The following is a 114,407-nucleotide window of genomic DNA, read 5'->3' as shown; positions in this document are numbered from 1 at the left end:
ATCCACCCGTTCCCATCCCGAACACGGCAGTTAAGCCCTCCAGCGCCGATGGTACTTGGGGCGCAGGCCCCTGGGAGAGTAGGACGTTGCCAGGCGTTTCCCCTTAGCGGGGAAAAATGTATTGACAACTGAAGATGGGCATTATATAATATAACTTGTCTTTTGAATGCTGATCCTCAGTAGCTCAATGGTAGAGCGCCCGGCTGTTAACCGGTAGGTTGTAGGTTCGAGTCCTACCTGAGGAGCCATATGCTCCCATAGCTCAGTTGGTAGAGCGCTTCCATGGTAAGGAAGAGGTCATCAGTTCGAGTCTGATTGGGAGCTCCACAACGGCCCGTTGGTGAAGCGGTTAACACACCAGCCTTTCACGCTGGCATACAGGGGTTCGAATCCCCTACGGGTCACCATCTAAAATCAACCACCGCATCCTATGCGGGGGAAAACATCCGTAAGCAGCATCACTGCTGGCGGACTTCTACGGACGGTTAGCTCAGCTGGGAGAGCACCTGCCTTACAAGCAGGGGGTCGCAGGTTCGAGCCCTGCACCGTCCACCATCTAATTTTATATTTGCAATCCTTATATGGAGGGGTAGCGAAGTGGCCAAACGCAGCAGACTGTAAATCTGCCGGCTCTGCCTTCGTAGGTTCGAATCCTACCCCCTCCACCATTGATGGGGCGTAGCCAAGCGGTAAGGCAACGGACTTTGACTCCGTGATGCGTAGGTTCGATCCCTACCGCCCCAGCCAATATGAGCCATTAGCTCAGTCGGCAGAGCACCTGACTTTTAATCAGGGTGTCCCAGGTTCGAGTCCTGGATGGCTCACCATCTTCTCTACTCATTGTAGGGAGGGTCGTTAGCTCAGTTGGCAGAGCACCTGACTCTTAATCAGGATGTCGCAGGTTCGAGGCCTGCACGACCCACCAATTACATAGGACATGCGGAAGTGGCTCAGTGGTAGAGCACCGCCTTGCCAAGGCGGGGGTCGCGGGTTCGAATCCCGTCTTCCGCTCCACACCAAAAGCTTTCCCATATGGGAAAGCTTTTTTAATGACTTGAGAACCACATGGGATCGCAAGTCATTTTTCTATTTAATGGATTGATGGCGCCGAATTTGCTGGATACTCCTTCTACCCCACTTTAAGGAAGTGGGGTGGCAAAATGGTTTGTGGTTACAAATGATATCTCGCAGGTGAAAATGGATATCGTCCTTTTCACAAAGCAAATACTTTGGCGCCACTGTTTGAGAGTTCATTTGGATGTTTCCTTGCTTAATCAGTTTTTGGATTTGGGTTCGGCTTACATCCTTAATTTTGGTCGAAAGCGCTCGATCCAACCTCAAGGGGTTTGCTACCGATTGGATGCAAATGTATAGGGTGTGAATTCCTTGTTTCGATAGTTCCCCAATGATATCGTTGAATCTTTCTGTGTCATTTAATTTGTTTAATGGCCAAAGTGAAGTCGGCTTTGCCTTCTGTCATCTACTTGGCTTTAAGCTGATGCCCTGATTCAAAAGTTTCGTTTATACCCCGCAAAAAATTAAGCTATAACAAAGGATGAATTTTCATTAATCATATTTCCGTAAGTGTGATGTGGGTTAGTGGTTTATCAAGAACAGAAGCGTATCGTTCAATCTCATTTCATATAAATATGCATGCGCTTTCATAAGCCAGCATCCCTGGAAAAAAGCAGATATGGTAATTGTGCTACAATGTGGGGAAACCAATGGGGACCGATTCATCCCCAACACGAATCAGGGAAAATGTGAGGGATACGATATGGGGAAAGTGAAACAACCGATTTCGATCGTGGGTGTGCCAATGGATTTGGGAGCCGATCGCCGTGGTGTCGATATGGGTCCCAGTGCGATCCGGTATGCTTTGGTACAGGAAAAGCTGGCGTCTTTGGGTTATGAAGTGGAGGATCTAGGTAATCTTCAGGTGCCGACGCTAGAGTCGTATCATGAAGGTCAACAACAGTTGAAATATCTACGGGAAATCTGTGCAGTCAGTGAGGATTTGGCCCGTACATTGGATAAAATCGTGGAGAGAGAACGGTTTCCCCTCGTTTTAGGCGGAGACCACAGCATCGCCATTGGAACGATCGCCGGAGTGGCACGCCACCATCAGCGGATGGGTTTGATCTGGTTTGATGCCCATGGTGATTTGAATACGGAATATACGACACCATCGGGCAATATCCATGGGATGCCGTTGGCGGTCGGTTTGGGGTTTGGTCATTCTGACTTAATCAACATCGGCGGATACACACCGAAAATTCATGCCCAAAACATCGTTATCATCGGAGCACGGCAATTGGATGAAGGGGAGCGGAAGTTGATTCGTGAACAACAAATCCGGGTGTTTACGATGCATGATATTGATCGTCTCGGTATGGCGAAAGTAATGGATGAGGCATTGCAAATTGTGACTGACGGCACCGATGGTGTTCATCTCAGTTTAGACCTTGATGGGTTGGACCCCAAGGACGCTCCAGGTGTCGGTACACCGGTTGCCGGTGGAATTACCTATCGTGAAAGTCACTTGGCGTTGGAAATGCTGTCGGAAGCAAATGTGTTAACGTCTGCTGAGTTTGTCGAGGTAAATCCGATTTTGGATGATGCCAATCGGACGGCCAAGGTGGCAGTAGCCCTGATCGGCTCCGTTTTTGGTGAAAAAGTGCTTTGAAATCTTGCACAAAAGCGTCCGTTGCATCATAGAACTTTGAAGCGAGTAGATAGCATCTATGGGATATAAAGGATTGCTATCCATCGACCAAAATAAATCCGGGATGAGTTATCAGCATTGGTTCTGGGTTGTCATCCATCCCAGTGAAATGGAGGAGAAGGCGTTGGAGAGCGTATCTCAAGTACTTGTATAAACTGGGATCGTATACCCTCTTTTTTGTGTTCACATTTTTGCTAAAATAGGAGTAATAGCGTTTTCCGATAGGGCTTACTTTGGTGAACGATCGAATGCTGCTGATCCGAAGCTGCTTCGGAGAATGTTTTTCACTTATTCGAAAGGAGTGATGGATCGCATGAACAGACCGACCCCTTCGCTGGAAACGGAAAGAGATCATCCGTTACGAAAAGATGTGCGATTTTTGGGCCATATCCTGGGAGATGTTCTAGTGATGCAGGGAGGCCCCACACTATTGCAACAGGTGGAAGAGATCCGTGAATTGACCAAACAGCTACGTGCATCCGGCGACCTGGAGCTGTTGGAACGCTGCAAACAAGTGATCCAACGTTTATCTCCTTCGATGCGTCGCGATGTGATTCGAGCTTTTGCGATTTATTTTCAATTAGTCAATATCGCTGAACAAAACCATCGCATCCGTCGCCATCGTGCTTATCGCCGTGGTGAAGCGGAATCGGCGCAACCCTTCTCGATTGAAGGTGCGGTACGAACACTGAAGGAGATGGACCTTACCGCAGAGCAGGTGGAGTCGATGTTGGGCCAGCTCTCCTTGGAATTGGTTATGACGGCACACCCCACAGAAGCGATGCGTCGCACAATCTTGGATATTCACCATCGCATCGCTACCCTTATGGCAAAAGTGGACGATCCGTTGATAACGGAAGTAGAAAAAAACCAGTTTCGCGATGAATTGCTGGGAGAAGTACTCACCTTGTGGCAGAGTGATGAGCTGCGCCACCGTAAACCAAGTGTGCTCGACGAGGTGAGAAACGGACTATATTATATGGATGAGACGCTGTTTGAAGTGTTGCCGGAAGTGCACCGGGAATTGGAATATGCGCTGGAACGGTATTATCCGGAACGGAAATGGCATGTTCCCTGTTTTTTATGGTTTGGTTCCTGGATTGGCGGAGACCGGGATGGCAACCCGTGGGTCACTCCTGAGGTAACTTGGAAAACATTAGAGATGCAGCGTGGGCTAGTGATGCAAAAATATGAGCACTCGCTACGACAGTTGATTAAAAAATTAAGCTATTCCACTCGGATGGTAGAGATACCGAGCGAATTATTTGATTCCTTGAAAAAGGATGAACAGGAGGTGGATTTGGGCGATATTGGACAAGGGAAATGGCGAAACGAGCATGAACCGTATCGACGGAAATGTACGTATATGTTGGCGCGCCTGCGACATACCCGCTTCAACCAAAAAGAGCGAGGCGCCTATCATCATAGTGATGCCTTTTTGGCAGATCTCAAATTGATCGATCAAAGCTTACGTACCCATCAAGCGGATACCATCGCTGATGGTGAGTTGGCACGATTGATTCGGCAAGTGGAGCTGTTCGGCTTTCATTTGCTCACCTTGGATATCCGGCAAGATAGCGGTGAGCATGAAGCGGCGTTGACGGAAATTTTGGCTTCTTTAGGGATTGTGTCCGACTATAAGGGATTGTCGGAAGAGGAAAAAGTGAAGCTATTGACGGAACTGCTGCTCGATCCAAGGCCATTGACATCGTCGTTTATGGATTTTTCAGCGGAGACACGGGAGTGCCTGCGGCTGTTTGAAATTATCGCCCAAGCGCAAAAAGAGTTTGGTCCGGCAGCGATCCGCAATTACCTCATTTCCATGACACAGGGTACCAGTGATCTATTGGAAGTAGTACTGCTGGCGAAACAGGTGGGATTATGGCGGCAGACACCGGAGGGACCTATCTCTTCCCTTCATGTGGTGCCGTTACTGGAAACGATCGATGACTTGCATCGAGCCGGTGAAATTATGGAGGCTTACTACCGTCACCCCTGTTTTGTACCGGATCGAAAGCCCGGTTTTGCTGTACAGGAGATTATGTTAGGCTACTCCGACAGCAATAAAGATGGGGGTGTATTGACGGCCAACTGGGAGTTGTTCCGGGCGCAAAAGGAACTTTCCCGCCTCTCCAGTCGCTATGATCTGGCGGTCCGCTTTTTCCACGGCCGGGGCGGCGCTTTGGGGCGTGGAGGCAGCCCCCTCAATCAAAGCATTATGGCCCAACCACCGGAAACCCTGGATGGAGGCGTAAAAATTACGGAGCAAGGGGAAGTGCTCTCTTCCCGCTATGCGTTAAAACCGATCGCCTATCGCAGCTTAGAGCAAGCGACTTCTGCCTTGTTGGTATCCGCCGCCGGTGCCTTTTTCGGAGAAACACCGGAACCGGAACCTCGTTGGCTGGAGTGGATGGAGATAACCTCCACCGCTGCGCGTAACCATTATCAGGGGTTGGTGTTTAAAGATGAGCGTTTTATTCCCTTCTTCCATCAGGCGACACCCTTGCCGGAGATCGGGGAGCTAAATATCGGTTCACGTCCCAGCCGCCGCAAAAACAGTCAAGCATTTACAAGCTTGCGCGCCATTCCTTGGGTATTCTCCTGGACGCAAAGCCGCAACCTTTTCCCTGCTTGGTTTGCTGCGGGAACGGGGTTGAAACAGCTACTGGAGGAGGAAGGGGGATTGGAATCGCTACGTGAGATGTATCAATCCTGGACTTTCTTCCGGACATTGGTGGATAACTTGCAAATGGCGTTAGCCAAAGCCGATCTGGTGATTGCCCGTGAATATTCCAGCTTGGCGGGAGAGGAAGGGGCAGAATTATTCCGTACCATTGAAGCAGAGTATCGTTCCACCCGAGAAACGGTGTTGGCTATTACCGGTCAAAAGGAGATTTTGGATCATATTCCCGTTATCCAGGAATCGATCCGGTTGCGTAATCCCTATGTAGACCCCCTCAGTTTTATCCAGGTGTATCTTTTAAGCGAAAGCCGAAGAGAAGAACATTCACAAACCCGGCAGGATGAGCTGGAACAGGTGCTGATGACGATCAACGGTATTGCCGCTGGCTTGCGTAATACAGGTTGATGATCAAGCAATTGCAGTGGATTTCAAATCGAGGCTTCCGTACGGAGGCCTCTTTGCTGATGGAAACGTATTTTGGCCCCGATTGTCCAAATTGGCTTTGGGGCTAAGCTTGTTAATTAGCCTAGCCATACCTTGGATGAAGGGGGAGGGATTTTTGAGTCGGCGTGCTCTATAATCAACAGATCTGCCTTGAGGCATTTCTTTTTTGCGGCACTTATCGCATAATGGGATGAAGAGGGTGACATGGATGGAGCGAAGAGTTGGTTGCATACTACAGATAGGATGGGCTGTGGAGGGGTCCAATGCAAATACTTGATGGAATTACTCGGTATGTCAGTGATATCGTTGATGTCCTGATCGTCAGTTATATTATCTATAAATTGCTGATGCTGCTCCGAGGAACGCGAGCGGTGCAATTGCTCAAAGGGATTTCCATCGTGATCGCTGTCTGGATGGTTAGCAGCTTTTTTCAATTGTCCACCTTGCAGTGGTTGATGGAAAACCTTTTCTCATTGGGGATCATTGTGATTATCATTATTTTTCAACCAGAACTGAGACGGGCCTTGGAGCAATTGGGACGTGGTCGGTTATTCGGACGCAGCAGCCAGATGGACGAACAAGTGATTACCAGTATCGTGGGGGACATTGTAAAAGCTGTTTCCCACTTATCCAAGCGCCGCATCGGGGCTTTAATTGTCGTGGAACGGCAGACGGGTCTATCGGATTATATCGAGACCGGGACGCAACTGGAGGCACGATTAGGATCTGAATTGATGACCAATATATTCCTTCCCAATGCTCCCCTACACGATGGAGCAGTCATTATTCGCAACAACCAAATTATGGCGGCGGGTTGCTATCTGCCGCTATCAGAGAATCCTTTTATCAGCAAAGAGTTGGGAACTCGCCATCGAGCCGGGATGGGGATGAGCGAGATTTCCGATGCGATCGCCATTATCGTCTCAGAGGAGACGGGACAGATCTCCCTGGCGATTCATGGCAAACTGGAGCGGCGACTAACGGAAGAACAATTGATCTCCCGGCTCTATAAAGAATTAAAGCCTCCAGAAAAAAACGGTTCCACCTTCTGGACTCGCAAAGAGGAGGGGGAAAAAGAAGATGGATAAATGGCTGCAGAACAACACAATCGTCAAATTGATCGCTGTCGCTTTGGCGGTTATGTTGTGGATGTCGGTCAATGATACCTCTTTTCGTTTCCCCCGCAATGAAAGTACCGCCAACACGATTCAAAATGTAACCCTGGAGGCCCGCTATGACGATACACGGTTTGAATTAGTGGACATTCCTTCGACTGTTGATCTAACATTGCGCGGAAACGCCTTCTCACTTAATCTGGTTTCACCGGACCGCTATCGAGCCTATGTCGATTTGAGAGAACTAAAGGCGGGCAATCACACCGATGTCCCCGTGCGGCTGGAAGGGATTCCAAAAAACGTGGAAGTCCAGGTAAAGCCTGCGCGGGTGGATGTGGTGCTGGAGGAAAAACTACAAAAAGAGATGCCAGTGGAAGTAGAGGTAATCGGCACTCCGGATTCCGATAATGAACTGGGTGAACCGGTTGCCTCACCCGATAAGGTATTGGTCCGGGGTACAAAAGCTCAACTTCAAGAGGTGCAAGCAGTTAAAGCGGTGGTGAATGTAGAAGGAGCCGCGGAAACAATTGAAAAGACCGCCTCGTTGCAAGTATATGGAGCAAAAGGCTGGATGGATGGAGTGGAAGTCACCCCTGAAGTAGTGGATGTGAGTGTGCCAATCGACAGCCCTCATGCGACGGTTCCCCTTAAAGTGGCCATCGGCCGCTACCCGCCGGCGGGATTTGCGGTGAATCGGGTTACTACTGACGTTGCGAAGGTAACGGTTTATGGTTCTAAAGGCTATATTTCCGCCTTAGAAGCGTATAAGGGACCACAATTGGATCTGTCTAAGGCCAAAAACGGTCAGCCCTTTCAGATGCCAATCCCCTTGACCAGCGGTGCAGTTAAAATAGAACCGGAACAGGTAAAGATCGATGTGGATATTGTAAAGGAAAACAAGAAAAAATGGACCGATATCCCAATTGCGATCAAAGGGCTAAATAAGAATATGAGTGCGACGATTCAAGGAGCAGAGACGGTGGACCTCACGCTGTTTGGGGCGGCGAAACGGTTGGGTTCGATCAAGGATGAAGACTTACATGCGTTTATCGATGTGTCCCAGTTGACGCCGGGAGAATATGAGGTACCCTTGCAATTGAACCGGCCGCCGTATATTCGCTGGGCAGAAGAAGGCCAGACAACAACCGTAAGGATTGCGAGATAAAGAGTGGGCGAAGGAGGAAAATCATGGGTAAGTATTTTGGAACGGATGGTGTGCGCGGAGTCGCCAATCGGGAATTAACCCCGGAGCTGGCGTATCGCCTGGGTCGAGCCGGCGCTTTTGTGCTTACAGGTGATACGAACGGGGATAAGCCACGAATCTTGGTCGGACGCGATACCCGTCTGTCCGGAGAGATGCTGGAATCTGCGTTGATCGCAGGCATGATGTCTATCGGTGCCGATGTATGGAAATTGGATGTCGTCACCACTCCCGGTGTGGCGTTTTTGACGCGGGAATTGGGAGCTCATGCAGGTGTGATGATCTCTGCTTCTCACAATCCTTTTACGGATAACGGCATCAAATTTTTTGGGCCGGATGGTTTTAAGCTTTCCGATGAGCTGGAGAATCGAATTGAGCAGCTTTTAGAGGTTGATGACCAGATGCCTCGTCCTACAGGTGACGCAATCGGCTTGACAAAGGATAAATCGAAAGAAGTGCAGCGTTACCTCGACCATCTTCGCTCCACCATCGAGACTGATTTGTGTGGGATGGACATCGTCGTCGATTGTGCCAATGGAGCCGCTTCCAAATGGGCGCCGCTGTTGCTCCGCGACCTGGGAGCCGATGTGACGGCTCTTCACGCCGAACCGGACGGAGTGAATATCAACGTCGCCTGCGGTTCCACCCATCCTGAGGGATTGCGCAAAGAAGTATTACAACGAGGGGCTCATCTGGGGCTAGCCTTCGATGGAGATGCGGATCGCCTGATTGCGGTGGATGACACGGGCGAGCTGGTCGATGGGGATCATATCCTATGGATCTGCGGGGAATACCTGAAAGAACAAGGACAACTTGCCCATGACACGATTGTGACGACCGTGATGAGCAATATCGGCTTATATAAAGCGACTGCGGATGCGGGGATTCATACGGAGAAAACCCGTGTGGGCGATCGCTATGTGATGGAAGCGATGCGGCAGGGTGGATTTAAGTTGGGTGGAGAACAATCGGGACATATTATCTTCTTGGAACATATCCCCACTGGTGATGGGTTATTGACCGCACTGCAACTGTTGCAAGTAATCAAAGAGAAAGCAACCACCCTTCATCAACTGGCCACCACTATGAAAAAATATCCGCAAATCTTGGTCAATGTCCGTGTCGGCAGCAAAGAGGGTTGGGACCAGAAGGCGGCGATCACCGATAAAATCCGGGAAGTGGAACAACTTCTCGGAGAAAACGGCCGTGTTCTGGTTCGCCCCTCGGGTACGGAGCCTTTGATTCGCGTCATGGCTGAAGGGCCTGATAAGGAAGAGTTGAAAAAGCATGTGGATGATATCGCCGCTGTGATTCGTGAGACATTGACCCCGGCAGCTGAGGAAGTGTAAACAGAAAAAACCGTCTGTTTGACGGGGCAGATTCATGACAAACTACTGGAATGGTTAGAAACACAGGTCGGTGTGGTTTCCGCGTATAACCCGATAAGTTCAACTAACCATCGGTGAAAAGACCCTACCGATGGAGTTTCACTTTATCCGGCGAGCAACTCTGCCACGCATGGAGCGGAGACGGATAACCACCCCGACCGTCCCGCGAACAGTTTGTCAGCAGCCTCACCCGTCTGTTTGACGGGTTTTTTTGTTTACGATGGAGGTCACCAAATTGACCTGTTCCCCTTTACAAATGAGTTATTGTTGCATAGCATAGAAGTAGTTGTTTCTGGAGGTGGTATAGAAAAATATGGAATAATGTTATGCTTAACCCGTTGATAAGCGCCAGAACTGTGGTGGATGAGAACTGCAGTTGACGAGGTGGAGGCGGATCGATTTTTTCGGCGGATACCTCCCGGCTTGCATCGGAGCCGAGGAGCTGGGGAACAAATCCTGGGGGTGACCTCGGTGACAAAATCCCTGGCACGATGATGACGCGACAATCAATATAGACATGACGGTTCGCTCCCTATGACGGAAGCGACTCCATCCATGACTTTCAAAAACACCATGGGGGTGTCGCTTACGAAAAATGAAACAAAAACATCAGCGACACCCCTGAAGAATCTGGGGGTAAAACATCAATGTGTGGAATTGTGGGATATATCGGACCAAAACAGGCACAAAGCATTTTGTTGGAAGGCCTGCGCAAACTGGAATACCGTGGATATGACTCTGCCGGTTTGGCTGTTTACTCGGATGGAAGGCTGGCGGTGCAAAAGACCAAGGGGGCGCTGAATGCACTGGAACAACGTCTCTCTAGCCACCCTTTAACCGGAGAAGTGGGCATTGGTCACACCCGTTGGGCTACCCATGGTAAGCCTTCCGATGAAAACTCCCACCCTCATGTGGACGGCGCTCTTCAATTTTCCGTCGTTCATAACGGGATTATCGAAAACTACATGCAATTGAAAGAAGAACTACAAGCCAAGGGTTACACCTTTACATCGGAAACGGATACGGAAGTGATCGCCCATCTGTTGGCCGACCAATGGGACGGGAGTCTGGTTTCGACGGTGCGTAAAGCGGTTCGGCATATGGAAGGGGCTTATGCCCTTGCGATTGCCAGCGTCAAAGAGCCGGACAAACTGGTAGCGGTCCGTCTGGCCAGCCCGTTGATCGTGGGTGTCGGTGACGGCGAGAACTTTATCGCTTCTGACATTCCCGCCATCTTAGAGCATACCCGCAACGTTTATGTATTGGAAGACGGCGAGATGGCGGTGATCACCCGTGACGAGGTGTCTCTTGTCACTACCGACGGTACCCCGGTCCATCGCGAGCAGTTACGTGTTACTTGGGATGCGGTTACCGCTGAAAAAGGCGGCTACGATCACTTTATGCTGAAGGAGATTCATGAACAGCCCAAGGCGATTCAGGATACGTTGGTCGGCCGAGTAAAAGACGGTGTAGTGGATTTGTCCCAGGAGCTCTCTTTGACGGAGGAAGAGATCAAAGGAATCGATAAGATCCACTTTGTCGCTTGTGGCACCGCCTACCATGCCGGTCTGATCGGAAAATCCGTTGTGGAAAAACTGGTTCGCATTCCAGTGGAAGTGGATGTGGCATCGGAGTATCGCTACCGCGACCCCATTATCACTCCTTCTACCTTGGTGGTGGTGGTAAGCCAATCCGGTGAGACCGCCGATACCTTGGCCGCCTTGCGCGCTGCAAAACAAGCCGGGGCCAAAGTGGTAGGGATCACCAATGTCGTAGGTAGCTCCGTCGCACGGGAAGCGGATGAGGTGTTGATGACTTGGGCAGGGCCGGAGATCGCCGTAGCTTCTACCAAGGCTTACACCTCGCAGTTGATCGCGATTGACTTATTTGCCCTGCACTTGGCCCGTGTACGTGGAACTCTAGATGAGCAGACGCTGAAGGCTCATACCACGGCTTTGCTCAACCTCCCACAACAAGCGGAGGCCATCCTGGAGCAGGCTGGTTCGATCCAGCCCTTGGCTGCTGCCATCGCCAAACATGACAACCTCTTCTTTATCGGGCGTGGACTAGACTATGCGGTGGTGATGGAAGGCTCCCTCAAACTGAAGGAGATCTCCTATATCCATTCGGAAGCGTACCCCGCCGGTGAGCTAAAGCATGGCACCCTGGCCTTGATCGAAGAAGGAATTCCGGTGATCGCCTTGGCGACACAAAAAGAGATCTTTGAAAAAATGGTTTCTAACATCATTGAAGTAAAAGCCCGTGGGGCCCATGTGATCGGGCTGGGCATTGAAGGCGACACCGAACTGGGCAAATCCGTGGATGAGACGCTCTTTATCCCAGCAACGTTACCTTTACTCAACCCTGTCCTTGCTGTCATCCCGCTGCAACTTCTCTCTTACTACACCTCTGTTGCCCGTGGCCTTAACGTCGACAAGCCACGCAACTTGGCTAAAAGTGTGACGGTGGAGTAAGAGTAGTAGAGCACACCCTTATCGGTGTGGCTTTTGAAATAAAGTCGTACCGTTTGTAAAAAAGATGTACCGTTTTAAAATAAAGTTATACCGTTTTTCCCCTTTGGATATGATTGTCTAAAGGGGTGTTTTTGTGTCGAAAAGAAAAAGAACATCTAAAGTCAATTAGTACATTATCTGGAAAGTAACTTTTGTGAAACCTGAGAGAAGGATTTACAACACCGATTCTCGCACCGATTATTAAACTCCAGGTAAAATACATGGGGAGAAACATACTTGTATAATCTAGTTTAACAAGTGCTATAATGATCTAAAGTAGATCTACAGGAGTGAACTATGAATTTATTCGATTTAACAGGATATCTCGTAAACAGGACGGATGTCAAAATAACAAATTATTTTAGTAAATGCTTAAAGCCTTATCAAATAACACCCGAGCAATGGGCAATTATATGTGTATTAGATGAGAAAAAAATGACTCAAAAAGAACTGTCTTCGTCAATTGATCGAAACCAAACAACTGTTGTTCGAATGGTGAATTTACTAGAGAAAAAGTGCATTGTTTCTAAAGAGTATAATGCGGACGATAAACGGTCACACTTTATTAAATTAACTAAAAAGGGACAACAACTTCAATCGGAATTGATTCCAGTCGTTCTGGATGCTCACCGAAGAGTTACAGAGGGGTTAAGTGAAGAGGATTTAAAACAAATACAGTTCTATCTAAATAAGCTCTATCAAAATGTGAATAAGCACTTGTTTTAGTGTTATTGTTGCGTGTCGTCATTTGAAGTCAGAAGCAAATTTATTGAGATGTTAAATCTATCCCGAACATTTAGAATTTGATGTAATAACCTTCTAAGACTATGCCCTTGACCCAATTAATATTATTCTCTATAATATATGCTATAGCATATGATGCTATAGCATATAAATGCGGTGCACTTCCAATCAAATCGATATTCTATACCGGTCGGGACATACACTAGAACGGCGATCGTCCGTTTTCACATCGTCAACCACTTACTCAAAATTTATGACTCTTCTACCAGAGAAATCATCGCCGAGCACACCATCTCTCAAAAGAAAAGGAGACTGATCAAGAATAGGACGTGAGCGGTCCAAGTCGCTCAATCTGTTAAGACAAGAACTGATTACACTCCTTGCCCATGATCATGCGACAGACTACATAGAAATAATTAGCACGGATTATGGACGTTATCGCCGAAACCAATTTACACTGATCAAAATAGTGGCGCAAGAAAACGCTGAATGAATCCACCTGGCGCTTGAAAAGTGTATGAGATACAACAGATTCCATTACTTAAAGAGATAGGGTGAAAAAATATGAATTTTGTTGATCCAAAGGTTTTAGAAGAACACTATCAGATGTATCAAGTGATAGATGAAGAAGGGAAGGTTGTTAATGAAGAGAGTCTAGCAACTTTTTCCGATAAGCAGCTTAAAGAACTTATGACAAGAATGGTATATACAAGAGCATGGGATGAGAAGTCTGCTATTTTTACAACTAAAGAAATAGGTATTCATGCTCCTGTCAGTGGTCAAGAAGCCTCAATGATTGGCTCACAATATGCTTTAGGTCAAACAGACTGGATTGCCCCAACATTCCGTGACATTCCCCAAATTATGTGGCATGGGTTTCCTAAATATAAGGCTATTTTATATCAACGTGGTCACTTTGTAGGTGGGCAAGTACCTAAAGATGTACATGTGTTAAATCCTCAAATTGTAATTGCTGCGCAAATGACTCAAGCAACTGGATTAGGATTAGGGCTCAAAAAAGATAATAATGGTCAGGTTGTTATTGTATACGGTGGTGACGGAAGTACGTCACAAGGAGATTTTTATGAGGCAATGAACTTCGCTTCTGTATTTGGTACAAATACTATTTTCTTTATTCAAAATAACCAATATGCAGCCACCGTAAAAATAGCTGATCAAACAACGACAAAAACACTTGCTCAAAAAGCTTTAGCTGCCGGAATAAAAAGTATACAAGTTGATGGTATGGATGTATTGGCAGTATATAAAGTAACTCAAAAAGCTAGGATGATGGCTGCAAAAGGTGAGCCAGTATTAATTGAGGCAATCAATTATCGTATTCACGCGCACTTCGCTGGAGATGATCCTTCTAGATATAGATTATTAGATGAAATTCATGAGAATTGGTTAGCGAAAGAACCACTAATACGCTACAGAAAATTTCTTGAAAAGCGTAACCTCTGGTCAACTGAAGAAGAAAAAGCTGTTATTAAACACGCGGAGTATGATTTGGATCAAGCTATTGAAAAAGCTAGGCAAGTGCCTAAACAAACTATCGCTGATTTGGAAACGATCATGTATCAATCAACTGATTAACAACTTAAATAAAAAATACATGGTTAGGGGAATTGATAATTATGACGAAAATGAACATGTCTAAGGCGATAAATCATGCCATTAGAAATGAAATGCATAGAGACGAAAAAGTTTTAGTCTATGGAGAAGACTTAGGGGTTGCTGGAGGGTCTTGGAGGGTCGCAGAGAATCTTCAAAAAGAATTCGGAGTCACACGTGTATTTGATACCCCCTTGGCTGAATCCGCTATTGCAGGGATGGCTGTTGGATTAGGATATGTCGGATATAGGTCTGTCATTGAAATTGAATACTCAGGTTTTATGTTTGAAGCAATGGATGCATTGGCTGGTCAAATGGCACGCGTGCATTATCGATCGGGGGGAGCATTTAATGCCCCAATTACGGTAAGAGTTCCATTTGGTTCAGGCATGGGAGTCGTGGAATTGCATAATGATAATTTAGAAGGTCTTTTAGCTCAATCACATGGACTCAAGGTAGTGATGCCATCATCACCATATGATGCTAAAGGGTTAATGATTTCGGCGATTAGAGACAACAACCCTGTCATTTTCTTTGAGCATTTAAGTTTATATTTTAATACAGAGGAAGATGTACCAGAAGAAGAATATATGATTGAAATTGATAAAGCCAGTATTAAAAAGGAAGGTCACGACGTTACGTTGATTACTTATGGAGCAATGGTTGAAAAAGTAATGAATGTATCTAAAACAATTGCAGACAAAGGTATAAAAGCTGAGGTGATTGATTTACGTAGCTTAAGCCCTATTGATTACGACACTTTAATTACATCAATCCAAAAAACAAAGAGAGCTATTATTATTCAAGAAGCTCAAAGAAGTGCAGGAGTAGCTAATATTATTAGTTCGAAATTAAATGAAGAGCTATTTACAGAATTAAAATCACCAATCAGTGTGATTGCTTCGCCTGATACACTGCATCCATTCGTTGAAGTTGAAGATGTTTGGGTTTCAAATGAAAACATGATTGTCGACAAAATTAGCAGCCTATTTGAAAATCAAAAGTAAAAGAGGAATTACTTCCTTATATAATAAAAAACCCTGATTTTTCTGCTTAACGTAGAAAAATCAGGGTTTTACCTTCTAAAAAGGCTTGACAAGAGTATGATTCAATGATAAAAATTGATTGATCAATCAAAATAAAAATTGACCGACCAAAAAGGGGTGTTTTTGTCGTGAGTAATCAGGTGAATAACTTTCACAATCTCCCACGTTGGTTCCAACGTATCATTCCATTGATCAGTGTGATTTTGTCTGTACTGACATTTTCATATGTCTCCTACCTTTACAACCATACAGCATTGGAGTTTGTACACTGGATCCGGATGATCATCTTTACCGTTATCGGGATTGGGTTGCTGCTCTCCGCAGTTATCTATGTCTATAATCAAGAAACCGCTTGGAAATGGTTAAAGGGTGGATTGACATTATTGGCGATTCTGTTGTTGTTACCATTGATCATGCTTCTTATGAATGTCATCAAAACCGCCATCCAAGCTGTTTTTTAAGGGAGTCATCCTAAGCCGGTTCGCTTATTTATTGAAAACTAGCCAAGTAAGTTGATGTGGTAAGATCAGCAGTGGTTTTTATTGTGGGTGTTCTGTGGATCATCGATAAACTGAAAAATAAAGCAATGTAATACGGAAATGAGGGATTGTCGTGGGAGATCAACCGTCTTTTATAGCAGAAGCAAGAAGAGAGCAAATCATAAAGGCTTCAATCGAAGCATTGAATGAGCTGGGCTATGCAAATATAAGTTTGGCCAAAATCGCGAAAAAGGCAAAGGTGAGTACCGGGCTAATCTCCTATCATTTTTCGGATAAAGAAGATTTGCTGAACAACACACTGACCTATCTACTTAAAAAGCAATTTCAGTATATTATGGAACGTGTTTCACAAAAAGATTCTGCCTATGATCAACTCATCGCTTTTATCGATGCGAGCTTAGCGTATCAAGGAACACACCACGCCCATAATGTTGCATTAATTGAGATCGTTTTTAATGCGCGTACATCCGACAATGTGCCTTACTATCAAGTATCAACGGATGAAGAGGATCCGTTGTATGTGCGTTTACAGGAAATTTTACGTTATGGACAGGAGACAAAAGGATTCTCTGGGTTTGACCCGCAAAACGTCTCGATCATGATTCAGGGGGCGATTGGTGAGAGTATGCTGATGAAAGGGGAAGGCTTTGATTTAGAAGCATACCGGGACGAATTGGTTAGTATGGTGACAAAGATGGTGAAATCTTGACCTCATCTTTCCCTGAGAGGAGAAGTTCATTTGACTAAGAAATCCACACCGCTGATTCGTGGATCAGTGTCGGATCGTGAGCGTTCGTTGGCACCTGATCTAGCGCGGGGGTTTATGCTTTTGTTGATTGTTTTGGCTCATGCCCCGTTGCTGTTATTTGGTACAACCCCCGGTGTGCTTGGTGATTTCGGTCGTCCTGAAGGAGTTAGCTCCGTTGATAAAGTAGTCGACTTCGTTGCTCTGTTGTTTGTAGACAGCAGGGCTTACCCGATGTTCGCTGCACTTTTTGGATATGGTTTGGCGATGATGGTTGGACGTCAGCTCGCCTCAGGTACTTCGGAGTTAGAAGTTAGACGATTATTGCGAAGGCGTTCACTGTTTTTGTTATTGTTTGGTCTGGTTCACTTCGTTATCATCGGAGGCGCCGACATTCTCGCTTTTTACGGTGTCGCTGGGCTATTAGTCGGTTGGCTATTGTTTCGCGAAAATCGGATGCTTATAAGAGCCCTGTTGTTCGTTGGTCTGCTTTATCTCATTCTAATACCACTGGCGTGGGTCGGTATTGCGTCCACCTTGGTAGGAGAAAGCATGGATAGGGGCATCTCCGCGACAACAACGTATGCCGAGGTTGCATTGGAACATCTGATTGCGTTTCCATTCGTACCGCTTTTTCAGCTGTTGTTGTGGCCGATACTATTGCCGATCCTGGTTGGGATTTGGGCTGCGCGCAAACACCTGTTGGATAAACCGCAAGCGCAGTACAAATTGCTGCGGCGCATTGCGATCATCGGGATCCCCATCTCAGTTGTTGGAGGTCTCCCTCGGGCGATGATCGAGGCACAACTGTGGGAACCTACTTCTGCGATTATTGGCTTGGCTGCAGCGGTACACATTTTGACAGGATTAGCCGGCGGTTTGGGATATGGGGCAATGTTTGGGCTTATCGGGGCCAGAGTTAGTAGGATTAAAGCCAGCGGTCACACCGGAATGGTTGCTTGGTGTTTAGCAGCGATGGGGAAGCGATCGCTGACCTTCTATATCTATGGCGAAGCGATGCTCGTCATCATTCTCTCCCCGGTAGCCTTTGGATTGGGTGGTATGCTGCACAGCACTGGAGCGGCTATTGTTGCCGTACTTGTCTGGCTCAGCGGTGTCGGTCTCGCCTCATTGTTGGAGTTTAAGGGGCTGCGCGGGCCGGCTGATGCCCTGCTGCGCAGGCTCGTCTATCGAAACCGGGGGCGTCGACAAGAGAATGGTTCGATGAACCTCACAAAGTAAATCAAAACCGGGTATGAATAGGGGATCAATGCAGATATACGGAAGGCTTCTTCTAATTGATAGATGGTTGTAAATTAGGAGGTCTTCCGTTTCTTATATCAATGGTTTATGGATGTCATGGTGACTGTAATCGTTTGCGGTTTTCCCAAGATACGTTTTTTATCACGCAACAACTGGCGCTACCTTCATGACCTCAATTACCAAAATTCATGTTTCGCCTTGACAGCTTATAAAAATAAACATATATTATAATCGAATGAATGAATCATTCATTCTAAAATGTATTTAATTCTTGTGTGCTGAAGGGTGGACATGATGATGGATACAAATCACGCACTATCGCAAGGTAATAAAAAACGGGCGATTGTGATTGGGGGAGGAATTGCCGGCTTAATGGTGGCGAGAGTGCTTTCCGATTATTATGGAGAAGTTCTTATCGTGGATCGGGATAACTTTCCTGTTGCACCTCAAAATCGTCCTGGTACTCCACAAGCGTTTCAGCCCCATCGTTTAACACCGCGTGGTAACATGATTATGGAAAAACTTTTTCCTGGATTTAACGATGATTTGCTGAGGCAAGGGGCGCCCTCCTCACAACATAAGAGCGTTCATTTTGTCAATCGATATGGAAACATGGTCATGCAAAACAGGAACCATCATGCAACCTTTAGCCGAGCACTGCTTGAGTGGGTATTTCGTCAACGTGTGCACAAGATAGCAAATGTTCATTTTCTACCGAAGCATGAGGTGGTCGCTTTACAAACGACTTCCGATCGGATGGCCGTTACAGGTGTTCACATACGAGAACGCGAAACCCGGGATCAGAAAACCTTGACGGCTGACATCGTATTGGATGCCAGCGGACGCTCCTCCAAATTGGTAAAATGGCTTCAGGAATTGAATTTTGCTGTTCCAGCTCCAGATGTCTTGCAAGTGAATCTAGGGTATAGTACCCGCCATTACAAGGTTCCTTCCCACCTCGCGGAAAAATGGGATGTAATCCGTGTCGAAGGCAATCCTGATAAAAGGAGTTTTTCCGAGGTATTTTCCATCATAGAAAATAACACCGCAGAGATGTTGTTCTGGAGCGTAGGAGGTCACTATCCTCCAACCGCTGTTTCCGACTATGAGCATGCGCTTACCCGGCTAACAAGTCCACTAATGATGGAAGTGATACAGGGGCTTGAGCCGCTTACTTCTCCCAGAGGTTATCGTATCTCGGAATTGTTCCGTCATCATTTTGAACAGATGGAACGCTGGCCGTCTGGATTGTTGGTTTTAGGTGATGCTTTCTGCAACTTTGATCCCATCTATGGGCAGGGAATGACCGTTGCCGCCATCGAAGTAGAAATATTGGAAGCCTGTTTACGGGAACAACAGCAACACCCCATGGCTGGTTTTGAACGTCGTGTACTCCAAAAAATGCAAGCTGTCGTTGAACCGGCTTGGTGGTTAAATGCCGTTGCCGATTTGCAATGGCAAGGCGTTGAATATATAGGGGCTGAGCCGTTGAAAGGAATCACATTCGCTCAGAAATATATGGATCTGTACCAGAAACATGCAACCCTTCAACGAAATTGGGATTTATATGGATTGTACTGGTTTGTGAATTCATTGTTTCTCTCTCCCCGTGAAATTATCAATCCAGAAATGGTAACAGCTGTTTTGGGTGCATCGGATGAAGGCAACGCGTATCTCACTTCGCTTTTACAAGAATACGGTCAACCCTTGGATGAAGTTTTGGACCAGATTGTCCCTTCTTTTTCCGATGCATCCTTTGTCACGATGGATGCGATTAATTGAGACGTTGTAAAGGAGCGAATAAGATTGACGCCTTTAAGAGAGGAACAATTGCAGCAAATTCGCGATGAACGCAGACAACAAATTATGGATGCCTCCCTGCGAATTTTTGCTCGGCGAGGCATTATTGGAACAAAGATGAGTATGATCGCCACGGAAGCCGGTATAAGTCCGGGCCTCCTCTACCGCTACTTTCAATCAAAAGATGAACTTTTTACGACGCTTGTGCAGCAGGCGATGCAAGAATCGGTTGCAGGAATTGCTAGTGTAAATCAATTGTCGGGATCACCGCTTGAAAAAATAAGAGCATTGACGGAGCTCATTCTCGATAAAGAGGGTCAACTTTATTTTTTGCTGATCCATCAAGCCAGTACATCGGATGAGGTTCCAGAAAAAGCAATCCAGTTGCTTGAACAGTATTCGATGAATGTGTATGTCGACCCATTGGAGCCATTATTTATTGAAGGGCAGAAAGCAGGCGAAATTGCCGCAGGGGACCCCCGAGAATTGATCTCCTGTTATATTACGGTGTTGTCCGGCCTTATGACGTTAAATATCCACGGGGATGAAGGCTACCCGATGCCGAATATCGATATCTTGTTGCGAATGGTGTCGAGTCCCTATACGGAAGCGTAATAGACGTAGGAATCGAAACCCGATCCCTTCGTTTTTTTTTGCGTTTTTCGGTGCAAAAGAGTATATATTGACCGGTTGATCAGTATATAGTAAAGTGATACTAACCGATCGGTTAGTATCATAAGGAGGAGGATTTCGTTCTTGCCTTTGCAACGGTATGAAAAAGAACAAATCTTGGATGCTTGTTTAGCGGTATTTGCCCGTTATGGATATGAAAAGACTTCAACGGCGATGTTGGCGGAGGCGGCGGGAATCTCCAAGGCGTTGATCTTCCACCATTTTGGGAGTAAAGAGGCGCTGTATTTCTCCATATTGGAGCGATGCATGGAAAAGGTGATGAAGGAACTGCGGATGGATGAACCCTTGGAAGGTGAGGATTTTTTTACAGCTTTAGAGCGAATGAGCCGAGTCAAACTGGCTTATCTCAAAAAGAATCCCAACATGTATAAGTTGTTGACGGAAGCCTTTTATGGGACACCGGATGAGCTAAAGGCGGAAATGGTAGAGAAAATCACTTTTCGGATCGACAGGCGGGATCAGGTGTTGGAGCGACTATTTGCGAGTGTTCCTCTCAAAGAAGGAGTGAATCGTCGGAAGGCACTTGAACTGATTCAAGTGGTATTGAAGCATGTGGAGAATAAAACGTTATCGGCGATGACGGATCAAACCGAGTTGGATGAAGCGTTTATGGAAGGCATCATCGATGAGATGAACGATTTACTTGCCATGATCCGAACGGGAATTGAACGATAGTTTCCCATGGTCATACGAGATCACTCTCCGTATGAGACCCAAGTCAAGCGAAACCGGGAGATGAAATTTTGGTAATCCATTTTGATCAGCTGGTTGAGCGACTAATCTACAATTGGCGCGGGTGTCACATTCATTACCCGTCTCCTTGCGATTTGGTAGGTATGCGGGGAGGGTGACCTGGCATAACAGTTGAGTCAGGCGCTGATACAACCAGCTTGTGTATTGCCTGTTTCCTTGCAGTTTGAGAATAAAGGGTAATTCCATGTAGGAGGGGTGTTCGGATGTCATCGGTACTCCATTTTCGGGATATTGATCAAACCGAGTTGATGGTTGTCGGAGGAAAAGGCGTAAACTTAGGAGAATTAGCGAAAATAGAGGGGTTACAGGTACCGGAAGGTTTTTGTGTCACCACCGATGCTTACAAAAAAGCAATTGATCAAAACCGGGAGTTTCATGCCTTAGTGGATCAACTATCCATGCTCAAGGCGGAAGAGCGGGAGAAAATTGGTGAAATCAGCGGTAAGATTCGTGATATCATCGAAGCGACCAAAATCCCGACGGATGTAGAAGAAGCGGTGGCTCACCATCTTACCCAATTGGGTGAGGAGCATGCTTATGCCGTCCGCTCCAGCGCGACGGCGGAGGATTTGCCCCATGCATCCTTTGCCGGGCAGCAGGATACGTATTTAAACATCATCGGCACTGAGGCGATCGTAAAGCATATCAGCAAATGTTGGGCTTCGCTGTTTACCGATCGGGCTGTGATCTACCGCATCCAGAATGGATTTGACCATCGTCAGGTTTATCTGTCCGTTATTGTTCAGCGGATGGTATTTCCGCAGGCGTCAGGAATTCTATTTACGGCGGATCCCGTCACTTCCAATCGGAAAGTGCTGTCCATTGATGCCAGTTTTGGGCTGGGTGAAGCACTCGTCTCCGGGTTGGTATCCGCCGATAACTATAAAGTTCAGGATGGCGAAATTATCGAGAAGACCATCGCCACGAAACGAGTAGCGATAGCCGCTTTACCGGCAGGCGGAACAGAGGAGAGAAGAATTGAGCCGGATCAGCAGAAAAAACAGACGCTGACAGATGAGCAGATTTTGCAGTTAGAGCGGATGGGCAGACAGATTGAGGCTTATTTTGGTTGTCCACAAGATATTGAATGGTGCCTAGCTGATGATCGGATTATCATCGTACAGAGCCGCCCCATCACCACATTATTTCCAGTTCCAGACGGAAACGACGGGCAGAACCGCGTCTATATCTCCGTCGGCCATCAGCAGATGATGACAGAAGCGATCAAACCCTTGGGTATGTCGTTTTTCCGATTATTAGCAGGAGAATATCCGATGCATACAGCCGGTGGTCGATTGTTTATCGATCTTTCCCATGACCTGGCTTCACCGGTGGGACGTAAAATTGTCCTCAGTGTATATGGCAAGAATGATCCGTTGATGAAAAGCGCCCTTTCCAGTTTAATCGAGCGAAAAGGTTTTATCCAATCACTGCCCCGGGGTAAGAGAGTTTTTAAATTAGGCAATGAGAACCTCTCTTGGGCGCTGCCGATTGAATCGCTAAAAATCTATCGTAAAAACGACCCTGCGATCGTTTCAGATCTTATTTCCCGCAATGAGAAGTCGATCAATGAGCTAAAACAGCGGATTGCTAACGTAACGGGAGATGAGCTGTTTTCATTTATTTTACAGGATTATCCGCAATTCAAAAAAGAACTGTATAACCCGCAGAGCTTAGGCGTGATCATGGTTGGGTTATATGCGAGCAGTTGGATCAATAAGAAAATGGAAAAATGGCTGGGTGAAAAGAATGCCGCCGACACGCTTTCCCAGTCGGTCCCCCACAACATTACATCGGAGATGGGCCTGGCGTTGATGGATGTCGCCGATGTGGTACGGCAATATCCGGCGGTGATTCAATACTTTGAACACGCCACCGATGAATCCTTTTTTGAGGATCTGGTCAAGGTGGAAGGCGGTGAAGCAGTCAATCAAGCCATCCGGGGATACCTTGAAAAATACGGCATGCGTTGCTCAGGGGAAATCGATATTACCACCCCCCGTTGGCGAGAACGGCCGACTGCGCTGATCCCCATGATCGTAAGCAATATCAAAAATTTTTCACCGGGTGCAAGTCAAAGTAAATTTGAACAGGGTCGACTGGCAGCGGAGCAGAAGGAGCAGGAACTCTTAAGCCGCTTGGAACGACTACCCCGTGGACGACAAAAGGCTAAAAAGACAAAACGGATGATCAACATCTTGCGCAACTTTATCGGTTATCGGGAATATCCCAAGTATGCCTTAGTCTGGCGGTTCTTCATCTATAAACAAGCGTTGATGAAAGAGGCAGCCAAACTGGTGCAAACAGGAGTGATTCAAGCGGAGGAGGATATTTTTTATTTATCGTTTGCGGAGTTACAGGAGGCAGTTCAAACCAATCGCGTCAATAACCAAATGATCGCCGAGAGGAAGGCGGATTACGCCGTTTTTCAGAAGCTGACACCGCCACGAGTGATCACGTCCGAGGGTGAAGGGATAAACGGTCAATACGACACCGACCATCTCCCACCCGGTGCCTTAGCGGGCAACCCGGTATCAGCTGGCGTTATCGAAGGACGGGCACGTGTCGTTTTAAAAATGGAAGATGCCGATCTCCAGGAGGGGGATATCCTTGTCACACCCTTTACCGACCCCAGCTGGACACCCTTGTTTGTATCGATCAAAGGATTGGTGACAGAGGTAGGCGGCTTGATGACGCACGGCGCCGTCATTGCCCGGGAATACGGCCTACCGGCGGTTGTCGGTGTGGAAAACGCCACCACACGGATCAAGGATGGGCAGCGTATCCGCATCAACGGCACGGAAGGGTATGTAGAAATCCTGTGATTGAGTGATAGAAGACAAATCCATCCATACAAAATACATTCAAGCGAAGTGGCAATAGGTGCACAAATAAACTCCCTATCAACACCACCAGCAAATTACCGAAGATCAATCAGCAGTGAGGGAGCTGTTAAAGGGCAGTACCTTTACTGCTTACCACTCATCGGAAGTATTTTTCATCTCGGTAAGGAGGACGGTTCCCCCATTCGCGGGTTTCCGCAGTTAATCATGCTTAAAAACCACCTACAAACCTTAGCGGCTGTGCGGGCAGGACGGATTGATTGCCAAGCTTTCGCCTATCAAGAAGCGTTTGACGAAGAAGGGCATTCCTATGACGCCAATCGATTGAAACGCTTTCGACTGTTGCTGGCCTTACAATATGACAGAAGTGAACAAGACGAACCCCTGCTACAGAAATTGATGCGGCAAGAAACGATTATGCACAGACATGCTCCCTTTCAAGGTTTATATCCCTCTCTCTGTCTGTGCGCCTATCTTTTGTCCCGTTTTCGTAGTCCCATGAATGTTTGGTTGTTTACACAGGCGAAACTCTCCAACTTTGACACCCACTGCGGCTTTGATGTGCAATACCTCGTGTCGGCGGGCATCGAAGAAACCTACCGTTATGTGGTGGATGCCGAACATGAATGGAAGTCAACTTTTTATGATTATGTAGGAGAAGATAGGGAAAACTGCCGGATCAATTCATCAGACCTAACGCGCTGGAGAGAAGCGAAAGAGAAGCAATATCCTTCTCAATTGGATATGGAAAATATCGAGGATGTCATTGAACTAGCGATTGACCTAGAGGAGAAAGAGCTTTTACAGGAGAAAGTGAGAGAGTGGAAATCGCAACAAAAGGACTGGGATGAAACTACCCTCAATCAATTGGTTGTTTATGAACGGCATTGCGACAACGTGGCGGGAGTGATCGCTGCCCAGGAAGAATTGTTGAGGTATAAAACAACAGATTGGGATATTGCCAGTCAATTACGGTCATTGAGTGAATGGTATCTTAAACTGGGCGAAGCGGATGTAGCTTGGGCCAAAATCGATACCGCACGCCACCATTTGCAACATATCCCCGATTGGAAGCGGGTTGGACTGGGAAGGATGATCGTTGAAAACGCCTTTGATGTAGTCTTGCTGCAAAATGACGCCAATCACCCCACCTGTCGTGTTGCCTATGAGTGGGCGCTGGAACAAATTCAAGCGCTAGAGGGTCCTCACTTAAATCTGTTGCAGAAAGCGGCAGAGGCGGCTGACATCATGGGAGATGAGCGGATGGAAGAGCAGTTTTTGACCGCTTATGTGGAAGAGGAGAAACGGATTTACGATGAAGATTGATCTTTTGGTTGCGTCATCAATCTGACAGCCTTTTGTGGGCTGTTTTTTTATGCCATTATTTATCTATGCTAGCCAATCTAGGACTCCTCCTTTAGGGATAAATGTATACGACTTAATTGCCAAAACGGGTTTGGATGAAACGGTTGTCCTTTAAAAACGGTATAATTTTATTATCCGCTTCACCTCGTTAGGGAGGTTAGTTGAAAGGGGGGGCGGCGGCAATTTGATAGTGAAGCGTGCGTCAGCGTTGATACTGGTCGGTGGTATGTGTCTAGGGTCAATTGGAGTTATATTAAAGTTTGCTTATGGTAATAATTATCCATTTTTGCAGTTAACGTTATTGCCGGTTCTACTGGGAATGACGCTACTCTGGCTTGTGTGGTTTGGGAAACACCGTCGTGAGATGGCGCAATACCCGGCGAACAAGGCATGGAAAATGCGGTTGACATTAATGGCTTGGGGATGTGCGTCAGGGGCGAGTACTTTGTTTTATTTCCTCGCTCTTCAAACGCTTCCGGTTTCGATGGTGACCGTGTTGATCATTCAATATTTTTGGATTATCCCCGTGGGGAAGGATTGGGTTATTAAAGCGTGGGAACAAAAAAAGTCAGTTGATTTTAACGGCTTTTTGACGGCGCTGATTCAACATCGTCCTTCCAAAAAAACAGTAAAGTCGTGGATTACGATTTTGGTCGGTACCTTCTTTGCAATGGAACTGTATAATTTCTCATGGTATGAAATTAGTAAATGGGGTTTGCTGTTCGGTTTTTTGACGGCGGTTAGCGATAGTTGCTGGATGCTGGCCACAGGACGACTTCATACCCATCTATCGGAAGAAACGAGATCCGCCTGCTTAATGACCGGGAGTGCCCTGTCATTGCTCGCTGTTACTCCGCTATTAATCATGCTTGGAGGGACATCGATCCTTTCCGGCTCGATGGATTGGAAGTTTGGAGTAACGGTACTGATTATCGCTCTGTTGGGATATGTCATCCCTACTTGGTCCTTTGCCAAGGGGATGACGGCTTTGTTCAACAAGGGGAAATCAGTCCTTGCTTCCTGTCTGCCTGCGATTGAGCTGCCATTTGGGATCTTGTTGGCCATGATCCTGTTGTCGGAAGCCGTAACCACCGTGCAGTGGCTAGGGATTCTTTTGATATTGTTGGGAACCGCGTATCAAGCCAATGACGAGGAGACGGAACAATCCCAAGCGATGGGGTACTCCAATGAAACCACCTATATCAGGTTGGAAATCGCCCTTGCCAATGTACGCAACCCCGAATACATTACACAATACATTCAACAGAAAAATGAGCTGGAAATGGAAAGACCGCAACAAACAAAAAACAATGGTTGGAGAAAATGGAGGCTAAATAAACAATTATAATCCATCCTCCAAATGAGAATGCCTGAACAATCCGCTTTTAGGATCGGATAAAGACGATCCCGAAAGCGGATTTTTTGTTTGGATGAAACGGTGGATAAAGCCGTTTATTAGTATGGGTGGAACTATTTCTGAATACTGGATGGATTGTATGTTATAGTGTTTTTGATGCCCGTTTTCGGGATTGGGGAGAGAAAAAGGGGAGAGCGCATTGGACATCTTAACACTATTACTGGGATCTGTGCTGGTTTTAAACATCCTGCTTGCAACCGCCATCATTTTTTTGGAACGGCGTGATGTCAGCTCGACATGGGCTTGGATGTTGGTGCTATATTTTATCCCCGTTCTCGGTTTTGTCTTGTATTTGATTTTTGGTCGGAAAATAAGCAAGCAAAAAATTTTTACATGGGACAAGCAAATCCACGTTTTATTGCAGGAAGCAGTTACAACTCAAAAAGCGCAGCTGGAAAATAACACGTTTCAGTATGGGAATTCTTCCTGGCAAGAGTATAAAGCGTTGATCTTGATGCATTTAAACAATGATCAAGCGGTGTTGACACAAACGAATCAGGTTGAGATTTTTACCGATGGTCAGGAAAAGTTTGATGCCTTGATAGAGGACTTAGAGCGGGCACAACATCATATCCATCTCCTCTATTACATTGTGAGACCAGACGATCTGGGAAAAAGACTGGCCCGGGTGTTGGCCCGTAAAGCACGAGAAGGTGTCCAGGTAAGACTGATCTATGATGATTTGGGTTCCAGAAGGCTGAACAAGGCGTTTATTCGCGAAATCCGTGAAGCGGGAGGGGAGATTGAAGCCTTTTTCCCCGCGGTGTTGCCGTTGATCAATTTGCGCCTCAATTACCGCAACCATCGGAAACTGGTGATCATTGACGGGAAGATCGGATATATCGGGGGATTTAATATCGGAAATGAATATCTGGGCTTAAACCCGCGCTTTGGCTATTGGCGTGACACCCACTTGCGCATTCGGGGGGATGCGGTCCACCATATCCAATCCCGTTTTATTCTTGATTGGAATCAGGCGTCACGCCATGATATTTCCTATCAGGACAATTATTATCCGACACCGCTGCGAGAGGGCGATGTCGGGGTGCAAATCGTATCCAGCGGTCCTGATTCAGAATGGGAGCAGATTAAGAACGGCTATATCAAGATGATCTTAACCGCCAAGAAGTATATTTATATCCAAACCCCGTATTTCATTCCGGATCACAGCTTGTTGGACGCTCTTCGAATCGCTTGTCTGTCAGGGATCGATGTTCGCATTATGATTCCCAACAAACCGGACCATCCGTTTGTGTATTGGGCGACTTTCTCCCATGTAGGTGAACTGTTGCAGGCGGGAGGAAAGATCTACATTTACCAAAACGGCTTCCTTCACGCTAAGACGATTGTGGTGGACGATAAAATCGCCTCAGTCGGAACGGCTAATATCGATATGCGCAGCTTCCGTTTAAACTTTGAGGTAAACGCTTTTTTATACCATGCTGACATGGCAAAGAATTTGGCGGAAATTTTCCAGCAGGATATGCTTCAGTCCACTTCGCTGACTTGGGAAGAATACCAACAGCGCTCTTACACCATTCGCTTTAAGGAGTCCATCTCACGTCTGTTGTCGCCGATTTTATAGCTCCCTCTTTTAGGAGGGAGTTTTTTGTCTGCTAAGGGCGGCATGTTTTTATCCGTTTAAGAAAAAGTTAAAGATTGCCGTTCGTTTTTGTTAAGGTGCGAGCTGTATCATTCTTAGAAAAAATTAAGAATTGCCCTTTATAGTTGATAAGGTGCAGTCGTATCTTTATTTTCAGGAGTGAGGAAGTGGTTGGATGGATGTGCACGCAGTTTTGGAGTGGGTTTCCCAACATGGAATAATCGCTTTATTATTTGCCTTCAGTCTAGGACTAATAGGAATGCCGGTTCCCAATGAAGCGATTGCGATGCTGGCCGGGGGACTGGTGACGATAGGGATGCTGAAACCGGGACCTGCTTTCGCCGTTACGGGTCTGGGTGTGACAGGAGTGCTGACAGTTGAATATCTGCTGGGGCGGGTGTTTGGTTTTTGGAGCAGCAGACAGAGGAAGCTAGGGGGAGTAATGGCGACTCGATTGTTGCGGGCTAAGCATTTTCACGATCGATATGGACCGTGGGCATGGGGTTTGGCTGTTTTTTTGCCTTTACTCCGGCACGGGGTTCCACTGATTGCGGGGTGTCAACGTATTCCTTTTAGGCGATATGCACCCATTGCTTATGGAATGGCTTGGTTGTGGACGGCGCTTTTCTTTGGGTTAGGGATGTTGTTGGGGAATGCTTGGGATACTATGGTGGAACTCTCCCATGATATTGCCTGGTCGCTTGCAGTTATCACTTTGCTCATCCTTGCTGGGATTGTTTACAAACAATGCAAGACTGCTCCCGGTAAGGTTGATGAAATGAGGAAGGAACATGTGGGTTAAGTTTTGTTAGGAGATAGCAAAGAAGGATAACGATGAAGATCGCGATTCAATTTTTGCTATTGGTATATATACCTACCTTGGCTTTTTAAAAGCTTTTATGGTGTATCGGTTTTATTCCTGATAACACGGATTGACTTAAAGGGTCCTCAATACGACGATGTCGGTTTCATTTACCGGACAAGTTGTGAATATCAATTTAAGAGGCGATTGTACCGTATCAGCCATCCAGGATTGGGTGGTTTTTTCGTTAATCGAAGATGATCGATGGTCTTTGGAAGCTTGTTCCGGTTACAATAAAAGATGATTACAAATTTCTAAGGACGGGTGGCTGGATGAAATTTTTACGGTCCGTTATGTCGGTTGCATGGCAAGTATTGTCACAGGTATGGAAAAACGGTTTACCTGATTTGGCGGCGGCATTGGCCTATTATTTTTTGTTGTCTATTTTTCCGCTGCTGATCTTTACTGTTGCGCTTTTGCCTTATCTCAACTTAAACCCGGATCTGGCAGTTTCCTTTGTTACCAATATGTTGCCGGAAGAGGCATCCGCTGCGATCGATCGGCCGATTCGGGATCTGATGGAGCAACCGCGAGGCGGGATTTTATCCTTTAGTCTGTTGGCAGCGTTGTATATTGCATCCAATGGTGCGTTTGCCATTATCCGTGCCTTAAACATCGCATACCGAGTGGAGGAAACACGTCCGATTTGGCGGTTGCAACTGCTTTCGATTGCGATGACGGTCTCTATTGTGATGGTGTTTGTGGTCTTGTTGCTCTTGCCGGTGTTTGGACAATTGATCTTCCGCTATATGGATGAAGTCTTCGGGCTACCACCGGGCTCATGGACCACTTTTTTATTGATGCGCTGGCTGGCTGTATTTGTTATGACTAATTTGGTTCTGATCGCGATCTACCAAATTGCCCCCAATACAAAAGTAGCTTTTCGCAAAGTTGTCATCGGCGCCTTGGTAACCAGTATCGGTTGGCAAATCAACTCCCTCGGGTTTTCCTACTATGTAAACAACTTCAATAACTTTAGCGCTACTTATGGTAGTCTGGGGGGAGTAATCGTGTTGATGGTTTGGTTTTACTTGACCGGTTTGTTGTTGGTGCTGGGGGGATTGGTCAATGTGACACTGCATGAACGAAAGTATGGCCCCTTAGCAGCGAAAAAAAGATAGCAAGTGGAGCGGATTGTGGAGGGGAAACGATGACAAAAGTACTGTTAACCGGATTTGAACCCTTTGACGGTGAAGAGGTTAACCCTTCGTGGGAAGCGGTGCGCTCGTTGGAAAGAGAAGAAGTGGAGGGGGTGGAGATTCGGGTCAGTTGCTTGCCTACGGTTTTTGGGAAATCCATGGTTCATTTGCGGGAAGCGATTCATCAGAGTCAACCCGATGTCGTGATCGCTGTCGGACAAGCGGGAGGAAGGACGGCGATTACACCGGAGCGGGTCGCAATCAATCTGGAGGATGCGCGTATCCCCGACAATGAGGGCAATCAGCCAGTGGATCAGCCGGTGGTAAAAGGAGGACCTGTCGCTTATTGGTCCACCTTGCCGATCAAGCGAATGGTGCAAACCATGCGGGAGGAAGGGATTCCGGCTGCGATTTCTCACACCGCGGGCACTTATGTATGCAATCATCTGTTTTATGGGTTGATGCATGAGATCAATCACTCCAACCGCCCGCTGCGCGGCGGTTTTATCCATATTCCGTTTGCGCCGGAACAAGCGGTAATGGGAGACCATCCCAGCATGTCTCTAGAAACCGTGCGTCGAGGATTGCTGCTAGCCGTAAAAGCGTGCCGACATGAGCAAGATCTTGCGGTTGGGATGGGAACGACTTCTTAGGAACAGGTAAGAACCACCTGATTAATCATCGAAGAGGGAAAAAAGATGAACGAAAAACAACAAGGAATGGGTATTTTAGCGGCGGTTACCGCCTATTTGCTATGGGGGATACTACCCCTTTATTGGAAGTTGTTTGAGGGTGTCACCCCCGCTGTAATCTTGGCTCATCGTATCGTATGGTCGCTTGTTTTTATGATTTTGGTGCTGTTATGTATGCGACAGTTGGGGAAGGTGGCAAAAGAGATCCGTCACACATTTTCCCATGTTACATCAGTGCTTACGATCTCTTGCGCGGCTGTTCTTATCAGCATCAATTGGTTTCTGTTTATTTTTGCAGTAAACAGTGATCGTGTGATTGAAACCAGTTTAGGATACTATATTAATCCGCTGATTAACGTCTTATTGGCTACGATCTTTTTGAAGGAACGGTTAACCCGTTGGGAGCTGCTTTCCTTTCTTTTGGCAACCGGTGGTGTAATCACCATAACCGTTGATTATGGGGGCATACCGTGGATAGCGCTTGGTCTTGCATTGAGCTTCGGCTTATACGGTTTAATTAAGAAGACGGTCACAGTAGGAGTGTGGGCAGGGTTAACGATTGAAACCTTGCTGATGACTCCCTTTGCCATGCTGTTTTTGTTGACTGTGGGGGATTCATCATCAGGGCATCTCTTTGAGAGCGAAGGGGTCCATACAGTGATCCTGTTACTGGGAGCGGGCATCGTGACGGCAGTTCCGCTATTGCTTTTTGCCACAGGTGCCAAGCGTATCTCCTTTTCGTTAATCGGATTTCTGCAATATATAGCTCCCACGATTATGTTGTTCTTGGGTGTGTTTCTTTTCCATGAACCCTTTAGCCAAGTGAAGCTGTTTTCGTTTATCCTTATCTGGATTGGGTTGGTGATTTTTACTACTTCACGGTCGAGAGCGTCTTTAGTGAAGAAGAAAAAAGCAACGCTTGCCCCGGAGAAGGCCCCTCTCGGGACAAACTGCCCGACAAAAATGTAACGAATCCAGAAAGGGTACTCGCTTCCCTCTTTCCCTTTCAAAGATGTAGGTCTATCCGCTTCGCCTCCTCCGTTTCCAACCAGCGTACATGCGAAAGGCTGTGTGGCCCTAAATGGTTGGATCCTTTGATCCTTCTGAGGCTCCGCTGGATAGTCGGTCAAAGCGAGACTTGTGCTTTACAAAGGGCGCTTCACTGGAAATCGCTCCCCCTCTCGTCTCTCCGCCCATAGGGCGGGCTTTTTTCTTATGCGAGAGGAACGTGCGATGAGGAGGGTTTACATCAAGTTACAAGTGCTTCCAAGCCGCCAAAGCGATACAGACCCAACCCGCTAGAAAAGCAACGCCGCCGATGGGGGTGATGGCGCCTAGCACAGTGACATTGGTAAGAGCCATGACATATAGACTGCCGGCAAAGAAGAGGATTCCGGCCACAATCAACCAACCACCGGCGGTAACCAAGGATGATGGGCCAATTTTATCGGCTAAAAGGCCGATAAAGAACAATCCTAAGGCATGCACCATATGATAGTGAGCGGCGGTATGCCAGTTGCTCAGCATCCGTTCAGAGATGCGCCCTTCTAGACCATGAGCACCAAATGCCCCCAAAGCAATACTGAGAAACAGATTGAGCGCCCCTAGAATGATAAAGAGTTTCAACCGTTTCACTCCTTTGTACAAATAAACAGTCAGATTGATAACAAAAGAAATAATGATCGAATCGAAATATCAATCATCAACAAATTTTCGGCTATGTATCCCATTTCACTGTATATGGCGAAAGAGGATGTTGATATAGTCACGCCCAGTATACCTTTTTCAAATGGGGAATGCACGTTTTTCACCGCTTTGTCAAAACAGAACCATAGAGGGCTTTTCAAAAACTAATTCTTACTTTATAATGATTATAAATACATTTCCTATAGCCAATTGTGTTGGTTTGAATCAAAACTGAATTTCATTCTCAGTTGTGCTGTCCGCAATTCAGCGGGCAGCATGTGCATTTTTTATGAGCGATAACAATGAATCTTATTCTCAAAAGGTGGTGTAAGCGGTGAGTGAATGGGTGAAACGGTTGGTGATGCCTTCCCGTTATTCGGTACTGACCGAGCAGGAAGAGAAAAAAGGGACAGCGTGGATACGGCGACACGGGGAAGGGGTTGCCGCAGTGGTTAGCGGCGTTCTCACCTTGGTGGCGTGGTGGATGACCGAGTGGATGCCGATGAGTGCGCTCACTTTATATTTAGCCGCTTATGTCATCGGAGGTTTTGCCAAGGCGAAGGAAGGGTTGACGGCCCTTGTCGTGGAGAGAAAGCTGGATGTTAATCTGCTGATGTTGGTGGCTGCGATCGGGGCTGCCTTTATCGGATATTGGATGGAAGGGGCGCTTTTGATCTTTATCTTTGCGCTCAGTGGTGCGTTGGAACGTTATAGTGAACAGAGAAGCCAACGAGATTTATCCTCACTGTTGTCGCTGCAACCGCAGTCGGCGTTGTTGTTGCGGGGAAGCGAAGAGACGGAAGTATCGATCGATGATTTGCGCCCGGGTGATCGGGTGTTGGTAAAGCCCGGCGCACAGCTTCCCGTTGACGGAGAGGTGATCGAAGGGGCGTCGGAAGTGGATCAATCCACCATCACCGGTGAGTCGGTTCCGGTAGGAAAGCGTCCCGGCGACGGGGTGTTTGCCGGGACGATCAACGGCACCGGCTCACTGGTGGTAAAAGTGTCACGCCCGGCGGAAGAGAGTACATTTTCCAAAATTCTACGTTTGGTGGAAGAGGCGAAGAGTCAGCAACCGCCCTCACAGCGTAAAATTGAACGATTTGAAGGCATGTACGTGAAAGCGGTGTTGTTGGTGACCGGTCTGCTGTTGATCGCGCCACCGCTGCTGTGGGGATGGAATTGGAGCAATACCGTTTATCGGGCCATGGTGTTTCTGGTGGTGGCCTCCCCCTGTGCCGTCGTTGCGGCGATTATGCCGGCGGTCTTGTCAGCGATGTCCAACGGTGCCCGCCAAGGGCTGCTGTTTAAAGGTGGGGCTTATGTTGAATCCCTGTCTGAAGTGCAAGTGGTAGCGCTGGACAAGACCGGTACCCTTACCAAGGGTGAATTGGCGGTAACGGATGTTGTCCCGTTGGCAGGAGAGCAGGAGAGTGATATTTTGTTGGCCGCAGCCTCACTGGAAACCTTGTCTGAACATCCGATCGCCCGCGCAGTGGTGGCGGAGGCAAAAAAACGCAACCTATCACCGGTACGTCCGCATTCGTTTCAATCGGTTACCGGTCACGGAGTAAAGGGCGAGTGGCGACAAAAACGGTGGCGCTTGGGTAAACCGGCTTGGATCATGTCGGTGGATCATCCTGCGCTGGCGCGTCTGGAAGCGGAAGGGAAAACGGTGGTGGCATTGGCACAAGAGGAGACACCGATCGGGTTAATCGCCCTGCGTGATCAAATCCGTCCCGAAGCGAAAGAGGCCATCCAAGTGTTACAAAAGCGGGGACTGGAAGTGGTTATGCTTACCGGGGATCGCCGCCGGACCGCAGAAGCGATCGCCCAAGAAGTCGGGATTCAGCATGTGGAAGCGGAATTGTTGCCGGAGGAAAAAGTGGCGGCGATTCAGCGCTGGGCACAAAAGCGGGGCCCGGTAGCGATGGTGGGCGACGGTGTCAATGATGCTCCTGCTCTCGCAACGGCGCACGTGGGGATCGCCATGGGAGCCGCGGGTAGTGATGTCGCCCTGGATACCGCCCGTGTCGTTCTGATGAATGATGATCTGGGCAAAGTGTCGGAAGCGATTGCGTTAGGGCAGCGTACCTGGCGGATTGTGAAACAAAATCTCGTCTTTGCCCTGGCTGTGATCGGTGGATTGATCTTGGTTAACTTCACCAACGGCATTGCGTTACCATTGGGAGTGGTGGGGCATGAAGGAAGTACGCTGTTGGTGATATTAAACGGATTACGGTTGTTAAGGTGAAAAGGAGAGCTAAGGATAGAGGAGAGTTCCCGAGTTCCCTCTGATCGACAGAAATACTTCTTAGATCCATCACAGAATCCAGCTCTGCGATGGATCACTTAATTTTAGAGTTGACAAAATTCAGGTCACTCTGTAATATGACTTTAAAGTCATTTTATGAATGTAAAGTTCACTGGAGGTATATAGTGGAAAAAAGAGCGAAACTCACTTTAAAGGAGCGCCAACGTCAGGAAAGAGAGCAGTTCATACTTCAAACAGCTGAAAATGTTCTAATGAAGAAGGGATATCATCATACAAGTATGGACGAAATTGCAGCAAATGCAGGTATCGCGAAAGGTACTTTGTATCTGCATTTTAAAAGTAAGGATGAGCTTGTTTTTGCTTTAGTTGAACCGAAGCTGTATTCTTTTTTAAATACTGTAGAGGAAGCAAAAGCTTATCATGGTTCGAGCAAAGAAAAATTAGTGTTTTTAATTAAGAAAGAGATGTCGGGAGCATTTTTTCAATTTGTAATGAAGAGTTATCCAGACATGGCTTCCGTTTTCCAAGGTGAAAGAGGCGTTCAAATTCAAAAAGTATTATCAAATATTATAAGCGGTATTATAGAGATTCATGAGGAAGGCAAAGCAGCCAAAATTTTTGATTCTGCTATTCCTACAGAAATGATGGCAAATTTGTTTATGAACATTTTTGATCCACATGTTTATAGTGAATCGGTGAAAAATGGAAAGGTATCAAAAGATGATTTCATTCGGTATGTCATAAAAATGTATTTCCAAGGAATCGAAAAATAAGAGGAGCTGTTCAAAATGACTTCTCATTATAAGAAAATAAAGGATCTGAACGTATCGGAAGTGATGACTGAAGAACAATATCATACTCTGAGAGAAGTTGTTTTTCTTTCGGTATTAACAGAAAGATTGTCAAATGACGACAAGCGAAAAAATGATGAGTCTGAACAGAGGGAGATTTTAAAAGAGTTATTTGGAATGAGTGAACAAGAAATTGAAGACAGAATCGAAGGCTTCCTGTACTATCAATCCGAAAAGAAACAGATTGAGGCAAATGATAATGGAACACAGTAATCCCCTTAGCTATGAATCCATTCCAAAGCTTTTATGGAAAATGTCTGTCCCAGCCGTGCTCGGTATGTTGATCAATGCTTTATATAATATTATGGATACCATTTTTATAGCTCATGGTGTAGGGATATTGGGTGTTGCAGGCCTCAGTATTGCTTTTCCGGTTCAGATGATTATTTTGGCACTTGCCGGTGCCATAGGCTTGGGGGGAGCTTCCGTGGTTTCTCGACGTCTAGGTGAAGGGCGTCGAGAAACTGCAAATACGGTGTTTGGAAACTTGCTCTTAATGGTATTCGGTGTTGGGATATTAGGAGTGGTTTGTGCACTCTTCTTTTTGAAGCCTTTGTTGCGGCTGTTTGGAGCGACTGATATGATCATGCCGTATGCTTCAGATTATTTGTTCCCGATTTTAATGGGTACCCTCTTTTCTGTCTTTGTTTTTACTTCCAACAACTTGATTCGATCGGAAGGAAATGCAAAGGTTGTTTTTATATTGATGGCTACGGGATCGTTGCTTAATATTGTTCTTGATCCTATCTTTATTTTTGGATTTCATATGGGAACACAAGGTGCTGCTATAGCAACAGTTCTAGCTCATATTGTTACCTCTATACTTGCGGTGTTTTATTTTTTATCAGAAAAGAGTAACTTTTCACTGGGGATCAATTCTCTTCAACCGAAGCTACATCTTATGAAAGAGGTTCTTGTGATCGGTCTGCCTGCGGGTATCCAGCTGGTTGCCGGTAGTCTGATGATCGTAGCCGTTAACTATATGTTGAATGTTTATAGTGGGGCTATCGCTGTTGGAGTCTTTGGTATTATTTATCGAATCATAACGTTTACGTCGATGCCGATCAATGGTGTGGTCCAAGGCATGCAACCGATTGTTGGGTATAACTTTGGATCAAACCATTTTCAACGGGTGAACGATACTATCACCCTTGGTTTAAAGGTTGCCTCAGTCACTTCGATTATCATTTTTATCGTCATGATGATATTCCCAGAATGGATCATGAGGGTCTTTAGTTCGGACAAGGCAACTGTGGCACAAGGTATCGAGGCGATTCGAATTGTATTTGCGGCTAGCTTCTTGATTGGATTACCAATTGTGATCGGAGGCCTTTATCAAGCGCTCGGCTTTGCCCGAAAGACTCTAATCTTATCGATGGCACGACAAGTACTCTTTTTGCTTCCACTTGTATTAATCTTGCCCAGTTTATTAGGTGTCAACGGAGTTTGGTTAGCCTTTCCTACTGCTGATTTACTTGCATTCTTTCTCTCGATCCTCTATCTATATAAAGACCGTAATTTACTTTCTAACACTTAGTCAAAAAACTACAATCAAAGAAATTCCGAATGCTATTTCGTAAATGTAACTCCATCTGTTCCGATATATTACCTATAAATTCATTATCGAGTGGTACTGAAATAGCATGTCGACAGGAAGTGGAGCAAATCGGTAACCACCCCCTCTTCTGTTTGGAAGAGGGGGTGATCTGTCAGACAATCTCTTTTTCAACCGTTTTGTCGGCTTCTTCTTTTTCTACTACTTTTACTGGTTCCTCCAATGATTTACTGGTTGCCTGTTTCATCAAGGCATTGATGTCCAAACCGGAGACTTGGCTTACCATTTCCGGTGCTTGGGCCATCAGCCGGGTGACGTAGTTGCTCACCTTGGCGGCGCCGTCACCGCCTTGGCCGGAGTCAACTACAGTGATTTTGTCGATGCGGTTCATCGGTTCCGCCACTTTGGCGGCCAGTTCTGGCAGCATCTTAGCGATGAGGTCCAGGATGGCTGCTTGGCCGTATCGTTCAAAGGCTTCCGCTAGTTTTTCTTTCGCTTCTGCTTCAGCCAACCCTTTAGAGCGGATCACATCGGCTTGGGCTTGTCCCTGGGCTTTATGGGATTCCGCGTCGGCGATTCCCTTGGTCCGGATCGCTTCCGCTTCGGCCCGGGCCTGGGCTTCCCGTTCAAAGCGGCTGGCTTCAGCAGCCTGTTCTTGCGAGTAGCGGTCAGCGTCTGCTTTTTTGCGCACTTCTGCGTCATATTGCTTTTCGCGTCGGAGGATCTCCTTTTCTTCCAGTTCAATCGCTTTTTGCTTACGCACCAGCTCAATCTTCATCTCTTCATCCACCACTTGCTGTTTATAGCGATTTTCCTGGAGTTGGTACGCTTGGTCTGCTTCCGCCTTTTTCATGTCTTGTTCAATCTTAAACTGGGCGACGCGCAGCTCTTTATCTTTATTCGCTTCCGCGATGTTGGTCTCTGAGATCAGGGTTGCCTTGGTACCCTCTTCCCGCGCTTTGGCGGTTTGGATCTCGGTGTCGCGGTTGGCGTTGGCTTCTGCGATATCGGCATCCCGGCGAACAGCAGCGATGCGGGGGCGGCCCAAGGCTTCCAGATAGCCGTTGTTGTCGCGTACATCTTTGATGGTGAAAGAGACGATTTGCAATCCCATCTTTTTCAGGTCCTTGGCGGCGACAGATTGTACCTCCTGGGCGAAACGCTCCCGGTTTTTGTAGATTTCCTCTACCGTCATCGTACCCAGGATGGCGCGCAGATGCCCTTCCAGTACTTCTTCCGCTTCGTCTTTGAGCACATCTACCGCTTTACCCATAAATTGTTCACCGGCGGTGGCGACATCTTCCAGCGAACCGCCGATTTTAATGATAGCGACTCCGTCGGCCATCACCGGTACCCCTTGCTCGGTGTAAACTTCAGGAGTGGAGACGGTCAACTTGTGCGAAAGCAGGCTGAGTCGCTCCGCACGTTGAAAAATGGGAAGGATAAAGGCGCCACCACCGCGGATAATTTTCATTTTTTTGCCGGAATCGTCGCTGAGCACATTTTTACGACCGAGCAAACTCCCGGTAACAACCAGGGCTTCATCGGCGCCGACGGTTTTGTAGCGGGCCCAAAAGCAGATGGCCAACACAAAAAAGGCGCCCACCGTCATCAAGATGATGCTGAGGGTGGTCATATCGTTTTGTTCACTCCTTGAGAGGGATCAACCGGGGTCACCCACAGAACGGAGTCTTCCACGCGTCGTACCACGATACGGGTGCCTGAGGGGATGGATTCGCCTCGGTGGCTGGAAGCGATCTGATTGGTGTGGCCGCTTCCAGTCCAGATCAGCACTTCTCCGCATCCTTGGTCGGGAATGGTGATTAGTACTTCTCCCGTATGCCCGACCAATTCTTGCAGGCGGAAGGCGCTGGAACTTTCGGCGTCGGCGACGGGGCGTACCACCAGATAATAGAGCAAAAGAAAAGCGATGATGGCGATGGCAAGAGAGGTGGCAATCAACAGGATACCGGTCAACGGTGTCGATTCCGTTAAGATGAGGCCAGCCGCTCCAAACGCAGTGATCGCCCCTACCAAGGTGACCGGCTGAAACAAGCTGGAGGCAAACTCCCAGATGCCGTCCAAAAGGCCGCCCAACCAATCACCCAGCAGCCAGAGTGCTAGCGAAGCCACCAATCCGCCCCAGAAGCAGTACCAAAAGATCGTTGTCCAGTCCATGGGGGATTCCCCCTTTTTGGGTTGTCGGATATATCATACCATTTCATGTGACAATTAGTTTTGAAAAATGAAAAATTAACTAAAAAGAACTAATCCCTTTCACGGTAGGGTGAGAAGGGATTAGAAAGAAAGGTGTAAATTAGGTTCTGTAGTTGCACTGTCAAAATTTGATGGTAGCAGTTAAGATGATGAAAGCGAGGATCAACAGTGTAACATTGAGTACCATGATATAGCGCTTTACCAAGGATGCCATGGTATTGGCGTCTGTCGCCGCTTTTGCCTGTTTAAAGATTTTGCCGCCAAAGATCGGGAAGCCGATGATGTATACCAGCAGGAATAAGGATCCAAACCGCTCTTTGATAAGCAACCACGTTTGCCCCCCGGAACCGCCTTGTCCGATCAGCATATACAGTCCGGCGATAAGAACCAGAGCTGCTGTCGGCACCATCATGCGAATATTGAGGTTATGGACAAATTCTAAGCTTTTACTCATGGAGATACCGGCTTCATGATTGGCGATCGCCTTGCGCAACCAGACCGCCATAACGGATAAACCGCCGAACCAAGCGGCCATGCTAACGACATGAAAAAAGAGTGCAATTTTATAATCCATCGTATTCAATCCTTTCTTTTGTTGGGATCTACAGTATCACTTCATAGCAATCCAAATTGGCATCGCGATTGGCGGAGGAACGGCCACCGTGTGCCTTGGTAAAATGTTCACTCTCCGTCCAGCGGATAAAATCCTCTTTGCTCGCAAAAACCGTCTCTACTACCAGTGCAGTCCCGTTTTCAGCCTTCAGCAGTCGGAAAGAGACAAAGCCCGGCACCTTTTTCATCCGTTCCGGTGCCCCGTGGAAACGTTCGACCAGTTTGTTGAAATGCTCATCCGAATCGACGGCAATACGGTTATTGACCTGATACAACAGCTTTCCCTCCCAGCATCTATTTTATCGAACTTTCCCCGTTCGTTGTTCCCTTCTCGCTGATTTCTAATCCATTTGTCCTAAAAAAGACATAGAATGATCACTTCAGGTTGGTTGATTATTTGAAAAACCACTTGACCAATAAGGGAACCGTTAAAATAACGGTAACCAGCCGCACGAGATGCAAAGTCATCACTTTGGATGTATCCGCCTCTGTGGTGGATGCGATCAGCAGCAGATCGGACATGCCGCCGGGGGCAGCGGAAAAATAACTGGTTAAGTAGTCCCAGCCCGCTACACGGCTGATCAACCAGCCGACGATGACTCCAAAAGCGACAGCGAGCAGGGCAACGATAATCGCGGGAGCCCAGACGGATTGTAGATCGACTAAAGTTTGGCGGGTGATTTTTAGACCCAGCATCGCACCTAAACAAATTTGAAGGCCGATGGGAAGCCAGGACGGAAAGGCACCCAACGGAAAGCCGATCAATTGTACTGACGCGACTCCGACCATTGAGCCGATCATGGGACCGGCGGGAATACGTAACGAGTGGCCCAACCATCCACCTAAAAGCGCACATAATAGGGTGAGTGCGGTTCGCGACCATTCCATCATTTATCACTCCTTCTGGTTCCAATCTTGATCGATGTCGTTTGATGGAAGAGTGGGCTCGATAGAGAAAAAGGCTTATGGTTTCACTATATGAAACTTAGTTTTGTCCTATAGAGGTTTTCTTCATCTGGGTCTTATTTTCCTGCTGTGTACAAAGCCAATAAAAGCCAAGATGGGCTAAAACAAAAAAACCGACCGCGCTGTGCGATCGGTTCCTTTTATCGTGTTACTCACCTTCGTTGCCGTTGTCATCTCCACCGTCTCCGGGGTTACCGCCAGTATCTCCGCCATTGCCGGGTTGGGGCGGTTCTTGCGCAGGCGGTGGTGTAGCGGGTTCTCCATCGTCAGCGTTTTCTTCTTGCCGTTTCCGTTCTTCTTCCTCCCGCTTTTTCTGTTCCTTTTCCTGCTGCTTTCGCTCTTTTTCCGCCTCTTTCTCCTCCTGTTTGCGCTGTTTTTCCTGTTCTTTCTCCGAAAGATTGTTATTTTGCGAGTCAGCGGGAGGCGAGGCTGGAGTGTCGGTAGGTTGGGTCGGTGTGGTGCCGTCTCCCCCGAATCGTTCAAACCGGCTAACTTCTGTCCCTGACAATGTATCTGTCATCACTTTGTGGAAGATGCGTGCCGGATATTCACCGCCGGATAGGCGGACATGCTCTCCTCCCTCATTAAACACCATCGTAGCCATCACATATTCGGGCGTGTATCCGACAAACCAGGCTTCCTTGTTATTTTGAGTGGTACCTGTTTTTCCGGCTACATCGCGCCCATCGGCTAAGCGGGCGTTTCCGCCGGTTCCGCTTTGCACTACATAGCTTAACATTTGGTTCATCACATCGGCGGTACGGGGGCTAAATACTTTCTCGTTTTGGCGCAATTCCTTTTTCGGCTCTAGTTCCGTGCCATCAGGGGCGACGATTTTAACGATGCTGTGGGCTTCGCTAAATTTGCCCCCGTTGGGAAAAAGGCTATACGCTTGCGCGACCTGTAGGGTACTTACTCCTTTGGACAGTCCGCCGAGCGAGAGGGGCGCCGGTTGTTTATCGCTCTCCTCCAGTGCTAGCCCTTCCTTTTCTGCATACTGGAAGGCAGTCTCCACTCCTACCACTTCCACTAGCAGGCGAGCGGTTCCTGCGTTGATGGAGCGGGCTGCTGCCTGTTTTAAAGGAATGCTACCTTGAAACACCCCGTCATAGTTTTGAGGGGACCAGCCGTTATAGGTATACGGGGAGTCGGAGACATAGCTGTTTTCGTTATAACCCTTTTCTTCCACCACCGGGGCAAATACCGTCAGCGGTTTAATGGCGGAACCGGGTTGCACACGGGAGAGTGCACGGTTTTCATATCCGCTCAGGTAGTTGCGGCCTCCACCGATGGCGGCGATCTCTCCCGTTTTGGGATCGATGATGGTTGCACCGGCATCCAAGTTGTCATGACCCTGGTAGTAACTATCATCCCTTAGTGCGCGTTCCAGGGACATCTGTGCTTTTTTGTTCATACCGGTATAGATTTTGTAGCCGCCGTTTAAGAGATCCTGACCGTCGAGGCCATATCGTTCCAACGCTTCATTGGCCAAGAAATCTTTGTAGGCGTGGTAATTTTCGTTTTTACGGTGCTTGGCCATGTTTTTGGGGTCAACGCCAAGATCCATCTTCTGATATTTTTCTTTTTCCTGCTCGGTGATCATCTCTTTTTCCGCCATTTTGGCCAATACGACATTGCGGCGTTGAATCGCATTTTTTTCGTGCTTAAACGGATTGTATCCTTCCGGTGCTTTGGGCAGTCCGGCCAGCAGAGCGATTTCATGCGGTTCCAGCTCGTCTTTGGTCAGATCTTTATCAAAATAGTTTTTGGAAGCCGTCTGAATTCCCCGGAATTCATTGCCGAGGGAGATATAGTTTAGGTAGGATTCCAAAATCTCTTTTTTCGTATATTTGCGTTCCAGGTTGTAAGCGATGGCGATTTCCGTCACTTTGCGCATAAATGTTTTTTCTCTCTGTTCGTTTAGAACGATATTGCGCGCAACCTGCATCGTGATCGTGCTTCCGCCTTCAGCGGCGCTCATGGTGAGGATATCTACTGCCAAAGCGCGGGCGAGACCCTTTAAGTCGGGGCCGTTATGTTCATAGAAGCGTTCGTCCTCAATCGCGACAAAAGCTTCCATCAGCTCCTGGGATTTTACATCATCCAGATCGATGTATTCACGGTTGGTATCTCCCAGTGCTTCAATCTCTTTCTCATCGCGATCATAAAGGGTGGTGGCAAACTTCAATTTTTTTAAGCTATCCAATTCATAAACGTTTGTGGTCAACATAACGGCGGCTAATCCGCCCACAACGACCAATAAAGTGGTGGAGACCACCAACAGCCACCACTTCTTTGTCATCATCGCTTTCCAAAATAGACGGCCGAAGGTCTTCAGTTTTCGCGCATTCATTTGTCGCACTCTCCCCCCAGATTACAATATATATCATATTGAGCGTGAACGGAAATCAAAACGAAAAATCCAAATGTGAACAGTTGCCGAAAACTCGCGAAGATGGGGGATTGGGTTAAAGGAAGGGGCGATTAAGCTCGTTGTTTGGCAAGAGACTGTAGACGCCCCCAAACTTCCCCGTTCTCACCCCGCAGCATGTACAAATATCAATCTCGCCCTCTTCTCTGGTCCCCACTCTCTCCCGACGTGACCGACGGACAACGGCATGCTACAATGGGGGGGAAAGGAAGTCGTCTGCTAATGCCCCAACTGCTAACGTTGTTGGTTAGGGAGGGGGGGATACCCGGATGAGCGACTTTGCCACGCATGGAGCGAATACGGGAATCCACTCTCGACCACCCTATATGATTTCAAGATCAACCTTTGCAGATGAGGCACCAGGGATTTCATAGCAAGAGGTGAATAGGAATGCCGGATTGGATTACATGGTTAATGGTATTGTGGTTTTTGTTTATGGTCTGGTTTCTTGGAACAGGCGGATACTTTATGTTTCGCAAGTTTCTCAAGGCGATGCCAAAAGAGGACGGTAAATCCGATTTGGACTGGCAGGATCATTATATCGAACGGACGCGCCATTTGTGGACGGAAGAGCAAAAGTCATTATTGGAAGAATTGGTTCAGCCGGTTCCAAAACCGTTCCGGGATACCGCTATGCGCACCATCGCCGGCAAGATCGGCCAGTTGGCGGTACAGGAAAAGGCTGATGCCATGAGCCGAGATTTGATTATTCGCGGTTATATCATGGCGACACCCAAACGGGATCATCAATGGTTGGTGCAAACACTACAGAAAAAGGAGATCGATCTACAACCTTATCAAGGGCTGCTGAAGTGATACGGGTAGGGCCGGGACTTCGGTAGTGCTTTTTTTATTGGATCGGCTCTGTGCTATACTGATTCCGACAGGATCGGGTGACTAAACACCTTTAAGAAAAAGGGGCCTGAACAGCCGATGATGATACAAGTAAAAGATCTGGTGAAAATCTATAACGGTCAACGTGTAGTGGATTACATCAGTTTTGAAGTGGCACAGGGAGAGATTTTTGGCCTTTTGGGTCCCAACGGTGCCGGAAAAACCACCACCATGGAAATGATGGAAGGGTTACGTACCCCTGACGGCGGTGAAATCTCCATTGACGGCCATAACGCCATCCGGCAGCGGAATGCGGTGAAAGAACGGATCGGTGTACAGTTGCAGTCGACGGCGTTGTTTGATCATTTGACAACGCGTGAAATCATTCTGCTGTACGGCAGCTTCTATGCTCAGATGCGATCGGTAGAAGAATTGCTAGCTTCCTTCGATCTGGAAGGAAAGGCGAAGACGTTGGTCAAACACCTTTCCGGTGGGCAGCGGCAGCGGTTGGCCATCGCCTTAGCGGTGGTACATGATCCTAAGGTGATCTTTCTGGACGAGCCTACTACCGGTCTCGATCCCAAGGCGCGCCGTGATCTGTGGGCCATCGTTCAACGTCTCAAAGATGAGGGTCGTACCGTTTTTTTATCCACTCACTATATGGAAGAGGCAGAGCAATTGTGTGACCGGGTGGCAATAATGGACTCAGGCCGCATCATCGCTTTGGATTCACCGGCGGGGTTGATTCGCCAGCTGGCTTCCGACAGTGTGGTGGAATTTGTACTGAGTAAACCCCAGCCGCAGGAGATGTTCCAAGCCCTGGACGGGGTGAAGGAAGTAAAGCAGGCAGAAGACGGAGCGACTGTCTTATTAACGGATCGTCTACAGAGTACGCTGCTGCGCCTGATTCCCCTGGCGGATGCAAACGGGTGGGTTCTCTCCGGCCTGCGCACCCGTACCGCTACCTTGGAAGATGTCTTTTTGCAACGAACGGGAAAGAGGTTGACACAATGAACGCATACTGGCGGTTAACATGGGCCCAGCTATTGTTGTTTATCCGCAATAAAAATATGATTATCTGGTCGCTGTTGTTGCCGATTTTGATGATGGTGGGACTGGGTACGTTGATGGGAACAGGCGGCAACCAGTTTACACTGGACACGATTGTGGTGGATGAAGATGGTTCCCCCCAATCGCAGGAGTTAGTACGCGCATTTCAAGAGACGGAAGGTTTAGCCGTCTCCACTGCGGAACGGGAGCTTGGGTTAAAACAGGTCCGTTCCGGTAGTGCCGAGATGATGATTGTGCTGCAAAAAGGGCTAGGAGCGGAAGTGGAGAAATTTTCATCTTCCGGAAAAGCCCATGCAACAGGGCAAATCGCTCTCTACTTAGACAGCAGCAACCCGACAGTAGCTGAAGTGGGGCAATCGGTGGTAGCTCAGGTAGTGGATGCACGCAACAAGGAATTGGTCGGGTATCAACCGGTGATTGCGATGGAACAGGTTGATGTCCAAACCCGCTCCCTGGGCACGATGGATTTTATGGCGCCGGGTATCCTGGCGATGATGATTATGACGAACAACTTAAACGGTGTTGCCGGTACGATCGCCTCTTGGCGGGAGCGAGGGATTTTGCGCAGAATGCAGGGTACCCCTCTGAAAAGCTCCACCTTTATCGCCGGACAGATTACGGCGCGGGTACTCTTAAACAGTTTACAGGCGGTAGTCATTCTGCTGGTTGCTTTTTTCCTGTTTGACGTTCAGATGAACGGGTCGTGGCTGCTTTTGTTGGCTGTGGTGCTTTTGGGCAGTCTCACCTTTATGGCGATTGGATTTATTATCGCCAGCCTGACCAAAACTCCGGAAAGCGCCGGTCCCATTGCTGGTTTAATCTCCTTTCCCATGATTTTCGTCGGCGGAATCTTCTTTCCCGTTCGTGATCTGCCGGGGCTGTTGCAACCCGTGGTTCAGGCGATTCCGATCGGACATCTAACCCACTCCCTTCGTGGCGTGATGAACGATGGGGCCACCCTTGCTCAATTGTCGCTGCCGTTGTCCATTCTGGCGGCGTGGTTGGTGGTGGCTTTTACCGTAGCTGCGGTCACATTTCGCTGGGATGTAGAATGATAGGGGTGGCGTCATGATTGTAGGGATCGGAACCGACAGCATCTCGTGTGCCCGTATCGCTGCCTTTGGTCCGCAAAGGCTAGCCAAACGGATCTTGACTCCTGAAGAGCAAGCCTATCTGCCTACGAGTGAAAAGCGGCGAATCGAATGGATGGCCGGCCGCTTCGCCGCCAAAGAGGCGCTGTCCAAGGCGGCTGGAACGGGAATTGGCGCCATGGTTAATTTTTGTGATATCACGGTTCTACCGGATGAGCGGGGAAAACCGATCGCCCGTCTGTCGAAGGTGGCTCAAACACGCCTCGGTTGGAACAGCGATATCGCGATCCATCTGTCGATCACCCATACGGAAGAGCAGGCTACAGCATTTGTCGTCGTCGAACAGAGAGATTGAGCTTACGAGTTTGCTTGAGCGACAATTGCTTTTGAGGTTGCTGACAAACCCCAGTAATGGGAAGAGGGGAGCGATTTTCGGTGTAGCGCCCTTCGCACTAAAGCACAAGTCTCGCCTCGGTCACTCCGTACTTTAGTCTTACTTTGACCGACTGCTTAACGGAGTCTCCGCAGGCCCTAACCGTTTAGTGGCACACATACTTTTCCTGATGTACGCTGGTTGGGGTCGGAGGGGACGGAGCGGACAGCCCTTCATCATTGCAAGGGAAAGAGGCGCGAAGACGGAAATCGGGACCCGAGTCCACATTGTCATCAATCTGTTTTACTGAAGAGGCGAGTAGCCTGTCAACCTTGTCTGCATAACACCACCGACTGGGACATATGATGGTAACGCGGTTAGGAGGGACATCCTTGTATCTCTACACTGCACAGGAAATGCGCGATTTGGACCGGTACGCCATCGAAACGATCGGTGTACCGGGAGCGGTTCTGATGGAAAATGCGGGCCAAGCGGTGACACGACAGTTACTGAAACGTCATCCCGGTTTAGGTAGGGCAACAGTATTGGCCGGAACGGGCAACAACGGTGGTGACGGCTACGTCATCGCCCGCTTGTTGGCGTCGGCAGGTTGGCACGTGCGTTTGTGGCAACTGGGACCGACGGCGAAAATGTCCGCGGAGACACGCCTTTTTCGCGATGTCTGCCTCCGCTCTCAACCCCACCCGCTCCAGTGGGAACAAGAGCGCTTGCCGGATTTGGTGGATGACCTGCGCCGTTCCGACTGGGTGATCGACGCCATGCTGGGTACCGGTGTACGCGGTCAACCGCGGGAGCCGTTACAAACGGTGATCGCTGCAGTCAACCGGGAGACACGGGGGCGAATTTTGGCGGTCGATCTCCCCAGCGGGGTGGAGACGGACACCGGAGCGGTACCGGGGAAGGCGGTTCAGGCCGATTGGACCGTTACCTTGGCTGGACCCAAGTGGGGGCATTATCTACAGCCAGGGGCGGAGCACTGTGGCGAGCTGACGGTGGCCGACATCGGCATCCCTGCTGTTGCTCACCAAACCCACCCCCCTACTGCCCGCCTCAACGGCATCGATGAGTGGGGAGAGTATCTCCACCCTCGCTCTCCATGGTCGCACAAAGGCACACATGGGCACATGATGGTGGTGGGAGGTTCCCGCGGCATGTTGGGGGCGGCAGCATTGGCATCAATGGCCGCCTACCGCACCGGTGTCGGCATGGTGACGGTGGCCGTGCCGGAAGGGCAAGAGACAGCGATGGCTTCCCAGGTGACAGAGCCACTCGTGTGGGGGTGGCCTGATCGTGGCGACGGCGGTTTTGCCGATTCTCTTCCTCTAGGATGGGATGAGCGAAAAAATCGCTTCCGCGCTGTTGCTGTCGGTCCGGGGTTGGGCCGTGTGTCCAACGTTACGTGGTTAAAACCTCTGCTGGAGTTGGGCTGCCCGGTGGTACTGGATGCCGATGGTCTCAACTTGCTCGCGCGCGAACCTGCGATCCTGCGTCAGGTTGCATCGACCGTCGTCCTAACCCCACACCCGGGCGAGATGGCCCGTCTCGCCGCTTGTACCGTAAGCGAAGTGGAGGCGAATCGTCCAGGGGTGGCTCGGGATTGGGCCCGAGAGTACGGTGTAACCGTGGTGTTGAAGGGAAGTCACACCATTATCGCAGCGGCGGACGGGTCCTGCGTCGTTGAGGGAAATGTAGCACCCGCACTAGCTAAAGCCGGTTCCGGTGATGTGTTGACCGGGATTCTGGGAGCCTGGTTGGCCCGTGGCATTCCACCGTTTGCAGCGGCGGCCCTATCGGTTCATCTGCACAGTCGCGCCGGCCGTCTAGCCGTTGTCGATACTCCGGATAGCGTTGTTGCCACCGATGTTGTTCGTGCCATCGGACCTGCTCTTCATCAGTTGATCCAATTGCGCTCCCGTGCCTGACCGACACATTTCGAAGGATAGACCTGGCGTCTCTCCATCGGGAAAGGGTGGATGAAATGCGTCGGATCACATGGGTTTGCGTCGTGCTGCTGTCAGCGATCGTCTTTCTTGCCGGCTGCGGCGAAAAAACCCCGGAAGAAATCGTGAGCGATCTGTCCAAACGCTCAGAGAAGATGGAAAGCTACAAAAGCAAAGGCACCATGACCATCAACAGCGGTACCGCCCCTCAGGAGTACAAAGTTGAAGTATGGTTTAAAAAGCCCCACTTTTACCGAGTGTCGCTTACCAATACCAAAAAGGACGTAACACAGATTCTATTGCGCAATGATGAAGGGGTGTTTGTCTTGACCCCCCATCTGGAAAAGAGCTTCCGCTTTCAGAGCGACTGGCCGGAAAATAGCGGGCAAGTCTACCTGTACGAGTCCTTGTTAAACAGTATTATCGATGATTCCACACGTAAAGTGACACCGACGGAAAAGCAGTATCAATTTGAAGTAGCCGCCAACTACCCACAAAATCAATCCCTCGTCTCACAGCAGATCTGGATGGACCGAAAATACAACCCACAAAAAGTGCAAGTACTAAACGACGAGGAAAAAGTGATGGTGGAGGTTCAATTTGACAGTTTTGAAGCGGATACTTCTTTCGATAAGGACGCCTTCGATATGGAACGCAATATGACGGGCTTTGCTGGACGAAGCGTGCCCACTTTAGCCAAAGATAAAGATCAGGATAAGGATCAGGATGAAGATCAGGATAAAGACAAGGAACAAGAGACAGCAGAAGAAAAGCCTGACAACAGCCTGGATGTTTTTACACCGGATTATATCCCGGAAGGATATAAGGCGATGAATGAAACCACCGTCGAAACCCCGGATGGACCGGCGGTGATCACCCGTTACCAGGGAGAAAAGCCCTTTACGCTCACACAAAGGCAGCCGGTCGCAGTGGAAGCCAGCGCTCCAGTTTACGGAAAACCAGTCGATCTGGGCTATACCGTTGGTATTTTGTTAGAGCGAGACGGAAAAAAACACCTCTCTTGGACTTACGAAGGGACGGAGCTGGAACTGATCGGCGCACTACCGGAGGAAGAGCTTCTCCAGGTTGCTGAATCGGTTTACGGTCAGGCAGAAGAAAAATAAATGATCCGCCACCGGGGTGGCGGTTTTTTATCGCTTTAAATCCAGATAATTCGACAGACGCCCCAGGCAAGATAGGCAACCAACAATCCACCTCCGATCCAACCCAGCACGCGCAAAAAACGGCGCACCTTACGCTCTGTCGATGCGTATCCGTCGGCATCCATCCCTTTCTTTTGTGGCAACCCGATAAAAAAGAATACCAGGGCAAAAGCAGCGGGCATAAGCAGATTAAAAGAATGGTTAAAGGAGAGTGTAACATTGGAAAAACCAGCGGTGGGAGCGAATGCGACATAGTCGAACCACTGCATAAAGTAAAGAAAGGCAGCAATGGAGAGCCACCATTTTACGGCATTGATCACTCTTTTTTTCATTGAAAACCCCTCGTTTTGCTCTTTCTCTACGGAACGAACCTCTGATACAGCAAAAGGCACTTCTCTTTCAAAAACCCCTACCATTAATGGTTATCAACAAATCGGGCTTTCAGATATTTTTCGTTCCTTCTATATTATTATTCGCATCTACTCGCAGTTTTGGTGTTGTCCATGACCGTGGCATAAGCGAGAAAGCAGTGGTACCATGGGAACAGAAGAGAACGGGAGGGGAAAAAGTCATGAAATCCTTACGTGTCGGTATTATCGGCTATGGATTGGCTGGGTCGGTGTTTCACGCTCCATTGATTGAGTCGGTTCCAGGACTAAATTGGGTGTCGGTCGTTACTACCAGCAAGCGGGAAGAAGTGATACGGACGCATCCACAAGTAGAAGTAAAAGCGGATGCGGAGGCGCTCTTTTCCGATCCTGTGGTTGATTTAGTGGTGGTGGCAACACCCAATGACAGCCACTTTTCCTTGGCTAGACAGGCGCTTTTGGCCGGTAAACATGTGGTGGTGGACAAACCTTTTGTCATCCACTCCTGGCAAGGAGAAGAGCTGGATAAGTTGGCAAAGGAGCGCGGGCGGGTGCTGAGTGTGTTCCATAACCGGCGCTGGGATAACGATTTTCTCACCTTACGCTCTTGTATTGAATCGGGTCGTCTGGGAGAAGTGCACACCTATCACGCCCAGTGGAACCGGTACCGACCGCACGTACGGGATCGTTGGCGCGAACGGGATGAAGTGGGAGCGGGAACGCTGTATGACCTGGGTTCTCACTTGATCGATCAGGTTTTGACTCTATTTGGAGAACCGGAAACAGTGACGGCGGATGTATTGGCACAGCGGCAGGGAACAGCGGTGCCGGATTACTTTCATCTTGTACTGGCATACGGTGAGCGACGACGAGTTGTGTTGCGCGGCGGCTCCATGGTGAAGGGGGAAAGCCCTCGCTTTGAGGTACACGGAGATCGGGGCAGTTTTATCAAATTTGGTCTAGACAGTCAGGAAGAGGCCTTAAAGGCAGGGAAGCGACCCGGACAGCCGGAGTGGGGAGAGGACGATGCTAGACTGTATGCCACCCTCTCCCTTGATGTAGATGGACAAGCTTTCTTTGAAAGGGTACCTACCCGTCCCGGTGCCTATGAATGTTATTATCAAAAAGTGCGGGATGCTGTGAAAGGAACGGCTGCAATTCCGGTGACTGCCGCCGAAGCGACACGTGTGATCCGTGTGATCGAGCTGGCGATGGAGAGTCATGCCCAGGGGCGCACATTGCCGTGGTGATTGTTTACATGTAAGGGCTTTGAAAGTGGATGTTTTTCCGTGCAACTTAAGCGAAAACCGTTTAGGGTGAGGAGGCGACGATATTCCAGGTGTGGCAGAGTGGACCTGGCCGGTCTCTATCTTCGCGCGCAGGCTTAAACTTTCGGATTCCTATAATATGGATAAAACAACAAACCTGATTTCATTTTTAGATTGTGTTAAAATTAGTAGAATTTAGCGGTTACAGGAGGAAAAGATGGCTGACCAACCCGTCCGCGATGAACGGACGTCTTATACAGTTTTGCTCTATCGAAAAAATCGTATCCAGCGCCTGATCGAGATCGGGCTGTTTTTGGGTGGGTTGCTGGTGGCATTGCCCATGTTTGAAGAGTTGCGCTCCCTGCCGTTTATCTTGACGGTGCTTGGATGGGGGTTTGTGGTGATGGCTGTAGTTCCGGCTGTGCTGTTGGTATGGAAGCGGCCACGCTATCGGTTGTTTGACGATCGTCTGGTGATTTACTGGGGGAAACAACGAGAGGAAGTGGCACTCAGTCAGGTGAAACCGGCCTTTGAGTTTCCCAATCAATTTGAGATTGAGGGAAGAAAGTGTGCTCTATTGGTAACGGACGATTTTTTACAAGATCTTAATACACAGTTGGAGCTAAACAAACGGGGGCTGAAACGTCGTGGTCAATGAAGGCTATCGCGATACGATGGTGGAGGTGGATTTGGATGCCATCGCCCACAATGTGCAGCAGTTTTTGCAGTGGTTAACACCCGGTGTTCGTCTGATGGCAGCCGTCAAGGGAGATGCATACGGTCATGGGGCGATACCAGTGGCGCAAGCGGCTGTAAAAGCGGGTGCTACCGATTTGGCGGTGGCGTTTTTGGATGAGGCGGAAGAGTTGCGGGAGGCTGGCATACAAGCGCCGATCCTGATTTTAGGCCATACTCCGCAGCGAGGGTTACAACGGGCGATGGAGTTGGATGTGGCATTAACTGTATCTGACGGTGAAACAATTGTGGCGATTGCAGATGCCGCCCGTCAAAGCGGGCAAACGGCCCGTGTTCACGTTAAGGTGGATACAGGTATGGGGCGGCTGGGTGTGCAGCCGGATGAGGCGGTCGCTTTAATCCGACAATGGCACAACCAGCCTGGGGTGGTGATTGAGGGCTTGTTTAGCCACTTTGCTACCGCTGATGAAGCGGATAAGAGCTATGCCCGTCAACAACACCGCCGTCTAAGTGCGGTAGTGGAACGATTGGGAGCAGAGGGGATTCAGATCCCGCTGGTCCATTGCGCCAACAGCGCTGCCACTATTGATCTGCCAGAGTACGCCCATGCAATGGTGCGAGTGGGGATCAGTATGTACGGCTACTATCCTTCCCCTGATGTCAACCCGGATGCGGTCAAACTGCAACCGGCCCTTACCTTAAAAACGCGGATTACACGGTTGGCGCGTCCACAAGCGGGAACCGGCATCAGTTACGGAAAGACGCGGGTGGTGGACGGTACACGCTGGATAGCCACCGTGCCAATCGGGTATGCCGACGGATACAGCCGCGCCCTCTCCAATAAGGGAACGGCAATAGTACGGGGGCGGCGGGTACCGGTGATCGGTCGCGTTTGCATGGATCAGACGATGCTGGATGTCACCGATGCGATGCCGGTACAAGTGGGGGATGAAGTGGTCCTTTACGGACAGCAGCAACAGGAGGTGGTCACCGTGGATGAAGTGGCCGATCTCCTCGGTACCATCTCTTATGAGGTCACTTGCATGCTGGACCGTCGTATCCCTCGTATTTATACGCGCTCCGGCAAACGCGTTCATATCCGCAACTTGCTTTTATCCCCATTGCAAAAGCTCTGACGGCGGAAGCAGGAATCCAAACGCGTTGAGCAGGAATTTTGCCATTCCAATCGAATACCTTTAATATTGTCATTGGATAAATTGATCCAATGTGATCGTGGTTTGACGATGTTTAACAGCGGATTGAGAACGATGGATGATACTCTTTGCCTGTTGATTACGATTGGTGGATAAACGCCCAAAGTATATTTTTGCAACAGCTTTATCATAATGGTAGTATTGAAAAGGGAATTTCCAACGGTGATGATTGGTTGGGGGTGCGTATGTTGTCCGAGACGAAGAGGATCATGATTAGCCTACCTCAGCATTTGCTCCAAGAAGTAGACGGGCTGGTGGAAAAGGAAAATTCAAACCGCAGCGAACTTGTCCGCCAAGCGATGAAAATGTACCTCCATGAACGGAAAAAAAGGTTGATCCGGGAAATGATGCAACAAGGTTATATGGAAATGGCTAAGATTAACTTAAATATTGCTTCGGAAGCGTTTGAGGCGGAAGAAGAAGCTGACGACAAGACGATTCGTCTGGTTAGCGGGGTGTAAGCATTTGATTGTGAAGCGTGGCGATGTATACTTTGCCGATCTTTCTCCAGTGGTCGGATCAGAACAAGGTGGGGTTCGGCCTGTTTTGGTAATTCAAAACAACATCGGAAACCGGTTTAGCCCCACTGTAATCATCGCCGCGATCACCGCTCAGATCCAAAAGGCGAAATTGCCGACACATGTCGAAATCGATGCAAAATCTTACGGGTTTGACCGGGACTCTGTAATTTTGCTGGAGCAGATTCGTACCATCGATAAACAGCGCCTGACGGATAAGATCACCCATCTGGATGACGAGATGATGGTACGGGTGAATGAGGCGCTCAATATCAGTTTAGGTCTTATCGATTTTTAAGGTCGCGCATGGGAGAGGGGAATAGCCCCTCTCTTTTTTGTGGTGGTTTCATCTGACAAGAAAGCGGTAGGACATGTATAATAGAAGGAAAGTTTATGATGGGCTATTGATGATCTGAATAAAGGAAGGGATTTTTGTAAGCGAAGTACAGACTCAAATATCCCTCCCCCTTCATCTTGATGATAGTAAGGCTGTGAAGCAGGGTGGCGTTGACGCCATAGATATGAGGTGGCAGGATGCAAGAACAAATCATACAACAATATCGGGAGTTACTCACCTCTTACCTGCGGGACAAGAGTGAAGACCATCTGTATGCCGCTCAACAGATGAGCAAATGGATGATGGAACAGAAAATCCCTCCGGAAGAGATGGTCAGCTACCATGCAGAAGCGGTGAAAAGCGAACTGCCGGATCTCCCTCCTTCCGTACGGGATTCTTTTGATGTTCTGATTGAGATGATGATCGGTTACGGTATTTCCTTGCGCGAGCACGAAAATTTACTCAGCCGGCAAAAAGAGCTGGAATATGAGATTGAAGTGGCTGTTGGGATGCAACAGACGTTACTTCCTGATGCGCCTCCTTCTTTGTCAGGGCTGGATGTGGGCGTGATCAGTGTTCCCGCCAACCGCATGAGCGGCGATTATTATAATTTTGTCGATCATGGATGTGGAGCCGTCGGCGTCGCCTTATCCGATATCATCGGAAAAGGAATCCCCGCCGCCCTTTGTATGTCCATGATCAAATATGCGATGGATCAGCTGGATCATCCATTGGGGCCTGCGGATATTTTGCGCCGCCTCAATATTGTGGTGGAACGGAACGTTGATCCAAGCATGTTCATCACGATGGTTTATGGGGTATACGATGGTAAACGGCACCTTTTTCGCTATGCTGCCGCCGGACATGAACCGGGTTTATATTATCACAGTGCCAGCGGGGAATTTCGCGATATGACGACCCGAGGGTTGGTGTTAGGTGTAACCAAAGATGTCACTTATGAAGAGTACGAACTGTACATGGAACCGGGGGATGCGATTATCCTCTTTTCCGACGGAGTGACGGAGGCGCGGATCGATGGGCAGTTCCTGGGACGGGAACGCTTACTAGAGCTGATTGCACCTTATATCGATCAGCCCAGTCAACAGGCGGTGGAAGCGATCTATCAGGAGCTGTATGAACGGGCCAACTATAAGCAAAAGGACGATCAAACGATCCTTATGCTTCGGCGTCAGCCGTGATTGTCATAGGTTTGAAAGAAAAGGGGCCAGGGAAAAGTCTCAGGAGTGGAGGTTGAGGGAGATTATGAATGTATCGATAGAAGAACGGACACATGAAGCAAATGTAACTACGTTAATCGTATCGGGAGAAGTGGACGCCTTTACCGCGCCGCAACTGCGGGAAAAGCTGATGCCCTTGTGCAAGGCCAACCGCGAAATCCATCTGGATTTGTCGCAAGTCGATTATATGGACAGCACAGGGTTGGGTGTCCTGATCGGTGCTTATAAGTCCTTGTGCGCGAAAAAGGGTCGATTGGTACTGACGGGAATAAGCCCGCGTCTGAAGCGGCTGTTGAAAATCACTGGACTGACGGAAATTATAGACATTGAAGACGGAGCGTAAGGGGAGTGGTTTTGAGTGGTGCATTCCAGCGATCAGATCGAATTGGCCATACCTGCAAAGGCCCAATATGTGGGCGTGGTTCGGTTGGCCGTCTCCGGCATCGCCAACCGCATGGGCTTTGATTATGATGACATCGAAGATATGAAGCTGGCCGTTGCGGAAGCCTGCACCAACGCAGTGGACCACGCTTATTCCGGTAAAGCGGGTCAAATTGTGATCCGGTTTCAAATTCATCAGGATCGACTTGAAGTCGTAGTGAAAGATGAAGGCAACAGTTTTGACATCGACACTGTGAAACGGCGCTCCGGTCCGATTAATACCTGCCTGCCGTTGACTGCGATGAGGGAAAGGGGGTTGGGTCTGCATCTGATGGAGACCTTGATGGATCGAGTGGTCATCGATGGGAGTCGAGGAGTGGTTGTGACACTCATCAAGTTTATTCGAAGGGACGAGGTGGATCATGATGTCGACTCGCCCGCAAAAACGCAATCTAACCGATGGTGATATCCTTGATATGATTCACCTCTACCAAGAAGAGGGGGATGAAAGCGTTCAGGAGAAGCTGGTGGAACACTACACCTCGCTTGTGGAGACGCTGGCTTCCAAATTTTCCAAGGGGAATGAGCCCTTTGAGGATTTGACCCAAGTGGGAATGATCGGCCTGCTTGCAGCCCTGAAACGGTATGATCCCACCTTTGGACGTAGTTTTGAGGGATTTGCCGTTCCGACGATTGTCGGGGAGATAAAGCGCTACATTCGGGACAAGACCTGGAGCGTTCATGTTCCCCGCCGCATTAAAGAACTGGGGCCGCGCATCAAGAAGGCGGTCGAAGAGCTGACCATCCAGTATCAACGCTCTCCCCAAGTAGATGAGATCGCCACCTATCTGGAAGTAAGTCCAGAGGAAGTGCTGGAAACGATGGAGATGGGGCGAAGCTACAATGCGGTTTCAGTCGATAGTCCCATCGAGGCTAGCAGCGACGGCAGTCATGTGACCCTGCTTGATCTAGTGGGCAACGCGGATCGCGGATATGATCAGGTTGACCAGAAAATGCTGCTGGATCGCGCTTTCCAAGTGCTAACCGAGCGGGAACGGGATATCATTGAGATGACTTTTTTTGATAACATGAGCCAAAAACAGACCGGTGAACAATTGGGGATCTCGCAAATGCACGTTTCCCGCTTGCAACGGCGCGCTCTACGCAAGCTGCGGGAGGCGATCCGCATGGAACCGACTGAAATTATATAAAAGATTTTTGTTAGAAAAGCCGCTGGTATCCGCATGCCGCGGTTTTTTTATGTTTTGCCAAACGGAAACAGGAGCAAACCGCAAAGGTGCAAACGGTCGAAGGGCCTAAATAGAGAACAAATCCCGCCGAGAGCGGGATTTGTTCTCTATTCATCATACGGTTCGATTTGATGCTCCATCCAAATATTTGGCTCTAAATAGACCCCTTCGTTCTTTTCCAAATCCATTTCCACTGGTACCAAGGCTCCAGGAACCACATAGGGACCACTGCTCAGAAAGCGCATGCCAGTCCAATCTTCCCATTCGCGAATCGTGCCGCGAACGACCGCCGCCTTCGGCATAATTTTTAACATCGGAGCCTTTAGTCGCCAATGAACGCGAATCCAAGGATCATACGGCGCTCCGTCCTCCCGTTTCCAGTGAATATAGTCATCCAAGCTCAACAATGGATAGCGCTCTTTGTGATTGGGGCGGACGGGAGCGATTAATGACGAAAACCCCTTCTCTTGTCCGATGCGCTTCATTGCCAATAACACATCCCGGCTGATTCCTCTTCCGCGATGGTTGTCCGCGACCAAACCGGCTAGCGCACAGAGAACATTGGGTGATTGGTATTGAAATGGGATAAAGTCATCCGTTGTCTCTGGTAGATCCTCCATCGATCCGTTCCAAGACAGCGGGACGGTGACACCCCCGCTAACCATTTCTTCTCCGTCGAATAAGGCGAACTGACACTCAGGGTAGTGCTCTAGAAACGAATCCGACTGCTCCTTAAAGACAACCTCCCCATCAAAGATGAAGCGTGGAAATGAATTTTTTGCCAAGGTGTTGATTCTGGTGAGCAACTCCGGTTTTTCAGCCGCCGTATATATTGTAAATCTAGACATCGGCGACCTCCCCTTTATGTACGTTCATTTTTTGCGTGATTTTACCGATCAGCAAATGAAAAAGTCCAGCAAATAAAAAGCCGTCCAAGCTGGATGCCCCCGTGATAGAAAACCAGCCCAGGCCGCCGTCATTTGTAGGCGTTGTTATAAATACCAATACCCAGGATATCATCGCGGTCCAATAAAAGGAGGGGATCTTTTTGTCTTGAATAAAAGAGAAGAGAAAACGCGTTCGATTTAAAAACAAAAATTCAACCAGATAAATGGCAGCAACCGGTGAAAGAAGTGCTCCGATAACTGTGAGGAATACATTGAAGTACTCATGAATTTGGAAAAAGGCGATGGCAGAGCCGATCAGTCCTGAAATCATGGTTAGCATATATTTCGGCGTATGACGGATTAAGCTGGAAAGCCCCAAACCGGCAGAATACAACAGATTGTCGTTGATGGTCCATTGAGCCAAAACCAAGATCAGAAGCGCAAAAACTCCCCAACCGACAGAGAGCATAATAAGAATAACATCTTCAATTCCCGTCATTCTTACTAATAGAATCGCCAGACAAATCATGACGCTATTACCCAATAGGAAACCGAAAAAACCGGCATAAAAGGCATCTTTTTTACTTTTGGCCCAGCGTGCCAGATCGGGACAGGCGACAACAATCATCATCCAGCTGGCCATCACCATGGAGATGGCAGAACCCATCGTCAGGGTGATGTCTCCTTTCGGAAGCGCGAACAGCCACTCACTTTTCCCCTCTGATCCCATAATCTTTCCAATGAGTCCCCCCATCAGAAACAGCCTCAGGGGAACCGCGACAATACTCAAACGTTCAATCGCAACATAGCCTACTGTGGCCGTGGTGGTCATCACGAGCCCACCGATGACCGCTACCCATGGCATAAGTTATTTCGATATTATTTTCAATATCGCAATGAAGAAATATATAAATATTGATAGGGTTTATAAATGAAATTTAGAGTTGGAAAGAACGTAAGGGGATTGATAGGAGGTCTACAAGATAGAGTGGTAACAAAAAATATCAATCAGTAAAGAATAACTTTTTTGAGGTGTATAACATCTAATACAAATTTTTGATGAAAATTCTTTCGCTTCGTAACACCTCAATCTTCCTCCGCAATTCGCTCCTCCCCAGTGTAAATGTTGAACCGATTCCCGCGAGCAAAGCCGATCAACGTGATCCCAAATTCTTGCGCCAGATCGCAGGCGAGGCTGGAGGGAGCAGATACGGCGGCTACCAGTCCGACTCCGGCCACAGCTGCTTTTTGCATGATTTCAAAACTGGTGCGTCCGCTCACCATCAGGATACCGTCGTTTAGGGGTTCACCGTTAGCCAGAAAAAAATGACCCAACAGTTTATCCACTGCATTGTGGCGGCCAACATCCTCCCGTACGGCGATGAGACGGCCCTCTAGGTCAAACCAGGCGGCGGCGTGAAGCCCGCCAGTTCGATCAAAGGCGGACTGTTTTTGCCGCAGAGAATCGCCTAAAGTACGAATGGTGGCGGGAGGCACTTGGAAAGCGCGCGTGACGGGAGAAACCCCTTGCACCCGTATGGCTTCCAAAGAAGCTTTGCCGCAGACACCACAACTGGAGCTCTGATAAAAGTGACGGGTGAAGCGCTTCCAATTCAGGTCAACCCCTTCCCTGAGCGCCACTTGTACAATGTTGAAATGTTGTGGTTCGCGGGGATTGCGACAATAGTGAATACGATGGATCTGTTGAGGATGATCCAATATCCCCTCCGTCCATAAGAAACCGGCGGCCAGCTCATAATCATGGCCGGGAGTACGCATGGTTACCGCCACAGAGAAGGCTTCCCGCGCCTGAAAGGGAAGCAGCCGGATCTCCATCGGCTCTTCCACGGTTACCTCGTCCGGTTTCCGTTTGCGCGAGGTAGCCCGTACCTCTTCCACCCAGCGACGAGAAGAGTGTGAATAGGGTGCTTTTGCCATCACACATCCCCCTGTTCGTTTAAAATTGAAAATTCCCTCATTATAAACGCTATCCCACTTGGCAAGGGAATGCAATGGAAGAAATTAAAGAAAAAACTGCCGTATCAGCGGCAGTTTGCGGCAAACATCGTGGAACGGTCGGGGTGGTAATCCGTCTGGCTCCATGCGTGGCAGAGTCGCTCAACGGAACACCACTCCTCCCTGTTTTCTAACCATTTCAGTGATTTGTCATCAATTTTGAAACTGCGTGTCAGCGGCCAGATTTTTAGTGTACAGTTTTACGCTTTCCACCATTCGTCAAAGGGAGAAACGGGAAGCGCGCGTTTGTGGCGGGTGGCGAGAAATTTGTTTTCAATTAAGCTGGCCGCTTGCTCATCCACTTCTTTTCCTTCCAAATAATCGTCAATGATGGGATACGTTAAGCCCAGCTCCGCTTCATCGGCTTGTCCCGGTCGGTCGTCCAATAAATCGGCTGTCGGCACTTTTTCATAAATGGCGGGGTCCGCCCCTAAGTGGCGCAGTAATTCCTTTCCTTGCCGCTTGTTGAGTCCAAATAGGGGGATCAGGTCACAAGCGCCATCTCCAAATTTGGTAAAAAAGCCAGTTACCGCTTCAGCGGCATGGTCCGTTCCTACCACCAATAAATGGTAGGCGCCGGCTACCGTATATTGTGCCTTCATCCGCTCCCGCGCCTTGGCATTCCCTTTGACAAAGTCAGACAAGGTTTGGCCCGTGGCTTGCTGGAAGGCATGTGTAGTCGCATCTACCGCTTCTTGGATATTGACGGTCAGGGTCTCGTCCGGCTGGATAAAGCGAAGGGAGCGCTGTGCGTCTTCCTCATCTTTTTGGATTCCATAGGGGAGGCGCATCGCGATAAAGCGAGACGATTGCCCGGTTTCCCGGCGCAGCTCTTCTACGGCTAGTTGAGATAGACGACCAGCCAAGCTGGAATCCTGTCCTCCGGAAATGCCGAGAACCAACCCCTGTGCTCCGGTATGCCGCAGGTATTCTTTGATAAATTGGATGCGCACCCGCACTTCCTGTTCCGGCTCAATAGAAGGGCGGACGTACAATTCGTCGATAATTTCTCGTTGCAGCGGTCTCATACAAGTATCCTCCTTTAGGGAGTGTTCTCCTCAGTTATATCATATGTTTGGTTTTTTTACATTGCGTGTCTGGTAATGTTTCTCACATCAGCGAAAAATGAATTGCAGTTGAGAAACTGCACTGGGAAAAAGCCCGTCGCCATGCCATGACCGGAGATTCAGTGTGATGGATTTGATCGTTGATTCCGTTTCTCCATTACAGGAACGGAGGTGTCTAAAACGGGCATATACAAACAAAAACAAATATAAACAATAGACAAACGCCCATAAATCTGTATAATCAGAAATGTAGGCGCTTACATTTCGATGATGGAGAGGATAGCATGAAACTGGGTTACACGGCAGGGACACTGGATACCGGTCAACTGCCACAGGAGGACAAACCTATCGCCAAGCACCGTTTGCATGGGTTGCGACACTTTCTCGGGTTGTTTGCGGGGGAGCATGTAGCCGGCACGGAGTTTGTGATCGGGGCGACGTTTGTTCTGTGGGGAGTAAGTGCTGCGGACGTCTTGCTGGGATTGATTTTCGGTAATTTGCTGGCGGTGTTGACTTGGACGTTTATTTGTGCGCCGATTGCCACCGATACTCGTTTGACGCTTTATTCGTATTTGAAAAAGATCGCCGGTCCATCCATGCAAAAAGTATACAATGCGGTTAACGGTGTGTTGTACTGCGTACTGGGTGGAGCAATGATCACCGTTGCCGCTTCCGCCGTCCGGATTTTGTTTGGGATTCCGGTGCAAACGCAGTGGTATCCAACAAGCGCTTCTTTTATCTTTCTCGTCTTGATCATTGGCTCCATCGTCGCCATTGTGGCTGCGATGGGCTTTAAATCCGTCGCTCAATTTTCTTCCATCTGTGCGCCATGGCTGTTATTGATGTTTATTAGCGGCGCCGTGGTAATGCTGCCGGAGCTGGTTGCAATGAGTGGTACCGTCTCGGGATTGCACTCGGTTTCAGATTTCCTCCAGCTGGCTAACGCTCATATCTGGACCGGTCAACCAATGGGTGGCGGGGAAGAGATGGGGATGCTTCATGTGATGGCGTTTGCCTGGATCGCCAACTTGGCGATGCATGGAGGATTGAGCGATATGGCTATCTTTCGGTTTGCCAAAAGTTATCGCTATGGGTACGCTTCCGCCGTGGGCGTCTTTTTCGGACATTACATCGCTTGGATTTGTGCCGGGATTATGGGGGCTGCCGCCGCGATGGTGTTAAATACGTCGATCGCTCAGTTAGATTCCGGTGAAGTCGCCTATCAAGCTTTGGGAGCCGTTGGGATCTTGGCTGTGATCATTGCCGGGTGGACTACTTCTAACCCTACCTTGTATCGGGCGGGACTCGCATTTCAAACGATTTTCCACCGCTACTCCGTCAGAAGGGTAACCGCCATTACCGGCGCCGTTACCACTGTTATCGCCTGTTTTCCCTTTGTGTTTACCAAGCTGCTGGATTTTGTCGGATACATGGGATTGATCTTAGTTCCCGTTGGCACCATTGTTTTTACCGAACATTGGATCTTTCCCAAAATCGGCTATACACGGTATTGGGCTCAATACAAGGGATTGCGCCTTAATGTGCCAGCGTTGGCCAGCTGGATGATCGGCGTTGCTTTCGCCGTGTGCATGGATACTTTCGGGATCATCCACCTCTACTTTTTGTTTGTACCCACCTGGGTGGTGACGATGGTGGCTTATCTTATCTTGGCGGGATTGGGGGGAGCTAGAGAACAGTATCCGGAAGCGGAAAGAGAGGAAAAACAGCGCCAGGAACAAATTAGACAGGAACAAGCAATTGAAGCCGAAGGGATTTCACCCCATCCCGGATCGCAAATATCTTCCACGAGGATAAAAGTGGCCGGTGCATCTGCTTTGTTGGCGATTTTGGCATTGTTAGGGATGGCAGGAGCAGTGTTTGCAGGAATGATGGAATTGGACGAGTATAAGGCACTCGCCCTCGTTCCGTCTTTAATCTATTTTGTATCCGCTACCATCTGGATCGGTAAAAAGGAACAGAGTAAAGAAAGCGTATCATCAAGAACCCCATCATTGTAAAATCCAAAAGTGTGGTTTGGACATTTCCACTTAATCTCTTCTGATAACCCAACAAAACAGATATAATCAAAAATAAAACAAACATTTTGGAGGGGATTTTTTTGCCGGTGAATTTATGGGAGCAGGAAAAAGCGGCACCACTTACGGGAATAGAGGAGCTGGTCTACCGTTCCAATTTATTGGGGCAAGACCGTTCCGTCGCCAACTGGGGCGGAGGAAATACTTCGATGAAGACCGTGGAATGGGACTTCATGGGGCAGGAAGTCGCTGTGATGTGGGTGAAAGGAAGTGGAGCCGACTTAGCGACGATGAAGTCGGAACATTTCACCGCTTTACGTTTGGATGATGTACTGCCCTTGTTTGAACGGGATGAGATGGAGGATGAGGAGATGGTTGCTTATCTCCGCCATTGTATGATGGACAGCCAACATCCGCGCATGTCGATTGAAACCCTTTTGCATGCTTTTCTCCCTTTTAACCATGTGGATCACACCCATCCTGATGCGATCGTCAGTATCTGTTGCACGGAAGACGGGGAGGCGATCGCACGGGAGATCTACGGCGACCGCTTTGTCTGGGTTCCTTATATCCGACCAGGGTTCCAATTGTCAAAAATAATCGGAGAAAAGGTACGAGCGAACCCGCAGGCAGAGTTGGTCCTGATGGAAAAACACGGGTTGGTAACCTGGGGAGAGACTTCGGAGCAATGTTATCAATCGACGATGAAGGTGATCCAAGCGGCGGAAGATTATATTGAGACACGTGTAAAAAGTGTTGGCGAGCAATTGTTTAACGGCGAAAAGGCGAAACCTCTCAACACTGATGAAAGAAAAGCGATCCTCACTGCGATCCTACCTCTGATTCGCGGCCGGGTCAGCCGGGAGAAGCGAATGATTGTAAGTGTGGATGACAGCGATGCGGTGATGAATTTTGTCAATAGCGTGGATGCTCCCCGTTTGTCTCAGGTGGGGGCGGCGTGCCCCGACCATCTCGTCCATACCAAACGGCTGCCCCTGTATGTGGATTGGGATCCCGCTGAGCATGATACAAGGGAATTGAAGCGGCGCATGGAAGAAGGAATCAATCGTTATGAAAGCGATTACCGAAACTATTTTGAGCGGAATCAGCAGGACGGTGATGCGATGTTTGAACCGGTTCCCCGTGTCATTCTCATCCCCGGCATCGGGATGGTGACGACAGGCAAAAGCAAAAAAATGGCCGATATCAGCCGACAGCTGTATCAGCGGGCGATTGCGGTGATGAAAGGAAGCTCGGTGCTGGGAAGTTTTGTCTCCTTAAATGAGAAGGAATCCTTTGATGTGGAATATTGGCCATTGGAGTTGTATAAGCTTTCCCTCGCCCCGCCCGAGGCAGAATTCTCCAGGCAGGTGGCTTTTATCACAGGGGGAGCGGGTGGAATCGGCGGTGCCACCGCACGCAAGTTGGTACAACAAGGTGCCCATGTGGTTTTGGCCGATTTAAATCAGGAGGGTGCAGCCCAGTTGGCCCATGAGTTAAACGAGCAAACGGGAGAAAAGCGAGCTGTGTCCATCGGCATGGATGTGACAGATGAAGGGATGGTGAAAGCGGCTTACGGAGAAGCTGTCAACCACTTTGGCGGGATCGACATTTTGGTGAATAACGCCGGCTTGGCCACCTCCAGCCCTTTGGAAGAGACATCTCTCGATGAATGGAACCGGAACCTCAATGTTTTAACCACCGGCTATTTTCTTGTGGCGCGGGAGGCCTTCGCCCTGATGAAAACACAACGATTAGGGGGCAACATGGTCTTCATCGGTTCAAAGAATTCCGTATATGCAGGCAAAAATGCCGCGGCATACAGCACGGCCAAAGCGGCGGAGGCTCATTTGGCCCGTTGTATTGCGGCAGAAGGCGGCCCATACGGGATACGCGTCAACACGGTGTTGCCCGATGCGGTTTTGTCCGGCTCCGCTATTTGGACTTCCCGCTGGCGGGAAGAGCGGGCGGCGGCCTATGGCATTGAGCCGGATCAATTGGAAGAGTATTACCGCAAACGAACGCTTCTCCAGGTCAATGTCTATCCAGATGATATCGCAGAGACCGTTCTGTATTTGGCTTCATCGAAAGCGGCGAAGACGACGGGGTGTATGATAACGGTGGATGGCGGAGTGCCCGCCGCTTTCACACGATAAAACAAAAGGAGGAAGGTCGATGATAAACGATGCAAGGATACAAGTGTTTGAAGCCCATCAAGCGGATCGTGGGATATCGTTGGAAGAAGTGAAGCGACGGTTGAAACAGCTTAAAATCGAGACCCCTTCCTGGGGATACGGGGATTCAGGCACTCGTTTTCAGGTGTTTAAGAAAGCGGGTGTTCCCCGAACGACCTTTGAAAAGATGGAAGACGCCGCACAAGTGCACCGCTTTACCGGATTAAGCCCCAGTGTGGCGATTCATATCCCCTGGGACAAAGTGGACGATTACAGCCGCTTGCGTGAACACACCGAGTCCCTCGGCATTAAGATCGGTGCCGTCAATCCAAATCTGTTTCAAGATGATGATTATATGTTGGGGAGCATCACCCATACCGATCAAGCGATCCGGCGCAAAGCGACGGCGCATTTACGGGAATGTGTCGCAATCGCCAGGGAAGTGGGATCGGACATCGTCAGCTTATGGCTGGCGGACGGCACCAATTATCCAGGGCAGGCTGATATTCGTAAGCGTAAGCGCTGGATGGAGGAGGCGCTTAGAGAGACCTACCGGGAGCTGGATCAAGGAATGCGACTCCTGATTGAGTATAAATTTTTTGAGCCGGCTTTTTATCATACCGATCTGGCCGACTGGGGAATGGCTTTCAATCTGGCAACCAAATTGGGCCCTCAGGCGGAGGTTCTGGTCGATACGGGCCATCATCCCCAGGGAACCAATGTGGAACATCTCGTGGCGTATCTGTTAGACGAAGAACGGCTGGGCGGATTTCACTTCAATGGGCGTAAATATGCGGATGACGACTTGATTGTGGGAACCACCAATCCCTATGAAATCTTTCTGATCTTCTATCAAATCGTGGCCGCTTTACGGGAGGAAGAAAACGCCGGTGCACGCAGGACGGCGGAGCGCATCGCTTATATGATCGACCAGAGTCACAACATTGAACCGAAGATTCCGGCGATGATTCGGTCGGTGTTAAATGTGCAAACCTTGTATGCCAAAGCTCTTCTCATCAACTGGAAGGAGTTGGAGGAGGCGCAGGTTGACTTGGATGTCTTGCGGGCGGAAGCGGCGGTGAGGGAAGCGTTTGAGCAGGATGTGGAACCCCTGTTGCACATGGTACGGGAAGAGAGGGGGCTGCCGCCGGAGCCGATGAAGGCGTTTTTAGAAAGCGGTTACGTAGAGAAGATCCAGGATCGCGGCGTGGGAGGGGCCAGTTGGTGAAGAAATGGTTGAATGTTATATAACGGAAAGGGGGAAGGTTAGTGGCGTGGAAGGGATTGGCCGTCGATTTAGGTGCGGCGAGTGGACGTCTTTTGGCCGGTACATTTGACGGAGAACGGCTTGCAGTCGAGGAGAAAGTCCGGTTTGCAAATGAACCGGTAACCGTGCATCAGACGATGCATTGGGATTTTTTGCGTCTATTCCACCATGTAAAACAGGGAATTCGCCGGGTTTGTCACGAAGGGGAGCCGATTGCATCCCTAGGAATCGATACATGGGCGGTCGATTTTGGTTTGTTGGACAGCAAGGGACGCCTGTTGGGAAACCCGGTTCACTACCGGGACCGCCGTACCGATGGCATCATGGAAAAAGTGACCCAAAGGATACCGCGCGGCGAGATTTTTCGGGAGACGGGGATTCAATTTCTCCCCTTTAACACTGTATACCAACTGGCGGCGCTAAAGGAAGCGAATGATTTACATTTGGAGCAAGCGGATACCCTTCTGATGATACCCGATCTTTTTCATTATTTTTTAACCGGTCAAAAAGTGACCGAGTATACCAACGCCACCACGACCCAACTGTTCAACCCAGTGCAAAACACCTGGTCTTCCACTCTGCTGAAAGCCTTGGACATCTCGGAGCAACTGTTTACCGATGTCGTCTCTCCAGGGTCCAATCTCGGCAAACTGATGCCGGCGGTGGCGGCGGAATTGGGAGCAACGGGGATCAATGTGATCGCGGTGGCGACTCATGATACCGGATCAGCGGTTGCAGCGGTTCCCTCCGGATCGCAGCCTTCCGCCTATCTGTGCAGTGGAACCTGGTCTCTGCTGGGAACGGAAGTGGATCGTCTCATTTGTTCCGAGCGTGCACTTGCCCTCAATTTTACCAATGAAGGGGGAGTAGAGGCGTTTCGGTTTTTAAAAAACATCATGGGGTTGTGGTTATTGCAGGAGATTAAGCGGGAGTGGGAGAGACAGGGAAAGGATTATACATGGGAAGAAATGACGGAGCTGATGGCAGAAGAACCGCCTTTCCTTGCCTTTGTTGACCCCGATGATCGACGCTTTTTGGCTTCGGGGTCGATGTCGGACCGTATCCGAAACGCCTGTTCAGAAAGCGGACAACCAATTCCAATCTCCGACGGGTCCCTACTGCGAACAGTTACCGAGAGCCTCGCTTTTAAATACAGATGGACGTTGGAACGGTTGGAAGAATTGATCGGGAAAAAGATTGAAGTGTTGCACATGGTAGGGGGAGGCATACAGAATCGGTCGCTGTGCCAATGGACGGCGAACGCGTGTGAACGTCCAGTAGTTGCGGGTCCGGTGGAAGCCAGCGGCATCGGTAATTTGCTGATGCAATTGCTGGCGGCCAAGGAAATCTCCTCCTTGGAAGAGGGGCGGAGGTTGGTTGCTCGTTCTTTCCCCCGCAAAACTTACGAACCAGCGCAAACCGAACGCTGGGATGACCATTATGAACGGTTTCAAAAGGTGATAAGATAGGGAGTGACAGGAATTGCAAAGTAGTGGAGGGAAGGGAATGTTAGTCGCGGAACGGCGCCATGAGATTGTGGCGAGTGTCGATCGGGAGGGGAGTATTCGCGTCACCGAATTGGCGAAACGATTTGGGGTGACGGAAGAAACCATCCGTCGGGATCTGGAACGGTTGGAGTCTCAGGGGAAATTGCTCCGCAGTCACGGCGGGGCCGTCACCCTGAAGAAAAATGGGGAGCGGGAGACATCCTTCCAGGAGCGGGAGATTACCTATGTCACCGAAAAGACAGCCATTGCTCGGGAAGCGGTAAAACGAGTGGAAGAAGGGGATACCATCCTTCTTGACGCCAGCACCACCGCTTGGCAAATGGCACGGTTGTTGTCGGATATACCCTTGACGGTTTTAACCAACTCCATCAAAGTGGCGGTCGAATTGGCCGATCGCATGCATATCCAAGTAATCTCTACCGGAGGAGCTTTATCACCGCGTTCCTTGTCGTATATCGGCCCTTTGGCGGAGCGCTCCTTGGAAGGATACCATGTAAACAAACTGTTCTTCTCCTGCGGAGGAGCCGATTTAAGAAGTGGTTTAAGCGACTCCAACGAATGGCAAGCACAGCTGAAACGGCGGATGATCGCCATCGCCGACCACAGTACCTTGTTGATTGATCACAGTAAGTTTGATAGAAGGACCTTCGCCGTTTTTGCAGATTGGAAAGAGATCGATGCAATCATCACCGATACCCAATCCTCTCCCCAGGTGTTGCAGCGATTGAGTGAGAGGGGACTGCCTGTGCAGAGGGTGGAGTAGAGTGAATACCATTTAGCGTGGATAAATCATGTCCATATCAACTGAAACAACCGCATACAAAAACACCCCGCTATTCGGCGGGGTGTTTTTGTATGCTATCGCTTCATTCGGTTTGGAGGGGTTGGGATCATTTTCTTGTAGAAATTGTTGCAGGCCGGCCAAATCGTCGATCCAGAGGAGAAAATCGTGTTGGTCTTGAGCGACAAGGCTCTTTTTTTCTTATATTTTCCATTGACAATCTTCTGTCAAATTCATAGCATGAAGGTGAGTTTAACAAATGTAACTGAAATGAACATTTGTAAAATGTAAGCGATAACATTCAAGTGTGAGGGGGGAGACAAATTGATCTCCATGGATACACTTCCGATCAAAAGGGAACTTCTCCCGGAATTGCTCCATCAGATGTGGTTGATTCGGTATTTTGACGAAAAAGTGGACGAATTTTTTGCCAAAGGGGCGATTCACGGAACAACACACCTATGCGTGGGACAGGAGGCAACTGCCGCTGGGGCGTGTGCGGTGTTGCAACCGAAGGACAAAATCACCAGTACTCACAGGGGACACGGACATTGCATCGCCAAAGGGGCGGATGTCAAGCGGATGATGGCAGAACTCTTTGGTCGGGAGACGGGCTATTGCAAAGGAAAAGGGGGCTCGATGCATATCGCCGATCTGGACCTGGGTAACTTGGGTGCCAACGGTATTGTGGGAGGGGGTATTCCCATCGCTGTGGGGTCGGCGCTAACTTCTAAACTGAAAAATCTCGGTTATGTGACTATCTGTTTCTTCGGAGATGGGGCGGCCAATGAAGGGAGCTTCCACGAATCGATCAACTTGGCGGCGATCTGGGACCTACCCGTTATTTTTATCTGTGAAAATAATCAGTATGGCATGTCCGGTTCCACCAAGGAGATGTTCCGGGTGAAAAATATCTCGGAGCGGGGATTGGGATACGGCATTCCCGGCGTTACCATCGACGGTAATGATTTGTTTGCAGTAATGAAAGCGGTCTCAGAAGCGACTGAACGAGCACGTGTTGGAGACGGTCCCACTCTGATCGAAGCAAAAACCTATCGCTGGAAAGGACACTCCAAGAGCGACGCCAAGAAATACCGTACCCGCGAGGAAGAGCAGGAGTGGCGAAACAGGCGCGATCCGATTAAGCGGTACACGGAACAATTGATTCAGGAGGGCATCTTAGATGAAGATCGGGCGGAAGCGGTTCGGAAACAGGCGAAAGAGGAGATTGAAGAGGCGGTGCGATTCGCTGAGGAGAGTCCGTTTCCACCCCTGAAGTCGTTGGAAGAAGATGTTTTTGCATAAAGGAGGGATGGCTGTTGCGGGAGATTACGTATTTGGAAGCGGTTCGTGAAGCGTTGACACAAGCGATGGAAGCAGATGCGGACGTTTTTCTCTTTGGAGAGGATATCGGTATCTACGGCGGTGCTTTCGGTGTTACTCGCGGTATGCAGGAACAGCTAGGAAAAGAACGGGTCCGGGATACGCCGATTTCCGAATCCGCCCTCGCCGGTGCGGCGGCAGGTTCCGCCTTGACGGGCATGCGGCCGGTGCTGGAGCTTCAGTTTTCTGACTTTATCACCATTGCACTGGACCAACTGGTTAATCAAGCGGCTAAAATGCGGTATATGTTTGGCGGCAAAGCAAAGGTGCCGATGGTGGTTCGCACCCCCTCCGGCTCAGGCACCGGGGCGGCGGCGCAACATTCGCAAAGCCTAGAAGCATGGGTGGCCCACGTACCCGGTCTAAAGGTGGTGCAGCCCTCCACTCCCTACGATGCAAAAGGACTGCTAAAGGCTGCCATCGAGGATGATAACCCCGTCATTTTTTATGAACATAAACTCCTGTACAAAACAAAGGGCGAGGTACCAGAGGAGCCCTACTCCATCCCTTTGGGAAAAGCGGAAGTGAAACGAAAGGGAACAGATGTCACCGTCATCGCCACCGGCATCATGGTGCCAAAAGCCTTGCAAGCGGCAGAGATCTTAGCGAAAAAAGAGATCGAGGTGGAGGTGGTAGACCCTCGTACCCTGGTGCCGCTGGATGAGGAGACGATGATCCAATCGGTGAAGAAGACAGGGCGCGCCTGTGTGGTGTATGAAGCGGTAAAACGGGGTGGATACGGAGCGGAAATCGCCAGCATGATCGCTGAGAGCGAAGCTTTCGATTATCTGGACGCTCCCATTGTTCGGCTGGGTGGCAAGGAAGTGCCTATCCCTTACAATCCGCAGTTGGAAAAAGCCGCCGTGCCACAGGAAGAGGACATCGTCCAGGCGATTGAACAGATGGTCGCCAAGGTGATATGAAAGGGGGGAGACAACATGGCTCAAGCGATCTGGATGCCAAAGTTGGGGATGACGATGGAAAAAGGGACAATTCTGCAATGGTTTAAAGAAGCGGGTGACCCTGTAGAGGAAGGGGAGCCGATTCTGGAAGTGATGACGGACAAGATCAATATCGAAGTGGAGGCCTACACATCGGGGACGCTGCTGCGCATTCTTCACGGGCCCGATGAGGAAGTCGCCGTTAACGAAGTGATCGGCTATATCGGAGAGGAAGGGGAGGTGGTGCCAGAAGGGCGGCCATCCAAGCAAGATGAATTGGAGTTGGAATCTTCTGTGTCCAAGCTTAGGCAAAATTCATCAGCACTCCCCCGAAAGGAAGGGTTCAGTGGTGCAAAAGGGGCATCCGTAACGACGCCAAAGTCTACCGTTGCAGTCCCAGAAGCGCCTCTGTCGGGTTTGGAAACGATTCGTGCCACTCCCTCCGCCCGCAGGACTGCTCGAAAATTGGGGGTTTTCTTACACGAGGTGACGGGTTCAGGGCGAAAAGGGAGAATCCACCGCGAAGACGTGGAAGTATACGCCACCCGCAAGTCAATGGACAAGCCGTCCTTGTCTAGAGAGATTTCCCAAAAGTCGCAAGGAGAGATCATCCCTTATCGGGGAATGAGGGAAACCGTAGGCCGACGGATGGCGGAGAGCGCTTTTAGTGCCCCCCATGTTACCTTATTTACTGATGTGGACATGGGTGCTGCCATCGAGACACGTCAGCAGTTGTTGGAGGTGGTGGAACAACAGACGGGGTATCGTCTGTCCCACACAGAACTCATTTTGAAAGCCTGCGCCTTCGCCTTAAAACAGCATCCGGAAGTGAATGCTTCCTTGCAGGGGAAAGAGATCCTACGCCATTCGCATATTCACTTGGGCTTGGCCGTCGCCGTGGAAGAGGGGCTTCTGGTTCCCGTTATCCGAGACGCCAACCGTAAAGGATTGGCTCAATTGACCCAGGAGTGCAAGGAGTTGGCCCAAGCGGCCCGCGAGAAAACGTTGACACCGGATCAACTGTCGGGAAGCACTTTTACCATCAGCAATCTGGGCATGTATGAAGTGGATGGATTTACACCGATCATCAATCAGCCGGAATCTGCAATTCTGGGAGTGGGCCGCATCAAGGAAAAGCCCGTAGGGGTTGACGGGGAGATCAAACTGCGCCCGATCGCGACCTTTAGCCTCTCCTTTGACCACCGGGTGCTGGACGGAGCACCTGCCGCCCGCTTCCTACAGACCGTTAAGCAAACGCTGGAACAACCGGAAATCTTGCTCGTTTGAAGGAGGGAGAAATGATGGGTACATGGGGGATGTTTATTCTATTGTTTGTCCTGTTTTGGGTTATCCAGGGCAGCCTGACATTGTTGCAATCGCGCCACTATCAGCGGCAACTTTTTGAGTTGCAGCGTCAGTCTTCCGGCTATCTGGGAGTGGGTGTGCGCAAAAACCGATGGGGGGCCGGGGCGGTAGCCATCCTGGTTACCGATCCGGCGGGTGTGGTTACCCATTGCCGCAAATTGGCCGGTGTCTCCGTTTTCGCTCGCTTTCGTGATGAGCCCTCCCTGGTGGGAAAGGTGGTTGAGGATTTGAAAGAGATTCAGCCGCGAACCTCCTGGGAACAGGCGCTCAATATGGCTGTTGAAAAGGTGGAGGAGGCGCGTCAGACGCGAGCAGCGGTCTAATCCGAAAGGGGGAAAAGGATATGGATTTCTTTGTCCATCTGGCAGAAGGGTTTATTGGAATGTTCCAAAAAGGCGGTGAAACGTTTGTCGGTCTGGTGACTGGAATCATTCCCACCTTGATCTGCCTGATTACGGTGGTGAATGCTTTCATCAAGTTTGTGGGGGAAGAGCGGATTACCCGGTTTGCCCGCTTTTGCACCCGTTTTACATTGTTGCGATATACGCTGTTTCCGTTGTTGGCCGTATTCTTCCTGACTAACCCGATGGCGTATACGTTCGGTAAATTTTTGCCGGAAAACCAAAAGCCAGCCTTCTACGATTCTGCTGTTTCTTTTGTCCATCCGATTACGGGGCTATTTCCCCACGCGAACTCGGCAGAATTGTTCGTCTATACAGGGATTGCAGCCGGGATTACCCAGCTCAATCTGTCTCTGGGTCCCTTGGCCATCCGCTACTTTATTGTTGGTTTACTCGTAATCCTGCTGCGGGGAATTGTGACCGAGTATATCACCAAGTTCATGATGAAGCGGCGAGTTGTTCAATCCTGATTCATAAAAGGAGGGCTTGTTCATGAGTGAGTATCGCGCTGTGAAGGTGGAAAAAGGCTCCGGTGGGTGGGGAGGGCCCTTGATGATTCAACCCACGGAGGAGAAAACGATTATCGCCTCGATCACAGGCGGGGGTATTCATCCCGTCGCGCAGAAGATCGCTGACATGACCGGCGGCAAAGCTGTGGATGCCTTTAAAAACAAAGTGAATCCGGAAGAAATGGCTTGTGTGATTATTGATTGCGGCGGTACGGCGCGCTGTGGCCTCTATCCCAAGCTGGGTGTGCTGACAGTGGATATTACTGCGGCTTCTCCCTCCGGCCCCCTGGCGAGGTATATCCAGGAGGACAACTTCGTCTCCGGTGTCACGGTAAAACAGATTCAGCATTTGGCGGAGGGAGCCCACGTTTCAAGGGACGAAGTGGCGGCAACTGCGGAAGTCTCTGAGCAGGAAGAGAATCCGGAGCCGGCTGCGGCCCCAGTGAAGCCCAATTGGTTGAACCGGCTGGGCAAAACGATGGGAAACGTAGTCAATGTCTTCTATCAGTCGGGACGGGATACGATCGACCAAGTGATTAAAAACATCCTTCCTTTCATGGCTTTTGTAAGCGCTTTAATTGGGATTATTCTCTATACGGGTATCGGGGATATCATCGCCAACACGATCTCTCCCCTTGCCGGCAGCCTCCCCGGGCTGTTGATCATCTCGGTAGTCGCTGCCTTGCCCTTTCTCTCGCCGATGTTGGGGCCGGGGGCCGTTATCGCCCAGGTGGTAGGGGTGCTCATCGGAGTGGAGATCGGACGGGGAAATATCCCGCCGCAACTGGCTTTACCCGCTCTGTTTGCCATTAACCCCCAAGTGGGTTGTGATTTTGTTCCCGTCGGTCTTACCTTGGGAGAAGCCAAGCCGGAAACCATTGAAGTGGGTGTGCCCGCTGTGCTGATCTCCCGTCTATTTACCGGCCCTGCAGCGGTATTGATCGCTTACTTCCTCAGTTTTGGACTGTACACGGATTAATGGAAAAAGAGGTGTCTATATTGAAATATCTGATGGATTCCCGAGTGACGAAAATCGGCAGCATGGTAAGCGATTTTGTAGAACAGGAGAAAACCTTGATCATCTTTCATGAGAACGCGCCGGAGGAACTTCATGACTTGGCCTTGCTCCATCGCGTCACCCCATTGAACGACGAGATCCAGGTAGGGGATAAGTTTATCCTTGGCGAGACCGAGTACGAGGTGACCAGTGTAGGGGGCAAAGCAAACGAAACGCTCCGGGATCTCGGTCATTGCACCCTTCGCTTCACCGGTCGCACAGAAACCGATCTTCCCGGAGAAGTGGCCTTGGAAGAAAAATCGGTTCGAGATATCCATGTGAATGCCCCGCTTCGCTTTGTCAGAGATCAGGGGGTGCTATCATGCTGGGACTGAATCGAAGGTTAAAAGATTTGCAAAAACAGGGAGCCCGCATCCGTGTCGGTTTGGTTGGAGCGGGTCAGATGGGACGGGGCATGATCGCCCAGATCGCCGGGATGGCCGGGATGGATGTGGTGGCCACCGCCGACTTGATGCCGGAAAACGCGCGCAACGCCTATCTGCATGCAAAGGTATCCGCAAGTGCCATCCTGGAGACGCAGGATGAGGGGAAGGCTGACCGGGCGATTCGGAGCGGCCGGGTGGTTGTTACCTCGGATGCCGGGATGATCCCCCGGCTGGAGGAAGTGGATGTGGTCGTGGACGCTACCGGCCATCCCAATGTAGGGGCCATGGTGGCCTGGAATGCGATTATGCAGAAAAAGCATATCGTCATGCTCAATGTAGAAGCCGATGTGACGATCGGCCCCTACCTGAAAAAAGTGGCAGACGCCGCAGGTGTGGTCTATACTGGATCCGCGGGGGATGAACCGGGAGCGTTAATGGAACTGCACGATTTTGCTGAAGCGCTCTCCTTTGAGGTGATCGCGCTGGGGAAAGGAAAAAATAATCCGCTGGATCGCTCAGCCAACCCGGATTCGTGCGCGGAAGAAGCCCGCCGAAAAAAAGCGAATCCAAAGATGTTAGCTTCCTTTAAAGACGGCACCAAGACGATGGTGGAGATGAATGCCGTCTCCAATGCTACCGGCTTCCTTCCCGATGTGGCGGGAATGCACGGTCCCAGTGGCCAAGTGAAAGATCTTCCTTCGCTGTTTCGCCTGCGGGAAGAAGGTGGGATCTTAAACGGAATGAAAATCGTGGACTATGTCAACGGTGTCGCTCCTGGTGTCTTTGCCGTCATTACGACGGAATTGGACGAAATCCATGAAGAGATGAAGTACCTCAGCATGGGGGAGGGTCCTCATTATGTCCTCTACCGTCCGTATCACTTGACCAGTCTGGAGACCCCCATCTCCATTGCCCGTGCCTACTTGGACCGCGAATCGACGATCGCACCCCATTACGGCAATCGGTCGGAAACGGTGGCGGTGGCGAAAAAAGCGCTAAAACTGGGAGAGGCTCTGGATGGGCTGGGTGGATTTACCGCCTATGGTCGGTTGGTGACCGCTCAGGCACAAAAAGAAAGCCAAGCTCTTCCTATCGGCTTGATCAGCCCGGATGTTGTGATGAAACGGCATGTCCCTCAAGGAGAAATCATCACCTATGATGATATTGAATTCAGGGAAAAGAGGGAGATCGTCAAAATCCGGGAGCTGATGGATGCCCTATTATAACCGCAGTTAAAGAGAGAAGGAGAGAAGAATGGTTTCAAAAAGATGGGCAGAGAGACGACAAATGGTTCGCGCAGCCTATCTCTACTACGAGGCGGGACTCAACCAATCCGAAGTGGCAAAGCGGATCGGTCTGTCCCGCCCCCTGATATCCAAATTACTGCAAAAAGCGCGGGAGACCGGGATTGTAGAGATTTCCATCAAAGACGATACCATTGTGACTACGCAATTGGAGGAGCAGTTGACAAATGCCTTTGGCTTGGCAGAAGCGATTGTCATCCCGGTGCAAGAAGGTTGGGATGACGAGGAAGTGAAGCGGCAAATGGCGAAGACGGCGGGTATTCTGCTGAAGAAACGGATTACCCGTTCCAAGACGGTAGGTGTATCTTGGGGGACGACCTTGTACCATTTTGTACAGGAATTTCCCTTCGTCCAAGCAAAACATCTGCGCATTTTGCCTTTGATCGGGGGGATGGGGCGAAATTACGGGCAGCTACATTCCAATCAACTGGCCAAACAATTGGCGGATAAATTGAGTGCCACTTGTGAACACCTCTATGTTCCCGCGATCCTCTCTTCTGAGAATCTAAAGGAGCAGTTGCTGGATTCGATGGACATCCGGGCATTACTCCATGAGGCGACCCGGGTGGATGTGGCCATTGTCGGTCTGGGCAGCCCCTATGCCTCTACCATGACTCAATTGGGTTATCTAAAGGAATCCGACTTGGAGAGCTTAATGAAGTTTGGAGCCGTGGGTGACATTAATTCCCGCTTTATCGATGAAAACGGAGAGGAAGTGGCCGATCCCATCAACGAGCGCGTGATCGGAATCGATGTCGAAGATATGAGAAGCATCGCTACGGTTGTCTGCATGGTAACGGGAAAAGGGAAAGCAAAAGCTTTGCTAGCTGCTCTCCATGGTGGATATATCGATATCCTGGTCGTGGACAGTGAGACGGCGGCGGCGGTTTTACGCTTAAAGGAAGGTGGTGGCCGAGTTGTTCGAGGAGACCAGTCAGACGGAGATGTACTGTATTAATTGCCTGGATGATACGGTTCATGATGTGACGACCATCCGCAAGAGTCTCTATAAAATTCGGTGCGAACAATGCGGCAGGGAACTCGTCGTCAATCCCGATGTCCGGCATCAAGTGTATCACGACTACCTGGACCGTGTTCTCACCAAGCGTTTCCGCATGCAAAAAGAATTTCAAGACGACGCCCGCAAGTTCGTCCGCAATTTCCCATTCCGGGTGATGAGCAAACCATGGCGGATGATGCATGAAGTGAGAGGACTGCACAAACGGAAAAAAAGCGAGTGATCCTAGATTGATGATAAACTGCTAACACAGGGAGGGGGGTTACCGTCGAGCGACTCTGCCACACATGGAGCGTGAGATGGATACCCCCCTGACCGTTCTGCGACCAGTTTGTCAGAGCCTCTCCGTCCAATGGGACGGTTTTTTTTCTTGTGAAGATATAACTGGGTGTAAGCGGGAAAGCGTCAGCTTTAGCGATAGGGATTATCATCTGGCCCGATAGATCGTCTCCACTACACTTTCGATCGAGGGCTCTTGCATCTGGATATCGACCGTTTCTCCCCAGTGACGGGTGAAATCCAGAATTGTTGGCACAGTGATGCGGGCGCGATCATAGCGGATCAAAACACGATTTTCCGCTTGTAGATCGATATGTTCCACCTCAGGGATAGGGGTGACGGTAGGCGTTGTTGCAAACTGTAGCAGCAGTTCACTAGGAAGGCCAATCCGCTGCCGCAGAGCGTCGAGGGTACCATCTAAGATGATGGTGCCATGGTTGATAACAATTACCCGCTGACACAAGGATTCAATATCGTCCATATCATGGGTGGTCAGCAAAATGGTCTTTTTCTGCTCGCGATTCATGGTTTGCAAAAAGGTGCGAATTCGGTTTTTAGCCACTACATCCAAGCCAATGGTAGGCTCATCCAAAAACAGTACAGTGGGATCGTGAATTAACGCCGCAGCCAAATCTGCTCGCATCCGCTGTCCCAGTGATAGTTTACGCACGGGTGTATCGATAAAGCTTCCAATACCGAGCAAGTCGTCGTATCGTCGCAAAAAGCGCTGAAAATCCATCTCTGACAGTTGATACATCTGCTTCAGAATTTCATAAGAATCACGCAGAGGCAAGTCCCACCATAGCTGTGTCCGTTGACCAAACACAATTCCCATATGACGGGCGACGATGGATCGCTCTTGTTGTGGGCTGTGTCCCATCACCGTCACTGTGCCGTCGCTGGGATGCAAGATTCCGGACAACATCTTGATGGTGGTGGATTTGCCGGCTCCATTGGGTCCGATGTAGCCGACGCACTCTCCAGTCTCTACCGAGAAGGAGATATTTTGCACTGCCTTCACTCGCCGGTGTTGTCGAGAAAAAAGAGACCGGATGGATCCAAATATCCCCGGTTGTGTGATTGGCACTTGAAAGGTTTTCTGCAAGTTTTTCACTTCGATCATCGCATCTCCCTCAACTTCCCGTACTGTGATAATAACGAATGCCAAACCGCCAAAAGCGCAAGGAAATCCATAGAAATACCCCTGCTACCGCTGGGGAGACCCACAGGTTGTGCCATGTTCCCCCTTTATCCAGTAGATAGAGGGCGGGTACATAGGCGATAAAAGCGACAGGCAGAACCGTAAACAGGATCCACTTCAGCCAACCGGGATAAATGCTCATCGGATAACTGGCTGCGTTATTGGGGGCGTATAGAGTAAAAGCTTGAAAATCTTTAATGCGCTGGGTCCAGAAGGCGAGGGTGGCGGTGATCAGCCCCAATGCGAAGGAAATAATCAACCCGGAGATAAAGGCGACGGGTAGGTAGAGAAGGGCGGGAAGCCAATGAGTCGTTGCTGCTAATCCGTGTAAGGAGAGGACAAGGATTGCAATCCCTTGTACCACTCCGCCGATTCGGCTCAGTTCCAGGTTACGGGTCAACAGCAGGGTAAGTGGAGGAACAGGACGGATCAGGAGGCTGTCAAATTCCCCTTCTACCATATAGCGTTCAAACTCATGGATTTCCGGAGCCAACAAGCGATAAAGGGACATCGATGCCGATGCAATCCCATACAGGTAACCGACTTCGTATATTGTCCAGCCCATCACATCGTCAAATCTTAGCAAGATTGCTGCTAACATCAAAAAATCGACGGCCATGATCAGGCCGTAGGTAAAAGAGGAAAATAAAAAATTCCCTTTATACTGCATACGAGAACGAAGGCTGGCTCCCCACAAGGTGAAGAACAGTTTCATTCCATTCATCCCCCTTGAATCTCCAACTTCCGCCGGGCACGTCCAGTCAGCCATAGATTAAACAGGGTTAATACTGAAGCCCAAAGGACAGGTATCAATAGGGCTTCCATCCCGGCTTTCTCCAGATAAATGATGACAGGTGTATACAACACACCGGCAAAAGGAAGCCATTGTGCCCACAAGCCTAAGTTTCCCGGCAGCAAGTCGAGCGGCACAAGTTGTCCTCCGAGACCAAATAAAAGCGTGACGATCATAAAATGAGCTCCACTGATCTCATAGGTCCAGCAGGCGCTGATCCCGATCAAGTAATGAAGGTTAATGGAAAGCCAGATCGCGACAGCTGCTGCAACCGTCATCCACAGATAAGAAATGGGGTTAGTAGGAAGGTGGATGCCCACCGTAAGTGCAAATATCAACAAGATCGGGATGGAACGGAAGCAGAGGTTATAAATGATCCGTCCCGCTTCCTGTGCTGCGGTATAGGTGAAATAGGAGACAGGGCGCGCCATTTCCAGGCTGATCGCTCCGTTTCGCACCCGGTTGGGGATGCCGAGGCCTGGTGTTAAAAAGATCGTCATCCATAAAAGCGCTTGTCCATACGCCATGTAGTGAGTCATATCAGTGGCGGAATAGGGGCTGCCTTCTTCCTTCCCTGTTAATACCCCGACCCAGATGGCGATATAGATAAAGCCGAAGATAAGACTGCCCAGATTGTTGATCATATGGGCGATACGATATTGGAATTGGACCTTGATGTTTTTGATCAATAACTCCCAGTAAACCATTGTTTCTTCCCTCGTGCTTCTATTTCGACATATCTGACGAACAAAAATTTTATCAAATTCAGTTGGGGAAGTAAACCAAAAAACGGGCCTGTACAAGGAACCCCCTTGCAGCAAGCCCGATAACCCTTTGATCACTTTTATTTTTCCCCCGCTCTCCGTACTAGCAGATCATTCAGTTGTTCCAGCAAGTTGCCGCCGCCGGTGATGGAGATATCGCCGATTTTTTCACAAATGCGCTCCATAAACTCCAGCTCTTTCAATCGATACAGTGTCTCGTTTTGGTCCATCAGCTTGGCGGTGTTTAAGAGGCTGCGGGTCGATGCGGTCTCTTCCCGGCGGGTGATAAGATTGGCCTGTGCTTTCTTCTCCGCGATCAGGACGGTGTTGATAATCTCTTTGACATCGCCGGGTAAGATGATATCCTTTACTCCAGCATCGATAAAACGGACGCCAAACTCCGCTTCTTTCTCCTTTAACCGCTCCAATACGAGGGAGCCGATTTCCTGCTTCTGTTTCAACAACTCGTCCAAGCGATAGGTGCCGATATATTCCCGCAATACCAGCTGCAGATGGATATAGACTTGTTCCTTAAAGTTGTTGATCTCCAGCACTTTCAACGGATCGGTCACCTGATACTGGCAAACGAAGTTGAGCCGCAGTGTCACTTTATCTGCGGTCATCATTTCCTGGCCGGCGATGTCCAGTTGCTGACGGCGCATATCGATCGTTTCCATATTAACGGCGATCGCGCTATACCAGAAATAGTAGTTTCCCGGTTTTACCTCTTTTTGAAACTGATGATTGTAAAAAAGAAGGCCACGGTGTTGTTTGGGGATATGCTGGATTTGAAAATATCCCCGTAACTCCGTTTGATTAAAGATGGTGCGGTCAATCTCTTCCTCAACCGCAGGCTCCCGTTTATCCACCATCGTAAAGGTGTGTTTTTTATATACATTCCAAAAGGCATATTTGCCGGAAGGATATACATTGACAAATTTTCCGTCTTCATAGTGAAGCGCCAACTCATGATCCTGTACATCGAGGATGGTTAGCTCCTGAAGCAGCTCTTCATCGTGTAAAAACAGATGAAGGGGATGATCGGGAAGGGAGAACGGCTCATTGACATCCACGATCACGACTTGATAACGGCTGAAGGAGCGGTTGGCAAACAACGGCGAAAAGTAGCTCCCCGGCTTGAGGAATTTGACATAGTCACCCCGTTTAAAGAAGAAGCCGCGCTGATCCTTTTGAATGTGAATCATGATGATTCCTCTTCTCTGAATAATAAAATGGGAGACTGCTGCGGTCCCCTCCCCAAGCTGACGACGGAGATTGGTTTGAGGAGTGGCTTTTCTCATGGGACCGGGAGGAAAAACAACCGCCGAAAGCTCGGACCTACTCTTCCCACGATCGCTTTTGCCAGCTCGGTCGACAAAAGAGAAACCAAACCGGTATCCGCCAACCTACAAGGTCGCCGTCTTGGTGTGAACGGACAGGAGTGCTCCCGCCCGTTCACGAAGGGTTTGCGCAACAGCCTGTTGTAAGAGTATGCTTTGCCAAGCATCGTCCCCTAGACGATTGGGGAATCGAACCCCGATGTTTCGTGTGCTCTACCACTGAGCTAATCCCTTTTCAGGGATGGAGGAATCGAACCTCCGACACCACGATTAATAGGAGAGGGATACCTTGAGAGGGTACCACGCTTCCAGCATACTTGCTTCCAGCGGAAGAAGCACTGCGGGATCATCAGAAATCCCAGCATCGAGAAGCGTCTATTAGCGATAATAGAACGGGACGACAATTCTGTCAATAGAATAATTGGAAATTGAAAGAATGAAGGCGAGTTAGTCGTTAGTCTAACTGATGGAGACATTGTACGGGAATCAAAATTCCAAAGACTCTGGACCAGCAATCGGATTTTGAACTCATGAACGATCCAGGGTAAATAATGATCTCGTTTTCTTCAAGAAAAGTGATTTCTTCCACTATGGCACAGCAAAGGCTCTTCGCATGCAAAGATCTACCGCAACGGTTCTATCTTTGTATCATCAACGGGATAAATTTCATCACTAGACGCCTTTCCTACTCCTTTTGGCAGAGGAGTCCCGCTCCATGGGTCGAATTGCTCTGTGGTGATAAAGAAGGTATGATGAAGGACGAACTTCGATTGGATACGGAGGGGCTCATGGAAGCAAACGAGAGATATCAATTGATTGCGACGGAGTTGGGATTGCGTCCCGGACAGGTGAAAGCCAGTGTGGAATTGATGGAGGATGGGAACACGATTCCGTTTATCGCCCGTTACCGCAAAGAGATGACACAAGAGTTGGACGAAGAGCAGTTGCGGGCGATTGAAGAGCGGCATCGTTATCTGGTGCAGTTGAATCAGCGCAAAGAAGAAGTGATCCGTCTCATCGACGAACAGGATAAACTGACGGATGAACTGCGGCAAAAAATTGAGACTGCCGATAAGTTGCAGACGGTAGAGGATTTGTACCGTCCCTATCGGCCCAAGCGGAAGACGCGGGCCTCAGTCGCCCGTGAGCGCGGCCTGGCGCCTTTGGCTGAAGCGATGCAGCGGGCGCAGACGGAGGAAGAGGTGAACGCACTCGCCCCCTCTTTTGTCGATGAGGAAAAAGAAGTCGACTCAGCAGAGGCGGCATTGGCCGGTGCGATGGATATTTTGGCCGAGGAGCTGGCGGATGATGCCGATATCCGCAAATGGGTGCGGGAGCGGATGTGGAAGCGGGGTGTATTGGTATCAGAAGCAAAAGATCCCGATACCACTTCGGTGTATGAGATGTACTACGGACGGCGTGAACCGGTTCGCACGATGCCGGCACACCGCATTTTGGCCGTCAACCGGGGTGAGCGTGAAGATGTGCTAAAGTTGCACATCGAAGTGGAAGAGGATGGCCCCATCCTAACGCGGCTGGAGCGGGCCTTGTCTCCACGGCCCTACCGCTATTTGAAGGAAGTGGCTGCCGACAGCTATAAGCGGCTGATCTTTCCCTCGCTGGAACGTGAGATCCGTAATTCAATGACGGAAATGGCAGAAGAGCAGGCGATTCATATTTTCTCGGAAAACCTGCGTAAACTGTTGCTGCAACCGCCGATCCGAGGCAAATGGGTACTGGGATTGGATCCGGCCTACCGCACCGGTTGCAAATGGGCGGTAGTGGATGATACCGGCAAGATGCTCGAAGTGGGAGTGATCTTTCCGACACCGCCGCAAGCCCGGATCGAAGAGGCTAAACAAAGGATCAAACAGCTGCTACAATCGTATCCAATCGGTATTATCGCCATTGGAAACGGGACTGCTTCCCGTGAGACGGAATCGTTTGTGGCGGAGTTGTTGAAAGAGTTGGAGCGCAACGTCTATTACATCATCGTCAATGAGGCGGGGGCTAGCGTTTACTCCGCTTCCAAACTGGCGCGGGAGGAGTTTCCCGACTTGGATGCGGCCCAGCGGAGTGCAGTTTCGATTGCCCGCCGTCTACAAGACCCCTTGGCGGAATTGGTAAAGATCGAGCCAAAGGCGGTCGGTGTGGGACAGTATCAGCATGATGTGTCGCAAAAGCGGTTGGGTGAAAGTTTGACCACAGTGGTGGAGTCGGCGGTCAACCATGTCGGTGTCGATGTGAATACCGCATCGGTAGCGCTATTGCAGTATGTTTCCGGGGTCAATGCCTCCGTGGCCAAAAACATCATTAAGCGTCGGGATGAAGAAGGTCGTTTTAACGACCGTGCACAGTTAAAAAAGGTACCACGCTTAGGTGCGAAAACCTATGAACAGTGCATCGGATTTTTGCGCATTCCCACAGGGGAGAATCCTTTGGATCAGACACCGATTCACCCGGAATCGTATCCGGTGGTAGAAGCGTTGCTGCAGGAGCTGGGCAGTCAACCCCAGGAAATCGGAAGCGCAGCGCTGAAAGAGAAGTTGCGAACCGTCGATGTAGCGGCGACGGCGCAACAGCTGGAATGCGGGGAACCAACCTTGCGCGATATCGTGGAGGCGCTATTGCGACCGGGGCGCGACCCACGGGAAGAGTTGCCGGCGCCGGTGCTTCGCTCCGATGTCTTACAGTTGGAAGATCTGCGTGAAGGAATGGAATTAAAAGGAACCGTGCGCAATGTGGTCGACTTTGGCGCCTTTATCGATATCGGCTTGAAAAATGACGGCTTAGTCCATATCTCCAAGATGAGTGAGCGCTTTGTGCAACACCCGATGGATGTGGTGGGGGTCGGTGACATAGTCGATGTGTGGGTGCTGTCCGTCGACACCAAACGGGAACGAGTTGCGCTCAGTATGGTACCGGTATGACGGTAGGGTTGGAACGATTAGCAGCTGATTCACTTATGCAAAGATTATAGATGGGAAATAAAACAAGGCCGGCAGTCGGAGATTGCGGCCTTGTTTTATTTTTGATGGCGGATCGTTTTATATCTTTGCGATGTATAATAGTTAGAGGTGATTTTTCGTATGTGGCAAAATGTATATGAAGAGTTTAACGATTTAACCAAGAGGAAAACTATTAAGCAATCGAGAAGAAATCCTTAGTAGTCATATGTGATAAACTTAAAAAAAGTGGGAGTTGAAATATGCAAAAACACATATTATTCATTCAAGGTGCAGGTCATGGAGCATATGAAGAAGATGGAAAATTGGCAGGATATCTGCAAGATGCTCTCGGCTCCAATTACAATGTACTTTATCCTAAGATGCCTAATGAGGAAAAACCTGATTATGAAACATGGAAAGTTCAGATTTCAAAAGACCTTAGCAAGCTAAACGGTGAAGTGATTTTTGTTGGACACTCTGTGGGCGGTTCCATTTTGTTGAAGTATCTTTCTGAAGAGAAACTGACAAAAACTATTACCAGTGTGTTCCTTATTGCGCCACCATATGATGAGTCTGTTTTGCAAGAAGACTCCTCCTCAAAGCTTCAAGAAATACCACGAATTTTCTTTTACCATAGCCGCGACGATGAAATTGTTCCTTTTTCCCACCTTACACATTATGCAGAAAAAATTCCGAAGGCAATTATTCGGAAGTTTGATGGGCGTGGACATCTGTTTGACAACGATTTGTCCGAAGTTGTTGAGGATATCAAAGGCTTATAATTCGGGTTTTGTATAGTTGAACAACGATCTTCTGCAAACGGGGGCTTTAATGGAATAAGCAAATTTCGAAATAATATAAATTGGCGTACTCAAATGATCGTTGGGTACGCCATTCATTTTTTTATTCAATAGCAACAATCTTTTAGAAAACAGCCTAAAAATAAGAGTCATCCACTTCAATATAATTACAACCACAACCTCTTGTGCGGCCTTTGTTCCTTCACGGATAATATAATGAAGAAATACTACTCTACACATCATTCCGCTGTTATTGGGAAGAGGAGGATAAGGTTTGCTGCGTCGCATATTTCAGTTGTTGTTGCTTCTGGGATTGATCGGGGCGATAGGAGTCGCCGTTTATTGGGTATACGATATGAACCAGGGGACGGAGGTCCCGGAGATGATGGTGCCGGGAGAGTTGGCCACCGTATATGCAGAGGTGGAGTCAGAAATGAAGGTGCCTTGGCCTTATCTGGCTGCTCAGCATGAGATATTGAACGAGTATAAAGGGGTGGATCGGCAGCAGATTCTCGCTTTGGCGGAGGAGATGCGGGATGCCGTCGGGAAAGAGGAGCTAAGCGATGACGATGCAGAACAGGCAGTCCGTGCTCTGTTATCGGAATCCGAGGCGGGAGAGGTGATCGCCTTGGCGCAATCCTATCGTTGGGCAGCGTCTCCGCTGACGGAAGATTATCGCTTTCCCTTTGATGCGGAACAAAATGTGGATTATGGCGATACATGGGGGGATAGTCGCACCTATGGCGGCGATCGTGTCCATGAGGGTACGGATATGTTTGCCGCTAAGGGGACACCAATTCGTTCAGTCAGCGACGGTGAAGTTGTATCCAAGGGATGGAATGAGTTGGGCGGATGGCGACTTCGAATTCAGGATGAAGCGCATCCACAGATCTCTTACTACTATGCGCATTTGGAGCGCTATGCGGAAGGGATTGAAGATGGCGTCAAAGTGAAAAAAGGGCAGATTATCGGTTATGTAGGGGACAGCGGATATGGGCCGGAGGGAACGACAGGCCAGTTTGCGCCACATCTTCATTTTACCGTTTATGTCCGTGAAAGCCGTTGGTCGCCCATGCGGGAAGCGATCAATCCTTACGCTTTTTTGCAGGTGTGGGAGGTAGGTTTAGGGGAAGAACAAAAATGACCGCTAGAATTCAAGGTGGATCGACTGTAAAACTCGATGTGGATAAATTTCATCACCCGGCTTTACGCTCTTCGATCCACCAGTCCGCAGTCTGCCGCAGTCGTGTCAGGTTGACACAGCTTCCAATAAGGAGGAATAAGCGAATTGTATGAAGTATTATACGCTCTGCCCAGAAGTAGCCGGTGAAGTTGGTAGAAATTCTGTTGTCGACGTCACCGTCAGGCCGCCTGTATACGAATATCTTCACTATGATTTCGTAAATTGGCTTGTCGACGAACTTCTCGAAGCGGCAGCCGCTTTCATCGTAACGGAGGGAATGGCTAAGCGACTCAATCAGGCGAATTTGTCAGGGTATAACCTCGACGATGTCGAGGTTATACTTTCTCCCGAAGACGAAGAACTTATCGGACAAGGTCAGTTGCCGAAATTTCTATGGTTGCGCATCACCGGGATGGCAGAGAGTGATGATTTTGGACTGTCCAGTGAATCCGACCTCGTCGTCTCTGAACGCGCACTCCAGGTACTTTGCGAAGGCCACATTGAAAACTGCCTATTGAACGAGATTTAGCAGCGGAAAAGTTTTAATGCGTCGCTTCAGCACGCTGTGCTCAATCCTTTCTCTTTTGCGCATGTTTCCTCTTTTGCTGGACAAAATGAGAACGAACAGTAGGCGAAAGGGAGGAATGGGCATGGATCAAGCAGAAGTGTCTGCTCATTTAAGCCGGAAGATGACGGAGATGGCGGTTGCCTGTGGCAAGCGATTTCAGGGTTATCCCGAGGATGTAGCGGCGATTGCCGCTTTTGTTGAAGCGGAGATGAAGGGGCAGGAGTTGCCGGGGGCGGCACGTGATCGGGATACATTTGTTGCAGCGACATTTGAACGTCTTTACCCCAAGATGTTGGCATCTGAAACCTGCCGTCAGGCGGTACAAAATATGATTGCGGCTGATGGGGGAGAAAATCCTTTTTCCCATCATGACAGCAACCCTCAATACAGGATCAATACCGAATTGGCGGATGCCTTGTATTTATCGGGTAGCGCACTGATGGGCTCCATTTTGATGGTGACAGCGGGCGAGAGCGGAGGCTCGATTGCACAGCGGGAGCATTAATCGGTGATAAGGAAATCTGTCGATGAGCTGAATAGTGGAAGGGAATAACGAGCACATAGGGCTTAAAATCTCTTCCCCTTCATCCCAAATCGGCTAATCAATAGACTTCGATAGAGAAGGACTCTTTTTTCCACTAAAGATAAAAGAGTCCTTCTCTTTTTTTGCGGATGGGTCTTTTTGTCGATTCAATAGTTCTTTTGGATGGAAATTATAAAAACCATCAAAAAGAAAAGGAGTTTTCGCTAAGAGATCGAATATTGAAATTGGAAAAAATATAGATATTGGGGGAGGGGTTACTATCAAACGTGTTCTGTTGTTGTTGACGGTAATGATATTGACGGTGGGCTTAGTTTTTCCGACTACAGCCAATGTGCAGGCGGCAGAAACGGCCGATGCTGTTCCTGGTGAAATCGTAGTGAAGTTTAAGGATGAGGTCGGTGTGGCGAAGGCGACTTCCGCCCTGGAATCTCCGGATACCGAGGTGGTCTCCCAAAATACCGATGCCGGTTTTGCCGTAGTAAAAGTGAAGGATGCCTCTGTTCAAGCGACCATAAAGAAGCTGAGTGCGCTTTCCAATGTGGAATATGCGGAGCCAAATATCCTTTTCCATACGATGGCAACACCGAACGATCCCGATTTTTCGAAACAGTGGGGCTTGACGAAGATCAATGCTCCCGCTGCTTGGGAAGTGACGGAAGGTGACAGCAGTGTCAAGGTCGCCGTGGTGGATACCGGTGTCGATTATAACCACCCTGACTTAGCTGGCAAAGTGATCAAGGGTGGGGACTTTATCGACAACGATAATGATCCCATGGATGAAAACGGACACGGCACTCATGTTGCCGGTATTGCCGCCGCCAATACCAACAACGGTATTGGGATTGCCGGAACGGCCCCCGGTGTCAGCATCTATGCGGTGCGAGTCCTGGATGCCAACGGGAGCGGCAGCCTGGATGCGGTAGCCAGTGGTATCCGTGATGCTGCCGATGCTGGTTCCGAAGTGATCAATCTCAGCTTGGGCGCCTTGATTGGGGCGCAAACCTTGAAAGATGCCGTCGACTATGCGCGCAGCCAAGGATCTGTCGTTGTGGCGGCTGCTGGCAATGACGGCCTTCCCCTGCCGAGCTACCCGGCTTACTACGACAGTGCGATCGCCGTTGCTTCCACCACCTCTAGCGACAGTCGTTCCAGCTTCTCCAGCTTCGGTTGGTGGGTCGATATCGCCGCTCCTGGCTCCGATATTTACTCGACCGTACCGGGTGGAGGCTATGGAAGCTACAGTGGTACCTCGATGGCTACCCCTCATGCTGCGGGAGTGGCCGGACTCTTAGCTTCTCAGGGCCGAAGTGCTGACGAGATTGAAGAAGCACTCTTCAACTCGGCTGAACCGATCAGCGGTACGGGCCTCTTTTGGAATTATGGCCGAATCGATGCTGCTGCAGCGGTAGGCTACTAAAAAAATAGCAAAAAACCCCTGTGCTGGCACAGGGGTTTTTTGCTATTAAACGACAAAGCGAAAGCGGAAATCCACTCCCGACCGCCCTGTTGTTGGGTCTGGAGAGATGAAGCGGACTACCCTTTATCTCGCTAAAAGGAAAGAGACTAGAGCTCGCCTCCTTTGTTATCGATCTGCCATCCTCATTCCTTGTTATTGGTAAATAAGAAATAAAGATTGGAAGTAACTAAAAAAAGATGCTAATAAATTCTCAAAACAGGAAGGGGATTTAAATAAAAGATAGAATATTAGAATCGTAAAAAATATGCCTGGTATGGGGAGGAGATTTTATCAAACGCGTTTTATTGCTGCTGACGGTGTTTTTATTGACACTAACCATGGTGTTTCCGTCTGCGGCGGATGTACGAGCTGCTGAGGTGCAGATGGATGCTGTTCCCGGTGAAATTGTAGTTAAGTTTAAGGATGATGTCGGTGTGTCGGCGTTGACGTCATTGCTGCAATCATTGGATGCAAGGGTGGTATCTAAAAACACCGATGCCGGTTTCTTTGTGGTAAAAGTGGAGAATCAATCCGTACAAGCAGCGCTGGAAGAGTTAAGCGGGCTTCCTCAAGTGGAATATGCGGAGCCGAATATTCTCTTTCATGCTACTGCAACACCGGATGATCCTTCCTTTTCGCAACAATGGGGCTTGTCGATGATTAATGCTCCCGACGCATGGGATGTAACGGAAGGCGACAGCAATGTGAAGGTTGCTGTGGTGGATACCGGTGTTGACTATGATCACCCCGACTTGGCTGGAAAAGTGATCAAGGGTGGGGACTATATCGACAACGATAACGATCCCATGGATGAAAACGGACACGGCACCCATGTTGCCGGTATTGCCGCTGCCAATACCAACAATGGGATCGGAATTGCCGGAACGGCTCCCAATGTAAGCATCTATGCGGTACGCGTTTTGGATGCCAACGGAAGCGGCAGCTTGGAGTCGGTAGCCAGCGGTATCCGTGATGCCGCCGATGCCGGTGCCGAAGTGATCAATCTCAGTTTGGGCGCTTACCAGGGAGCACAAACACTGGAGGAAGCCGTCAACTACGCCCATAACCAAGGTTCCATCGTCTTAGCGGCGGCGGGCAATGACGGCAGCTCCAGCCCTAACTATCCCGCCTACTATGACAACGCGATTGCCGTCGCTTCCACTACCTCCAGCGACAGTCGGTCCAGCTTCTCCAACTATGGCAGTTGGGTCGATATCGCCGCTCCCGGTTCCAGTATCTACTCGACAGTACCGGGCGGAGGATACCAGAGCTTAGACGGTACCTCGATGGCTACTCCCTTTGCGGCTGGTGTGGCCGGACTTTTGGCATCACAGGGTCGGAGCGCTAACGAGGTTAAAGATGCCCTCTTAAACTCGGCTGAACCGATCAGCGGAACAGGTACCTATTGGCAACATGGTCGTATCGATGCTGCTGCTGCGGTTAAATACTGAGAAGAACACATAACAATCAAACCCCTACGCCATGGCGTAGGGGATTTTTGGCTTGCCGACAAAGGTAGATAAACAGAAAAAAGGGGGACGGACCGAGATCCCGATACATACACTTGGTTTCGCTTTTGAGCATGCGGGTATGAATTACTTCGATTCGGTGATTACGGGTCCTCCCCGCTGTTGATATTGAAACCAACAATCGTTTAAAATACGAATCTGCCTGCGGTCTTTTCCTTGGAATGCGCGTTGTAGTTGCCGTTGCAACCAGTATGGCATGAGAGTTGCCTCCCTATCAGACGGATCTCGTCTGTAAAGCATATGAAAAGAGGCGTTGTCTTGTGAACACCAAACCATCGGATGACGAACTACAAAAGCGAGTGGAGACGATTTCGTTGCAGGATTTTGGTAAGCCGTTTCGTCACCTTGCCTATTTTAATGGCCGTCTACGCACAACGGGCGGACGATATTTCTTATCCGATCACCACATTGAGATCAACCCCCGCCACTGGATGGAATGGGGGTGGGAGGTGGTGGACGGCATTATCCGCCATGAGTTGTGCCACTATCACCTGCATTTGCAGAGAAGGGGCTATCGTCACCGCGATCGGGAGTTTCGGGAACTGTTGGCCCAGGTTGGCGGTCTTTGCCATGCTCCTCCTCTCTCCAATCTCTCTCCCCGCCGTCGGTCGGTGCGGTGGCTGCTGAGCTGTCAAGCGTGCGGGCGTCAATTTCCACGCAAAAAGCGAATGGACCCCTCCCGCTATCGCTGCGGCCATTGTAAGGGAACATTGCGATTGCAGGAGATCGAGGAACCGGTGGAGGAGGAGAGTTGACTGTCTGACTCAATGAATACCCGTCTCTCTATGAACGGTTCGCGCTTTCATCCGTTCCCCTTCGCCCCAGGCTCCAGTGCCAAGGAAAACTCCGACGATGATTAATGCGAATCCGGCGATTTGCACCCATTGTATTGCTTCACCGAGAAAGAGTGCGGAACCCACTAAGGCAAAAAAGGGAGTTAAGTTGATAAAGACAGCGGTTTGGCCTGGGCCCAGTTGGTGGATGGTCGCATTGTACATCGCGTGTCCCCAAGCTGTAGCCACGACCCCCGATACGATTAAAACAGCCCATACCCACAACGGTCCTTCCAGCATGATCGATACGCCATCAGGAGAGATGAACAGGCCGATGAGAAAGATCAGTGTCGCGCCAGCCAGAAACATAATGGTTGTCAATTGTTTGGCGTCGATGGTGTCTGTTGCCTTCTTGATTAAAATAAAGCTGCATGCTTGGAAGATCATCGCTCCCCCGATCAAAAGATCTCCCCACATGGAAGTGGACAGGCCAGTGCCGCCGCGAAGAACGACCAGGATAACGCCGATGAGGCCAAGCAGAATCCCACCCATGCGTGCCGGGGTGATATGTTCCCGCAGAAATAAAAAGGAAAGAAAGGCGGTCATCAACGGGACCAAGCTTAAAATTAGTGCGGCGTTGGAGGCGGTGGTGATCGTCAGCCCCCAGGCAAGAAAAAGGTGATGACCTACCACACCGGTCAGTATGATACCGATAGTCCAACCCCAATCTCTTTTGGTGAGTGGTTTCCACGTTCTTTTTATCACGATATACAGCAATAACACCAGTCCAGCCAAAAAAATACGCACTCCCTGCATGGTGACTGCAGGGAAGTGGGTGACTAATATTTTGAGAGCCACTGCGTTTAGGCCCCAAATCATCATATTAAAGGTCATGATGCTATACAGTCCAATGGTGTTGTGCTTCATAAGATCCATCCTTTTTGTCCAGCTTTTTAGAGAATCGAAGCAAATATTATTTCCTAATTGTATCGATATTGTTCAGAATAGGCAACGGGGATTGTAGGGACATCTAAAGTGACATCCGTTACAATATAAAGAGGATGAGGGAGGGTGAAAAACATGAATCTCGATCAATGGTTTGAGCAGGGGATGACAGGGCAAGCGTATATCGACAGCATGGAAGTAAACCGCGAAGCCCTGCTGGAGATCTACCGTTCTTTTCAACCGCAGGAAAGTGAAGCATATTTTTCTGAGTTAGCCAACCGGCGACTACGGGGCATCGTGTTGACGGCGGATTGGTGCGGAGATGCGATGATGTGTGTCCCTATCGTGATGCGAATCGCGGAGAAGGCCGGGATTGAGATGCGTTATCTGATTCGCGATGAGAATCTGGAATTGATGGATCAATATTTGACCAATGGAAAATCACGGTCAATTCCGATTTTTATTTTTATCGACGATAAAGGAGAGGAACGGGTGGTGTGGGGACCGCGTGCGCCTGAGGTACAGACGGCGATCGATGCGATACGGGCCCAACTTCCCTCTTCGGAAGACCCGATGTTTAAGGAAAAGCAACGGGCTCTATATAAGGATTTTAGGCAACAGTTGTTGGAAAAACGGGAATGGTGGCAAGCGGTGGAACGGAGCCTGAAGGAACGGTTTCAAGAGCGAATGGGATAAAAGGGAAAGGAGTATTTCAATGGAGACAGCACAGCGAGTGGGGTTTATCGGTTTGGGGATTATGGGGCGGTCGATGTCATATAATCTTCATCGCGCCGGATTCCAAGTGACGGTCTGGAATCGCACCCGGTCCAAGATGGAGGAAGCAGCGGGATGGGGCGCACAACTAGCGGACTCACCGCGGGAAGTGGCGGAGTTGAGCGATGTGGTGATCACCATCGTAGGAGATACACCGGATGTGCGTGCAGTAGTGGAAGGGGAAAACGGAATCCTGGCCGGTGCTCATCAAGGGCTTGTCTGGATCGATATGAGCACCATCTCCCCTGCCACAACGCAGCAGCTAGCCAAGACGGCGGCAGAGCGGGGTGTGCGGATGTTGGATGCTCCCGTCAGCGGTGGGGATGTCGGTGCACAAGAAGGGACGCTTTCCATTATGGTAGGTGGGGAAGCGGCTGTGCTGGAAGAAGTGAAGCCGGTTTTGCAAGCGATGGGTTCCAGTATCATTCATTGTGGCGCCGCCGGTGCAGGTCAGACGGTAAAGGCGTGCAACCAGATTATGTGTGGATTAAACTTGTTGGGAATGGTGGAAGCATTAACATTGGCGAAAAAGGCCGGGGTGGATCTGGATACAATGATTCAGGTGACTAGTAAGGGTGCGGCTGGATCGTGGGCCTTGTCCAATTTGGGTCCACGGATAGTAGAAGGAGACCTGGATCCTGGTTTTTCCGTTCAATTCCAACAAAAAGATTTACGCATTGTGCTGGAGGAAGCCGAACGTCTCCAATTGCCGCTGGTGGGAACGGCGACCGCCAATCAACTGCTTCGTTCTGTGCAGGCCCACGGTGGAAATGAAGACGGCACTCACGCCTTAATCACAGTGATGGAACGGCTGGCCAATGTTAAGGTGGCGCCTGGTGATGAGTAAAAAACCAAACCCAGCGACCTTTGCGTAATCGCTGGGTTTGGTTTTACGCTCCGATGTAACGGGCTACGAGGGAACGAGCTGTTTCCGCTTGATCGGTGCCTTGCACCAGTACCCGTCCGTCGGGGAAAATCACCAAACGGTGCTGCTCATCCACCTGGGCGCGAAGCAAAAAGCGATTTCGCTCCACTGTACCCAGTGAGGAGAGGCGGTGTTCCAACCGATCTAAATCGAGGGTGCTTGCTGATGACACTTGTACCGTGTTGCGGCCACAGAGGGAAACAGCGGTATCAGTGGGGTTGGATGGATGCAAGTGTTTATATTCCCCCTGTTTACATACCGGGCAATGTTCTCGTTTGCTCGGAGCCACTTGCAATGCGCCATCCCGGTTGTGCCACAGTTCAAAATGGCGCAGGCGGGAATCGAGAGCATCCGTATCCCCTACCAACAGCTTAAGTGCCTCCGCTGCCTGGTAAGCGGCCACCACCTGCACTACGGGTCCAATCACACCGGCGGTATCACAGGTTTCCGTCGTTCCAGGAGCAGGGATTTCCGGGAAGAGGCAAGCGAGACAGGGTGTGATTCCTGGACGAATGGTGAAGGTCATTCCTCGCGAGCTGACTGCTCCGCCGTAAATCCATGGGATCCCGTGCTTTACAGCTGTATCGTTGATCAAATAGCGAACGGAGAAATTATCGCTGCCGTCTAAGATTAGGTCGACATCGGTAAGCAACTCTTCGGCGTTACGCCAGGTCAGGTCGGCTACATGGGCCGTTATGTCGGCAGCGGAGTTGATTGTTTGCAGGTGATCGCGGGCGGCGATCGCTTTGGGCATGGAGTCTTCTGCATCTTTCTCTGTAAACAGCATTTGTCGCTGCAGATTGCTCTCTTCCACAAAATCGCGGTCAATGATGCGAAGGTGACCCACTCCTGCTCGTACTAGATGGTGAGCCAGGGCGGTACCCAAAGCGCCGATGCCGACGATAGCCACGTTTGCCCGGGCCAGTGCCGCTTGTCCCCTTTCTCCAATCGGGGAAAACAAGATCTGCCTGGAAAAACGACCATGTGGAATGGACATGGTAGCACCTCCTTTGCTGGAAGGGATGGGTTATGAGGGATTCGCGGGTTTTCGAGGATCCCAGTGATCGGTTTGTGGACCCAGCCATTGTGTGCCGTCTTCCCAGATCTCCTTTTTCCAGATGGGAACGGTCTGTTTTAAGCGCTCAATTGCATAACGACCCGCTGCAAAGGATTCCGGCCGATGAGGGGAAGCGACGGCGATCAGGACGCTAATTTCCTCCGGCTCCAGCTTTCCTACCCGATGTGTCATGGCGACGCGCACATCCGGCCACCGTTGATGGATCTCCGCCGCGATCGCTTTCATTTTCTGGGTTGCCATGGGGCCATATGCTTCATATTCCAGATGGATCGTGCGCCGATCGGCGGTAAACTCCCGCACTGTTCCGGCAAACGTGAGTACCGCTCCGGCTCTGGGGTTGGAGACGAGCGCAATGAGGCGGTCAGCAGACAGGGGTTCCTCCGTGATGGTAAATAAGGACGCTTCCTCCGCCTCTCCACCGCTTACCGGTGGGATCAGGGCAATTTCGTCTCCGGGAAGAATTGTCTCATCCAATTCGGCGTATTCCTGATTACGGGCGATGACGGCGACGCGGATCAGTTCGGAGGCGTCCGGGTACTGATGTTCCAACTGTTGAATCACATCACGCACAGACGCTTGTGCAGGCAGTTTAAGGGTAATCGACCGTTGACCGATGGCTTCGGCTACTGCCGCAAATAATAGAATGCGAATTTCCATGGTTTTAGGGCTGAGCGCCAGCCTCCCTTCTTTTATTATCCGTCGGCGCAAACTGCTTTACCGAAGGTTGTCTTATGCGCAATACATTGGGAAATCATATTTTCTATTGTGAACCACCACCAACCCGATTGGCAAGTGACAGAGAAACATGGCATGATCCAAACCCGTTAATGAGTCTGCTGATATTTTCATTCGATTCTATATACGCTTGGGCGAGGAGGTTGGATCGATTGGGGAAAGAACAGGAAATCACCTATTTATTGTTTGATCTGATCGTCGGGTATTTGGAACAAATACCGGAGGAGCAGCGCATGATCCAACGAATTGAAGTAAGCGAAGGCGGCTTGGATTTAACTTTACGGGAGAGCGGTCACTATCGCTTGGAGGTAAAGGCTCTCCAAAATGATGAAATAGAGGTTGAAGAGAATGGAGAGGATGAACCCGTGCGCAACTCATATCTAGAAGAAGAGGATGACCGCGTGGAAATTCCACAGGAAGATTGGAATGCATTGGTACAAGCGTGTGAATCATTGTTGGAACTGATGGAGTACGACCAACGAAAAATGAATGAATTACGACAGACGGTGCCCCAATTCCCCTGGGATGAACGGAAACGGATGATGGAAGGGATGATGGACGAGCTTCGCTCCGCTCTTAAACGTACCCTTGCCCATACCGATGATGACGCTTCCTGATGTTTTACTTGACGGCTCTTATTCCATGATTATATTGAGAGGAAGAAAAACCCCGGCTCCCGGATATGGGAGGCTGGGGTTTGATGTAGGTGGATTTGTTGGATTCACGCGACTTGACAGGCCTCATGCGGAGGTCGGCCCTTGTTGGCTGCTCATCGCGTTTCTTCGTTGATCGGTACCTGGGGTTTCAATTTTTTCATGTGGTGGGCCAAGATGTTTCGTTCTTCTTGATTTCCGACGGTAATCCGCAGGCACCGATTTAACGGGGCGACACCGGGAACACGGATAAATACACCCTGTTTTTCCAGCGCATCCATCCACCAACGCGCCGCTTTTTCACTGCCGGTATCGATGGCAACAAAATTGGTGGCAGAGGGAAGAGTGGTATAGCCCAGCTCTTGTGCTAGGGTACTGTAATCCGTTTTCCCTTCATTGACGAAGGCGATGACGCGATTAAGAAAATCGGAATCCGCAAGAGAGGCTAATGCTGCCTGTTGTGCGGCCCGTGCCACGCCGAAGTGGTTGCGGATTTTATCAAAGCTGGCGATTGTATCCGGGTGGGCGATGGCGTAACCGACCCGGGCCCCGGCGAGACCGTACACTTTAGAAAAGGTGCGGGTACGGATCACATTGGGATCATTTGCATCCAGGGGCAGCACATCCTCAGCCGGTGCAAATTCAACGTATGCTTCATCGATCACCAATACACAATCGGCAGGCAGTTGTCGCCGCAGTTCCCGGATATCCTCTTGTTTTAAAAAGGTGCCGGTAGGGTTATCGGGATTGGCGAGATAAACGATGCGCGAACCGGTGGCATGCGCTTGTCGGGCCAACCCCTCGCAATCGTTGTAAAAATGGCGATAAGGAACCCAATGGAGAACGCCGCCAAATCCGTTTACATGATAATGAAAAGTAGGATAACTGCCGTGGGACGTTGTTACCCCATCTCCAGGGTTTAAAAAGAGACGAGCGATCCAGCCCAAAATCTCATCGATTCCTGCTCCGACGGCGATAGATTCCATGGGAACTCCATGTAGCCTGGATAACTTTTGCCGTAACGCATCATTGGTGGCGTCGCCGTACCAGTTTGTTTCAGCGGCGGCGTCGATCAAAGCCTGCTTGGCCATGGGTGATAATCCAAAGGAGCTCTCGTTGGCACCCAGTCTCAGCTGGAAGCGGCGTCCCAGCTGCCGCTCCGTTTGTTCAGGAGGGACAAATGGAACGGTCGCCGGGAGTGCGTTAACCAGATTTGAAAAAGGAGCACGTTTTTCCGCCTTTGCGGACGTTGACAGTCGGGTATCTTCCATTAAATCCTCACCTCCGGCAAAATACGTTATACACACTGTGATAAACTTACACCTTTGTTTCCATCTATGGAAGTTGGGGTAACAGATCCCGCCACTGCGCCAGTCGTTGCTTCAATTTCTCGTCGTGGACGTGATCGACAAGCGGAAGAACGGGCCGTATCAAGTTCTTGATACGCCTTAATGAACGAGTGGTTTCGATCGGTTGCTCTGGCCAATTTCGACTCTTCTGGCTCGCTTCTGCATGAGTGAGATCGATGCAAGTCAATGCGCGATGGATGATATTTTTTGAAGCCAGAGCGGGGTCGATTTTCTCAGGGTTGAATCTTGCCCGAGTTAGCACAACGCTTAAGTTTGAAAGCCTGATCGATGCCTCGTCGGCAGAGATAGCACCGACTTCTTCTGCGGTTTCAATCGAAGTTACCGCGAATCGAGCCCATGCGTCCTTTGATGGTTCGGAAGAGAAGAAGGAGATTCGCGTGCTTACAGGTTGTATAATAGACAGCCACCAATTTGTCGTGTTGCCATCCTGATCGCGCTCCTCGTTCTGCAGCAGCCATGCTCGCTGGATATCCTTACTGGCCAGGTGTACAGAATCATATCGATCTGTCATAAAAGGTTAATCCCGTTACTTTTTATTGAAGTACCCGCTAAAGAAACGGCCTCCAAGAGCTCTCACCCTGTTTTCCTGTTGATCGTCGGGTATCTTCCATTAAACCCTCACCTCCGGTGAAAATGTGTTATAGACACTGTAACAAAAGTCGGACTCCGTTTCGATGTTTTTTCACTGTAAAGGAATATCTGACTATTTGCCAGTCTTGCGAGTGACCTTCCCTCGACAGCATGGGTAGGCGATGCTATGCTATTAAGAAAGAAAGCGTTGGAATCATTCGACATCAGGGGTGTGCGAGGGGGCGATCACATGGAAAAAGACGGTGCTGTAACTGTACAAGAAGCATTGGACCGGTTGTTGCAGGCTGCCCCTCCCCGGCCCGGAATCGAGCGAATCCCGACTCAGCAGGCACGGAATCGATATATGGCAGAGCCGGTGCAGGCCCAACTGTCGATGCCGTCCTATTCCGCTTCCGCGATAGATGGGATCGCGGTGCGATCGGAGGCGACACAGGCAGCGTCACCCCATACACCTATGAAATTGCGCGAAGGAGAAGATTTTGCCTGGATTAATACGGGTGATCCGATTCCTGCATGGGCGGATGCTGTCATTATGGTGGAGCATGTTAATGTGGAGGGAGAGGGGTGTGTGGCGATCACCCGTCCTGCTTCTTCCTTCCAACATGTGCGACAGACGGGGGAAGATGTGGCGGCGGGGGAGGTGTTGCTGTCTGCCGGACAAAAGATTCGTCCGGTTGATCAGGCTGTGCTTCTGGCTGGTGGTGTGTGGGAGGTACCCGTGCTTACACGCCCGCTCGTCACTATCATCGCGACAGGTAGAGAACTGGTGCCGCCAGGGTTAGAGCCGCAGCGGGGAGAGATTGTTGAATTTAATAGTACACTGCTGGGGGAAACGTTGCGGGAATGGGGAGCAATCACCCGGTATGGCGGCATTGTTCCCGACGATCCCGCCCTGATTCGACAAACACTGGAACATGCCTTGGAACAGTCGGATCTGGTCATCGTCAACGCCGGTTCCTCCAAAGGAGCAAAAGATTTTGTTCCTTCCGTTTTAAAGGAGATGGGCACCTTACTGGTACACGGCGTGTCCGCCCGCCCAGGTAAACCCGCTGCACTGGCGGTTGTCGCCGGGAAGCCGGTATTGGGATTGCCGGGTTACCCTGTCTCCGCTTATCTCGGCTTAGAGTGGTTCGCTAAACCATGGATACGGAAATGGCGGGGAGAGCGTACTTCCCATGAAGAAGAAGTACCCGCCCGTCTAAGTCAGCCTGTCCATACACGAATGGGAGCGGAAGACCATTTACGTGTTCGCTTGCTGGCAGGTCCGGACGGAAATTGGGATGCAATTCCACTGACAAAAGGGGCAGGAGTTACCTTTTCTCTGTCGCAGGCGGACGGATGGATAAAGGTGCCTGCGGATAGTAGTCAATGGACGGCAGGCAAAAACGTATCGGTACGCTTAACCCGTCCACTCTCGCTGCTACGCGATCGGATTTTGGTGGCGGGCGGGGATGCTCCCGCCTTGGATATTCTGCTCTCCGCTTGGTCTAAGCAGTCGGGGCGAGCCGTAGCCCGGTATGTGACGGGAATGCAGGATGCTTTGGATCGGTGGCGAAAAGGGACTTGTGCGGCGGTAGTGGTGGAAACCGATGGCACGGACACACTACCCGAATGTGAGGAAAGGGATACCGACCTGTCGCATGCCCTTCCGCTGGGGGATGTAACTTGGGGGTGGATTGTACAAAAAGGAAATCCGGATGCGATTGTCGGTATTCAGGATTGGCACCGATCGGACCTTCACTGGATTCTTCCCCCCAGCGGCCACTCCGGTCGTATATTTTTGGAAAAAGCGGCTGTCTACGCCGGTGTTTCTATACCATTGCACCGAAAAGAAGAACCGTCTTATTTAAAGGCCGCCGCCGCTGTATACGGGGAAGGAGCCGCTGCGGCATGGGGGATTGCTTTTGCTGAATATGCCGATACGGTTGATTTTCTGCCAATCGCACGGAGACGCCTTTCTTTATTGGTGACCCCTTCCTTATTGAAGGAGACAGAGGGAGAAATCTTGCTGCAACTACTGCAGGATCAACCCTTACGAAAAGTGTTACAACGGTCAGGGTTGGATAAACCCACTATCATCAGGGGGTGAGTAAATGGAGTCGGACACGATCAAGGGAGTGGATCGCTTGGGACGGCCGCTGCGGGACCTCCGCGTCTCCGTCACCGATCGCTGCAATTTCCGCTGCCGTTACTGCATGCCCGCTGAGGTGTTTGGCCCGGATTATCCCTTTTTGCCCCGGGATGAGTTGTTAACATTTGAGGAGATTATTCGTCTCGTTAAACTGTTTACCCACTTTGGCGTAAAAAAGATACGGTTAACTGGTGGGGAACCTTTGTTGCGTAGAGATTTGCCCACTTTGATCCGGATGGTGAGTACGATTCCCGAAATTGACGATATCGCTCTTACCACTAACGGCACATTGTTGCCTCGGTTTGCGCAGGAGTTGGTGGAAGCGGGACTGGATCGGGTCAACGTCAGCTTAGACGCTCTCCATGCCGACACCTTTGCCCGGATGAGTGGGGGCAAAGGAGATGTCAAACAGGTTTTGGCGGGGATTGATGCCGCTGCTGCCGTCGGTTTGCGGGTAAAGGTGAACATGGTGGTACAAAAAGGGGTCAATGATGGTGAAATCCTGCCGATGGCCCGCTATTTTAAAGAAAAAGGGCACACGTTGCGTTTTATTGAATTTATGGATGTGGGTAACACCAATGGTTGGGATCTAGCACAAGTGGTATCCAAGGAGGAGATTTTGGCACGTATCGGAAAAGAGATGCCGTTGATCCCTTTGGAGCCCGCTTATCACGGTGAAGTGGCTAATCGCTACCGATATGAGGGAAGTCAAACCCAAGTGGGGGTGATCGCTTCGGTGAGCGCTCCCTTTTGCGGCAGCTGCACCCGCGCTCGCCTTTCCGCTGACGGGCACCTATACACCTGCCTGTTCGCTTCCCAGGGTACGGATTTACGGACATCCCTTCGCAATGGTGCCGGGGATGAGCAATTGGCTCGCTTGCTCGGTGACGTTTGGCTGCACCGAAAAGATCGTTACTCACAAGAACGTACCCAGCGGGCGGATGGCACACACAATAAAGTGGAAATGTCGTATATCGGCGGCTAGGAGGCGACACAGTGAAACCATCATTTACGCACATCAATGAACAAGGGCGGGCACATATGGTGGACGTGTCCGGAAAGCAAGTAACAGCGCGAACGGCCGTGGCGCAAGCGCATCTACGGATGAAGCCTGAGACGATGGAGCAAATCCGCGCAGGCAGAATGGCGAAAGGGGATGTATTGGCCGTTGCTCAAGTGGCGGGGATTATGGCTGCCAAAAAAACGGCCGAGTTGATTCCTATGTGCCATCCAGTGCCACTCAGTGGTGTCAACATCCGCTTTAAGCTGGAAAGCGATACGCGGTTGCTGATTGAGGCTGAGGCAAAGACGGAGCATGTAACAGGAGTGGAGATGGAAGCATTGACCGCTGTTAGCGCGGCGGCTTTAACCCTTTACGATATGTGTAAAGCGGTGGATCGATCGATGGTGGTGGAAGAAACCCTACTGGTGTACAAGAGCGGCGGTAAGAACGGGGATTATCATCGAAAATACCGTCCACTGCTGAGCGATCATCAATCTTAACATGGTGAAAAACCATCAGAACCGTGATGTTCAGGTGGTTTTTTTGTTGTGAAAAATATATTCTGTAAAGTCGGCTGATTTTTTATTTGAACGGTTTAATTTGGCAGGGTTTTTTGAAAATATTATAGAATTATCCTTGTGGAAAGGAGAGGGTGGGGTAAAAAAGGGGTGAGAGTGTTTGGGTGGTCTGCTTCGCGTATGGGTATTAGACCCGGTAGAGCCACTATTGCACGGTGTGGCATGGATGTTGCAACAGGAGGATCAGTTTTGTGTAGAGGAGACAATTTGGAAGCCGGAACAGTTGGAACAATTGCTGATCAGAAGGGTGCCCTTGCCGGATGTGTTCGTTTTTGGCTGTGCTCAGGGTCATGACGGGGTTGAGTGGACTAAATTATCCCATTTGCCAGTGCCCGTGGTTGTGATCTCGGAAGAGGAGGAACGGGTGGAAAAGTGGCTACATATGTTCCATGGGAGAGCATGGGCCCTAACGGTGCGCAGCCGTGCGTCCGAATTATTTTTTGCCTTGTGGACGGTAAGCCGGGGCGGTTGCTATATCAGTCCCAGTTTCACCGATCAAATTCAACTGCCGTTACGATTCCTTCGGCGCAAACAGTCCCTCGTTTCTCCGCCGCTTACTCCGATGGAAAAACAAGTGGTGATGGAGTTGGTCAAGGACCTTACCAATCAGGAGATTGCCGATCAGTTGGGAATCAGCCGGCGAACTGTTGACTCTCATATCGCGTCAGCCATTCGCAAATGGGGGGTTAATTCCAGGGTAGGTCTAGCAGTGCGGGCTGTGGAAGAAGGTTGGGTACCGATTGAAAAAACAGCGGAAAAGGATTCGCTTCCTACATTAACCGTTTAACCCTTTTTCTAATAAATGAAAATATTTGAAAGAAAAGAGGAGAAAAGAGATGGCAACCAAATATGGGATGAAAGGTTTGACATGGCTGTTGGCGTTTCTGTTGGTAATGCCGTTGGTATTTCAACCTGTGCAAGCGGACGCTTACAATTGGACACGCACCTTAAAGCAGGGGGATAGCGGTGCGGATGTTAGAGAGCTTCAGATCCGGGTTGCCGGTTGGGCGGCAGACGGTCCCAGTCGTACGTATGTGGCTGTAGACGGGCAATTCGGTCCGGCAACAGATGCGGCAGTGCGGCGGTTTCAGCGCGCTTATGGTCTGGCTGCGGATGGCATTGTCGGACCCGCTACACAACAAGCGCTCAATAATTTGGAAGCTGCTGACGGCTCCACCCGCCATTTCAACTTTAGTGAATTTCATTCCAAAGATGGCAGTGGATTTAGTGGCGGCAAGGTGGACTCCACCACCGTGCGGGAAAATGTGCGCCGGTTGATGTGGAAGCTGGAAGCGGTCCGCAAAAAAGCAGGCGATTCCCCGATTACGATCAATTCCGGTTTTCGCAGTATCAACCATAACAGCAATGTAGGCGGCGCTTCCAACAGTATGCATCTATATGGGGTGGCTGCAGATATCGTCGTCAGTGGAAGAACTCCGGCACAAGTACGCGATATCGCCAAATCGAGCGGCTTTAGCGGCATTCAACGATATAGCTCGTTTGTCCATGTGGATAGTCGCATTGAATACCCCTACGGATCCCAATCCTGGTGGTGGGTCGACTAAAGTATAACCCAAGATGGTTGACTTGATTCAGTTCGATCATTCATTTGAAGAAAGCATTGTTGCGACCCGTCAACGATGCTTTCTTCACTAAAAAATATGGTTGACGAGCAAAGTCAACCTGTGCTAAGCTGTTAAAGCACTCAAAGAGGGGAAGATTTTTTACAATCAATGCCCTAAAAAAATCAAAAACCCTCTTGCAAATTGGATCTCTATCAATTATAATTAATCATGTCGCTTTTGGAATGGTCCTCTGTAGCTCAATGGTAGAGCGTCCGGCTGTTAACCGGTAGGTTGCAGGTTCGAGTCCTGCCGGAGGAGCCAGTTGCGGAGAGATACTCAAGAGGCCGAAGAGGACGGTTTGCTAAACCGTTAGGGGGTTTTATGGCCCCGCGCGGGTTCGAATCCCGCTCTCTCCGCCATATCGCTCAAGGTAGCTCAGATGTAAGGCCCGTTGGTGAAGCGGTTAACACACCAGCCTTTCACGCTGGCATTCAGGGGTTCGAATCCCCTACGGGTCACCAATTCAAATAGAAGCCTACGCTTTGTGCAGGATAAAACCATCCGTAGCGACAAAGTTGCAGACAGGCTTCTAAGGACGGTTAGCTCAGGGGGAGAGCACCTGCTTCACACGCAGGGGGTCGGCGGTTCAATCCCGTCACCGTCCACCATAACGCGGAGCTGTGGTGAAGTTGGAGTTCACGCCGGCCTGTCACGCCGGAGGTCGCGGGTTCGAGTCCCGTCAGCTCCGCCATTTTATGGCGGCCATGGCGAAGTGGTTAACGCACCGGATTGTGGCTCCGGCATTCGTGGGTTCGATTCCCACTGGTCGCCCCACTTTAATAATCTCCCTGTATGATGGGGAGTAGCCAAGTGGTAAGGCAGCGGACTTTGACTCCGTCATGCGCAGGTTCGAATCCTGCCTCCCCAGCCATTACCATGAGCCATTAGCTCAGTCGGCAGAGCACCTGACTTTTAATCAGGGTGTCCCAGGTTCGAGTCCTGGATGGCTCACCATGATTATCGAATTAAAATATCGGAAGTACTAAAAAAGTTGGTAGCCTTGGCAGTAGCCTTGTCGCAGACCGCTTTTTTTATGCCGATGAAAACATAACCTAACACAAACCCTTGACTATATGACAAAAGAGAGATCCCGCAAAAAGGGGTCTCTCTTTTGTTTTTTGAGATTCCAATCGCCCCTAAATGCGGGATTATGAGGTGGTTAGCTCCAATTCTGTTTTGGACAACTCTCAAGTTAAGGCTGCGCCATCGATGAGATGGTGTGAAGATAAAAGGGACCTGAAAGAACCATGCTCTCAGGCCTCTTTCTATAGTGGGTTGATCGTATTTCTTACAGCTTTTCGCCGTTGGTGGCGATCACCTTTTGATACCAGTAGAAACTGTCTTTTTTGGAGCGGGTCAGGGTGCCGTTGCCGTAGTCGTCTTGATCGACGTAAATAAACCCGTAGCGTTTGGACATCTCAGAGGTGGAGAAGCTGACGAGATCGATCGGTCCCCAGGAGGTGTAGCCAATTAGGTCGACCCCGTCTCCGACGGCTTCTTTCATTTGTTGAATGTGCTCTTTTAGATAGGAGATACGGTAGGGATCGTGGATACTGCCGTCCTCCTCCACTTTGTCAAAGGCGCCAAGGCCGTTTTCAACGATGAAGAGCGGTTTCTGGTAACGTTCGTAAAACAGGTTGAGCAAGGTGCGAAGGCCAACCGGATCGATCTGCCACCCCCAGTCCGATGCTTCCAGATAGGGGTTTTTCAGTCCGGAGATCAGATTGCCGACGGCCTCTTCCCCACTGCTTTCCGGACGAGCCGACACGGTGGACATATAGTAACTGAAGGAGATAAAGTCGACGATATGCTCCTTTAGGAAGGCATCATCCCCTGGCTCTTTATTCAATTGGATACCATGTTCAGCTAAGAAACGTTCCGTATAAGCGGGATATTCGCCTCGCGCTTGCACATCGGTAAAAAAGAAAGTGTTACGTTGATCCTGCAGGGCGGTGAAGACATCCTCCGGATGGCTACTATTGGGGTAGTTGATGATGCCGATTACCATACAGCCAATTTTGGCTTCGGGGCTGATCCGGTGGCAGGCTTCCACGGCTTTGGCGCTGGCGAGAAACTGGTGGTGTGCCCCTTGGAATTTCGTTTGTAGCAGGTTTTCTTCTGTTACCTGATCCCGCAGGATGCCAAGGCTGATGTAGGGAGCCATCAGCAGAGAGTTGATCTCGTTGAAAGTGATCCAGTATTTTACTTTGCCTTTATAACGGCGGATGACTGTTTCCGCATAGCGGGCGAAAAAGTCAACCAACTTACGGTTTTGCCAACCTTGGTACTCCATGGACAGGTGAAGCGGCATTTCATAATGGGAAAGGGTTACCACCGGTTCAATACCGTGTTTATGCATTTCGTCAAATACCCGATCATAGAAGGCGAGCCCTTCTTCGTTTGGCTCTATCTCGTCTCCCTTGGGAAAAATACGCGACCATGCGATTGAGATGCGGAAAGCCTTAAAACCAAGTTCTTTCAGAAGGGCGATATCTTCTTTATACCGGTGATAAAAATCGATGCCAAATCGTTTTGGAAAGACTTTTTGCGACTGGTTTTGCAATACTTCCTCAATCTCAGATGAGGTGGGGAAGGGGAATTTCATGTGTTTACGGTCTTCCAGTTTTACATACTCCACTACATCCGCTGTTGAGAGGCCTTTTCCTCCTTCGTTAAAGGCACCTTCCGCTTGGTTGGCGGAAATCGCTCCACCCCACAAAAATCCTTCGGGAAATTTCGGTTGAAAGCTCATAAAAATCCTCTCCTTTGATGATTATTGGATGATGGAAATGAGGGAGTTGCCCGGTTTGACGTTGCCGTCATCGGGGCTGACCACATCCAGGTAATCGCCGGCGTTGGTGATAACGATCGGAGTAGATAAATCATAGCCGGCGTTGGCGATCGCTTTTCGATCAAAGCTGATCAGTAATTGTCCTACCTCTACATGGTCCCCTGGTTTTACATGGCTGTGAAAAAAGCGGCCATTCAATTTTACGGTATCAAGGCCGATATGCATCAGCACTTCGATCCCTTCCTTTGTTGTCAGGCCTACTGCATGACTGGTGGGAAAGACCGATTGGATCGTTCCCTGGGCTGGGGCGTATAACTTTCCTTCGATAGGGACAACGGCTACTCCTTTCCCGACCGCTCCAGAAGAAAAGGCGGCATCTTTCACGTCTTTTAGGGGCACGATCACGGGGCGAAAAACCTGTCAACGAGAAATCTTGGTATTAAGACTGAATCGAATTTAAGAATAGCTTAAGACAACATATTTGAACCTTGAAAGGAAGAGTGATCCATTTTTCATCGATCGACTTCATTTTATATAATGAAATTTATTTTACCGCTTGACTCCATCTATCTATCCATGTTATTATTTTTCTTGTCGATGCGAGGCGCACATTTCTCCGGCCTAACGCAAAACAATTCGCCATCCCTTTAAAACTTGAGCGAATTTCATGCGTGACCCCGAAAAAGATGCGTTGCATAACTGCTGGAAACAGCGTCATTACGCGGGTGTGGCGGAATTGGCAGACGCACTAGACTTAGGATCTAGCGCCTCTGGCGTGGGGGTTCGAGTCCCTCCACCCGCACCAAAGTCAAAATGACATGCGGTCGTGGTGGAATAGGCAGACACGCTATCTTGAGGGGGTAGTGGCCGCAAGGCCGTGCGAGTTCGAGTCTCGCCGACCGCACCATTTTATTATGACGCCGGTTATTCGCTTCCGGGGTGTGGCTCAGCTTGGCAGAGCGCCTCGTTCGGGACGAGGAGGTCGCAGGTTCAAATCCTGTCACCCCGACCATTATCCCATATTATTATGCGGGTGTAGTTCAATGGTAGAACATCGGCCTTCCAAGCCGAATGTGAGGGTTCGATTCCCTTCACCCGCTCCAAACCGACCGCAGCGATTTGCTGCGGTTTTTTCGTATATTGCTTTTTGGTGGGGGTGAAGGAAGTGGATGAATTTGAATTGATCCGCCAGTTGTTACATCAAAGGAACACGATTTCTCCCGATTCGGGGGTTGAGGTGGATGCCGGTGATGATGCGGCGGTGATCCGTCATCGCCAGGGGATGTCGACGGTGTTTACCTGTGATACGATGGTGGAAACGGTCCATTTTCTTCCGCAGACCATGGATGCTACATCGATCGGATGGAAGTGTTTGGCGGCCAATATAAGTGATGTAGCGGCGATGGGAGGGATCCCTACCTATGCCTTAGTCTCCTTGGGCGTACCGGATCAATGGGAGTCATCTGCGTTGGAAGCGATCTATCAAGGGATGGATATGCTGGCACGCCAGCATGATGTGCGCTTAGTTGGTGGTGATACCGTGCGCTCTCCCCGCCATTTGGTGCTTACGATTACACTATTGGGGGAGGTAGAGGCAGGGCAAGCATTGCTTCGCTCTTCTGCCCGAGCGGATGATATCGTGTTTGTGACGGGACCCTTGGGGGCATCAGCTGCAGGACTGGATCGGCTGCTTCAGGCCTCGGATGGGAATCAGGCATATCCCGGTTTAATCGTCGCTCACCAACGCCCCCGACCGCAGGTGGATGTAGGCCGTTGGTTGTTGGAGAGCGGGGCGCGGATCGCGTTAAATGATATCAGCGATGGTTTGGCCCAGGAGGCTTACGATATCGCCGTAGCTAGCGGTGTAACAGTGGTTCTTGAAAAAGAGCGGATTCCCCTGAATGATGAAACACGCGCTTATGCACGGGAAAAAAAGATTGATCCCGTGGAGTGGGCGCTTTTTGGGGGAGAGGATTTTCAGTTGGTGGGAACGGTTTCTGCACCGAAATGGGAACTGATTTGCCGTGGAGCCCAAGAGCGTGGTTTGCAGCTAATCCCGGTTGGACGGGTGGAAGCAGGGAGGGCAAGGGTAGACTATATCGATGAAGAGGGGCGGCGAGAGCTGACCCAACGGGGTTTTAACCATTTTCGTAAAGGGTGACACTAAAGATGTCTAGGTTAGAGGCCGAATGGGTCACACAGAGCCCACAGGAGACGCAAGCATTAGCCGCCAAGTTGGCAACACGTCTTCAATCCGGGGATGTTCTTACACTAGAAGGGGATCTGGGTACGGGCAAAACAACTTTTTCCCAAGGTTTGGCCCAGGGATTGGGGATTTTGGAGCCGATCGACAGCCCCACCTTTACCCTGATCAAAGAGTACCACGACGGGCGACTTCCCTTGTACCACATGGATGCCTACCGGCTGGAGGAGGAGGCGGAAGAATTGGGATGGGACGAATACTTTGAGGGGGATGGTGTCTGTCTGGTGGAGTGGGCCAGTCGGATTCAATCCTGGTTGCCGCAAGCGCGGATTGCGATTCAGATTGAGCGACTGGATGAAAATAGTCGCCGTATCCACATAACGGTACCCTCCGGTTATGAGGAGCGCTTGTTAAAGGGGTTATAACACATGAAAATGCTGGCACTGGATACCTCCACCCTGGTGTTGGGGGTGGCGGTTATAGACGGGGAGCGCCTATTGGGTCAAGTAACTACCAATTTACATAAAAATCATTCGGTTCGATTGATGCCGACGGTATCTCATCTATTGCAGGAGTTGGAGCTAAAACCGGCAGAGCTGGAGGCGATTGCTGTCGCCCGTGGACCCGGTTCCTATACTGGTGTTCGCATCGGTTTTACTACTGCCAAAACGATGGCATGGAGCCTCAATCTGCCGTTGTATCCCATATCCAGCTTGGTTGCGTTGGCAATGAACGGCAATCGCTTCCCTGGTGGGATTATTCCCCTTTTTGATGCACGTCGTAAGCGAGTATATACCGGTTGGTTTCAAGGGAGAGAGGGTTTGGTGACTCCTGTCGTGTCAGAGCAGGTGATCGCTATCGACGCTTGGTTGGAGAGACTGAAAGGAAACGGCCCCTTTTTGTTTTTAGGGGATGATGTAGAAACATTTCGTACAGAAATTGAGGAATTTCTGAGGGATGAAGCCGTGTTTGGTTCACCGGGGGAAAATGCGGTTCAAGCCGCACATTTGGGCCTGTTGGCACTAGAGGAAGCCCGTGCCGGAAAGCCGGGGGCGGGAGCCGATGTAGGACCTGACTACCTACAATTGACTGAAGCGGAAACCAAGTGGCTGCAAGCCCGGCAGAACGGAGTGAAGCCTGATGGCCCCACCGGCGGTTAGTTTCCGCCCGATGACGGTTGCCGATATCCCTGAAGTGATGCAAGTGGAAGAAGCTTCTTTTTCCGCTCCCTGGACACGGCAAGCGTTTTTCAATGAATTGTGTCACAATCAATTTGCCGATTATACGGTAGTGGAAAAAGCAAAACGGGTGATCGGCTACATCGGGATGTGGCTGATTGTTAACGAAGCCCATATCACCAACATTGCCATCGCTCCCGACTACCGCGGGCAAGGGATCGGTAAGGAAACGATGGAGTATGCGATGAAACGAGCTTGGCGGTTGGGAGCGGAAAGCATGACATTGGAAGTGCGGGTCTCCAACCATATCGCACAGCGTCTGTATCAAAAGATGGGCTTTGCCTCAAGTGGATTGCGGCCCCGTTACTATACGGACAACCAAGAAGATGCGATGATTATGTGGGCTCGTTTGAACGGAGGATCTGATGAGGGAACAACGATGCAGGATACTGGGAATCGAAACGAGTTGCGATGAAACGGCGGCGGCGGTGGTGGAAGACGGCCACCGCCTGCTTTCCAATGTGATCTCCTCCCAGGTTGAGATTCATCGTCGGTTTGGCGGCGTTGTGCCGGAAGTGGCTTCCCGCCGTCATGTGGAACGAATCACCTGGATTATACAGGAGGCACTGGAGCGGGCCCAGGTGCGGCAACAGGATTTGTCGGCGGTGGCGGTTACGCAGGGACCGGGGTTAGTGGGGGCGCTGCTCATCGGTGTTGCAGCTGCCAAGGCGCTTTCATTTGCCCAGGGAATTCCATTGGTCGGGGTACATCATATCGCCGGTCATATCTATGCTAGTCACTTGGTAAAACCATTGTCCTTCCCTGTAATTGCGTTGGTCGTGTCGGGTGGGCATACCGAGTTAATTTATATGTCTGATCATTACCGCTTTGAACGCTTAGGACGTACCCGGGACGACGCAGCGGGGGAAGCGTTTGACAAGGTGGCACGGGTGCTGGATCTCCCCTATCCCGGTGGCCCGCAGATAGAGGCGTTGGCCCGGGAGGGAAAACCTGTGATTGATTTTCCTCGCGCTTGGTTGGAGCCGGATTCACTCGATTTTAGCTTTAGTGGTTTAAAATCGGCGGTAATCAACTGGTTGCACAATGCGCGCCAACGCAGTCTGGATATCAATCGTGCCGATTTGGCCGCCAGCTTTCAGGCGGCCGTACAGGAAGTATTGGTGGAAAAAGCGATCCGTGCCGCGAAACAAAAAAAGGTTTCTCATCTGGTATTGGCGGGTGGTGTATCCGCCAACAAACCTTTGCGCGAAGCATTGGCAAAACGGTGTGAGCGGGAAGGGATCGATCTACGGGTCCCTCCCCTCGAATTGTGTACCGATAACGCCGCCATGATTGCAGCAGCGGGTACTTACCGCTTTTGGGAAGGGGAGCGGGACGGTCTCAATCTGAATGCACGGCCAGATCTGCCGTTAATTCTATAAGGGAAAGAGGCACGAAGACGAATCGGGCCCCAGACCCACTCTGTTATCAATCGGGCTGCTGACAAATACGTCAGCGGCTTTTTTTATCACCGGGGAGCTTTCCCATAAACCTGTGGAAAAGTCATCGCCTCTTTTTAACAGAAATTGTGGATAAGTGGTGTAGTTGTTGATATAGAAGGTGTGAGTATGTGTATAACTTGTGGATAACGTGTGGATGATGTGTGGAAAAACAACAAGGCATACTCCAGCGCTCTTCGGTCAACCTATAAAAAAATAGGTGGAACGGGTGAGGTTGGTGAACATACGCCGTTTGGGTCGGGTATGGTTGATTATTGGTATTGTATTGGCGGTAATGGTGACGACATTGCTTTGGAATGTACCCGCCTTTGTCGATCGTAGGGAAGGGCAGAATAAACACCCATTGCGTCAAGTGTGGGTCATCAGTGTATATGGGCTATCGCTACAAGATTTGCAGCAGAATGAAACTCCCCATTTGCATCATCTGCTAGAAAAAGGGGTGATTGGGGCGATGAATGTTAAGACCGGCGGCAAGGAGATCGATTCAAATCGCTACGCCACCTTAGGTGCGGGAACGCGCGCGGTGGCGCCGCCGGAGGAAACTTTTTTTCAACCAGAAGAGTCCGTTCCGTCGCTGGCGTCATCACTGCCAGTGACAGCTGCTTCTCTCTATAAACAATGGCTGGGTAGTTCTCCGACGAGGGGCTCGATCATTTATCCAGCCATTATGGAATATATCCGGGAAAATGAGGCTATCCATTATACCGTCGCTCCAGGGGCCCTAGGTGAAGCGTTACGAAAAGCGGGGATGGGGACGATGGCCTTGGGAAACTTGGACGAAGGGGAACGTCCCGTACGATGGGCTCCACTTTTAACCATGGATCGACGGGGGATAACCGCAGAGGGGAGTATAGGGCGGGAAACATTGGATGCGAAGGCATCCCGTCCTTTTGGTGTCAAAAGCCGATATTCGTATATCGGTGACCGTCTCTTTTCGTGGTCGCAACCGGGTGTTGCCGTGGTGGAGCTGGGAGATCTTTACCGTCTACAACAGCTCTCTTGTAAAATGGCGCCACGACAGCAAGAAACGGTGAAGCGTCAAGTGCTGAAAGAGATGGATGCTTTTATAGGGAAAGTGATAAACCGTCTCGATGAGAGCCGATTGTTGTTGTTGCTTTCTCCTAGCGCTACCGATGAGCACTCCCCGTCGGGAACAGGGTTGTTTCCGATTATCCTCTACCGACCGGGGGAGCAACCGGGGCTGCTCATATCCGATACGACTCGTCGCACGGGAATCGTCAGCAGTATGGATGTGGCCCCTACTATTTTAAGTCGGTTAGGGGTGGAGATTCCTACGCAAATGCTGGGCCAGCCGGTAAAGCGTACAGAAGGAACGGTAGCCACCTTTCGCGAAACCATAGAAAAAGTGGAGTCGATTTACCGGATGCGACCGCCTGTGCTCTACTCCTATATCTTGGTGCAGATGGTGGCATTGGTGGTTGGCTTGTCAATGATTTTAAAACGACGTGAATCGGCGGGTTCATGGATGCAAATCATCCTGCTGGGGATTTTGTTGGCTCCTTTTTTATTTTTGATGATCTCGGGGGTAACGGCCCGTTCTTTTTGGCTTCTTTCCGGTTCCGTCTTGGTAAGCGGGTGGTTGATGGCCTTGCTGCTAACCCGCAGTCGAACGTTGCCCCTGCTGTTTTGGGTGGGGATTATCGGGTTTGTGCCTGTGGTGGTGGACGGATTGTTAGGGGGGCCACTCATTCAGCAATCGTTTTTAGGGTATGATCCGATAAAAGGAGCGCGTTATTATGGAATCGGCAATGAATATATGGGCGTTGTACTGGGGTCGTCCATTTTGACCGCTGCCGCCTGGCTGGAATGGAGAAAAAAGTACTCCCTGGGAACCCGCATCGCCATCGGGGCACTCTTTTTGGGGTTGATTCTGTTTTTTGCCGCCCCTTTTTGGGGAACCAATGCGGGGGGAGCGCTTGCAGCAATGGTCGGTTTTGGAGTCGCCTACCTGCGATTTTTTTGGTGGGGACCGATTCGTTGGTGGCACGTGGCGGGAGCGTTTGTACTGGGTTTAGGGGTATTACTGGCAATGAATTTCTCCCACACCCACTCTTCCCATATCGGTCGTGCATGGGCCACTTTGGCAGCGGGTGATCTGGAGGGGATCACCAACATCATTCAGCGTAAGTTGGAAATGAACTGGCGTTTATTGCGGGTATCCTCCTGGGGAAAAGTGTTTCTGCTTTCCCTGTTTGCGATGGGGGTGCTGGCCTTTCGTCCGGTACGAGGATTACATTGGATGACGGAGCGTTATCCGCAGTTGTTTAACGGATTTGCGGCGATTGTAGCCGGTGCGCTCGCGGCCTTGGTACTGAATGATTCCGGGATTGTCTCGGCTGCCACCGCTATTGTTTATGTGGTGATGCCGGTGATGATCATCGGATATCGGGAGTGGATTTCCCATGGCGGTACTACCGGTATAGAGTTGGAAAAAACATCAAAACCCCGCTAAAAAACAGCGGGGTCGATTGATCGAAATTTTTTTCAAATATTTATTCTTCTTC

The 114,407-nt window shown here is 49.7% G+C and carries 105 protein-coding genes, 21 tRNA genes and 1 rRNA gene (1 of these 127 only partly in view); 101 read left to right on the top strand and 26 right to left on the bottom strand.

The features are described 5' to 3' along the window. From rrf to C8J48_RS17925, 10 genes are all read left to right on the top strand, one after another. Positions 1-95, top strand: a 5S ribosomal RNA gene (gene rrf, locus C8J48_RS17970); the annotation flags it as partial. A gap of 78 nt (positions 96-173) precedes the next feature. Next, positions 174-248 (top strand) — tRNA-Asn (locus C8J48_RS17965). 3 nt (positions 249-251) lie between these two features. Next, positions 252-327, top strand: a tRNA-Thr gene (locus tag C8J48_RS17960). Between the two features lie 4 nt (positions 328-331). Then, positions 332-407 (top strand) — tRNA-Glu (locus C8J48_RS17955). Positions 408-479: 72 nt separating this feature from the next. Continuing rightward, positions 480-555 (top strand) — tRNA-Val (locus C8J48_RS17950). A gap of 28 nt (positions 556-583) precedes the next feature. Further along, positions 584-668: transfer RNA gene (locus tag C8J48_RS17945), tRNA-Tyr, on the top strand. A 4-nt stretch (positions 669-672) separates the two neighbouring features. After that, positions 673-747: transfer RNA gene (locus C8J48_RS17940), tRNA-Gln, on the top strand. Between the two features lie 4 nt (positions 748-751). After that, a tRNA-Lys gene (locus C8J48_RS17935) sits at positions 752-827 on the top strand. Positions 828-849: 22 nt separating this feature from the next. Further along, positions 850-925: transfer RNA gene (locus tag C8J48_RS17930), tRNA-Lys, on the top strand. 14 nt (positions 926-939) lie between these two features. Then, positions 940-1,014, top strand: a tRNA-Gly gene (locus tag C8J48_RS17925). A 72-nt stretch (positions 1,015-1,086) separates the two neighbouring features. Here the strand turns inward: C8J48_RS17925 and C8J48_RS19380 are convergent. Continuing rightward, positions 1,087-1,335, bottom strand: coding sequence for an RNA-binding S4 domain-containing protein (locus tag C8J48_RS19380; protein WP_425430490.1), 249 nt, complete (start codon positions 1,333-1,335; stop codon positions 1,087-1,089). A 442-nt stretch (positions 1,336-1,777) separates the two neighbouring features. Between C8J48_RS19380 and rocF the strand changes: the two genes are divergently transcribed. From rocF to rarD, 23 genes are all read left to right on the top strand, one after another. Further along, the gene (gene rocF, locus C8J48_RS17915; RefSeq protein ID WP_107728641.1) at positions 1,778-2,686 is read left to right on the top strand and encodes an arginase; all 909 of its coding nucleotides are present in this window, start codon (positions 1,778-1,780) and stop codon (positions 2,684-2,686) included. A gap of 352 nt (positions 2,687-3,038) precedes the next feature. After that, the gene (gene ppc / locus C8J48_RS17910) at positions 3,039-5,813 is read left to right on the top strand and encodes a phosphoenolpyruvate carboxylase (protein WP_107728627.1); all 2,775 of its coding nucleotides are present in this window, start codon (positions 3,039-3,041) and stop codon (positions 5,811-5,813) included. Between the two features lie 302 nt (positions 5,814-6,115). Further along, entirely contained in the window at positions 6,116-6,940 is an 825-nt protein-coding gene (cdaA, locus tag C8J48_RS17905; RefSeq protein WP_107728626.1) for a diadenylate cyclase CdaA, read from the top strand. Next, a complete protein-coding gene (locus C8J48_RS17900; protein ID WP_107728625.1) occupies positions 6,933-8,132 on the top strand; it encodes a CdaR family protein in 1,200 nt (399 codons plus the stop codon). Before cdaA ends, C8J48_RS17900 begins: the two co-directional genes overlap by 8 nt. A 23-nt stretch (positions 8,133-8,155) precedes the next feature. Then, positions 8,156-9,517 (top strand): phosphoglucosamine mutase, encoded by a 1,362-nt coding sequence (gene glmM / locus C8J48_RS17895; protein ID WP_107728624.1) that lies wholly within the window; start codon positions 8,156-8,158, stop codon positions 9,515-9,517. A 686-nt stretch (positions 9,518-10,203) separates the two neighbouring features. Next, a complete protein-coding gene (glmS, locus tag C8J48_RS17890; protein ID WP_107728623.1) occupies positions 10,204-12,030 on the top strand; it encodes a glutamine--fructose-6-phosphate transaminase (isomerizing) in 1,827 nt (608 codons plus the stop codon). A 336-nt stretch (positions 12,031-12,366) separates the two neighbouring features. After that, positions 12,367-12,795, top strand: coding sequence for a MarR family winged helix-turn-helix transcriptional regulator (locus tag C8J48_RS17885; protein WP_107728622.1), 429 nt, complete (start codon positions 12,367-12,369; stop codon positions 12,793-12,795). 582 nt (positions 12,796-13,377) lie between these two features. Next, complete coding sequence (locus C8J48_RS17880) at positions 13,378-14,409, top strand: thiamine pyrophosphate-dependent enzyme (protein WP_107728621.1); 1,032 nt, start codon at positions 13,378-13,380, stop codon at positions 14,407-14,409. 41 nt (positions 14,410-14,450) lie between these two features. After that, complete coding sequence (locus C8J48_RS17875; protein ID WP_107728620.1) at positions 14,451-15,434, top strand: alpha-ketoacid dehydrogenase subunit beta; 984 nt, start codon at positions 14,451-14,453, stop codon at positions 15,432-15,434. A 167-nt stretch (positions 15,435-15,601) separates the two neighbouring features. Further along, a complete protein-coding gene (locus C8J48_RS17870; RefSeq protein WP_211316693.1) occupies positions 15,602-15,934 on the top strand; it encodes a hypothetical protein in 333 nt (110 codons plus the stop codon). A 151-nt stretch (positions 15,935-16,085) separates the two neighbouring features. Continuing rightward, positions 16,086-16,682 (top strand): TetR/AcrR family transcriptional regulator, encoded by a 597-nt coding sequence (locus tag C8J48_RS17865; protein WP_107728619.1) that lies wholly within the window; start codon positions 16,086-16,088, stop codon positions 16,680-16,682. 30 nt (positions 16,683-16,712) lie between these two features. After that, on the top strand, positions 16,713-17,960 hold the full coding sequence (locus C8J48_RS17860) for a DUF418 domain-containing protein (protein ID WP_107728618.1): 1,248 nt from the start codon (positions 16,713-16,715) through the stop codon (positions 17,958-17,960). A gap of 318 nt (positions 17,961-18,278) precedes the next feature. After that, entirely contained in the window at positions 18,279-19,763 is a 1,485-nt protein-coding gene (locus C8J48_RS17855) for an FAD-dependent oxidoreductase (protein WP_342748266.1), read from the top strand. 24 nt (positions 19,764-19,787) lie between these two features. Continuing rightward, complete coding sequence (locus C8J48_RS17850) at positions 19,788-20,396, top strand: TetR/AcrR family transcriptional regulator (protein WP_107728616.1); 609 nt, start codon at positions 19,788-19,790, stop codon at positions 20,394-20,396. A 141-nt stretch (positions 20,397-20,537) separates the two neighbouring features. After that, entirely contained in the window at positions 20,538-21,149 is a 612-nt protein-coding gene (locus tag C8J48_RS17845) for a TetR/AcrR family transcriptional regulator (RefSeq protein ID WP_107728615.1), read from the top strand. Positions 21,150-21,430: 281 nt separating this feature from the next. Continuing rightward, a complete protein-coding gene (ppsA, locus tag C8J48_RS17840) occupies positions 21,431-24,052 on the top strand; it encodes a phosphoenolpyruvate synthase (RefSeq protein WP_107728614.1) in 2,622 nt (873 codons plus the stop codon). Between the two features lie 225 nt (positions 24,053-24,277). After that, positions 24,278-25,396 carry a hypothetical protein gene (locus C8J48_RS17835; RefSeq protein ID WP_107728613.1) on the top strand — a complete coding sequence of 373 codons (1,119 nt, stop codon included), beginning with the start codon at positions 24,278-24,280 and terminating at the stop codon, positions 25,394-25,396. A gap of 223 nt (positions 25,397-25,619) precedes the next feature. Continuing rightward, a complete protein-coding gene (locus C8J48_RS17830) occupies positions 25,620-26,783 on the top strand; it encodes a DMT family transporter (RefSeq protein ID WP_146160530.1) in 1,164 nt (387 codons plus the stop codon). A 208-nt stretch (positions 26,784-26,991) separates the two neighbouring features. Then, a complete protein-coding gene (gene cls / locus C8J48_RS17825) occupies positions 26,992-28,437 on the top strand; it encodes a cardiolipin synthase (RefSeq protein WP_107728611.1) in 1,446 nt (481 codons plus the stop codon). A gap of 193 nt (positions 28,438-28,630) precedes the next feature. Beyond that, a complete protein-coding gene (locus tag C8J48_RS17820; RefSeq protein ID WP_107728610.1) occupies positions 28,631-29,257 on the top strand; it encodes a DedA family protein in 627 nt (208 codons plus the stop codon). Positions 29,258-29,589: 332 nt separating this feature from the next. Then, positions 29,590-30,438, top strand: coding sequence for a YihY/virulence factor BrkB family protein (locus C8J48_RS17815; RefSeq protein WP_170105699.1), 849 nt, complete (start codon positions 29,590-29,592; stop codon positions 30,436-30,438). Positions 30,439-30,467: 29 nt separating this feature from the next. Beyond that, positions 30,468-31,109, top strand: a complete 642-nt coding sequence (gene pcp, locus C8J48_RS17810) for a pyroglutamyl-peptidase I (RefSeq protein WP_107728608.1) — start codon at positions 30,468-30,470, stop codon at positions 31,107-31,109. Between the two features lie 45 nt (positions 31,110-31,154). Further along, complete coding sequence (gene rarD / locus C8J48_RS17805; protein WP_107728607.1) at positions 31,155-32,117, top strand: EamA family transporter RarD; 963 nt, start codon at positions 31,155-31,157, stop codon at positions 32,115-32,117. 285 nt (positions 32,118-32,402) lie between these two features. On the opposite strand, the gene C8J48_RS17800 is transcribed toward rarD, so the two are convergent. Beyond that, positions 32,403-32,774, bottom strand: coding sequence for a DUF423 domain-containing protein (locus C8J48_RS17800; protein WP_107728606.1), 372 nt, complete (start codon positions 32,772-32,774; stop codon positions 32,403-32,405). Positions 32,775-33,195: 421 nt separating this feature from the next. Here C8J48_RS17800 and C8J48_RS17795 point away from each other — a divergent pair, with 421 nt between their 5' ends. The 4 genes from C8J48_RS17795 to C8J48_RS17780 all read left to right on the top strand — a co-directional run bounded on the left by C8J48_RS17795 (position 33,196) and on the right by C8J48_RS17780 (position 37,497). Beyond that, the gene (locus C8J48_RS17795; protein ID WP_107728640.1) at positions 33,196-35,088 is read left to right on the top strand and encodes a heavy metal translocating P-type ATPase; all 1,893 of its coding nucleotides are present in this window, start codon (positions 33,196-33,198) and stop codon (positions 35,086-35,088) included. A gap of 185 nt (positions 35,089-35,273) precedes the next feature. Next, positions 35,274-35,882: a TetR/AcrR family transcriptional regulator gene (locus C8J48_RS17790; protein ID WP_170105697.1), complete on the top strand. Its 609-nt coding sequence runs from the start codon at positions 35,274-35,276 to the stop codon at positions 35,880-35,882. Between the two features lie 15 nt (positions 35,883-35,897). Continuing rightward, a complete protein-coding gene (locus C8J48_RS17785; RefSeq protein WP_107728604.1) occupies positions 35,898-36,173 on the top strand; it encodes a hypothetical protein in 276 nt (91 codons plus the stop codon). Next, a complete protein-coding gene (locus tag C8J48_RS17780; protein WP_107728603.1) occupies positions 36,160-37,497 on the top strand; it encodes an MATE family efflux transporter in 1,338 nt (445 codons plus the stop codon). The genes C8J48_RS17785 and C8J48_RS17780 overlap by 14 nt, the downstream gene beginning before the upstream one ends. A gap of 172 nt (positions 37,498-37,669) precedes the next feature. Here the strand turns inward: C8J48_RS17780 and C8J48_RS17775 are convergent, their stop codons facing one another. The 6 genes from C8J48_RS17775 to C8J48_RS17750 all read right to left on the bottom strand — a co-directional run bounded on the left by C8J48_RS17775 (position 37,670) and on the right by C8J48_RS17750 (position 43,663). Further along, positions 37,670-39,151 carry a flotillin lipid rafts scaffold protein FloT gene (locus C8J48_RS17775; protein ID WP_107728602.1) on the bottom strand — a complete coding sequence of 494 codons (1,482 nt, stop codon included), beginning with the start codon at positions 39,149-39,151 and terminating at the stop codon, positions 37,670-37,672. Continuing rightward, positions 39,148-39,693, bottom strand: coding sequence for an NfeD family protein (locus C8J48_RS17770; protein ID WP_107728601.1), 546 nt, complete (start codon positions 39,691-39,693; stop codon positions 39,148-39,150). Before C8J48_RS17770 ends, C8J48_RS17775 begins: the two co-directional genes overlap by 4 nt. Before the next feature lie 160 nt (positions 39,694-39,853). Next, positions 39,854-40,306 carry a DUF2269 family protein gene (locus C8J48_RS17765; protein ID WP_107728600.1) on the bottom strand — a complete coding sequence of 151 codons (453 nt, stop codon included), beginning with the start codon at positions 40,304-40,306 and terminating at the stop codon, positions 39,854-39,856. 28 nt (positions 40,307-40,334) lie between these two features. Continuing rightward, complete coding sequence (locus C8J48_RS17760; RefSeq protein ID WP_170105695.1) at positions 40,335-40,619, bottom strand: antibiotic biosynthesis monooxygenase family protein; 285 nt, start codon at positions 40,617-40,619, stop codon at positions 40,335-40,337. 118 nt (positions 40,620-40,737) lie between these two features. Continuing rightward, positions 40,738-41,232, bottom strand: a complete 495-nt coding sequence (locus C8J48_RS17755; RefSeq protein WP_170105693.1) for an AbrB family transcriptional regulator — start codon at positions 41,230-41,232, stop codon at positions 40,738-40,740. A gap of 226 nt (positions 41,233-41,458) precedes the next feature. Beyond that, positions 41,459-43,663, bottom strand: a complete 2,205-nt coding sequence (locus C8J48_RS17750; protein ID WP_107728597.1) for a transglycosylase domain-containing protein — start codon at positions 43,661-43,663, stop codon at positions 41,459-41,461. A gap of 468 nt (positions 43,664-44,131) precedes the next feature. On the opposite strand from C8J48_RS17750, the gene C8J48_RS17745 reads away from it, so the two are divergent. The 6 genes from C8J48_RS17745 to C8J48_RS17720 all read left to right on the top strand — a co-directional run bounded on the left by C8J48_RS17745 (position 44,132) and on the right by C8J48_RS17720 (position 50,195). Next, positions 44,132-44,557: a DUF2621 family protein gene (locus C8J48_RS17745; RefSeq protein ID WP_107728596.1), complete on the top strand. Its 426-nt coding sequence runs from the start codon at positions 44,132-44,134 to the stop codon at positions 44,555-44,557. Between the two features lie 117 nt (positions 44,558-44,674). Beyond that, the gene (locus tag C8J48_RS17740) at positions 44,675-45,589 is read left to right on the top strand and encodes an ABC transporter ATP-binding protein (RefSeq protein ID WP_107728595.1); all 915 of its coding nucleotides are present in this window, start codon (positions 44,675-44,677) and stop codon (positions 45,587-45,589) included. Next, positions 45,586-46,701 (top strand): ABC transporter permease, encoded by a 1,116-nt coding sequence (locus C8J48_RS17735; protein WP_107728594.1) that lies wholly within the window; start codon positions 45,586-45,588, stop codon positions 46,699-46,701. Before C8J48_RS17740 ends, C8J48_RS17735 begins: the two co-directional genes overlap by 4 nt. A 13-nt stretch (positions 46,702-46,714) precedes the next feature. Further along, complete coding sequence (gene acpS, locus C8J48_RS17730) at positions 46,715-47,092, top strand: holo-ACP synthase (protein ID WP_107728593.1); 378 nt, start codon at positions 46,715-46,717, stop codon at positions 47,090-47,092. A 410-nt stretch (positions 47,093-47,502) separates the two neighbouring features. Beyond that, positions 47,503-49,053 carry an NAD(P)H-hydrate dehydratase gene (locus tag C8J48_RS17725; protein WP_170105691.1) on the top strand — a complete coding sequence of 517 codons (1,551 nt, stop codon included), beginning with the start codon at positions 47,503-47,505 and terminating at the stop codon, positions 49,051-49,053. Between the two features lie 56 nt (positions 49,054-49,109). After that, the gene (locus C8J48_RS17720) at positions 49,110-50,195 is read left to right on the top strand and encodes an outer membrane lipoprotein-sorting protein (RefSeq protein ID WP_107728591.1); all 1,086 of its coding nucleotides are present in this window, start codon (positions 49,110-49,112) and stop codon (positions 50,193-50,195) included. A 35-nt stretch (positions 50,196-50,230) separates the two neighbouring features. On the opposite strand, the gene C8J48_RS17715 is transcribed toward C8J48_RS17720, so the two are convergent. Beyond that, positions 50,231-50,566 (bottom strand): hypothetical protein, encoded by a 336-nt coding sequence (locus C8J48_RS17715; RefSeq protein ID WP_107728590.1) that lies wholly within the window; start codon positions 50,564-50,566, stop codon positions 50,231-50,233. 239 nt (positions 50,567-50,805) lie between these two features. On the opposite strand from C8J48_RS17715, the gene C8J48_RS17710 reads away from it, so the two are divergent. The 9 genes from C8J48_RS17710 (at position 50,806) to sigB (ending at position 57,465) form a co-directional block, all read left to right on the top strand. Further along, positions 50,806-51,852, top strand: a complete 1,047-nt coding sequence (locus tag C8J48_RS17710) for an oxidoreductase (protein WP_107728589.1) — start codon at positions 50,806-50,808, stop codon at positions 51,850-51,852. Between the two features lie 235 nt (positions 51,853-52,087). Next, complete coding sequence (locus C8J48_RS17705) at positions 52,088-52,528, top strand: hypothetical protein (protein WP_107728588.1); 441 nt, start codon at positions 52,088-52,090, stop codon at positions 52,526-52,528. A gap of 16 nt (positions 52,529-52,544) precedes the next feature. After that, the gene (alr, locus tag C8J48_RS17700; RefSeq protein WP_107728639.1) at positions 52,545-53,702 is read left to right on the top strand and encodes an alanine racemase; all 1,158 of its coding nucleotides are present in this window, start codon (positions 52,545-52,547) and stop codon (positions 53,700-53,702) included. A gap of 263 nt (positions 53,703-53,965) precedes the next feature. Then, entirely contained in the window at positions 53,966-54,241 is a 276-nt protein-coding gene (locus tag C8J48_RS17695; protein WP_107728638.1) for a CopG family ribbon-helix-helix protein, read from the top strand. Positions 54,242-54,245: 4 nt separating this feature from the next. Further along, entirely contained in the window at positions 54,246-54,596 is a 351-nt protein-coding gene (locus C8J48_RS17690; RefSeq protein ID WP_107728587.1) for a type II toxin-antitoxin system PemK/MazF family toxin, read from the top strand. A 236-nt stretch (positions 54,597-54,832) separates the two neighbouring features. After that, positions 54,833-55,834 (top strand): PP2C family protein-serine/threonine phosphatase, encoded by a 1,002-nt coding sequence (locus C8J48_RS17685; RefSeq protein WP_107728586.1) that lies wholly within the window; start codon positions 54,833-54,835, stop codon positions 55,832-55,834. Between the two features lie 64 nt (positions 55,835-55,898). Beyond that, positions 55,899-56,216 (top strand): STAS domain-containing protein, encoded by a 318-nt coding sequence (locus tag C8J48_RS17680; RefSeq protein ID WP_107728585.1) that lies wholly within the window; start codon positions 55,899-55,901, stop codon positions 56,214-56,216. A gap of 15 nt (positions 56,217-56,231) precedes the next feature. After that, positions 56,232-56,720 carry an anti-sigma B factor RsbW gene (rsbW, locus tag C8J48_RS17675; protein WP_107728584.1) on the top strand — a complete coding sequence of 163 codons (489 nt, stop codon included), beginning with the start codon at positions 56,232-56,234 and terminating at the stop codon, positions 56,718-56,720. Continuing rightward, positions 56,680-57,465 carry an RNA polymerase sigma factor SigB gene (gene sigB, locus C8J48_RS17670; RefSeq protein WP_107728583.1) on the top strand — a complete coding sequence of 262 codons (786 nt, stop codon included), beginning with the start codon at positions 56,680-56,682 and terminating at the stop codon, positions 57,463-57,465. Before rsbW ends, sigB begins: the two co-directional genes overlap by 41 nt. 146 nt (positions 57,466-57,611) lie before the next feature. On the opposite strand, the gene C8J48_RS17665 is transcribed toward sigB, so the two are convergent. From C8J48_RS17665 to nadE, 4 genes are all read right to left on the bottom strand, one after another. Beyond that, positions 57,612-58,352 (bottom strand): GNAT family N-acetyltransferase, encoded by a 741-nt coding sequence (locus C8J48_RS17665; RefSeq protein WP_107728582.1) that lies wholly within the window; start codon positions 58,350-58,352, stop codon positions 57,612-57,614. After that, positions 58,345-59,256: a cytosine permease gene (locus C8J48_RS17660; protein ID WP_107728581.1), complete on the bottom strand. Its 912-nt coding sequence runs from the start codon at positions 59,254-59,256 to the stop codon at positions 58,345-58,347. The genes C8J48_RS17665 and C8J48_RS17660 overlap by 8 nt, the downstream gene beginning before the upstream one ends. A gap of 221 nt (positions 59,257-59,477) precedes the next feature. Beyond that, positions 59,478-60,329: a formate dehydrogenase accessory sulfurtransferase FdhD gene (fdhD, locus tag C8J48_RS17655; RefSeq protein WP_107728580.1), complete on the bottom strand. Its 852-nt coding sequence runs from the start codon at positions 60,327-60,329 to the stop codon at positions 59,478-59,480. A 278-nt stretch (positions 60,330-60,607) separates the two neighbouring features. Next, complete coding sequence (gene nadE, locus C8J48_RS17650) at positions 60,608-61,435, bottom strand: ammonia-dependent NAD(+) synthetase (protein ID WP_107728579.1); 828 nt, start codon at positions 61,433-61,435, stop codon at positions 60,608-60,610. Positions 61,436-61,758: 323 nt separating this feature from the next. Between nadE and C8J48_RS17645 the strand changes: the two genes are divergently transcribed. From C8J48_RS17645 to C8J48_RS17575, 15 genes are all read left to right on the top strand, one after another. Further along, a complete protein-coding gene (locus tag C8J48_RS17645; protein ID WP_107728578.1) occupies positions 61,759-63,492 on the top strand; it encodes a purine-cytosine permease family protein in 1,734 nt (577 codons plus the stop codon). 101 nt (positions 63,493-63,593) lie between these two features. Beyond that, positions 63,594-65,666 (top strand): bifunctional aldolase/short-chain dehydrogenase, encoded by a 2,073-nt coding sequence (locus C8J48_RS17640; protein WP_107728577.1) that lies wholly within the window; start codon positions 63,594-63,596, stop codon positions 65,664-65,666. A gap of 19 nt (positions 65,667-65,685) precedes the next feature. Next, positions 65,686-66,912 carry an L-rhamnose isomerase gene (rhaI, locus tag C8J48_RS17635; RefSeq protein ID WP_107728576.1) on the top strand — a complete coding sequence of 409 codons (1,227 nt, stop codon included), beginning with the start codon at positions 65,686-65,688 and terminating at the stop codon, positions 66,910-66,912. Positions 66,913-66,953: 41 nt separating this feature from the next. Continuing rightward, positions 66,954-68,420, top strand: coding sequence for a rhamnulokinase (locus tag C8J48_RS17630; RefSeq protein WP_245891283.1), 1,467 nt, complete (start codon positions 66,954-66,956; stop codon positions 68,418-68,420). A gap of 37 nt (positions 68,421-68,457) precedes the next feature. Next, a complete protein-coding gene (locus C8J48_RS17625) occupies positions 68,458-69,222 on the top strand; it encodes a DeoR/GlpR family DNA-binding transcription regulator (protein WP_107728575.1) in 765 nt (254 codons plus the stop codon). A gap of 351 nt (positions 69,223-69,573) precedes the next feature. Then, a complete protein-coding gene (locus C8J48_RS17620; RefSeq protein ID WP_107728636.1) occupies positions 69,574-70,545 on the top strand; it encodes a thiamine pyrophosphate-dependent dehydrogenase E1 component subunit alpha in 972 nt (323 codons plus the stop codon). A gap of 14 nt (positions 70,546-70,559) precedes the next feature. Continuing rightward, entirely contained in the window at positions 70,560-71,546 is a 987-nt protein-coding gene (locus C8J48_RS17615; RefSeq protein ID WP_107728574.1) for an alpha-ketoacid dehydrogenase subunit beta, read from the top strand. A gap of 15 nt (positions 71,547-71,561) precedes the next feature. Then, positions 71,562-72,851, top strand: a complete 1,290-nt coding sequence (locus C8J48_RS17610; RefSeq protein ID WP_107728573.1) for a dihydrolipoamide acetyltransferase family protein — start codon at positions 71,562-71,564, stop codon at positions 72,849-72,851. 14 nt (positions 72,852-72,865) lie between these two features. Next, positions 72,866-73,252: a transcriptional regulator GutM gene (locus C8J48_RS17605; protein ID WP_245891282.1), complete on the top strand. Its 387-nt coding sequence runs from the start codon at positions 72,866-72,868 to the stop codon at positions 73,250-73,252. A gap of 20 nt (positions 73,253-73,272) precedes the next feature. After that, a complete protein-coding gene (gene srlA / locus C8J48_RS17600; RefSeq protein ID WP_107728571.1) occupies positions 73,273-73,800 on the top strand; it encodes a PTS glucitol/sorbitol transporter subunit IIC in 528 nt (175 codons plus the stop codon). Positions 73,801-73,822: 22 nt separating this feature from the next. Next, entirely contained in the window at positions 73,823-74,818 is a 996-nt protein-coding gene (gene srlE / locus C8J48_RS17595; protein ID WP_107728570.1) for a PTS glucitol/sorbitol transporter subunit IIB, read from the top strand. Positions 74,819-74,838: 20 nt separating this feature from the next. After that, positions 74,839-75,231, top strand: a complete 393-nt coding sequence (locus C8J48_RS17590; RefSeq protein WP_170105687.1) for a PTS glucitol/sorbitol transporter subunit IIA — start codon at positions 74,839-74,841, stop codon at positions 75,229-75,231. Beyond that, positions 75,219-76,508 (top strand): NAD(P)H-dependent oxidoreductase, encoded by a 1,290-nt coding sequence (locus tag C8J48_RS17585; protein WP_107728568.1) that lies wholly within the window; start codon positions 75,219-75,221, stop codon positions 76,506-76,508. Before C8J48_RS17590 ends, C8J48_RS17585 begins: the two co-directional genes overlap by 13 nt. Before the next feature lie 28 nt (positions 76,509-76,536). Then, on the top strand, positions 76,537-77,544 hold the full coding sequence (locus C8J48_RS17580; protein ID WP_107728567.1) for a sugar-binding transcriptional regulator: 1,008 nt from the start codon (positions 76,537-76,539) through the stop codon (positions 77,542-77,544). Next, on the top strand, positions 77,504-77,827 hold the full coding sequence (locus tag C8J48_RS17575) for a hypothetical protein (RefSeq protein WP_146160529.1): 324 nt from the start codon (positions 77,504-77,506) through the stop codon (positions 77,825-77,827). The genes C8J48_RS17580 and C8J48_RS17575 overlap by 41 nt, the downstream gene beginning before the upstream one ends. A gap of 204 nt (positions 77,828-78,031) precedes the next feature. Here C8J48_RS17575 and C8J48_RS17570 read toward each other — a convergent pair whose 3' ends face one another. From C8J48_RS17570 to C8J48_RS17555, 4 genes are all read right to left on the bottom strand, one after another. Next, the gene (locus C8J48_RS17570; RefSeq protein WP_107728565.1) at positions 78,032-79,006 is read right to left on the bottom strand and encodes an ABC transporter ATP-binding protein; all 975 of its coding nucleotides are present in this window, start codon (positions 79,004-79,006) and stop codon (positions 78,032-78,034) included. A 10-nt stretch (positions 79,007-79,016) separates the two neighbouring features. Then, entirely contained in the window at positions 79,017-79,799 is a 783-nt protein-coding gene (locus C8J48_RS17565; RefSeq protein WP_245891281.1) for an ABC transporter permease, read from the bottom strand. A gap of 5 nt (positions 79,800-79,804) precedes the next feature. Beyond that, entirely contained in the window at positions 79,805-80,584 is a 780-nt protein-coding gene (locus C8J48_RS17560) for an ABC transporter permease (protein WP_146160528.1), read from the bottom strand. Between the two features lie 137 nt (positions 80,585-80,721). Then, on the bottom strand, positions 80,722-81,846 hold the full coding sequence (locus C8J48_RS17555; protein ID WP_107728563.1) for a slipin family protein: 1,125 nt from the start codon (positions 81,844-81,846) through the stop codon (positions 80,722-80,724). 923 nt (positions 81,847-82,769) lie between these two features. Here C8J48_RS17555 and C8J48_RS17550 point away from each other — a divergent pair. The 7 genes from C8J48_RS17550 to C8J48_RS17520 all read left to right on the top strand — a co-directional run bounded on the left by C8J48_RS17550 (position 82,770) and on the right by C8J48_RS17520 (position 90,931). Further along, positions 82,770-84,911, top strand: a complete 2,142-nt coding sequence (locus C8J48_RS17550; protein ID WP_107728634.1) for a Tex family protein — start codon at positions 82,770-82,772, stop codon at positions 84,909-84,911. Positions 84,912-85,189: 278 nt separating this feature from the next. Then, positions 85,190-85,711 (top strand): alpha/beta hydrolase, encoded by a 522-nt coding sequence (locus C8J48_RS17545; protein ID WP_107728562.1) that lies wholly within the window; start codon positions 85,190-85,192, stop codon positions 85,709-85,711. Positions 85,712-86,003: 292 nt separating this feature from the next. Further along, complete coding sequence (locus tag C8J48_RS17540) at positions 86,004-86,873, top strand: M23 family metallopeptidase (protein WP_107728561.1); 870 nt, start codon at positions 86,004-86,006, stop codon at positions 86,871-86,873. A 148-nt stretch (positions 86,874-87,021) separates the two neighbouring features. Beyond that, the gene (locus tag C8J48_RS17535; protein ID WP_107728560.1) at positions 87,022-87,441 is read left to right on the top strand and encodes a hypothetical protein; all 420 of its coding nucleotides are present in this window, start codon (positions 87,022-87,024) and stop codon (positions 87,439-87,441) included. Positions 87,442-87,562: 121 nt separating this feature from the next. Further along, complete coding sequence (locus tag C8J48_RS17530) at positions 87,563-87,985, top strand: hypothetical protein (protein WP_107728559.1); 423 nt, start codon at positions 87,563-87,565, stop codon at positions 87,983-87,985. A 328-nt stretch (positions 87,986-88,313) separates the two neighbouring features. After that, on the top strand, positions 88,314-89,441 hold the full coding sequence (locus C8J48_RS17525) for a S8 family peptidase (RefSeq protein WP_107728633.1): 1,128 nt from the start codon (positions 88,314-88,316) through the stop codon (positions 89,439-89,441). Positions 89,442-89,818: 377 nt separating this feature from the next. Next, positions 89,819-90,931 carry a peptidase S8 gene (locus tag C8J48_RS17520; protein ID WP_107728632.1) on the top strand — a complete coding sequence of 371 codons (1,113 nt, stop codon included), beginning with the start codon at positions 89,819-89,821 and terminating at the stop codon, positions 90,929-90,931. A gap of 144 nt (positions 90,932-91,075) precedes the next feature. On the opposite strand, the gene cmpA is transcribed toward C8J48_RS17520, so the two are convergent. Beyond that, complete coding sequence (gene cmpA / locus C8J48_RS17515; RefSeq protein WP_107728558.1) at positions 91,076-91,207, bottom strand: cortex morphogenetic protein CmpA; 132 nt, start codon at positions 91,205-91,207, stop codon at positions 91,076-91,078. A 62-nt stretch (positions 91,208-91,269) separates the two neighbouring features. Here cmpA and C8J48_RS17510 point away from each other — a divergent pair, with 62 nt between their 5' ends. After that, positions 91,270-91,764, top strand: coding sequence for a SprT family protein (locus C8J48_RS17510; protein WP_107728557.1), 495 nt, complete (start codon positions 91,270-91,272; stop codon positions 91,762-91,764). 9 nt (positions 91,765-91,773) lie between these two features. Here the strand turns inward: C8J48_RS17510 and C8J48_RS17505 are convergent, their stop codons facing one another. After that, positions 91,774-92,709, bottom strand: a complete 936-nt coding sequence (locus C8J48_RS17505; protein WP_107728556.1) for a DMT family transporter — start codon at positions 92,707-92,709, stop codon at positions 91,774-91,776. A gap of 153 nt (positions 92,710-92,862) precedes the next feature. Here C8J48_RS17505 and C8J48_RS17500 point away from each other — a divergent pair, with 153 nt between their 5' ends. Together C8J48_RS17500 and C8J48_RS17495 are read left to right on the top strand one after the other, a co-directional pair. Next, positions 92,863-93,423, top strand: a complete 561-nt coding sequence (locus tag C8J48_RS17500; RefSeq protein ID WP_107728555.1) for a thioredoxin family protein — start codon at positions 92,863-92,865, stop codon at positions 93,421-93,423. 19 nt (positions 93,424-93,442) lie between these two features. Continuing rightward, positions 93,443-94,348, top strand: coding sequence for an NAD(P)-dependent oxidoreductase (locus C8J48_RS17495; protein WP_107728554.1), 906 nt, complete (start codon positions 93,443-93,445; stop codon positions 94,346-94,348). Positions 94,349-94,391: 43 nt separating this feature from the next. Here C8J48_RS17495 and C8J48_RS17490 read toward each other — a convergent pair whose 3' ends face one another. Together C8J48_RS17490 and moaD are read right to left on the bottom strand one after the other, a co-directional pair. After that, on the bottom strand, positions 94,392-95,423 hold the full coding sequence (locus C8J48_RS17490; RefSeq protein ID WP_107728553.1) for a ThiF family adenylyltransferase: 1,032 nt from the start codon (positions 95,421-95,423) through the stop codon (positions 94,392-94,394). 30 nt (positions 95,424-95,453) lie between these two features. Continuing rightward, entirely contained in the window at positions 95,454-96,161 is a 708-nt protein-coding gene (gene moaD / locus C8J48_RS17485; RefSeq protein WP_107728552.1) for a molybdopterin converting factor subunit 1, read from the bottom strand. A gap of 230 nt (positions 96,162-96,391) precedes the next feature. Here moaD and C8J48_RS17480 point away from each other — a divergent pair, with 230 nt between their 5' ends. Beyond that, a complete protein-coding gene (locus C8J48_RS17480; RefSeq protein WP_107728551.1) occupies positions 96,392-96,856 on the top strand; it encodes a hypothetical protein in 465 nt (154 codons plus the stop codon). 152 nt (positions 96,857-97,008) lie between these two features. Here the strand turns inward: C8J48_RS17480 and C8J48_RS17475 are convergent, their stop codons facing one another. Both C8J48_RS17475 and C8J48_RS17470 read right to left on the bottom strand, forming a co-directional pair. Next, on the bottom strand, positions 97,009-98,163 hold the full coding sequence (locus tag C8J48_RS17475) for an aminotransferase class I/II-fold pyridoxal phosphate-dependent enzyme (RefSeq protein ID WP_107728550.1): 1,155 nt from the start codon (positions 98,161-98,163) through the stop codon (positions 97,009-97,011). Positions 98,164-98,227: 64 nt separating this feature from the next. Continuing rightward, complete coding sequence (locus C8J48_RS17470) at positions 98,228-98,773, bottom strand: hypothetical protein (RefSeq protein WP_107728549.1); 546 nt, start codon at positions 98,771-98,773, stop codon at positions 98,228-98,230. Positions 98,774-99,082: 309 nt separating this feature from the next. Here C8J48_RS17470 and C8J48_RS17465 point away from each other — a divergent pair, with 309 nt between their 5' ends. From C8J48_RS17465 to C8J48_RS17405, 13 genes are all read left to right on the top strand, one after another. Continuing rightward, complete coding sequence (locus C8J48_RS17465; protein ID WP_170105685.1) at positions 99,083-100,942, top strand: molybdenum cofactor synthesis domain-containing protein; 1,860 nt, start codon at positions 99,083-99,085, stop codon at positions 100,940-100,942. A gap of 4 nt (positions 100,943-100,946) precedes the next feature. Then, positions 100,947-101,969: a GTP 3',8-cyclase MoaA gene (gene moaA, locus C8J48_RS17460; protein WP_107728547.1), complete on the top strand. Its 1,023-nt coding sequence runs from the start codon at positions 100,947-100,949 to the stop codon at positions 101,967-101,969. An 11-nt stretch (positions 101,970-101,980) separates the two neighbouring features. Continuing rightward, positions 101,981-102,487: a cyclic pyranopterin monophosphate synthase MoaC gene (gene moaC / locus C8J48_RS17455; RefSeq protein ID WP_281261234.1), complete on the top strand. Its 507-nt coding sequence runs from the start codon at positions 101,981-101,983 to the stop codon at positions 102,485-102,487. A gap of 178 nt (positions 102,488-102,665) precedes the next feature. Next, entirely contained in the window at positions 102,666-103,352 is a 687-nt protein-coding gene (locus C8J48_RS17450) for a helix-turn-helix transcriptional regulator (protein ID WP_107728546.1), read from the top strand. 49 nt (positions 103,353-103,401) lie between these two features. Next, the gene (locus C8J48_RS17445) at positions 103,402-104,130 is read left to right on the top strand and encodes a D-Ala-D-Ala carboxypeptidase family metallohydrolase (RefSeq protein WP_107728545.1); all 729 of its coding nucleotides are present in this window, start codon (positions 103,402-103,404) and stop codon (positions 104,128-104,130) included. 246 nt (positions 104,131-104,376) lie between these two features. Next, positions 104,377-104,451 (top strand) — tRNA-Asn (locus C8J48_RS17440). Positions 104,452-104,456: 5 nt separating this feature from the next. Beyond that, positions 104,457-104,549 (top strand) — tRNA-Ser (locus C8J48_RS17435). Between the two features lie 26 nt (positions 104,550-104,575). Further along, positions 104,576-104,651 (top strand) — tRNA-Glu (locus tag C8J48_RS17430). Between the two features lie 72 nt (positions 104,652-104,723). Next, positions 104,724-104,798 (top strand) — tRNA-Val (locus C8J48_RS17425). Positions 104,799-104,804: 6 nt separating this feature from the next. After that, a tRNA-Asp gene (locus tag C8J48_RS17420) sits at positions 104,805-104,881 on the top strand. 7 nt (positions 104,882-104,888) lie between these two features. Continuing rightward, a tRNA-His gene (locus C8J48_RS17415) sits at positions 104,889-104,964 on the top strand. A gap of 22 nt (positions 104,965-104,986) precedes the next feature. Next, positions 104,987-105,061, top strand: a tRNA-Gln gene (locus C8J48_RS17410). 7 nt (positions 105,062-105,068) lie between these two features. Next, a tRNA-Lys gene (locus tag C8J48_RS17405) sits at positions 105,069-105,144 on the top strand. Positions 105,145-105,478: 334 nt separating this feature from the next. Here the strand turns inward: C8J48_RS17405 and C8J48_RS17400 are convergent. After that, entirely contained in the window at positions 105,479-106,942 is a 1,464-nt protein-coding gene (locus C8J48_RS17400) for a glycoside hydrolase family 1 protein (protein WP_107728544.1), read from the bottom strand. A 21-nt stretch (positions 106,943-106,963) separates the two neighbouring features. Beyond that, positions 106,964-107,386 carry a PTS sugar transporter subunit IIA gene (locus C8J48_RS17395; RefSeq protein ID WP_107728543.1) on the bottom strand — a complete coding sequence of 141 codons (423 nt, stop codon included), beginning with the start codon at positions 107,384-107,386 and terminating at the stop codon, positions 106,964-106,966. A gap of 316 nt (positions 107,387-107,702) precedes the next feature. Between C8J48_RS17395 and C8J48_RS17390 the strand changes: the two genes are divergently transcribed. The 10 genes from C8J48_RS17390 (at position 107,703) to C8J48_RS17345 (ending at position 114,355) form a co-directional block, all read left to right on the top strand. Further along, a tRNA-Leu gene (locus tag C8J48_RS17390) sits at positions 107,703-107,786 on the top strand. A gap of 15 nt (positions 107,787-107,801) precedes the next feature. After that, positions 107,802-107,888 (top strand) — tRNA-Leu (locus tag C8J48_RS17385). 28 nt (positions 107,889-107,916) lie between these two features. Beyond that, a tRNA-Pro gene (locus C8J48_RS17380) sits at positions 107,917-107,993 on the top strand. A 17-nt stretch (positions 107,994-108,010) separates the two neighbouring features. Continuing rightward, positions 108,011-108,084, top strand: a tRNA-Gly gene (locus C8J48_RS17375). A gap of 62 nt (positions 108,085-108,146) precedes the next feature. Continuing rightward, on the top strand, positions 108,147-109,142 hold the full coding sequence (gene thiL, locus C8J48_RS17370; RefSeq protein WP_170105682.1) for a thiamine-phosphate kinase: 996 nt from the start codon (positions 108,147-108,149) through the stop codon (positions 109,140-109,142). Between the two features lie 8 nt (positions 109,143-109,150). Then, the gene (gene tsaE, locus C8J48_RS17365; protein ID WP_107728541.1) at positions 109,151-109,609 is read left to right on the top strand and encodes a tRNA (adenosine(37)-N6)-threonylcarbamoyltransferase complex ATPase subunit type 1 TsaE; all 459 of its coding nucleotides are present in this window, start codon (positions 109,151-109,153) and stop codon (positions 109,607-109,609) included. A 3-nt stretch (positions 109,610-109,612) separates the two neighbouring features. Beyond that, a complete protein-coding gene (tsaB, locus tag C8J48_RS17360; protein ID WP_107728540.1) occupies positions 109,613-110,344 on the top strand; it encodes a tRNA (adenosine(37)-N6)-threonylcarbamoyltransferase complex dimerization subunit type 1 TsaB in 732 nt (243 codons plus the stop codon). Further along, positions 110,325-110,837 carry a ribosomal protein S18-alanine N-acetyltransferase gene (gene rimI, locus C8J48_RS17355; RefSeq protein ID WP_107728539.1) on the top strand — a complete coding sequence of 171 codons (513 nt, stop codon included), beginning with the start codon at positions 110,325-110,327 and terminating at the stop codon, positions 110,835-110,837. The genes tsaB and rimI overlap by 20 nt, the downstream gene beginning before the upstream one ends. Then, positions 110,788-111,804: a tRNA (adenosine(37)-N6)-threonylcarbamoyltransferase complex transferase subunit TsaD gene (gene tsaD / locus C8J48_RS17350; RefSeq protein WP_107728538.1), complete on the top strand. Its 1,017-nt coding sequence runs from the start codon at positions 110,788-110,790 to the stop codon at positions 111,802-111,804. The genes rimI and tsaD overlap by 50 nt, the downstream gene beginning before the upstream one ends. A gap of 295 nt (positions 111,805-112,099) precedes the next feature. After that, positions 112,100-114,355 carry an alkaline phosphatase family protein gene (locus C8J48_RS17345; RefSeq protein ID WP_146160527.1) on the top strand — a complete coding sequence of 752 codons (2,256 nt, stop codon included), beginning with the start codon at positions 112,100-112,102 and terminating at the stop codon, positions 114,353-114,355. A 40-nt stretch (positions 114,356-114,395) separates the two neighbouring features. On the opposite strand, the gene C8J48_RS17340 is transcribed toward C8J48_RS17345, so the two are convergent. Beyond that, positions 114,396-114,407, bottom strand: partial view of a hypothetical protein gene (locus C8J48_RS17340; protein ID WP_107728536.1) — the 3' portion only. 171 nt of this gene lie beyond the right edge of the window; 12 of the gene's 183 nt are visible here — the last part of the coding sequence; its start codon lies off the right edge, out of view; its stop codon occupies positions 114,396-114,398.

Source organism: Desmospora activa DSM 45169 (genome assembly GCF_003046315.1).
Lineage (GTDB): Bacteria > Bacillota > Bacilli > Thermoactinomycetales > DSM-45169 > Desmospora > Desmospora activa.
The sequence above is the reverse complement of the archived record's forward strand: the minus strand, read 5'-3'. Positions and strand labels throughout refer to the sequence as shown.

Bases quoted from the DNA above. Each gene is read 5' to 3' on its own strand.
- rimI (WP_107728539.1), top strand. From the start codon at position 110,325: ATGGCCCCACCGGCGGTTAGTTTCCGCCCGATGACGGTTGCCGATATC.
- C8J48_RS17535 (WP_107728560.1), top strand. From the start codon at position 87,022: ATGAAGTATTATACGCTCTGCCCAGAAGTAGCCGGTGAAGTTGGTAGA.
- C8J48_RS17795 (WP_107728640.1), top strand. From the start codon at position 33,196: ATGCCTTCCCGTTATTCGGTACTGACCGAGCAGGAAGAGAAAAAAGGG.
- C8J48_RS17530 (WP_107728559.1), top strand. From the start codon at position 87,563: ATGGATCAAGCAGAAGTGTCTGCTCATTTAAGCCGGAAGATGACGGAG.
- C8J48_RS17545 (WP_107728562.1), top strand. From the start codon at position 85,190: ATGCAAAAACACATATTATTCATTCAAGGTGCAGGTCATGGAGCATAT.
- C8J48_RS17880 (WP_107728621.1), top strand. From the start codon at position 13,378: ATGAATTTTGTTGATCCAAAGGTTTTAGAAGAACACTATCAGATGTAT.
- C8J48_RS17555 (WP_107728563.1), bottom strand. From the start codon at position 81,846: ATGATTCACATTCAAAAGGATCAGCGCGGCTTCTTCTTTAAACGGGGT.
- fdhD (WP_107728580.1), bottom strand. From the start codon at position 60,329: ATGGCAAAAGCACCCTATTCACACTCTTCTCGTCGCTGGGTGGAAGAG.
- C8J48_RS17550 (WP_107728634.1), top strand. From the start codon at position 82,770: ATGGAAGCAAACGAGAGATATCAATTGATTGCGACGGAGTTGGGATTG.
- C8J48_RS17820 (WP_107728610.1), top strand. From the start codon at position 28,631: ATGGATGTGCACGCAGTTTTGGAGTGGGTTTCCCAACATGGAATAATC.
- C8J48_RS17560 (WP_146160528.1), bottom strand. From the start codon at position 80,584: ATGGTTTACTGGGAGTTATTGATCAAAAACATCAAGGTCCAATTCCAA.
- C8J48_RS17815 (WP_170105699.1), top strand. From the start codon at position 29,590: ATGAAATTTTTACGGTCCGTTATGTCGGTTGCATGGCAAGTATTGTCA.
- acpS (WP_107728593.1), top strand. From the start codon at position 46,715: ATGATTGTAGGGATCGGAACCGACAGCATCTCGTGTGCCCGTATCGCT.
- rhaI (WP_107728576.1), top strand. From the start codon at position 65,686: ATGATAAACGATGCAAGGATACAAGTGTTTGAAGCCCATCAAGCGGAT.
- glmM (WP_107728624.1), top strand. From the start codon at position 8,156: ATGGGTAAGTATTTTGGAACGGATGGTGTGCGCGGAGTCGCCAATCGG.
- nadE (WP_107728579.1), bottom strand. From the start codon at position 61,435: ATGAGACCGCTGCAACGAGAAATTATCGACGAATTGTACGTCCGCCCT.
- C8J48_RS17685 (WP_107728586.1), top strand. From the start codon at position 54,833: ATGCAAGAACAAATCATACAACAATATCGGGAGTTACTCACCTCTTAC.
- C8J48_RS17875 (WP_107728620.1), top strand. From the start codon at position 14,451: ATGACGAAAATGAACATGTCTAAGGCGATAAATCATGCCATTAGAAAT.
- cdaA (WP_107728626.1), top strand. From the start codon at position 6,116: ATGCAAATACTTGATGGAATTACTCGGTATGTCAGTGATATCGTTGAT.
- C8J48_RS17780 (WP_107728603.1), top strand. From the start codon at position 36,160: ATGGAACACAGTAATCCCCTTAGCTATGAATCCATTCCAAAGCTTTTA.
- C8J48_RS17695 (WP_107728638.1), top strand. From the start codon at position 53,966: ATGTTGTCCGAGACGAAGAGGATCATGATTAGCCTACCTCAGCATTTG.
- C8J48_RS17565 (WP_245891281.1), bottom strand. From the start codon at position 79,799: ATGAAACTGTTCTTCACCTTGTGGGGAGCCAGCCTTCGTTCTCGTATG.
- C8J48_RS17400 (WP_107728544.1), bottom strand. From the start codon at position 106,942: ATGAGCTTTCAACCGAAATTTCCCGAAGGATTTTTGTGGGGTGGAGCG.
- C8J48_RS17710 (WP_107728589.1), top strand. From the start codon at position 50,806: ATGAAATCCTTACGTGTCGGTATTATCGGCTATGGATTGGCTGGGTCG.
- C8J48_RS17720 (WP_107728591.1), top strand. From the start codon at position 49,110: ATGCGTCGGATCACATGGGTTTGCGTCGTGCTGCTGTCAGCGATCGTC.
- ppc (WP_107728627.1), top strand. From the start codon at position 3,039: ATGAACAGACCGACCCCTTCGCTGGAAACGGAAAGAGATCATCCGTTA.
- srlE (WP_107728570.1), top strand. From the start codon at position 73,823: ATGAGTGAGTATCGCGCTGTGAAGGTGGAAAAAGGCTCCGGTGGGTGG.
- tsaB (WP_107728540.1), top strand. From the start codon at position 109,613: ATGAAAATGCTGGCACTGGATACCTCCACCCTGGTGTTGGGGGTGGCG.
- C8J48_RS17735 (WP_107728594.1), top strand. From the start codon at position 45,586: ATGAACGCATACTGGCGGTTAACATGGGCCCAGCTATTGTTGTTTATC.
- C8J48_RS17660 (WP_107728581.1), bottom strand. From the start codon at position 59,256: ATGCCATGGGTAGCGGTCATCGGTGGGCTCGTGATGACCACCACGGCC.
- moaA (WP_107728547.1), top strand. From the start codon at position 100,947: ATGGAGTCGGACACGATCAAGGGAGTGGATCGCTTGGGACGGCCGCTG.
- C8J48_RS17625 (WP_107728575.1), top strand. From the start codon at position 68,458: ATGTTAGTCGCGGAACGGCGCCATGAGATTGTGGCGAGTGTCGATCGG.
- C8J48_RS17900 (WP_107728625.1), top strand. From the start codon at position 6,933: ATGGATAAATGGCTGCAGAACAACACAATCGTCAAATTGATCGCTGTC.
- C8J48_RS17570 (WP_107728565.1), bottom strand. From the start codon at position 79,006: ATGATCGAAGTGAAAAACTTGCAGAAAACCTTTCAAGTGCCAATCACA.
- C8J48_RS17475 (WP_107728550.1), bottom strand. From the start codon at position 98,163: ATGGAAGATACCCGACTGTCAACGTCCGCAAAGGCGGAAAAACGTGCT.
- C8J48_RS17495 (WP_107728554.1), top strand. From the start codon at position 93,443: ATGGAGACAGCACAGCGAGTGGGGTTTATCGGTTTGGGGATTATGGGG.
- alr (WP_107728639.1), top strand. From the start codon at position 52,545: ATGGTGGAGGTGGATTTGGATGCCATCGCCCACAATGTGCAGCAGTTT.
- C8J48_RS17705 (WP_107728588.1), top strand. From the start codon at position 52,088: ATGGCTGACCAACCCGTCCGCGATGAACGGACGTCTTATACAGTTTTG.
- C8J48_RS17750 (WP_107728597.1), bottom strand. From the start codon at position 43,663: ATGAATGCGCGAAAACTGAAGACCTTCGGCCGTCTATTTTGGAAAGCG.
- C8J48_RS17775 (WP_107728602.1), bottom strand. From the start codon at position 39,151: ATGACCACCCTCAGCATCATCTTGATGACGGTGGGCGCCTTTTTTGTG.
- cmpA (WP_107728558.1), bottom strand. From the start codon at position 91,207: ATGCCATACTGGTTGCAACGGCAACTACAACGCGCATTCCAAGGAAAA.
- C8J48_RS17610 (WP_107728573.1), top strand. From the start codon at position 71,562: ATGGCTCAAGCGATCTGGATGCCAAAGTTGGGGATGACGATGGAAAAA.
- C8J48_RS17765 (WP_107728600.1), bottom strand. From the start codon at position 40,306: ATGGATTATAAAATTGCACTCTTTTTTCATGTCGTTAGCATGGCCGCT.
- sigB (WP_107728583.1), top strand. From the start codon at position 56,680: ATGTCGACTCGCCCGCAAAAACGCAATCTAACCGATGGTGATATCCTT.
- C8J48_RS17855 (WP_342748266.1), top strand. From the start codon at position 18,279: ATGGATACAAATCACGCACTATCGCAAGGTAATAAAAAACGGGCGATT.
- rocF (WP_107728641.1), top strand. From the start codon at position 1,778: ATGGGGAAAGTGAAACAACCGATTTCGATCGTGGGTGTGCCAATGGAT.
- C8J48_RS17645 (WP_107728578.1), top strand. From the start codon at position 61,759: ATGAAACTGGGTTACACGGCAGGGACACTGGATACCGGTCAACTGCCA.
- C8J48_RS17835 (WP_107728613.1), top strand. From the start codon at position 24,278: ATGCTTAAAAACCACCTACAAACCTTAGCGGCTGTGCGGGCAGGACGG.
- C8J48_RS17445 (WP_107728545.1), top strand. From the start codon at position 103,402: ATGGCAACCAAATATGGGATGAAAGGTTTGACATGGCTGTTGGCGTTT.
- C8J48_RS17605 (WP_245891282.1), top strand. From the start codon at position 72,866: ATGGGTACATGGGGGATGTTTATTCTATTGTTTGTCCTGTTTTGGGTT.
- C8J48_RS17755 (WP_170105693.1), bottom strand. From the start codon at position 41,232: ATGGAATGGTCGCGAACCGCACTCACCCTATTATGTGCGCTTTTAGGT.
- glmS (WP_107728623.1), top strand. From the start codon at position 10,204: ATGTGTGGAATTGTGGGATATATCGGACCAAAACAGGCACAAAGCATT.
- C8J48_RS17680 (WP_107728585.1), top strand. From the start codon at position 55,899: ATGAATGTATCGATAGAAGAACGGACACATGAAGCAAATGTAACTACG.
- C8J48_RS17490 (WP_107728553.1), bottom strand. From the start codon at position 95,423: ATGTCCATTCCACATGGTCGTTTTTCCAGGCAGATCTTGTTTTCCCCG.
- C8J48_RS17470 (WP_107728549.1), bottom strand. From the start codon at position 98,773: ATGACAGATCGATATGATTCTGTACACCTGGCCAGTAAGGATATCCAG.
- C8J48_RS17465 (WP_170105685.1), top strand. From the start codon at position 99,083: ATGGAAAAAGACGGTGCTGTAACTGTACAAGAAGCATTGGACCGGTTG.
- C8J48_RS17525 (WP_107728633.1), top strand. From the start codon at position 88,314: ATGATATTGACGGTGGGCTTAGTTTTTCCGACTACAGCCAATGTGCAG.
- tsaE (WP_107728541.1), top strand. From the start codon at position 109,151: ATGTCTAGGTTAGAGGCCGAATGGGTCACACAGAGCCCACAGGAGACG.
- C8J48_RS17785 (WP_107728604.1), top strand. From the start codon at position 35,898: ATGACTTCTCATTATAAGAAAATAAAGGATCTGAACGTATCGGAAGTG.
- C8J48_RS17520 (WP_107728632.1), top strand. From the start codon at position 89,819: ATGGTGTTTCCGTCTGCGGCGGATGTACGAGCTGCTGAGGTGCAGATG.
- C8J48_RS17770 (WP_107728601.1), bottom strand. From the start codon at position 39,693: ATGGACTGGACAACGATCTTTTGGTACTGCTTCTGGGGCGGATTGGTG.
- C8J48_RS17500 (WP_107728555.1), top strand. From the start codon at position 92,863: ATGAATCTCGATCAATGGTTTGAGCAGGGGATGACAGGGCAAGCGTAT.
- srlA (WP_107728571.1), top strand. From the start codon at position 73,273: ATGGATTTCTTTGTCCATCTGGCAGAAGGGTTTATTGGAATGTTCCAA.
- C8J48_RS17665 (WP_107728582.1), bottom strand. From the start codon at position 58,352: ATGTCTAGATTTACAATATATACGGCGGCTGAAAAACCGGAGTTGCTC.
- pcp (WP_107728608.1), top strand. From the start codon at position 30,468: ATGACAAAAGTACTGTTAACCGGATTTGAACCCTTTGACGGTGAAGAG.
- C8J48_RS17505 (WP_107728556.1), bottom strand. From the start codon at position 92,709: ATGAAGCACAACACCATTGGACTGTATAGCATCATGACCTTTAATATG.
- C8J48_RS17620 (WP_107728636.1), top strand. From the start codon at position 69,574: ATGGATACACTTCCGATCAAAAGGGAACTTCTCCCGGAATTGCTCCAT.
- C8J48_RS17885 (WP_107728622.1), top strand. From the start codon at position 12,367: ATGAATTTATTCGATTTAACAGGATATCTCGTAAACAGGACGGATGTC.
- C8J48_RS17580 (WP_107728567.1), top strand. From the start codon at position 76,537: ATGGTTTCAAAAAGATGGGCAGAGAGACGACAAATGGTTCGCGCAGCC.
- ppsA (WP_107728614.1), top strand. From the start codon at position 21,431: ATGTCATCGGTACTCCATTTTCGGGATATTGATCAAACCGAGTTGATG.
- C8J48_RS17715 (WP_107728590.1), bottom strand. From the start codon at position 50,566: ATGAAAAAAAGAGTGATCAATGCCGTAAAATGGTGGCTCTCCATTGCT.
- C8J48_RS17740 (WP_107728595.1), top strand. From the start codon at position 44,675: ATGATGATACAAGTAAAAGATCTGGTGAAAATCTATAACGGTCAACGT.
- C8J48_RS17745 (WP_107728596.1), top strand. From the start codon at position 44,132: ATGCCGGATTGGATTACATGGTTAATGGTATTGTGGTTTTTGTTTATG.
- tsaD (WP_107728538.1), top strand. From the start codon at position 110,788: ATGAGGGAACAACGATGCAGGATACTGGGAATCGAAACGAGTTGCGAT.
- rarD (WP_107728607.1), top strand. From the start codon at position 31,155: ATGAACGAAAAACAACAAGGAATGGGTATTTTAGCGGCGGTTACCGCC.
- C8J48_RS17585 (WP_107728568.1), top strand. From the start codon at position 75,219: ATGCTGGGACTGAATCGAAGGTTAAAAGATTTGCAAAAACAGGGAGCC.
- moaD (WP_107728552.1), bottom strand. From the start codon at position 96,161: ATGGAAATTCGCATTCTATTATTTGCGGCAGTAGCCGAAGCCATCGGT.